General features: G+C 58.3%; 108 protein-coding genes and 1 tRNA gene (2 of these 109 only partly in view). 58 read left to right on the top strand and 51 right to left on the bottom strand.

Annotated features, from left to right (window positions below):
* Positions 1-301, top strand: the 3' portion of a protein-coding gene (locus ACO07T_RS15815; RefSeq protein WP_422050191.1) for a DUF4166 domain-containing protein. It extends 209 nt beyond the left edge of the window; only the last 301 of its 510 coding nucleotides appear in the window; its start codon lies off the left edge, out of view; its stop codon occupies positions 299-301.
* Positions 302-365: 64 nt separating this feature from the next.
* Here the strand turns inward: ACO07T_RS15815 and ACO07T_RS15810 are convergent, their stop codons facing one another.
* Positions 366-2,849, bottom strand: a complete 2,484-nt coding sequence (locus ACO07T_RS15810) for a hypothetical protein (RefSeq protein WP_422050190.1) — start codon at positions 2,847-2,849, stop codon at positions 366-368.
* 195 nt (positions 2,850-3,044) lie between these two features.
* On the opposite strand from ACO07T_RS15810, the gene ACO07T_RS15805 reads away from it, so the two are divergent.
* Positions 3,045-3,671: a thiamine diphosphokinase gene (locus ACO07T_RS15805; protein ID WP_422050189.1), complete on the top strand. Its 627-nt coding sequence runs from the start codon at positions 3,045-3,047 to the stop codon at positions 3,669-3,671.
* Here the strand turns inward: ACO07T_RS15805 and ACO07T_RS15800 are convergent.
* From ACO07T_RS15800 to ACO07T_RS15760, 9 genes are all read right to left on the bottom strand, one after another.
* Complete coding sequence (locus tag ACO07T_RS15800) at positions 3,628-4,539, bottom strand: DMT family transporter (RefSeq protein WP_422050188.1); 912 nt, start codon at positions 4,537-4,539, stop codon at positions 3,628-3,630. The genes ACO07T_RS15805 and ACO07T_RS15800 overlap by 44 nt on opposite strands.
* 441 nt (positions 4,540-4,980) lie before the next feature.
* On the bottom strand, positions 4,981-5,313 hold the full coding sequence (locus ACO07T_RS15795) for a hypothetical protein (RefSeq protein WP_422050187.1): 333 nt from the start codon (positions 5,311-5,313) through the stop codon (positions 4,981-4,983).
* A 372-nt stretch (positions 5,314-5,685) separates the two neighbouring features.
* On the bottom strand, positions 5,686-7,632 hold the full coding sequence (gene acs / locus ACO07T_RS15790; RefSeq protein ID WP_422050186.1) for an acetate--CoA ligase: 1,947 nt from the start codon (positions 7,630-7,632) through the stop codon (positions 5,686-5,688).
* A 92-nt stretch (positions 7,633-7,724) separates the two neighbouring features.
* Positions 7,725-8,480 (bottom strand): ABC transporter ATP-binding protein, encoded by a 756-nt coding sequence (locus ACO07T_RS15785; protein WP_209063129.1) that lies wholly within the window; start codon positions 8,478-8,480, stop codon positions 7,725-7,727.
* Positions 8,481-8,563: 83 nt separating this feature from the next.
* A complete protein-coding gene (locus ACO07T_RS15780; protein WP_422050185.1) occupies positions 8,564-8,809 on the bottom strand; it encodes an ATP-binding cassette domain-containing protein in 246 nt (81 codons plus the stop codon).
* The gene (locus ACO07T_RS15775; RefSeq protein WP_422050184.1) at positions 8,781-9,260 is read right to left on the bottom strand and encodes an ATP-binding cassette domain-containing protein; all 480 of its coding nucleotides are present in this window, start codon (positions 9,258-9,260) and stop codon (positions 8,781-8,783) included. Before ACO07T_RS15775 ends, ACO07T_RS15780 begins: the two co-directional genes overlap by 29 nt.
* 12 nt (positions 9,261-9,272) lie before the next feature.
* Positions 9,273-10,472 (bottom strand): branched-chain amino acid ABC transporter permease, encoded by a 1,200-nt coding sequence (locus tag ACO07T_RS15770; RefSeq protein ID WP_422050183.1) that lies wholly within the window; start codon positions 10,470-10,472, stop codon positions 9,273-9,275.
* Positions 10,473-10,475: 3 nt separating this feature from the next.
* Positions 10,476-11,507, bottom strand: a complete 1,032-nt coding sequence (locus ACO07T_RS15765; RefSeq protein ID WP_422050517.1) for a branched-chain amino acid ABC transporter permease — start codon at positions 11,505-11,507, stop codon at positions 10,476-10,478.
* Between the two features lie 180 nt (positions 11,508-11,687).
* Positions 11,688-13,040, bottom strand: coding sequence for a substrate-binding protein (locus ACO07T_RS15760; protein ID WP_209086122.1), 1,353 nt, complete (start codon positions 13,038-13,040; stop codon positions 11,688-11,690).
* 229 nt (positions 13,041-13,269) lie between these two features.
* Here ACO07T_RS15760 and ACO07T_RS15755 point away from each other — a divergent pair, with 229 nt between their 5' ends.
* From ACO07T_RS15755 to ACO07T_RS15735, 5 genes are all read left to right on the top strand, one after another.
* Positions 13,270-14,571, top strand: a complete 1,302-nt coding sequence (locus ACO07T_RS15755; RefSeq protein WP_422050182.1) for a short-chain fatty acyl-CoA regulator family protein — start codon at positions 13,270-13,272, stop codon at positions 14,569-14,571.
* Positions 14,572-14,652: 81 nt separating this feature from the next.
* Entirely contained in the window at positions 14,653-15,036 is a 384-nt protein-coding gene (locus ACO07T_RS15750) for a response regulator transcription factor (RefSeq protein ID WP_422050181.1), read from the top strand.
* On the top strand, positions 15,033-15,305 hold the full coding sequence (locus ACO07T_RS15745; RefSeq protein WP_422050180.1) for a hypothetical protein: 273 nt from the start codon (positions 15,033-15,035) through the stop codon (positions 15,303-15,305). The genes ACO07T_RS15750 and ACO07T_RS15745 overlap by 4 nt, the downstream gene beginning before the upstream one ends.
* Positions 15,305-17,995, top strand: a complete 2,691-nt coding sequence (locus ACO07T_RS15740; protein ID WP_209086126.1) for an ATP-binding protein — start codon at positions 15,305-15,307, stop codon at positions 17,993-17,995. Before ACO07T_RS15745 ends, ACO07T_RS15740 begins: the two co-directional genes overlap by 1 nt.
* 85 nt (positions 17,996-18,080) lie before the next feature.
* On the top strand, positions 18,081-19,415 hold the full coding sequence (locus tag ACO07T_RS15735; protein WP_422050179.1) for a FliM/FliN family flagellar motor C-terminal domain-containing protein: 1,335 nt from the start codon (positions 18,081-18,083) through the stop codon (positions 19,413-19,415).
* Between the two features lie 65 nt (positions 19,416-19,480).
* Here the strand turns inward: ACO07T_RS15735 and ACO07T_RS15730 are convergent, their stop codons facing one another.
* The 4 genes from ACO07T_RS15730 to ACO07T_RS15715 are packed head-to-tail and all read right to left on the bottom strand — an operon-like array spanning position 19,481 to position 21,685.
* Positions 19,481-19,909 carry a TIGR01244 family sulfur transferase gene (locus ACO07T_RS15730; protein ID WP_209063109.1) on the bottom strand — a complete coding sequence of 143 codons (429 nt, stop codon included), beginning with the start codon at positions 19,907-19,909 and terminating at the stop codon, positions 19,481-19,483.
* A 9-nt stretch (positions 19,910-19,918) separates the two neighbouring features.
* Positions 19,919-20,353 (bottom strand): DUF6691 family protein, encoded by a 435-nt coding sequence (locus ACO07T_RS15725; protein ID WP_209063107.1) that lies wholly within the window; start codon positions 20,351-20,353, stop codon positions 19,919-19,921.
* The gene (locus ACO07T_RS15720; RefSeq protein WP_422050178.1) at positions 20,353-20,790 is read right to left on the bottom strand and encodes a YeeE/YedE family protein; all 438 of its coding nucleotides are present in this window, start codon (positions 20,788-20,790) and stop codon (positions 20,353-20,355) included. Before ACO07T_RS15720 ends, ACO07T_RS15725 begins: the two co-directional genes overlap by 1 nt.
* Before the next feature lie 31 nt (positions 20,791-20,821).
* A complete protein-coding gene (locus ACO07T_RS15715; RefSeq protein ID WP_422050177.1) occupies positions 20,822-21,685 on the bottom strand; it encodes an MBL fold metallo-hydrolase in 864 nt (287 codons plus the stop codon).
* Positions 21,686-21,862: 177 nt separating this feature from the next.
* Between ACO07T_RS15715 and ACO07T_RS15710 the strand changes: the two genes are divergently transcribed.
* On the top strand, positions 21,863-23,929 hold the full coding sequence (locus ACO07T_RS15710) for an enoyl-CoA hydratase-related protein (RefSeq protein WP_422050176.1): 2,067 nt from the start codon (positions 21,863-21,865) through the stop codon (positions 23,927-23,929).
* Positions 23,930-23,953: 24 nt separating this feature from the next.
* On the opposite strand, the gene ACO07T_RS15705 is transcribed toward ACO07T_RS15710, so the two are convergent.
* Positions 23,954-24,169 carry a hypothetical protein gene (locus ACO07T_RS15705; RefSeq protein WP_422050175.1) on the bottom strand — a complete coding sequence of 72 codons (216 nt, stop codon included), beginning with the start codon at positions 24,167-24,169 and terminating at the stop codon, positions 23,954-23,956.
* 282 nt (positions 24,170-24,451) lie between these two features.
* Here ACO07T_RS15705 and ACO07T_RS15700 point away from each other — a divergent pair, with 282 nt between their 5' ends.
* Positions 24,452-24,715: a DUF2312 domain-containing protein gene (locus tag ACO07T_RS15700; protein WP_209063099.1), complete on the top strand. Its 264-nt coding sequence runs from the start codon at positions 24,452-24,454 to the stop codon at positions 24,713-24,715.
* Positions 24,716-24,793: 78 nt separating this feature from the next.
* On the opposite strand, the gene ACO07T_RS15695 is transcribed toward ACO07T_RS15700, so the two are convergent.
* Complete coding sequence (locus ACO07T_RS15695) at positions 24,794-25,669, bottom strand: hypothetical protein (RefSeq protein ID WP_422050174.1); 876 nt, start codon at positions 25,667-25,669, stop codon at positions 24,794-24,796.
* Positions 25,670-25,852: 183 nt separating this feature from the next.
* Here ACO07T_RS15695 and ACO07T_RS15690 point away from each other — a divergent pair, with 183 nt between their 5' ends.
* Together ACO07T_RS15690 and ACO07T_RS15685 are read left to right on the top strand one after the other, a co-directional pair.
* Positions 25,853-27,463, top strand: coding sequence for an ABC transporter permease (locus ACO07T_RS15690; RefSeq protein WP_422050516.1), 1,611 nt, complete (start codon positions 25,853-25,855; stop codon positions 27,461-27,463).
* Between the two features lie 48 nt (positions 27,464-27,511).
* A tRNA-Thr gene (locus tag ACO07T_RS15685) sits at positions 27,512-27,587 on the top strand.
* A gap of 321 nt (positions 27,588-27,908) precedes the next feature.
* Here ACO07T_RS15685 and ACO07T_RS15680 read toward each other — a convergent pair.
* From ACO07T_RS15680 to ACO07T_RS15630, 11 genes are all read right to left on the bottom strand, one after another.
* Positions 27,909-29,072 (bottom strand): tyrosine-type recombinase/integrase, encoded by a 1,164-nt coding sequence (locus tag ACO07T_RS15680; RefSeq protein WP_422050173.1) that lies wholly within the window; start codon positions 29,070-29,072, stop codon positions 27,909-27,911.
* 12 nt (positions 29,073-29,084) lie between these two features.
* Positions 29,085-29,321: a hypothetical protein gene (locus ACO07T_RS15675; RefSeq protein ID WP_422050172.1), complete on the bottom strand. Its 237-nt coding sequence runs from the start codon at positions 29,319-29,321 to the stop codon at positions 29,085-29,087.
* A complete protein-coding gene (locus ACO07T_RS15670) occupies positions 29,318-29,587 on the bottom strand; it encodes a hypothetical protein (protein WP_422050171.1) in 270 nt (89 codons plus the stop codon). The genes ACO07T_RS15675 and ACO07T_RS15670 overlap by 4 nt, the downstream gene beginning before the upstream one ends.
* Positions 29,571-30,161, bottom strand: a complete 591-nt coding sequence (locus ACO07T_RS15665; protein ID WP_422050170.1) for a hypothetical protein — start codon at positions 30,159-30,161, stop codon at positions 29,571-29,573. Before ACO07T_RS15665 ends, ACO07T_RS15670 begins: the two co-directional genes overlap by 17 nt.
* A complete protein-coding gene (locus ACO07T_RS15660) occupies positions 30,158-30,334 on the bottom strand; it encodes a hypothetical protein (RefSeq protein ID WP_422050169.1) in 177 nt (58 codons plus the stop codon). Before ACO07T_RS15660 ends, ACO07T_RS15665 begins: the two co-directional genes overlap by 4 nt.
* Positions 30,331-30,708 (bottom strand): VVA0879 family protein, encoded by a 378-nt coding sequence (locus ACO07T_RS15655; RefSeq protein ID WP_422050168.1) that lies wholly within the window; start codon positions 30,706-30,708, stop codon positions 30,331-30,333. Before ACO07T_RS15655 ends, ACO07T_RS15660 begins: the two co-directional genes overlap by 4 nt.
* A 217-nt stretch (positions 30,709-30,925) precedes the next feature.
* The gene (locus ACO07T_RS15650) at positions 30,926-31,093 is read right to left on the bottom strand and encodes a hypothetical protein (protein ID WP_422050167.1); all 168 of its coding nucleotides are present in this window, start codon (positions 31,091-31,093) and stop codon (positions 30,926-30,928) included.
* 154 nt (positions 31,094-31,247) lie between these two features.
* Positions 31,248-31,763 carry a 3'-5' exonuclease gene (locus ACO07T_RS15645; protein ID WP_422050166.1) on the bottom strand — a complete coding sequence of 172 codons (516 nt, stop codon included), beginning with the start codon at positions 31,761-31,763 and terminating at the stop codon, positions 31,248-31,250.
* Positions 31,764-31,784: 21 nt separating this feature from the next.
* On the bottom strand, positions 31,785-32,015 hold the full coding sequence (locus ACO07T_RS15640; RefSeq protein ID WP_422050165.1) for a hypothetical protein: 231 nt from the start codon (positions 32,013-32,015) through the stop codon (positions 31,785-31,787).
* Positions 32,012-32,275, bottom strand: a complete 264-nt coding sequence (locus ACO07T_RS15635; protein ID WP_422050164.1) for a hypothetical protein — start codon at positions 32,273-32,275, stop codon at positions 32,012-32,014. Before ACO07T_RS15635 ends, ACO07T_RS15640 begins: the two co-directional genes overlap by 4 nt.
* Positions 32,276-33,048: 773 nt before the next feature.
* Positions 33,049-33,318: a helix-turn-helix transcriptional regulator gene (locus tag ACO07T_RS15630; RefSeq protein ID WP_422050163.1), complete on the bottom strand. Its 270-nt coding sequence runs from the start codon at positions 33,316-33,318 to the stop codon at positions 33,049-33,051.
* A 35-nt stretch (positions 33,319-33,353) separates the two neighbouring features.
* Here ACO07T_RS15630 and ACO07T_RS15625 point away from each other — a divergent pair, with 35 nt between their 5' ends.
* The 35 genes from ACO07T_RS15625 (at position 33,354) to ACO07T_RS15455 (ending at position 69,728) form a co-directional block, all read left to right on the top strand.
* Positions 33,354-33,659, top strand: coding sequence for a hypothetical protein (locus ACO07T_RS15625; protein WP_422050162.1), 306 nt, complete (start codon positions 33,354-33,356; stop codon positions 33,657-33,659).
* Between the two features lie 309 nt (positions 33,660-33,968).
* Positions 33,969-34,262 (top strand): hypothetical protein, encoded by a 294-nt coding sequence (locus ACO07T_RS15620; protein ID WP_422050161.1) that lies wholly within the window; start codon positions 33,969-33,971, stop codon positions 34,260-34,262.
* Entirely contained in the window at positions 34,255-34,614 is a 360-nt protein-coding gene (locus ACO07T_RS15615) for a hypothetical protein (protein WP_422050160.1), read from the top strand. Before ACO07T_RS15620 ends, ACO07T_RS15615 begins: the two co-directional genes overlap by 8 nt.
* Positions 34,611-35,588 (top strand): hypothetical protein, encoded by a 978-nt coding sequence (locus ACO07T_RS15610; RefSeq protein WP_422050159.1) that lies wholly within the window; start codon positions 34,611-34,613, stop codon positions 35,586-35,588. The genes ACO07T_RS15615 and ACO07T_RS15610 overlap by 4 nt, the downstream gene beginning before the upstream one ends.
* Positions 35,585-35,743, top strand: coding sequence for a hypothetical protein (locus ACO07T_RS15605; protein ID WP_422050158.1), 159 nt, complete (start codon positions 35,585-35,587; stop codon positions 35,741-35,743). The genes ACO07T_RS15610 and ACO07T_RS15605 overlap by 4 nt, the downstream gene beginning before the upstream one ends.
* On the top strand, positions 35,730-36,242 hold the full coding sequence (locus tag ACO07T_RS15600) for a Thoeris anti-defense Tad2 family protein (protein ID WP_422050157.1): 513 nt from the start codon (positions 35,730-35,732) through the stop codon (positions 36,240-36,242). The genes ACO07T_RS15605 and ACO07T_RS15600 overlap by 14 nt, the downstream gene beginning before the upstream one ends.
* Positions 36,243-36,245: 3 nt before the next feature.
* Positions 36,246-37,397 (top strand): DUF7146 domain-containing protein, encoded by a 1,152-nt coding sequence (locus ACO07T_RS15595; RefSeq protein WP_422050156.1) that lies wholly within the window; start codon positions 36,246-36,248, stop codon positions 37,395-37,397.
* A gap of 2 nt (positions 37,398-37,399) precedes the next feature.
* Complete coding sequence (locus ACO07T_RS15590) at positions 37,400-37,879, top strand: hypothetical protein (RefSeq protein ID WP_422050155.1); 480 nt, start codon at positions 37,400-37,402, stop codon at positions 37,877-37,879.
* Positions 37,876-38,157, top strand: a complete 282-nt coding sequence (locus ACO07T_RS15585; RefSeq protein WP_422050154.1) for a hypothetical protein — start codon at positions 37,876-37,878, stop codon at positions 38,155-38,157. Before ACO07T_RS15590 ends, ACO07T_RS15585 begins: the two co-directional genes overlap by 4 nt.
* Entirely contained in the window at positions 38,154-38,564 is a 411-nt protein-coding gene (locus tag ACO07T_RS15580; RefSeq protein ID WP_422050153.1) for a hypothetical protein, read from the top strand. The genes ACO07T_RS15585 and ACO07T_RS15580 overlap by 4 nt, the downstream gene beginning before the upstream one ends.
* A complete protein-coding gene (locus ACO07T_RS15575; protein ID WP_422050152.1) occupies positions 38,539-40,599 on the top strand; it encodes a hypothetical protein in 2,061 nt (686 codons plus the stop codon). Before ACO07T_RS15580 ends, ACO07T_RS15575 begins: the two co-directional genes overlap by 26 nt.
* 461 nt (positions 40,600-41,060) lie before the next feature.
* Complete coding sequence (locus ACO07T_RS15570) at positions 41,061-41,714, top strand: hypothetical protein (protein ID WP_422050151.1); 654 nt, start codon at positions 41,061-41,063, stop codon at positions 41,712-41,714.
* Between the two features lie 184 nt (positions 41,715-41,898).
* The gene (locus ACO07T_RS15565) at positions 41,899-43,761 is read left to right on the top strand and encodes a hypothetical protein (RefSeq protein WP_422050150.1); all 1,863 of its coding nucleotides are present in this window, start codon (positions 41,899-41,901) and stop codon (positions 43,759-43,761) included.
* A 4-nt stretch (positions 43,762-43,765) separates the two neighbouring features.
* A complete protein-coding gene (locus ACO07T_RS15560; RefSeq protein WP_422050149.1) occupies positions 43,766-44,092 on the top strand; it encodes a hypothetical protein in 327 nt (108 codons plus the stop codon).
* Between the two features lie 13 nt (positions 44,093-44,105).
* Entirely contained in the window at positions 44,106-44,630 is a 525-nt protein-coding gene (locus ACO07T_RS15555) for a hypothetical protein (protein WP_422050148.1), read from the top strand.
* Positions 44,621-44,809 carry a hypothetical protein gene (locus ACO07T_RS15550; RefSeq protein WP_422050147.1) on the top strand — a complete coding sequence of 63 codons (189 nt, stop codon included), beginning with the start codon at positions 44,621-44,623 and terminating at the stop codon, positions 44,807-44,809. Before ACO07T_RS15555 ends, ACO07T_RS15550 begins: the two co-directional genes overlap by 10 nt.
* Entirely contained in the window at positions 44,806-46,455 is a 1,650-nt protein-coding gene (locus ACO07T_RS15545; RefSeq protein WP_422050146.1) for a portal protein, read from the top strand. Before ACO07T_RS15550 ends, ACO07T_RS15545 begins: the two co-directional genes overlap by 4 nt.
* Entirely contained in the window at positions 46,452-46,757 is a 306-nt protein-coding gene (locus tag ACO07T_RS15540; protein ID WP_422050145.1) for a hypothetical protein, read from the top strand. Before ACO07T_RS15545 ends, ACO07T_RS15540 begins: the two co-directional genes overlap by 4 nt.
* Positions 46,754-47,764 carry a hypothetical protein gene (locus ACO07T_RS15535; protein WP_422050144.1) on the top strand — a complete coding sequence of 337 codons (1,011 nt, stop codon included), beginning with the start codon at positions 46,754-46,756 and terminating at the stop codon, positions 47,762-47,764. Before ACO07T_RS15540 ends, ACO07T_RS15535 begins: the two co-directional genes overlap by 4 nt.
* Before the next feature lie 258 nt (positions 47,765-48,022).
* Entirely contained in the window at positions 48,023-48,955 is a 933-nt protein-coding gene (locus ACO07T_RS15530; RefSeq protein ID WP_422050143.1) for a phage capsid protein, read from the top strand.
* A gap of 61 nt (positions 48,956-49,016) precedes the next feature.
* Positions 49,017-49,472 carry a hypothetical protein gene (locus ACO07T_RS15525; protein WP_422050142.1) on the top strand — a complete coding sequence of 152 codons (456 nt, stop codon included), beginning with the start codon at positions 49,017-49,019 and terminating at the stop codon, positions 49,470-49,472.
* Between the two features lie 104 nt (positions 49,473-49,576).
* Positions 49,577-50,122, top strand: coding sequence for a hypothetical protein (locus tag ACO07T_RS15520; RefSeq protein WP_422050141.1), 546 nt, complete (start codon positions 49,577-49,579; stop codon positions 50,120-50,122).
* The gene (locus tag ACO07T_RS15515) at positions 50,119-52,338 is read left to right on the top strand and encodes a hypothetical protein (protein WP_422050140.1); all 2,220 of its coding nucleotides are present in this window, start codon (positions 50,119-50,121) and stop codon (positions 52,336-52,338) included. The genes ACO07T_RS15520 and ACO07T_RS15515 overlap by 4 nt, the downstream gene beginning before the upstream one ends.
* Positions 52,338-52,898: a hypothetical protein gene (locus tag ACO07T_RS15510; RefSeq protein ID WP_422050139.1), complete on the top strand. Its 561-nt coding sequence runs from the start codon at positions 52,338-52,340 to the stop codon at positions 52,896-52,898. Before ACO07T_RS15515 ends, ACO07T_RS15510 begins: the two co-directional genes overlap by 1 nt.
* The gene (locus tag ACO07T_RS15505) at positions 52,895-54,997 is read left to right on the top strand and encodes a hypothetical protein (protein ID WP_422050138.1); all 2,103 of its coding nucleotides are present in this window, start codon (positions 52,895-52,897) and stop codon (positions 54,995-54,997) included. The genes ACO07T_RS15510 and ACO07T_RS15505 overlap by 4 nt, the downstream gene beginning before the upstream one ends.
* The gene (locus ACO07T_RS15500) at positions 54,994-57,786 is read left to right on the top strand and encodes a phage tail tip lysozyme (protein ID WP_422050137.1); all 2,793 of its coding nucleotides are present in this window, start codon (positions 54,994-54,996) and stop codon (positions 57,784-57,786) included. Before ACO07T_RS15505 ends, ACO07T_RS15500 begins: the two co-directional genes overlap by 4 nt.
* A complete protein-coding gene (locus ACO07T_RS15495; protein WP_422050136.1) occupies positions 57,786-60,278 on the top strand; it encodes a hypothetical protein in 2,493 nt (830 codons plus the stop codon). Before ACO07T_RS15500 ends, ACO07T_RS15495 begins: the two co-directional genes overlap by 1 nt.
* Positions 60,275-62,563 carry a glycosyl hydrolase family 28-related protein gene (locus ACO07T_RS15490; protein ID WP_422050135.1) on the top strand — a complete coding sequence of 763 codons (2,289 nt, stop codon included), beginning with the start codon at positions 60,275-60,277 and terminating at the stop codon, positions 62,561-62,563. Before ACO07T_RS15495 ends, ACO07T_RS15490 begins: the two co-directional genes overlap by 4 nt.
* A 10-nt stretch (positions 62,564-62,573) precedes the next feature.
* The gene (locus ACO07T_RS15485; protein WP_422050134.1) at positions 62,574-62,969 is read left to right on the top strand and encodes a hypothetical protein; all 396 of its coding nucleotides are present in this window, start codon (positions 62,574-62,576) and stop codon (positions 62,967-62,969) included.
* A 2-nt stretch (positions 62,970-62,971) separates the two neighbouring features.
* Positions 62,972-63,637: a peptidoglycan-binding domain-containing protein gene (locus tag ACO07T_RS15480; protein WP_422050133.1), complete on the top strand. Its 666-nt coding sequence runs from the start codon at positions 62,972-62,974 to the stop codon at positions 63,635-63,637.
* The gene (locus tag ACO07T_RS15475; protein WP_422050132.1) at positions 63,637-63,891 is read left to right on the top strand and encodes a hypothetical protein; all 255 of its coding nucleotides are present in this window, start codon (positions 63,637-63,639) and stop codon (positions 63,889-63,891) included. The genes ACO07T_RS15480 and ACO07T_RS15475 overlap by 1 nt, the downstream gene beginning before the upstream one ends.
* A 559-nt stretch (positions 63,892-64,450) precedes the next feature.
* Entirely contained in the window at positions 64,451-65,806 is a 1,356-nt protein-coding gene (locus ACO07T_RS15470) for a sialate O-acetylesterase (protein WP_422050131.1), read from the top strand.
* Positions 65,807-66,325: 519 nt separating this feature from the next.
* Entirely contained in the window at positions 66,326-67,348 is a 1,023-nt protein-coding gene (locus tag ACO07T_RS15465) for an AraC family transcriptional regulator ligand-binding domain-containing protein (protein ID WP_422050515.1), read from the top strand.
* A 172-nt stretch (positions 67,349-67,520) separates the two neighbouring features.
* Complete coding sequence (locus ACO07T_RS15460; protein ID WP_422050130.1) at positions 67,521-68,726, top strand: acyl-CoA dehydrogenase family protein; 1,206 nt, start codon at positions 67,521-67,523, stop codon at positions 68,724-68,726.
* A 27-nt stretch (positions 68,727-68,753) separates the two neighbouring features.
* A complete protein-coding gene (locus ACO07T_RS15455) occupies positions 68,754-69,728 on the top strand; it encodes an NADPH:quinone oxidoreductase family protein (protein ID WP_422050129.1) in 975 nt (324 codons plus the stop codon).
* Positions 69,729-69,891: 163 nt separating this feature from the next.
* Here the strand turns inward: ACO07T_RS15455 and ACO07T_RS15450 are convergent, their stop codons facing one another.
* Both ACO07T_RS15450 and ACO07T_RS15445 read right to left on the bottom strand, forming a co-directional pair.
* Positions 69,892-70,515, bottom strand: a complete 624-nt coding sequence (locus tag ACO07T_RS15450) for a glutathione S-transferase family protein (RefSeq protein ID WP_422050128.1) — start codon at positions 70,513-70,515, stop codon at positions 69,892-69,894.
* 249 nt (positions 70,516-70,764) lie between these two features.
* A complete protein-coding gene (locus ACO07T_RS15445; protein WP_422050127.1) occupies positions 70,765-71,715 on the bottom strand; it encodes a GntR family transcriptional regulator in 951 nt (316 codons plus the stop codon).
* An 83-nt stretch (positions 71,716-71,798) separates the two neighbouring features.
* Here ACO07T_RS15445 and mgrA point away from each other — a divergent pair, with 83 nt between their 5' ends.
* Positions 71,799-72,836, top strand: a complete 1,038-nt coding sequence (gene mgrA, locus ACO07T_RS15440) for an L-glyceraldehyde 3-phosphate reductase (protein WP_422050126.1) — start codon at positions 71,799-71,801, stop codon at positions 72,834-72,836.
* A gap of 25 nt (positions 72,837-72,861) precedes the next feature.
* Positions 72,862-73,758 carry an NAD(P)-dependent oxidoreductase gene (locus ACO07T_RS15435; protein ID WP_422050125.1) on the top strand — a complete coding sequence of 299 codons (897 nt, stop codon included), beginning with the start codon at positions 72,862-72,864 and terminating at the stop codon, positions 73,756-73,758.
* A 129-nt stretch (positions 73,759-73,887) separates the two neighbouring features.
* On the opposite strand, the gene ACO07T_RS15430 is transcribed toward ACO07T_RS15435, so the two are convergent.
* Entirely contained in the window at positions 73,888-74,529 is a 642-nt protein-coding gene (locus ACO07T_RS15430) for a hypothetical protein (protein ID WP_422050124.1), read from the bottom strand.
* Between the two features lie 207 nt (positions 74,530-74,736).
* Between ACO07T_RS15430 and ACO07T_RS15425 the strand changes: the two genes are divergently transcribed.
* The 3 genes from ACO07T_RS15425 (at position 74,737) to ACO07T_RS15415 (ending at position 77,701) form a co-directional block, all read left to right on the top strand.
* Complete coding sequence (locus tag ACO07T_RS15425; protein ID WP_247738717.1) at positions 74,737-75,129, top strand: BlaI/MecI/CopY family transcriptional regulator; 393 nt, start codon at positions 74,737-74,739, stop codon at positions 75,127-75,129.
* Entirely contained in the window at positions 75,119-76,231 is a 1,113-nt protein-coding gene (locus ACO07T_RS15420) for a M56 family metallopeptidase (protein WP_422050123.1), read from the top strand. Before ACO07T_RS15425 ends, ACO07T_RS15420 begins: the two co-directional genes overlap by 11 nt.
* Before the next feature lie 651 nt (positions 76,232-76,882).
* The gene (locus ACO07T_RS15415) at positions 76,883-77,701 is read left to right on the top strand and encodes a hypothetical protein (protein WP_422050122.1); all 819 of its coding nucleotides are present in this window, start codon (positions 76,883-76,885) and stop codon (positions 77,699-77,701) included.
* Between the two features lie 531 nt (positions 77,702-78,232).
* Here the strand turns inward: ACO07T_RS15415 and ACO07T_RS15410 are convergent.
* The 6 genes from ACO07T_RS15410 to ACO07T_RS15385 all read right to left on the bottom strand — a co-directional run bounded on the left by ACO07T_RS15410 (position 78,233) and on the right by ACO07T_RS15385 (position 84,227).
* On the bottom strand, positions 78,233-78,511 hold the full coding sequence (locus tag ACO07T_RS15410; RefSeq protein ID WP_209062152.1) for a DUF2160 domain-containing protein: 279 nt from the start codon (positions 78,509-78,511) through the stop codon (positions 78,233-78,235).
* Between the two features lies 1 nt (position 78,512).
* Positions 78,513-79,310 carry a carbohydrate ABC transporter permease gene (locus ACO07T_RS15405; protein ID WP_209062153.1) on the bottom strand — a complete coding sequence of 266 codons (798 nt, stop codon included), beginning with the start codon at positions 79,308-79,310 and terminating at the stop codon, positions 78,513-78,515.
* Between the two features lie 11 nt (positions 79,311-79,321).
* On the bottom strand, positions 79,322-80,185 hold the full coding sequence (locus ACO07T_RS15400) for a carbohydrate ABC transporter permease (RefSeq protein WP_209062155.1): 864 nt from the start codon (positions 80,183-80,185) through the stop codon (positions 79,322-79,324).
* Positions 80,182-81,273, bottom strand: coding sequence for an ABC transporter ATP-binding protein (locus ACO07T_RS15395; RefSeq protein ID WP_209062157.1), 1,092 nt, complete (start codon positions 81,271-81,273; stop codon positions 80,182-80,184). The genes ACO07T_RS15400 and ACO07T_RS15395 overlap by 4 nt, the downstream gene beginning before the upstream one ends.
* A gap of 11 nt (positions 81,274-81,284) precedes the next feature.
* Positions 81,285-82,346, bottom strand: coding sequence for an ABC transporter ATP-binding protein (locus ACO07T_RS15390; RefSeq protein WP_209062159.1), 1,062 nt, complete (start codon positions 82,344-82,346; stop codon positions 81,285-81,287).
* Between the two features lie 144 nt (positions 82,347-82,490).
* Positions 82,491-84,227: an ABC transporter substrate-binding protein gene (locus tag ACO07T_RS15385; protein WP_422050121.1), complete on the bottom strand. Its 1,737-nt coding sequence runs from the start codon at positions 84,225-84,227 to the stop codon at positions 82,491-82,493.
* 305 nt (positions 84,228-84,532) lie between these two features.
* Between ACO07T_RS15385 and ACO07T_RS15380 the strand changes: the two genes are divergently transcribed.
* Both ACO07T_RS15380 and ACO07T_RS15375 read left to right on the top strand, forming a co-directional pair.
* Positions 84,533-85,234 carry a fumarylacetoacetate hydrolase family protein gene (locus ACO07T_RS15380; RefSeq protein ID WP_422050120.1) on the top strand — a complete coding sequence of 234 codons (702 nt, stop codon included), beginning with the start codon at positions 84,533-84,535 and terminating at the stop codon, positions 85,232-85,234.
* A gap of 70 nt (positions 85,235-85,304) precedes the next feature.
* Complete coding sequence (locus ACO07T_RS15375) at positions 85,305-88,517, top strand: 2Fe-2S iron-sulfur cluster-binding protein (protein WP_422050119.1); 3,213 nt, start codon at positions 85,305-85,307, stop codon at positions 88,515-88,517.
* Positions 88,518-88,593: 76 nt separating this feature from the next.
* On the opposite strand, the gene ACO07T_RS15370 is transcribed toward ACO07T_RS15375, so the two are convergent.
* The 3 genes from ACO07T_RS15370 to ACO07T_RS15360 form a co-directional block, all read right to left on the bottom strand.
* Positions 88,594-89,751 carry an acetate/propionate family kinase gene (locus ACO07T_RS15370; protein ID WP_422050118.1) on the bottom strand — a complete coding sequence of 386 codons (1,158 nt, stop codon included), beginning with the start codon at positions 89,749-89,751 and terminating at the stop codon, positions 88,594-88,596.
* A complete protein-coding gene (locus tag ACO07T_RS15365; protein ID WP_422050117.1) occupies positions 89,748-90,692 on the bottom strand; it encodes a bifunctional enoyl-CoA hydratase/phosphate acetyltransferase in 945 nt (314 codons plus the stop codon). The genes ACO07T_RS15370 and ACO07T_RS15365 overlap by 4 nt, the downstream gene beginning before the upstream one ends.
* Positions 90,693-90,849: 157 nt before the next feature.
* Positions 90,850-91,362: a flavin reductase family protein gene (locus ACO07T_RS15360; RefSeq protein ID WP_209062169.1), complete on the bottom strand. Its 513-nt coding sequence runs from the start codon at positions 91,360-91,362 to the stop codon at positions 90,850-90,852.
* A 303-nt stretch (positions 91,363-91,665) separates the two neighbouring features.
* On the opposite strand from ACO07T_RS15360, the gene ACO07T_RS15355 reads away from it, so the two are divergent.
* On the top strand, positions 91,666-92,379 hold the full coding sequence (locus ACO07T_RS15355) for a trypsin-like serine peptidase (RefSeq protein ID WP_422050116.1): 714 nt from the start codon (positions 91,666-91,668) through the stop codon (positions 92,377-92,379).
* Between the two features lie 60 nt (positions 92,380-92,439).
* Here the strand turns inward: ACO07T_RS15355 and ACO07T_RS15350 are convergent, their stop codons facing one another.
* The 7 genes from ACO07T_RS15350 to ACO07T_RS15320 all read right to left on the bottom strand — a co-directional run bounded on the left by ACO07T_RS15350 (position 92,440) and on the right by ACO07T_RS15320 (position 104,323).
* Positions 92,440-93,045, bottom strand: coding sequence for a LysE family translocator (locus ACO07T_RS15350; RefSeq protein WP_422050115.1), 606 nt, complete (start codon positions 93,043-93,045; stop codon positions 92,440-92,442).
* 127 nt (positions 93,046-93,172) lie between these two features.
* Complete coding sequence (locus ACO07T_RS15345) at positions 93,173-94,465, bottom strand: MFS transporter (protein WP_422050114.1); 1,293 nt, start codon at positions 94,463-94,465, stop codon at positions 93,173-93,175.
* Positions 94,466-94,941: 476 nt separating this feature from the next.
* A complete protein-coding gene (locus tag ACO07T_RS15340; protein ID WP_422050113.1) occupies positions 94,942-95,991 on the bottom strand; it encodes a hypothetical protein in 1,050 nt (349 codons plus the stop codon).
* A gap of 267 nt (positions 95,992-96,258) precedes the next feature.
* Entirely contained in the window at positions 96,259-97,452 is a 1,194-nt protein-coding gene (locus ACO07T_RS15335) for an HlyD family type I secretion periplasmic adaptor subunit (RefSeq protein ID WP_209079036.1), read from the bottom strand.
* A complete protein-coding gene (locus ACO07T_RS15330) occupies positions 97,449-99,764 on the bottom strand; it encodes a type I secretion system permease/ATPase (protein ID WP_422050112.1) in 2,316 nt (771 codons plus the stop codon). Before ACO07T_RS15330 ends, ACO07T_RS15335 begins: the two co-directional genes overlap by 4 nt.
* The gene (locus tag ACO07T_RS15325; RefSeq protein ID WP_422050111.1) at positions 99,761-101,044 is read right to left on the bottom strand and encodes a TolC family protein; all 1,284 of its coding nucleotides are present in this window, start codon (positions 101,042-101,044) and stop codon (positions 99,761-99,763) included. The genes ACO07T_RS15330 and ACO07T_RS15325 overlap by 4 nt, the downstream gene beginning before the upstream one ends.
* Before the next feature lie 132 nt (positions 101,045-101,176).
* Positions 101,177-104,323 carry an Ig-like domain-containing protein gene (locus tag ACO07T_RS15320; protein WP_422050110.1) on the bottom strand — a complete coding sequence of 1,049 codons (3,147 nt, stop codon included), beginning with the start codon at positions 104,321-104,323 and terminating at the stop codon, positions 101,177-101,179.
* A gap of 864 nt (positions 104,324-105,187) precedes the next feature.
* Here ACO07T_RS15320 and ACO07T_RS15315 point away from each other — a divergent pair.
* The 4 genes from ACO07T_RS15315 to ACO07T_RS15300 all read left to right on the top strand — a co-directional run bounded on the left by ACO07T_RS15315 (position 105,188) and on the right by ACO07T_RS15300 (position 109,936).
* Positions 105,188-106,300 (top strand): porin, encoded by a 1,113-nt coding sequence (locus tag ACO07T_RS15315; RefSeq protein ID WP_422050109.1) that lies wholly within the window; start codon positions 105,188-105,190, stop codon positions 106,298-106,300.
* Between the two features lie 309 nt (positions 106,301-106,609).
* Positions 106,610-107,743, top strand: a complete 1,134-nt coding sequence (locus ACO07T_RS15310) for a porin (protein WP_422050108.1) — start codon at positions 106,610-106,612, stop codon at positions 107,741-107,743.
* Positions 107,744-107,925: 182 nt separating this feature from the next.
* Positions 107,926-109,260 (top strand): trigger factor, encoded by a 1,335-nt coding sequence (gene tig / locus ACO07T_RS15305; protein ID WP_422050107.1) that lies wholly within the window; start codon positions 107,926-107,928, stop codon positions 109,258-109,260.
* Positions 109,261-109,522: 262 nt separating this feature from the next.
* On the top strand, positions 109,523-109,936 hold the full coding sequence (locus ACO07T_RS15300) for a DUF1330 domain-containing protein (protein ID WP_422050106.1): 414 nt from the start codon (positions 109,523-109,525) through the stop codon (positions 109,934-109,936).
* 86 nt (positions 109,937-110,022) lie between these two features.
* Here the strand turns inward: ACO07T_RS15300 and ACO07T_RS15295 are convergent, their stop codons facing one another.
* The 5 genes from ACO07T_RS15295 to rpsR form a co-directional block, all read right to left on the bottom strand.
* On the bottom strand, positions 110,023-111,258 hold the full coding sequence (locus ACO07T_RS15295; RefSeq protein WP_422050105.1) for an HlyD family secretion protein: 1,236 nt from the start codon (positions 111,256-111,258) through the stop codon (positions 110,023-110,025).
* Between the two features lie 3 nt (positions 111,259-111,261).
* On the bottom strand, positions 111,262-111,714 hold the full coding sequence (locus ACO07T_RS15290) for a hypothetical protein (protein WP_422050104.1): 453 nt from the start codon (positions 111,712-111,714) through the stop codon (positions 111,262-111,264).
* A gap of 172 nt (positions 111,715-111,886) precedes the next feature.
* On the bottom strand, positions 111,887-112,360 hold the full coding sequence (locus tag ACO07T_RS15285) for a transglycosylase SLT domain-containing protein (RefSeq protein WP_422050103.1): 474 nt from the start codon (positions 112,358-112,360) through the stop codon (positions 111,887-111,889).
* Positions 112,361-112,535: 175 nt separating this feature from the next.
* A complete protein-coding gene (rplI, locus tag ACO07T_RS15280; RefSeq protein WP_209062195.1) occupies positions 112,536-113,156 on the bottom strand; it encodes a 50S ribosomal protein L9 in 621 nt (206 codons plus the stop codon).
* A gap of 12 nt (positions 113,157-113,168) precedes the next feature.
* Positions 113,169-113,313, bottom strand: the 3' portion of a protein-coding gene (gene rpsR / locus ACO07T_RS15275; protein WP_009805008.1) for a 30S ribosomal protein S18. It continues 83 nt past the right edge of the window; 145 of the gene's 228 nt are visible here — the last part of the coding sequence; its start codon lies beyond the right edge, outside the window — the gene reads right to left on this strand; the stop codon is at positions 113,169-113,171.

The following is a 113,313-nucleotide window of genomic DNA, read 5'->3' as shown; positions in this document are numbered from 1 at the left end:
GAAGCGATTTCGGTCGCGGTGCGCACCTGCGCCAGAAGCGGGGCGTTTTCGCGAACGATTTGGCGCGTTTCTATTTGAGGTTGATCTCGACGTCAGAAACGGCGTGGTTTCGATGCCGCTCAGGCGCGGCTGGTTTTTGGGTATTCCGTTGCCGCGTTGGACATTGCCAGAAAGCGAAACACGCGAGTTTGTTGCGAACAATCGCTTCAACTTTGATGTGGCACTTCGAGCGCCTTTGAGTGGTGCATTGATTGTGCGGTATCAGGGCTATCTGGTGCCCGATGACAAGGTTTTGGAGTGAAATCTCCGCAAAAGCAAAAACCCCGACCAACGGCCGGGGTTCTCTGGTCTGAATACAGTAAAAATCAGCCCGCTTCGCGGTCGCGGGGCTGGAAGTTGATCGCTTGGTTGGCGGTGAAACGGCCACCGGCGAGTTTGTCGATCTTTTGCTGGCGCAGGAGTTGGCCGAAGCTGCGCAGACCCTCTTCGCGGGAGAACTGCGGGATGTTCACTTCGCGGGCCATGCGCATCAGCATGGGGCGAGTGAAGCGGTCCAGACCTTCCACATAGGTTAGATAGGCCGCTGCGGCCTCAACGCTTTCCGGCAGCTGGGTGGCGCCAACAGATTTGGCGTAGTCCAAAAATCCGCTCATCGCGGAGCTGCCCGAGCTGACGGGAGCCGCCGCGCGAGCAGCTTCTTCGCGGTCGACCTGATCAGCGGAAATGCGACGCGGGCGAACAGGGATGCGGCGCGGCGCTTTCTTGGGGGCAGTGCTCTCTGGTTGAGCGGATTTTTCTTCGGCCTCGGCGGGCGTGTCGACACGCTGGGCAGCCACCAGTTTCAGCGGGGCGGCTGCGGATTTGGCGCCACCTGTGGCGGCGCGCACGACGCTTGCGAGATCGCTGCGGTAGGCGGTTGTGCCGTCTTTGCTCTTGTTCGCAACGGCGTGCTTTTCGGCGCGGGTGGCGGCGACGGCGGCGCGCAGATGCGCGATTGCGCTGCGGCGGCCTTTGCCCGCAGGTTCCTGCATCTCGCTGTCCGCTTTGGCCATCAGACGGCTGAGATCCGGCTCAGGCTGCTGCGGGCGCTCTGGTGCGGGGGCGGCGGCTTCTTCTTCGGCCTCGGCTGCGGTGTCCTCAGAGAGGTCTTCGGCAAAGAGGTTTTCTTCTTTTTCCGGAGCTGCGTCGGCTACAGCGTCTGCCGCTTTGAGTTCGGCTTGCACTTTGGCCAGTTCAGAAAGCAGATCCGCTTCGTCTTCGGGTGTCAGGCTGGAGGTCGGGGCCGCCTCGGCTGTTTCCTCTTCGTCCTCATCCACAGGTTCCGCTTCCAGCAGACCGGCGGCCACCGCTTCTTCGAAGTCGGCCTTTTTCATGCGCACGACGCGGGCGCGCAGCGGCTGGGCTTCGGCTTCTTCGGCGAGCTCGGCCTCTTCTGTGGCCTCTGCTGCGATTTTGTCCTCTGCTTCCGGCGCGTCGTCCTCGATCTGGGGATCCGCTTCGGCAACAGCTTCGGTGACGGCGGTGAAGTCATCTTCTGACAGCACATCCTCAGAAATCGGGGCGTCTGCCGTTTCCTCAGCTGCAGCCTGCTCTACAGGTGCGACGTCCTGATAAAGCGCGGCGTCTTCTTCTTCAAAGATGTTGCTGTCTGCGGCAGCTTCGCCGTCTTCCTCGGCGTCCGCTTCCATCGGGATGGCGTCAGCTTTGGCGCTGTCGGCGCGGGAGACAACGGCGCGGATGCGCTCGAGCTTGGCCGCGATGGAGTTTTCCTCATAGGCGGCGCTGTCTGCCTCGTCTTCGTCCCAGTCAGACAGGTCTGCGGCTTCTGTGTCTTCGCTCACTTCTGCGTCTGCAAGGGCTTCTGGGGCTTCCTCTGCCTCGGTGGCGAAAGGATCAACGGTGTCTTCTACCGCATTCTCCAAGATCAGCGGGGCGTCTGCTTCTTCAGAAATGTCGAGTGCGTCAGCTTCCTCGGCGACTTCTTCCGTCAGCGCTTCGGCCAGATCCTCGGCAGTGTCTTCGACGGCGGTTTCAACGGTGTCTTCTTCTGCAAGCTCCGCGGCCTCTTCAACCACGTCTTCTGCGACAGAAGGCTCTTCCACGGTCTCTGCAGCGGTTTCTTCCGCCAGATCTTCCTCAACCACATCGGCATTCACCGCAGCGGCGATGGCACCGAGGTTGATCGGGGTCTCTTCGGCGGCGTCCTCAGGGGTGTCTTCGATGAAGGCGTTTGCATCGTCGGTCGCAGGGGTGTCGAGCGTGTCGTCTGCGATGGCGGCAAGCACGCTGTCTGTCACGCTTGGGGCGGCCTCTGCCTCGATCACGTCCTTTTGGGGTGCGTCTTCAGCAATAGGGGCGGCTTCGGCCTCTGCCACAACAGCGATCTCTTCTGCGGCCACGATATCTTCGGGTTCAGGCTCAACCAATGCGGGAGCAGGGGCTTCGGCAACTGGGGCAGGCGCTGGTGCTTCGACGGGCGCTTGCACCGGAGCAGCAGCGGCGGGGGCTGCGGGGGCAGGGGCTGCAATCGGAGCTTCTGCAACAGGTGTTGGAGCCGGTGCTTGAACAGGTGCTGGGGCTTCGGCGGCTTGCGGCGCATTGGTGCTCAGAACGATGGTGCCCTGATCCATACGTGCGCTCACGCGGCGGGCAATTTCTTTCTCCGCAATACGGGCAAGCATTTCTGCGTCCGGGGTGGGAGGCTCGGCACCAAAGTACCGATCATCCGCGGCCAGATCGCGGAAGTACTCAGCGATGGCTTTCATTGTGTCAAACGACTCCTCAAACCCTTCAAGGGTGCAGGAGAACGTCCCGTATGAAACCGTGAGTACTTTGTTATTCGTAACCATCTTTGCGGGTCCTTTGCACTACTCAGCAACCAAACTATCACTCAAGGAACGTCGAAACGTGAACGAATCTGTGAAACTTAGAGTATGATTTTGGGGCGAAAATGTGTCCAACTACGCGGGGATAGGGGGGGCGACCACAATATGTGCCAAATTCTTCAAAAATTTGCACCAATAACCTTGGCGGGCGCGGGTTCTTTGGATCCGTCCGACCTGTCTGTGGCCCTGGAACTGGGGCCAACCCTTGTGGCGGCGGATGGCGGGGCAGCCCATTGCCTGAGCGCCGGGCACATGCCGGAGGTGGTGATCGGAGATCTGGATTCGCTTCCAAAGAACATGCGAGAATCGATACCGCCAGAACAGTTAATTTTTGTTTCAGAACAAGATAGCACGGATTTTGACAAAGCTTTGCGGCATATTTCTGCACCACTTGTGCTGGCGGTGGGCTTTACCGGCGCGCGGGTGGATCATGAGCTGGCTTGCTACAACGCTCTGGTGCGGCATGCGGATCGGCGTTGTGTCATCGTCGGGGAAAGCGATGTGGTCTGTCTGCTGCCGCCAAAGCTGTCGCTGCCTCTGGCCGCAGGCACGCGGGTGTCGCTGTTTCCCATGCGCGCGGTGCAGGGGCGCTCAGAGGGGCTGAAGTGGCCGATTGACGGGATCGGCTTTGCACCGGATGGCATGGTGGGCACCTCCAATGAGGCCACCGGAGTTGTGCAGCTGGAGGTTGAGGCGCCGGGGATGCTGTTGATCCTGCCCAAGGCGCATCTGGGGCTGTTGGTCAGCCAGCTTCTGGCGACGCCCGCAGGCTGGCCCGCTCCCTGAAGATCACATAAAGCCCGGCGCCCATGGTGACACAGATGCCCAGCGAGGCCAGCGTATTGGGCCAGTCGCCAAAGATCAGCCAGCCCACCAGCGCGGCAAAAGGGATCTCCACATATTGGATGGAGGCGAGCGTGGTGGAGGGCGCATAGCGCAGGGACCACGACATGAAGAGATGGCCGACGGTGCCGAGCAGCCCGATGAGCAGCAAGAGCCCCCATGTGTTGCCGGTGGGCCGGATGAAAGAAAGCTCCGCCACGTCGAGCTGATGGCCGATCAGCAGGGCCGGAAGCAGAAGCGCGGTGGCAATCACCCCATTGGTGGCCTGCAGGGCGATGGGGTCGACCTCTTTGGCGATCTGGCGGGTGACCAGCATAAAGAGCGCAAAGATCACCGCCACCGCAAGCGGCAGAAGCGCCGGCGCGCCGACCTCCACAAAGCTGGGCTGGATCACCATCAGCGTGCCGGAAAAGCCGACGATGCAGGCCATCAGGCGGCGCAGGCCAACTTCTTCGCCCAGAACATATTTTCCCAGCATCAGCATGATGAAAGGCATGACAAAGGCGATGGCGACCGCATCGGCCAGCGGCAGGTAACGCAGGGCGGTGAACATGCAGCCGATGCCCGCCATATGCAAAAGCGTGCGCCAGATCACGAGGCCCATCAGCTGTGGTCGCAAACGCCACGGACGGCGGGTGGCGATGACAATCGGGATCAGGATCGCGGCCTGAATGGAGAAGCGCACAAGAATGAGCATGCCCAGCGGCAGGACGTTTGACAGCAGCTTTGCCGTGGCATCGCCCAGCGGGGCAAACACACAGAAGCCAAGCATCAACAGGATGCCGAGGAGCGGGCGATCAGCATGAGACATTGGGGCAGGTTAAGGAGGAGTGAACGGTTGTTCAACTGGTTTGGGGGAGGGGCGCGCCTAAGGTAGATTGCCTTGATCTTTGGGGGCGCGGTTCTGGTCTGACATTTGGCTTTGCGGGGCAAAGCTGCCGTGCCACCGATTTCACTGGATGTCCGGTCTTCGGTTCGCGACCGAAGACCGGAAAAACTCATAGCGAGATTTGCCAACGGGTTGTGGCACGAAGCTTTTTGGCGAATTCCTCAACGTCCCGCAAAGTAACAAAAACGTCCGTTTAAGAACGCGCCACATAAGGATGTCGGGCCGCTTGGGCTACCCGCTGTCCAAGGCGATCTAAGTTAAGTGCATGTCGATGAACTGCTCAAAGGCACTCAAGGATCGCGCTTTGGCTTAGACACTGAGGCTCGGCGCGTGGGTTTCACCCCAGTAGAGCCTGAATTCCAATCAGTTGTAGGTGAAGGTGCCCGTCTTGCATACGTCAACACCAGAGCGGGTGAGAACGTCTCCGTCTTCGAACACAGCCTTGAAGTCAAACATGCAGTATCCGGTGCCATCCTCGAAATTTACCCGCACCGAACCCCCAGGTGGGAGAATGTCTGCGCCCAGAATATCTTCTTCCCAATCGTCCGTCCCCGCATTCGATCCGTAGAACTCAACCATGACATAACCGGTATCGTTCTGAATTCGGACGCGCTTGTCCTGCGCAACAACAGGCCCGACCGACGCCGCAAAAAACGCAACTGCAACAGCTCCAATTACTGTAGTTCTAGAAGTCATCCAAAGTTCCAATCTTATTGAAATTCAATCAAAAAGTGTCAGAGCCGCCCGACAAAAGCAATACTATGAAAGAGTATTCTAACGTTGAATCAGCAACCGTGTCCGAGTGTGCCAGCTCGCAACGATATCTAGGATTATGACCAGGGAGCACAGTATTGTCGGCTTTCTGCGCACAGCAGTCTTTGGAGATCGACGCGGCATTCGTCACTTGGGGCTCAAAGTCACCTATCTTTACGCACTAGTGGCAAGTCAGGTTCCAAACCAATCGCAGCCAAACCACTCCACTCCCCCCCCAAAAAAACGGGCTGACGCGAGGGCCAGCCCGACAGGGAGTGATCCGGGCGCTGGAGTGTGCGCCCGGCTCGGGAAGGTCTAGCGGTTCATGCGGTTCTCAATAAGATCATCCACCACGGCTGGATCAGCCAGCGTGGAAGTGTCTCCCAGCGCGCCGTAGTCGTTTTCGGCGATCTTGCGCAGGATGCGGCGCATGATTTTGCCGGAGCGGGTCTTGGGCAGGCCGGGCGCCCATTGGATCAGGTCGGGTGAAGCAATCGGGCCGATTTCCGTGCGCACCCAGTTGCGCAGTTCGGTGCGCAATTCATCTGAGGGTTCGCGGTCATTCATCAGGGTGACGTAGCAGTAGATGCCCTGACCTTTGATGTCATGCGGGTAGCCCACCACAGCAGCCTCGGCCACGGCGGCATGGGCCACTAGCGCGCTTTCGACCTCGGCTGTGCCCATACGGTGACCGGAGACGTTGATCACATCATCCACACGCCCAGTGATCCAATAGTCGCCATCCGCGTCGCGGCGGCAGCCGTCTCCGGCGAAGTAATAGCCTTTGTAGTCAGAGAAATAGGTCTTCTCAAAACGCTCGTGATCGCCCCAGACGGTGCGCATCTGGGAGGGCCAGCTGTCGGCAATGGCCAGCACGCCTTCCACATCATTGCCGCTGATCTCTTCGCCGGACTGCGGATCAAGCACCACAGGGGCGACGCCAAAGAAAGGCTTCATCGCAGCACCGGGTTTGGTGGCGTGCGCACCGGGCAGGGGGGTCATCATATGGCCGCCGGTCTCGGTCTGCCACCAGGTGTCCACAATCGGGCAGTTCCCTTTGCCCACTACGTCGTTGTACCAGGTCCAGGCCTCCGGGTTGATCGGCTCGCCCACGGTGCCAAGGATGCGCAGGGAGGAAAGATCACATTTCTCCACATACTCATTGCCTTGCCCCATCAGCGCGCGCAGCGCGGTGGGCGCGGTGTAGAACTGGTTCACCCGGTGCTTTTCACAGACCTGCCAGAAACGCGACGCATCTGGATAGGTCGGCACGCCTTCAAACATCACTGTGGTCGCGCCATTAGCCAGCGGCCCGTAGACGATATAGCTGTGGCCCGTGACCCAGCCCACATCGGCGGTGCACCAGAAGATGTCGCCGTCTTTGTAGTCAAAGGTGTACTCATGGGTCATGGAGGCATAGACCAGATAGCCGCCGGTGGTGTGCACGACGCCTTTGGGCTGGCCGGTGGAGCCTGAGGTGTAGAGAATGAAGAGCGGGTCTTCGGCGCTCATCTCTGCAGGCTTGCAGTAGTCATTCGCCTCCATCGCCATCTCGTTGTAGTCATAATCGCGCCCGTCGACCCAGGTGGTCTGATCGCCGGTGCGTTTCACAACGAGACATTTCACGGTGTCTTTGGTGTGCAGGAGGGCCGCGTCGGTGTTGGACTTGAGCGCAGTTTTGCGGCCGCCGCGGGGCGCGTAGTCGGCAGTGATCACCACCTTGGCGTCACAGCCGTTGATGCGGGCGGCGAGCGCGTCAGGCGAAAAGCCTGCAAAGACAATGGAGTGGATCGCGCCGATGCGGGCGCAGGCCAGCATGGCATAAGCGGCCTCGGGGATCATCGGCAGGTAAATCACCACGCGGTCGCCTTTGCGCACGCCCATGGTTTCCAGCACATTGGCCATGCGGCAGACGCGGCGGTGCAGGTCGGCATAGGTGATCGACTGCGCCTGCTCGTTGGGATCATCGGGTTCCCAGATGATCGCGGCCTGATTGCCGCGGGTTTCCAGATGGCGGTCGATACAGTTGGCGGCGACGTTGAGCGTGCCGTCCTCATACCATTTGATGTCGATATTGCCCGGTGCAAAAGAGGTGTTCTTCACCTTGGTGTAGGGCTTGATCCACTCCACACGCTGGCCGTGCTCGTTCCAGAACCCTTCAGGATCCGCCAGAGAGGCCGCGTACATCGCGTCGTATTTTGCTGCGGTGATGATGGCGTTCTCCGCCATTTCCGCAGACGGAGCATAGGTTTTGTCAGACATGGTTCCCCCCGAAAAGTCAAATTTGAGGCGAGGTTAGGGGGATGCGCCGTGAGGTCAAGTACGGCTTTCGGACACCCCCCTAAGAAGTTGGATCAGATCGCGAGGTATTCGGCGCGCAGCTCTTCATCTGCGAGGACTTCGGCGGCGGCGCCGTCAAACACCACGGAGCCGGTATCGAGGATCACGGCGCGGTCGGCGAGCTCCAGAGCGCGCACGGCGTTCTGTTCCACGATGATGGTGGTGATGCCCTGTTCCTTGATGATGCGGAGCGTTTTCTCGATTTCATCCACGATCACCGGCGCGAGGCCCTCATAAGGCTCATCGAGCAGAAGCACCTTGAGGTCGCGGGACAGGGCACGGGCGATGGCAAGCATTTGCTGTTCGCCGCCAGACAGGGTGACGCCTTCTTGTTTGCGGCGCTCGCCCAGACGGGGGAAGAGTTCATAAAGACGCTCAATCGACCAGCCGATGGGCGGGGCGATCTGCGCCAGTTGGATGTTCTCTTCCACGGTCAGGCCCGGGATGATCGAGCGATCTTCGGGCACCAGACCAATGCCTGCGGCGGCGGCCTCATAAGACTTCATCAGGTGCAGCGGCTGGTGGTCCAGCCAGATTTCGCCATGGGTGACCTGAGGATCGTTCATGCGCGCAATGGAGCGCAGGGTTGAGGTTTTGCCCGCGCCGTTGCGGCCCAGAAGGGCGAGGATTTCGCCTTCGTGTACATTGAAGCTGATGTTTTGGACGATGTAGCTCTCGCCATAGTAGCTCTCCATGTTCCAGACGGAGAGATAGGCGGGGGCGGTTTCGGCCAGATTGTGGCCTTTGGAGAAATCGGGTTTGACGTTCATGTTTTCGGTACCCCCTTAAGCGGTTTCACCAAGATACGCTTCGCGCACCTTCGGATGGCCTTTGATGTTTTCAGGATCGTCCTTCAACGAGCGGTGTGCCCTGGGCCAGCACGGTGATGCGCTGTGCCAGCGAGAACACCACGTGCATGTCGTGTTCGATGATGCACGATGGTGATGTCGCGCTCGTCCGAAATCTGTTTCAGAAGATCGATCGTGTTGTTGGTGTCGGCGCGCGCCATGCCGGCGGTCGGCTCATCGAGTAGCAGGAGGCGCGGCTCTTGTGCCAGGCACATGCCGATCTCAAGGCGGCGCTTGTCGCCGCGGGACATGGACGGCTGCGTGCATGTGACGCTTGTCGGCCATGTTCATGTCCTCAAGCATGCTGCTCGGCGCGTTCCACCATGTCCTTCTCGCTGAACATATTGGCCCGAATGGCGTTGCAGCGAGAAGGCCCCGTCGCGCTTTGGCAAAGCAGGGGATCATCACGTTTTCGATCACCGTGAGGTCCCCAAAGATCTCAGGCGTCTGGAACACGCGGGAAATGCCCATCTGGTTGATCTCATGCGGGGTGCGGCCCAGCACGGACTGGCCGTCAAACATGACAGAGCCTGTGTCCGGGATAAGCTTGCCCACAAGGCAGTTCAGCAGGGTGGATTTCCCGGCCCCGTTGGGGCCGATGATTGCATGGACGCTGTTTTCTTTGACCGAGAGGTTCACGTCTGACAGAGCCTGAAGGCCACCAAACCGCTTTCCTACGTCTTTGACTTCGAGAATTCCCATCTTTCCGTCTCCTTATTCTGCGGGTTCAGTGGAGGCCTTGGGGCCATCTTCGCCGGAGGCTTTCTTGCCGCGCAGGGCGCGTGCAAGGCGTTGGCCACCTTCGACCAGACCGCCAGGCAGGTAGATCACCACCAGCATGAAGAGGATGCCAAGGGTCAGGTGCCAGCCTTTGCCGATGAAGGGGTAGATCAGGGTGATCACGAAATCCTCAAGACCATCAGGCAGGAAGGCGAACCACTGGTGCAGAACGTCCTTGTTGATCTTGGACAGGATGTTTTCCATGTATTTGATCGCACCTGCGCCCAGAACCGGACCGATCAGCGTGCCAACACCACCCAAGATGGTCATCAGCACCACCTCGCCTGAGGCTGTCCAGAACATACGCTCCGGGCCAACCTGTGTGTCCATGGCCACCAGCAGGCCGCCAGCGAGGCCAGCATACATGCCGGAGATCACGAAGACCGCCAAGGTGTGGGGGCGCGGGTTCAAGCCGGTGTAGGACATACGCGTCTGGTTGGCTTTGATGGCGCGCAGCATCAGGCCAAATGGGCTGCGGAAGATACGGATGGACAGGTAGAATGCCAAAAGCATCGCAACTGCAGCAATGTAGTAGCCCAAATTGAAGGTGAAGAGCCAATCGCCAATGCTCAACTCAAAGCTGGCGCGCATGTCCATTCCGAAGAGGCTGGCACGACCGATTTCGCCCTGTGGTACGGTGGACAGAAGCGGATTGTCGGTCGCTTTGATTTGCAGACCAGTTTCACCGCCGGTGATTGGTGTCAGAACCGAGTAGGCTAGCGCGTAGGACATCATCGCAAACGCTAGTGTCAAGATCGAGAAGTAGATACCCGAACGGCGTAGCGACACGTAGCCTACCATCAGTGCAAAGATACCCGCCACGACGATGCCCATAAAAATTGCCGGGATCACGTTTAGAGAAAACAGCTTGAGCATCCAGATTGCGCCATAAGACCCTACTCCCAGGAAGGCAGCGTGACCAAAGCTGAGGTAGCCGGTCAGCCCGAACAGCAGGTTGAAACCGATGGCAAAAATACCGAAGATCACAAAGCGCTGCATCAGGTCGGGGTAACCCGCGTTGAATTGCGCCATGCCGGAGCTTTCCGGGAAGGGGTTGAGGATGAAGGGTGCCAGCAATGTCAGCCCGGCAACCACCAGCAGGAGCTGGAAATCTTTCTTTTCGAGACCGAGCATTGGTTATTCCTCCATGACGCCCTTGCGGCCCATGAGGCCCCGTGGACGGGTCAGCAAAATGATGATGGCAACGAGGTAGATGATGATCTGGTTCAAACCTGGAAGGATCGCCAGAACCTCGCGCATGGATGCAAAGCTCTCAAGAATGCCGAGCAGGAAGCCTGCGAGCACAGCGCCGGGCAGGCTGCCCATGCCGCCCACAACCACAACCACGAAGCTCAGGACCAGGAAGTCCATACCCATGTGGTAGTTCGGTGAGTTGATCGGCGTGTACATCACCCCGGCGAGCCCCGCGACCGCAGCGGCCAGACCAAACATGATGGTGAAGCGGCGGTCGATGTTGATGCCCAGAAGGCCCACGGTTTCGCGGTCCGCCATGCCAGCGCGCACAACCATGCCAAAGGTGGTGAATTGCAGGAAGGCAAACACGGCACCGATGATGATGGCGGCAAAGACAAAGTAGATGATGCGCCAGTAGGGGTAGATGATCAGATTGGGATCAAAGCCAAGCGCCGCGCCAAAATCCAACGACCCGGAGAACGCTTCAGGCGCTGGGGTAGGGATCGGGTTTGCGCCGTAGAAGTATTTGATCACTTCTTGGAGTACGATCGCTAGGCCAAAGGTTACGAGGATCTGATCTGCGTGGGGGCGATTGTAGAAATGTTTGATCAGACCGCGTTCCATGACGTAGCCGACGCCCATCATAACTGGAACGCTGAACAGCAGCGACAGCGGCACAGCCCAATCGATTATCGCGTCACCGGTGGCTTGGCCAAAAATGTCGTAGACGTAAGGAACTTCGACTTTCAGAGGATTGCCCAGAAAGTCGGTTTGGGTCTCGTCGATGATGGTGTGGGACAGAGTCAAAATTCGGCTGATAGTCACGGCGCAGAATGCTCCAATCATAAACAACGCCCCGTGAGCAAAGTTTACGACGCCCAACGTGCCGAAGATCAGCGTCAGACCAAGCGCGATCATTGCGTACGCTGAGCCCTTGGAAAGGCCGTCCAAGGTTTGGAGAACCACTGCGTTCAGCCCAAAGAAGGCAATAGCAAGAATGAAAAATACGGCAACGGCGCCACCACCGATTGCTAAGCCGGCCAGCGGAGTATCTGATTTACCCATTGTCCCACCTCATATGATTGTGAAAAGGGATTGCATCGTCCCCAGAAGAGGAAGGGCAAGCTTGCTTGCCCTTCCTAATGTAACGGCGAGTTATGCGCCGTTATTGCAGCTGCCCAAGGTGGCTTCTGCGCCACCCATCTGCGGGTGGTCAGGCTGGTACATGACCTGCTCAACCGGGGTGACTTCAACGATTTCCAGAAGGTCGAACTCGGAGCTTGGGTTCTCTTTACCCTTCACAACCAGCACGTCTTTGAAGCACTGGTGGTCCGCGCCGCGATAGAGCGTCTTACCGTTGCCCAGACCGTCGAACTCATAGTCTTCCAGAGCTTCTGCCACGGCACATGGGGCAAAGGAGCCTGCACGCTCAACCGCATCCGCATAAAGCAGGGTCTGCACATAGGTGGTGTGCGCGGCCTGGGATGGCGGGAAGCCATATTTGGTGCCGAAGGATTTCACGAAGGCTTTGGAGCCCTCATCGGTCAGCGACCAGTGCCAGTTGGTGGAGCCGAAGATGCCCTTCACGTTGGCACCCGCACCCTTCGCCATCAGGCGGGAGTAGAGTGGAACGATGATCTGGAAGTCTTTGCCGTTCACCTGCTTGTCACGCAGACCGAACTGAACCGCGTTGGTCAGCGAGTTCACCATGTTGCCGCCGTAGTGGTTCAGAACCAGCGTGTCGGCACCAGATTGCAGAACCGGCGCAATATAGGAGGAGAAGTCGGTTTGCGTGAGCGGGGTTTTCACCGCAGCAACGGTTTCCCAGCCCATGGCTTCGGTGGAGGCTTTCACGGCCTCTTCTGTGGTGTAACCCCAGTTGTAGTCCGCTGTCAGGTGATAGGCTTTGCGGTCTTTGCCGTATGCGCCTGCCAGCACAGGTGCCAGTGCCGCGCCGGACATGTAGGAGTTAAAGAAGTGACGGAAGCCGTTGGCTTTGCGGTCTTTGCCGGTGGTGTCGTTGGAGTGGGTCAGACCCGCCATGAAGATCACGCCGGCCTCTTGGCAGAGCGCCTGCACAGCCACGGCCACACCGGAGGACGAGCCACCTGTGATCATGATTGCGCCGTCTTTTTCGATCATTGACTTGGCAGAGGCGCGCGCGGCGTCAGATTTGGTCTGGGTGTCGCCGGTGACGAACTCGACTTTCTTGCCGAGGATACCGTTGCCTTGCAGCGCCTTGGAGCTGAAGGTGTTCATCATGCCGCCGTCGCCGCCGCCGTTGAGGTGCTCAACTGCCAGCTGGTAGGCGCGCAGCTCGTCCGCCCCTTCGTCGGCGTATGGACCTGTCTGTGGCACGTTGAAGCCCAGAGTCACGGTGCCGCCGGTGGGTTCGTTGGTGAATGCGTGAGCAGACTGCGCCGTAAAGATGGTTGGCAGAGCCAGACCGGCGCCGGTAACAGCGCTCGTCTTAAGCAAGCCACGACGTGTAAAGTTGCTTTTGGACATATAATCCTCCCGTTATGTAAAGTGCGACAGGGGCTCCTCTTCCCCGGACGTCGCGCGCACAGATGTGCAGTTTCATTATCGAAGGCGGCTCGAAAATTTCGCAACAACTGCTTTTCTTGTAACAATTTTTTTGTAAAGTAATTCGCACTGCTGCGCAGCAATTTGTAAACAAATTATTCTGCGGTGCAGAAGGTCATTGTTTTTGAAGCGAAACGTCGGGGAGGACGTGATGCCACAAAGCGGATTGGCGGGGAGCCGTATACGTGAGCGGCGCTTGGTTGCAAAGGTGCGGCAAGCGGAACTTGCTGAACGTGTGGGAATTTCTGCGAGCTACCTCAACCTAATCGAGCATAACCGGCGTCGCATCGGCGGGAAGTTGCTGAACGACATCGCCAAGGCGCTGGATGTGGAGCCCTCTTTGCTGAGTGAGGGGGCGGAGGCGGCACTGCTGGCCACATTGCGGGAGGCGGCAGCGGATGCGCAGGGGGCCTCACCCGAGGTGGCGCGCAGCGATGAATTTGCCGGACGTTTCCCCGGATTTGCGGCGCTGATTGCGGAGCAGCACCAGAGGCTGCGCAGTCTGGAACATACGGCGGCGACGCTGACCGACCGGCTGACGCATGACCCGCATCTGGCGACCTCGGTGCATGAAATGCTGACCATGGTGACAGCAATCCGCTCAACGGCGGGTATTCTGGCGGAAACCAAGGAGATTGAGCCGGAATGGCGCAACCGGTTTCACCGCAACCTGAACGAAGACAGCCAGCGGCTTGCCGAAGGGGCGGAGCAGTTGGTGTCTTATCTGGATGACGCGGGGGATGCGCGGGCGGGCATGACGCTGCCATTGGAAGAGGTGGAGGCGATGTTGCAGGCCCATGACTTTCAGTTTGATGCGCTGGGAGAGGCCTCTTTTGAAACCTTGCAGGCTTTTGTTGCCAATCAGCCGTTGTTGACCACAGAGGCGGCGCGGGATATGGCGCTGGGCGTGGTGCGGCAGCTGCGGGCAGATGCGCGGGATTTGCCGATGGAAATGCTCGCGCGTCATTTGCAAGATGGAATGGTGGAGCCGACCTGGCTTGTCAGCGAAACCGGCGCGTCGCTGAGCGCCGTGTTGCGGCGGTTGGCGGCGGTCTCTGATGCGCTGCTTGAGCGCCCGTTGGGGCTTGTGATGGCGGATGCGTCTGGCACACTTATGTTGCGCAAGCCGGTGGAAGGCTTTGCGATCCCGAGATTTTCCGGCGCTTGCCCGAAGTGGCCGCTGTTTCAGGCGCTGTCACGTCCGATGCAGGCGCTGCGGCAACGGCTGACCATGGCGGGTCGGGAAGCGCGGGATTTTGACTGTTATGCGGTCTCTGAGCCTGTGGGGCAGATACAGGTGAATGTCGCACCTCTCTATCACGCATATATGTTGATTGTTCCGCTGGACGTGAAAGATGACACCGGGGCTCCGGTTGGCTCCTCCTGTCGGGTCTGTCCGCTGGAGGTCTGTGACGGCCGCCGGGAGCCCTCACTTTTGGCCGCGCGATCATGACGCAAGAAATCCTCTTGGCTTTTGCCAAGCGCACGCTAAAAATGGACCACCGTTTGTGGACTTTCGGGGAGGGGAGGCTGCATGGGCAAGAATGTTCTCGTCATTGAAGATGAGCCCAATATCATTGAAGCAATCAGCTTTATTCTGTCGCGGGACGGCTGGACTGTGGCGACCCATTCCAACGGGCATGATGCCGTTGGCGTGGTGACTGCGGCGTTGCCGGATGTGGTGATCCTGGATGTGATGCTGCCTGGCAAGAATGGCTATGACATTCTGCGGGAGCTGCGTGAGGCTGAGCTCACCAAAGGCATTCCGGTGCTGATGCTGACCGCCAAAGGGCAGGTCAAAGACCGTGAGATGGCCGCGCGCGCGGGGGCAAGCCGGTTCATGACCAAGCCCTTTTCCAATGCCGAAGTGCTGGATGCGGTGCGGGAGCTGGTGGTGGGTGAGCATCAGGCTCAATGAGCGATCGGCCCAATATCCCGTTTCTGGAGCGGCAGAGCTATCGCCGTCGCAGGTTGATTGACACCATTCGCATGGTGCCTGTGGTGGGCGCTGTGCTGTGGGCGGTGCCGTTGCTGTGGCCCACCCCTGAGGATGGTGCAGGCAGCGTCGCCAGCTCAGATGCCATCATCTATATCTTTCTGGTTTGGTTTGCGCTTGTACTGCTTGGGGCTTGGTTTGCCTTTCTGATGAAACGCAGTGATGCGCAGGAGGAAGGCGGGGGGCGCTGATGGGGGCGTTGAACATCCTCGTAGGCGTTTGCCTGATCTATGTCGCCTTTCTGTTTGCGGTGGCGTTTGGTGCGGAGCGTGCGGCGCTCAATGGCAAAGGCGGCTGGCTGCGCAGCCCGTTGATCTACACGCTGTCGCTGTCTATCTATTGCACCGCCTGGACGTTTTATGGCGCGGTTGGTTATGCGGCGCGTTCCGGGTTGGAGTATCTGACGATCTATATCGGGCCGTCGCTGGTGGTGATTGGCTGGTGGTGGCTGCTGCGCAAACTGGTGCGCATCGGGCGCAGTCAGCGCATCACCTCGATTGCGGATCTGATCTCCTCGCGTTACGGAAAATCCAATATGCTCGCGGTTGGTGTCACCATTCTTGCGGTGATTGGCACCACGCCCTACATCGCGCTGCAGCTCCAATCAGTCACCGTGAGTTTTGGCGTTTTCTCAGATGCTTACGGCGCAGAGTTGACAGAAATCAATCACGGCAACAACGCTCTGCTGGTGGCCTGCGGACTGGCGCTTTTCACAATTGTTTTTGGCACGCGCAATCTTGATGCCAACGAGCGCCACCACGGTGTGGTCATGGCGATTGCTGTGGAGGCGATTGTCAAACTCTTTGCGCTACTGGCGGTGGGGGCCTTTGTGGTCTGGGGTGTTGCGGGCGGCGTGAGCGATATTTTCGAGCGGATCGATGCCAGCAAGATCGGTCAGTGGGACATGCGCGGCGACCGTTGGGCGACGCTGATCTTTCTCTCGGCGGCCGCGTTTTTGTGCCTGCCACGGATGTTCCAGGTCATGGTGGTGGAGAACGAAGACGAAGATCATCTGCGCACGGCAAGCTGGGCCTTCCCGCTTTACCTGATGGTGATGAGCCTCTTTGTGGTGCCGATTGCGGTGGTCGGCCTTGATATGATGCCGCCGGGAGCCAACCCCGATTTCTTTGTGCTGACCGTGCCGCTGGCGACGGGAAATGACGGGCTGGCGATGCTGTCGTTTCTGGGCGGGTTTTCCAGCGCAACTTCGATGGTGATTGTCGCCGCGCTGGCGCTGTCGACCATGGTGTCCAACCATATTGTCATGCCGATCTGGCTGAGCGCGCAAAGCGGGGGCGCAACCGTGTCTGGCGATGTGCGCCATGTGGTGCTGTTGTCGCGCCGGATCTCGATCGCCGCTGTGGTCTTTCTGGGCTACCTCTATTTCCGACTGTCCGGCGGAGGGGCGGCGCTGGCCTCGATCGGCTTGATCTCTTTTGCCGGTGTGGCGCAGTTCCTGCCGGTGCTGATTGGCGGGATCTTCTGGCGCGGGGCCACGCGCACCGGCGCTTTTGTGGGGCTGAGCGTGGGCTTTCTGATCTGGGCCTACACGCTGCTGTTGCCCAGCTTTGGAACCGGAACCCTGATCGGCACTGCGGTGCTGACAGAGGGGCCGTTTGGGCTTGGCTGGCTGCGGCCACAGGCGTTTTTTGGCATCACGGGGATGGACCCGCTGGTGCATGCGATCTTCTGGTCGATGCTGTTGAATACGCTGAGTTTCTTCATTGCCTCGCTGGTGGGCTTTCCCTCACCGCTTGAGCGGCTGCAGGGAGCGCAGTTTGTGAATGTGTTTGAGCACAGTCGCACGCCGCAGAGCTGGAGCGGGAGCCTGGCGCAGAGTGAAGACCTGATGGTGATGGCGCAGCGCATCATTGGCGCGCGGGAGGCGCAGCGGTTGTTTGAGCGCGAGGCGCGGCGGCAGGGCTTGAGCGGGCTGGTGCCTGAGCCGTCACCGGATTTCCTTGCGGTGCTGGAGCGCGAGCTGGCAGGCTCTGTGGGCGCGGCGACGGCCCATGCAATGATCGGGCAGATTGTGGGCGGTGCCTCTGTGTCGGTGGAAGACCTGATGGCGGTGGCGGATGAGACCGCGCAGATGATGGAATATTCCTCGCGGCTTGAGGCGAAATCGGAGGAGCAGGCGCGCACCGCACGGCAGTTGAGACAGGCCAACGAGAAGCTCACGCAGATCTCGGAACAGAAGGATGCCTTCCTCAGTCAGGTCAGCCATGAGTTGCGCACACCGATGACCTCTATCCGCGCCTTTTCGGAGATTTTGCGCGATAGCGACCGGCTGAGCGCGAAGGAAAAGGTGCGCTACAGTTCGATCATCCACGATGAGGCGATCCGGCTGACACGGCTGCTGGATGATCTGCTGGATCTGAGCGTCCTGGAGAACGGACAGGTGAGCCTGAATGAGCAGACCGGCGTGCTTGGTGATGTGCTTGATCACGCGCTGTCAAGCGCGCTGACGGGCAATCAGACCGTCGAGCTACGGGTGATGCGGGATCTTCTGTCGGAGAAAGTGACCCTCACCACCGATCTTGATCGCCTTAGTCAGGTCTTTATCAATCTTATTGGAAACGCTCAGAAATATTGTGATGCGCCAACGCCGAAGCTGCATATCTCGGTGCAATACGGGCAGGGGCAGCTGGTGATTGATTTTATCGACAACGGCAGCGGTATTTCCAAAGCGGATCAGGCGGTGATTTTTGAAAAATTCGCCCGGACCGGTGAGCAGAAAGTCAGCGGCGCGGGGCTTGGGCTGGCGATTTGCAGAGAGATTATGACCCGTCTGGGCGGCTCTGTGGACTACCTGCCGGGGCAGGGGGGCGCAGCCTTTCGGGTGATCCTGCCACAATCCGCAGCGCTCGCGGCACAATGACCGGTTTTTGAAGGCGTTTTAGCGGCTTCGTAGAGGGGCTGTTAACCTTATTGGGGCAAATCTGCCAAGGAACGGATCCACAAATATGGCAGTGATGAACATGGGCGAGACCAAAGGCAGCTCCATTCTCAGACGTAAGGCAACGGACGGCAGCACCGAGCATCAGGCACGGGCGATGTCGCCGACAAAAGCCATGCGGCTTGGGTTGGCCAAGGCTGCTGAGAAGGGGCTCGATCTGGCGCTGGATGTGACCAAGGTGACCCACACCACGCTGCCGCACCGTGCGCTGCAGGAGATTCTGGATGAAGAATCGCTGCTGGCCATTCTGGAAGGGCAGAACGGTGAACCCGGTGCCATGGCTGTGGATATGCAGGTGCTTGCCGGGTTGGTGGAATTCCAGACGCTGGGGCAGGTGATCCCCAAGCCGGTTGTGGATCGTGTGCCGACCCGCGTGGATGCGGCCTTGATCACCCCGCTGATGGAAGATGCGCTGATGCGGTTTGTCCGCAATCTGGGCGAAGAGGGCGAGCCGCCAAAATGGCTGCAGCACTATAAGTTTGGCGCAATGGTGGCGGACCGGCGGACCTTGTCGCTGGGCATGATGGCGCAGGACTACCATATGTTCGTGATGGACATCACGCTGGAGCATGGCAAGAAAACCGGCACCATGGCGTGGATTTTCCCGGACATCGAAGTGCTGGTTGAAGGCAGTGACGAGGAAGAGAAATCCGGCGCTGAGAAATTCCAGAGCACGGTCAAACAGGCAACCACCACGCTGAATGCGGTGATCGGCAAGGTTTCCATGCCGATTGCGCAAATTCAGGGCTTGCAGGTTGGCGATGTGCTGAAACTGCCGGAAGACCCGATCAAATCCGCCAAGCTCGAAGCGCTGGGTGGTGAGGTGATCGCGGATGCCCGCATTGGTCAGCTCGACGGGATGCGTGCGGTCTGTGTGCCGGGGCTTGCTGGCGCGGCGCTGGCGAGCGGTCTGACGAATGGTCTTGCAGGCGCATCTGATATGGGCGGTCTGCCAGGAATGGATGAGCCTGCCATGCCCGCAATGGGCGGTATGCCAGATATGGGCGGTGATTTGCCTGCCATGGGTGGCATGCCTGATATGGACACACCGGCCCTGCCGGACCTGAGCGGCGGTGGCCTTCCTGATCTGGATGGCGGTATGCCGGACATGGGTGGGGACCTGCCTGATCTGGGCGGCGGATTGCCCGACCTTGATGGCGGTGGGCTGCCCGATCTTGGCGGCGATCTGCCGGATCTGGATTCCACGGGTGGCATCGGATTGGATGCGGACAGCGGGGAAGATTTTGGCGGGTTGGACGATCTGGATGATCTTATCAATCTGGGCTCAGATGATATCGGTGATCCGATGGCGCTGGCGGATCTGGATCTGCCCGGCACATAAGTCCGGCCGTATACCCAAAGAAAAAGCCCCGATCCATCGGGGCTTTTCTGTTTTTAAGCAAATGCTTATTTGTTGTTTTTGATCTGATCGAGATGGGGTTTCAATCCGGACAGATCGTAGCCGCCCTGCGCGGCGGCGTTGACGATGTCCTCAGACGCCATCTCGCCCGCATGTGCCAGCGCCCAGCAGATTGTGGAGCGCGTGCCGGAGCGGCAGTAGGCCAGAACTTTGCCTTCGCAATCCGCAAGACTGTCGCGCTGAAGCGCCTGACGGTCTTCGGTCATGGTTTCCATGGTCAGCGGGTTGACCACATATTTCAGACCAGCTGCCTCGGCGGCGGCGCGCATGGTTTCGCTGTGCTGGTCCGGGCCAACTTCGCCGTCGGGCCGGTTGTTGATGACAAGTCCAAAGCCAGCATCGGCAAGGGCGGCGAAGTCTGCTGCGTCAATCTGAGGCGCGGCAAAGAAGCGGTCGGTGATCTGACGAATATCCATGCGGATTGATTACTCGGCGGGAACCGCTCTGTCTAGCTGCGCGCGTGCAAATGGGGTGAGGATCATGCCGGCGAGCATCGCGGCAAAGAACACCCAATGCGGCCAGCCGCCATAGCTGAGTGAGGCGACCGCGGGGCCGGGGCAGAGGCCCGCCAATCCCCAGCCAACCCCAAAAAGCACAGATCCCACAACAAGATTGCGGCCAAGTTTCGGCTCTGGCGGTTTGGGGAAGGTGCCGCCAACCAGTGGCTTGCGCCCCTCAGCGATGCGCCAGGCGATCGCCATGGGGATGATCGCACCGCCCATCACAAATGCGAGTGTCGGGTCCCAAGCGCCAAAAACATCGAGCCAGCCCTGAACTTTGGCGGCGTCGGTCATGCCGGAGAGGAAGAGGCCCGTGCCAAAGAGGCCACCGGCGAGAAACGCGAGCAGGAAACGGGGCATCAGATCACTCCCAGAAGATGGCGGAAGAGCGCGACGGTCAGGCCGCCTGCGAGGATGTAGAAGACAGTGGCCACAATCCCGCGCAGCGACAGTCGGGAGATGCCGCAGACGCCATGGCCGGAGGTGCAGCCATTGGCCATACGTGTGCCGATGCCCACGCAAAGACCGGCGGCAACCAGCACCAGCAGATTCTGGGTCACATGGGTGTCGACCGGACCCGCCACAGGCAGCAACAAAAGCGGTAGGGCAAAGACCCCCAGCAGAAAGATCGCCCGCTCTGCCCAATTGCTGCGCCCAGAGCCGTCCACCAGCCCACCAAGGATGCCGCTTGCGCCCATGATGCGGCCGTTGCCAAGCAGAAAGACCGCACCACCGGTGCCGATCAACAGGCCGCCAGCCAGCCCCCAAAGCCATTCGGCGGGGATCGCATTCAACATGTGTTTTCCTTTTCTTACAGTGTCTTGAGGATCAAAGCTTATTTATGGGAACTTTGAGGTAGACATCGCCATCCTCATCCGGTTCCGGCATCTGACCCGCGCGCATGTTCACTTGCAGCGAGGGGATGATGAGTTTGGGCATCGAGAGCGTGGCGTCGCGGGCATCGCGCATGGCAACAAAGCTCGCCTGATCCGCTTCGGCCCCCACATGCACGTTGTTGGCTTTCTGTGCGGCGACCGTGGTTTCCCAGGCAAATTCATCGCGCCCCGGCGCTTTGTAGTCGTGGCCCACAAAGATGCGGGTGTCATCCGGCAGGGAGAGGATTTTCTGGATCGAGTGAAAAAGATCCTCAGAGGAGCCGCCGGGGAAGTCACAGCGGGCGGTGCCGAAATCCGGCATGAACAGCGTGTCGCCCACAAAGGCCGCATCGCCAATCACATAGGTCATGCAGGCCGGAGTGTGGCCCGGAGTGTGCAGAACATCACAGCGCATCTGGCCGATCATGAAGCTGTCGCCTTCAGAGAAGAGCTGGTCAAACTGCGAGCCGTCGCGCTGAAATTCGGTGCCTTCGTTGAAGATTTTCCCGAAGGTGTCCTGAATGAGCGTGATGTTTTTGCCGATGCCGATTTTGCCGCCAAGCTGTTCCTGAAGGTAGGGGGCGGCGGAGAGATGATCGGCGTGGACGTGGCTTTCCAAAATCCAGTCGACCTTCAGCGCGTTGGCTTTGATGTGCGCGACGATCGCATCTGCGGATTTTGTATCGGTCCGCCCGGCGGCGTGGTCAAAATCCAGCACGCTGTCGATGATGGCGCAGGCGCTGCCTTCCGGGTCTTTGACCACAAAGGAGACAGTGTTGGTCGCATCATCAAAGAAGGCGGTGACGTCTGGCTTCATTAGAATTCCTCCATAGGATGCACATATAACAAAAGTCGCATATGTTTCAAGGGTGGTGTGCAGGTCTATTTGCTGTCAAAAAATGCGCGGCGGCGATCTCAGGCTTGCGTGAGAGGGGCAGGCCGCTAAACTCTGAAAACACAAAGACTTGCACCATAAGATTGTCAGGGTTGAGGCATGACGCAGTTGCTAGACTATCGGATTGAGGGCGGGGTGGCGATCCTTTCCCTGTCAGAGCCGCCATTGGATGCGCGGGGCGCGCCTGTGCGCCAGGCGGTGCAGGAGGCTGTGGCGCGCGCGCTTGAGGATCAGATGGTTGGGGCCATCGCGCTGATCGGCGCGGCGGGCGATTTTGCCGGTGGCAGCGATTATGCGGAGATTGGCGCGCCCAAAAATCCGCTGCGGCTTAGCGATCTGTGCAACATGGTTGAGGCGGCGGGCAAACCTGTGGTGATCGGATTGAGCGGCGCAGTTGTGGGCAGCGGGTTGGAGTTTGCGCTGGCTTGTCATTACCGCGTCGCGCATCACACCGCGCAATTTGCCATGCCGGACGCGGCGCTTGGGGTGATCCCCGGCGCGGGGGCGACACAGCGCTTGCCGCGATTGATTGGCGCGGATGCCGCGCTGAAGCTGTTGCTGGCGGGGGCGGTGCTGCCTGCAAACGCACCGGAGCTGGAAGGCGCGGTGGATGAGGTGGCTGAGGGCGATATCGAGGAAGCCACGGTTCTTTTTGCGCTGACCTGCATTGCTCAGTTCAAGCCTGCGCGACCCACGCGGGAGGCCTTTGAGCAGATCAGCGATTTTGCCGGACATCAGAAATCAATTGAAAGCTGGCGCAAACGACTTGCCGCGCAGGGGCAGGATGCGGGGCACGCGATTGTGGAATGCGTGCGGGTTGCACCGCTGTTGCCGTTTGATGTTGGCTTGGATTTTGAGCGTGACCGCTTTGAAGAGCTGCTGAACGGCAAGCAGCGCGCAGCCTTGCAGCATGTGGCGCTGGCGGAGCGCCGAGAGGTGCGCTTGTCAGAGCTGCTGGAGGAAGCGCCTCGGGAGATCAAGACGCTTGGTGTGATTGTCGGGCGTGACCGGTTGGGCGCGGAGCTGGCGCTGGCGGGGCTGCGCTCCGGCTTTGAGGTGGTGATGGTGGCGCAGGTGCCTGCCGCACTCGATCTGGCGCAAAAGCGCCTTGAGGCGGTGCTGCACCGGCAGACGGAGCGCGGGCAGGTCTCAGGCGCGCAGGCAGATGCGATGCGGGCAGCGCTGTCGACGCCCCAAGATCTGGTGGCGCTGAGCGCGGCGGATATGGTGATCGAAGCGGTGGGGCTGGGGCAGGAAGTGTCCCGTCAGTTGGTGACCCAGCTCGATGGTATTGTGGATGAAGGTGCGCTCATTGTGGTGCATGATCCCGCTGCACCGCTGGAGACATTGGCGAGTGCGACGGAGAATCCGGAAGATCTTTTAAGCCTTTACGTGCCGAACCTCTACCTGCGCACTGCCGGTGTGGAGATCGGAGCCGGGGCGCAGACCGGCGGCGCTGCGATGGCCACCTGTTTTGATGCGCTGAGCAAGATGGGCTTTTTCCCGGTGACGGCCAAGGCGCAGGCCGGACTTGTCGGTCAGACCCTGATGGGGGCCTGTATTCGCGCGGCAGAGGAGCTTTTGCGCCTTGGGGCCGACCCTTATGAGGTCGACCGGGTGATGCTGGGCTGGGGCATGGCGCGCGGGCCGTTTCAGGTGGCGGATGCTTTGGGGCTGAATGCGCCGGGGTTGCGCATTGCGGGGGCCAGTCTGTCAGCGTCGCTTTATGGCAATGGGCGCGAAGGGCGCGATATGCGCAAAGGGTGGTATCTCTATTCGATGGAGCACCCGCTGGGAGAGGCCGATGAGGCTGCCCGCGATCTGTTGGCGGTGGCACTGGCCGAAGACACGCGGCCCTTGCCCAAGACCAGCACCAAAGAGGCGGAGATCACACGCAGTTGCCTTGCGGCCATGGCCAATGCCGGCGCCAAGCTTTTGCGGCAGGGCGTTGTGAAAACGCCTGCGGAGATTGACGTGGCCATGATCCATGGCTTCGGTTTTCCGCGCTGGCGCGGTGGGCCGATGATGGCGAGCGATCAATTGGGGCTGATCCCGCTGCGCACGCAGCTGCGGGTTCTGGCAGAAGGGGATGCCGAATATTGGCAGCCTGAGCCACTATTTGATGAGCTGATCAAAGAGGCGCAGGGATTTGACTCGCTAAATTGAGCGCGATGGCGCCGGGGGCGGCGGTCAGGAGAAGGAAATTCCGACCATCACCACCATGAGCCCGATCACGGAGAGAAACAGCGCGCCCATGTTGAGGGGAACAACCTTCTGAACTGCGGCGCGCAGCTCTTCGTCAGAGAGGCCCGCGCGTTTGGCCTTGGCGACTTTCAAGATGGAGAGCATGAGGCCCAGCAGACCAATCAGCGACAAGAGGGCGCCGCCCCAGATCATCCATTGCATGTGGTGTTCCTTCAATTGCGAGGCCGGGCCTTTGGGGCCGCGTTAGCCGTGAAAAGCGCCTAGCGGATTGTGGGGCAGGGATCAAGCATGGGCGCGCCTTGTGCGACAAACCGGGGCAGAGGTCGCATGTTGCGAGAGAATTGGCCGATGCGCGCGGAGTGCCCCTTGCATGGCGGCGCGCTTTGCGGTCTATACGAGCCTTATTAATTGGCGTCTGAGCAGGCGTCGTGGGTGTTGCGGGAGGTCCCGAACACGCGCATCAGGCAAGACAAGAGGTCACTTATGAGCGAAGGCACATCGTCAGACTCCCAATACAGCGTCACCGGTCAGGAGCTGAAGCAATTCATCGAGCGCGTGGAGCGTTTGGAAGAAGAAAAAAAAGAAGTGTCTGAGCAGATCAAAGAGGTCTTTGCTGAGATGAAGGGCCGTGGATTTGATGTGAAGGCGATCCGCACTATACTGCGCGAGCGCAAGCAGGATCCAAACGACATTGCCGAGCAAGAGGCGGTGATCGACATGTACAAAGCGGCGCTTGGCATGGGATAACCTGCGCTGCCGCAGAGTTTACATGGATTGGAACGGCTCCTTTTGGGGGCCGTTTTGTTTTTGCGCGCGTGGATTGGCTTACGGGTGGATCAGGGTCACGCCGGGGATGCGCTCGATGCGGAAGACATCTTCGTCATAGGCGTCTGACATGGCGTCCACCATCGCCTCGGTCCAACCGGGCAGGTCGAGCTCTTCCTCGATCTCATCCTCCAGCGCAAACTTATCCAGAAACGCCGCATAGACCCTGCGTTTCTGAATCTCGGTGAGGCCGGGGTGCTCTTCAAGGAAGGTGTTGAGGCGTGCCATGCCTTCTTCGCTCATGATATTTTGCAAAAGCGACGTGCCGCCTTCAATCGGCGTGTTGGGATCAAGCCCGGCCATTTCGCGCAAAATCTCTTCCCAGATCAGCGGGGTGTCTTCGTTGCACCAGATGGTGACCGGCATATGCGGCACGGCCTCGCGCACATTGAGGATCAGATCTGACCAGCGCAGCTGAAGCGGGTCACAATTGTCGGTGACTTCCTCGATGCTGTGCTTGGGCGAGGCTTTGACCAGCGCGGGCACAAAGGTGGCCGGATTGCGAATGGAGATGAAGATCTCGATGTCTTCGCCGTAAAACAGCGAAGACATCGTGCGCAGCCGTTCCGGCGCTGCGGGAAACAGCATGTTGTTGCGGATGGCGCGGCGGGGCACGCCAAAGAAATTGTCGTTGGACAGGATCAGCCGGTCAGGCTTTGTGTCACCAATCATACCGGACATGACCGCGCCTTTGAAATCCGTTGCCATCACGGATTTGCGCATCTCCCCCAGCGTGTCGCGGATCTGGCGACGATAGGTGCTGGGCGGCGGCAAAGCGATGCCGTGATCGGCCAGCAGCGCCTTGTTCTGGTTCAGGCTGCCTAGGAGTTTGCCTTCGTCTGTGTAGTGCGCGCCCGCATGTAGGACAATCTGCATGTTCTTTTTCGTTTTTGGATTGTGCTTGGCACAAGTATAGCTTCGTTTCTGGACAGTGAAACCAGATTCAGGCAACAGAAGGGCGCGAAAAAGGAATACACCGTGAAAACTCCCGCTCCCTCGACCTCTTCCGGCGCTGATCCGGCCCTCGCAGCCTCCGGCGGCAAGCCCAAGCGCCTGCCCATGGTGGACCCGTGGTCGGCAGGGGCATTTGTGATTGCCGCTGTTGTGCTGGCGCCGATCCTGGCGGTGGTTTGGATTGCCTTTCATCCAGTGGAAAACATCTGGCCGCATCTGCTGTCCACCACCTTGCCCCGCTATATGCGCAACACTTTGGTGCTGATGGTGTCGGTCGGGGCGCTGGCCGCCACCATGGGGGCAACGACCGCCTGGCTCGTGACACGTTACCGCTTTGCCGGGGTGCGCTGGATCCAATGGGCGCTGTTGCTGCCATTGTCGATACCGGCCTATGTGGGCGCCTATGCGCTGGTGGATTTTCTTGAATATGCTGGCCCGGTGCAAACCGGCCTGCGCTCCTTGTTTGGGTGGCAGACCAGCCGGGACTACTGGTTCCCGGAAATCCGCTCCATGGGGGCGGCGATCCTTGTGTTGTCTGCCGCGCTGTTTCCCTATGTCTATATTCTGGCGCGGGCCGCGTTTCGTGAGCAATCCGGAGCAGGCGAAGAGGTGGCGAGATCGCTTGGGGCAGGGGCTTTTGCCCGGTTCTGGCGCATTGGCCTGCCATTGGCGCGCCCTGCTATCGCCGCCGGCACCGCCATCGTGATGATGGAAACGGTCAATGATTTTGGCACGGTTGACTACTTTGCGGTGCAGACCCTCACCACAGGGATTTTCAGCGTCTGGCTGGAAAGCAACAACGCAGGTGGCGCAGCGCAGCTCTCCAGCGTGGTGCTGATGCTGGTGATTGTGCTGGTCACTATGGAGAAAATCAGCCGCCGCAAGGTGCAGTTCTTCAGCCTCAGCACCCGGCACCGCGCGCCAGAACGCGCCCAACTGACCGGAGCGGCCAGCGCCTTGGCCTGCCTGTTCTGTCTGTTGCCGTTTGCCATTGGTTTTGTTCTGCCTTTTGCGGTGATCACCCATCAGGCGATCGGCAATCTGGATCGCTGGCAGGATCCCGCGCTTTTGACCGCGCTCTACAACACGCTGCGGGTAGGCGGCATTGCGGCCTTTGTCACGGTGATCGCAGGAGTGTTCATGGTTTATGGCGTGCGCCTCTCTGGTCGCAGCCTGCCACGTCTGCTGCTGCCAATCACCACCATCGGCTATGCCGCCCCGGGCGCCGTGCTTGGCGTGGGGATCCTGATCCCGCTGGCCACCATCGACCACTCTCTGGCCGATTTGGTGGAAGCGGTCACAGGCGGCTCCTCAGGGCTGCTTTTGACCGGCACATCCTTTGCTTTGATTCTGGCCTATTGCGTGCGCTTCTTTGCGATTGCGCAGGGGGCTGCAGATGGCGCGATGGGGCGAGTCGCCCCAAGCCTGCCCATGGCGGCACGCTCCTTGGGCCGCAGCCGCGTTCAGGTGCTCTGGGAGGTGTATCTGCCGCTGGTGCGCGCCTCCATCGGCTCCGCACTACTGCTGGTGTTTGTGGACTGTGTGAAAGAGCTTCCGGCGACGATGCTGCTGCGGCCCTTCAACTTTGATACCTTGGCCACAAGGGTGCATGAGCAGGCCAGTCTGGAGAACCTGGGTGACGCCAGCCCGGGGGCGATTTTGATCGTTTTGGTGGGGCTTGTGGCGGTTGGTTTGCTGGCCCGCGCAAATCGCTGAAAAAACCTCTTGCAGCTCCCGCGCCAAACCCTTAGAGGAAGCGTCAGTGCCCCTATAGCTCAGCTGGTAGAGCAACTGATTTGTAATCAGTAGGTCCGCGGTTCGAGTCCGTGTGGGGGCACCACTAAATCCCTGATTTTGTTATATTTTCCATTTCTTCGGATTGCGTCCGTCCGAACGTCCGAAACCGTCCGACTCGGACGCTATCTGGAGCGCATAGGATCTTGCCGGCAGGGATCACACATCCGGTGCCCTGCGTGAGTGCTCAGAAACTTTCTTTGACAGCATATGCAGTGGCGGGTTTTGGCCTTCAGGGCCGCTTCTGCGCGGTCTGCGGCGGCCTCTGCCCGCTCGATGCAGGTGTAGTCGCGGCTGACCTGTTCATTGCCTCTGTACGCCGCCCAGGACTTCCCTGAGCCGCGCACGCTGATCTGGTCGCGGACCATTAGGCTTTCTTCGCTGGACGTTGGATCGCGTTGATGGCGCGGATCGTGGTTTCAGCGTTGGGCGGCATGTAGGTTTCGCCCAGCTGTGGGTTCTTGCCAGCAGAGTTGCCCAGGACATCGCCGAGGTCATCGCGCTGCGTGCCAGAATGGCGAGACAGGGTGGCAAAGGTTCTGCGCAGATCCCGAAACTGCAGCGCATTGCCTTTCATCAGGATGCTAGGCACTTCCTTGGCGGCGCGTTCCCGGACCGCTTCCCAACGGTTGGCAAATGTGTTCACCGTAAACGGTTTGCCGGTTTTTTCATCGTGCAGTAGATAGGTTTGGCCTTGGGCTGCCTTTTGAAGCTGCGTCTCTACGGCGTCGATCGAATATTCGTGCAGAGGCAGCGCGGCATAGTTCTTTCGCTTGCTTCGAATGGTTTCCCAGGCCAAAATCTCTCCGCCTGAGTGCAGTTTCATCATGCGGATTTCCGAAATTTTCGCCTTGCGCATCTCACTTGGTCTTTGCCCCTGAAATAGCGCGAGCGTAATTGCGCAGTGCATCGCCATCATGCCGAGATCTTTAGCGCTTTTGAGGAGCGCATCGATTTCGTCCCAATTTGCAACGCGGCTCCGTGGTTTCGGAACTTCCATGCCCAGGCGAAAGCATGGGTTTGAGTTTTCCGGCCGCCATCCAAGGCGGTTCTCTGCATAGGTGAACAATGTCGAAAACGCATGGATGATGTTATAGGCGTAGGTCGGGCCGTGATGCTCATAGAGCGTTTCGTACCAGGTTGAGATGATCGGTTTGGTGAACTCGATCACCAGGTTGTCGCCCCACTTGTTTTCAATGAATTTGAAATCGGCGCGATAGTTGTCTTGGGATTTGGTTGCCAGCTTTTTAAACTTCGTGCTGCGCTTATACTCTTCGATCATCGCCACCACAGTGCGGGCGCGCGTGTGTTTGGCCTGTGGCTTTTCCCCGCGCTGAAGCGCCTCTGCGTCCCGGTTGAGCTCTTTGGCGCGGTTCTTTGACCAGGTCAGTTTATTGGCGTCGAGATCTTCCGCCACCAACCCAAGGGTGCGTTCGGTGGCATTGGGTTCCCACCAAATGCGCCAGCTGCCATCGCTGCGCTGGCGTTGGCGCAGGCCTTTGACTTTGTCGGGGATCGGTTTCTTGGGCATGGGGTGTCTCGGTTAGCGTTTCTTGTTGGCAAACATCATGATCCGCTCTTCGACGTGAGGGATCGTTCCTTCGTGCAGCATTGCGACTGCCTTTTTGGGGTCGCCGCCCGTAGAGGCGAGAAGGATTGTTGCGATCGTGTGATCTAGAGTGATCAGAACGCGCGACCGTTCTTTGATTGGGTCCCGGCCGTCGCAAATGTTGCGTGAAGCAGCCAAGGCCCGTTGCACATCTTCGCTCGCTTTTGTCATGGTCGTGCTGCCTCCTGAAGCATGCGGCTGGTGCCGGTGGGTGAGGTGGTTTTTGGCGTGCCAAACGCCTGATCGGCGGCGGTGCCCTGGCGTTCCACCCATGCTTTCACCTCAGACCCGCGCCACTTCAGCGGGCGTTTGCAGGTGGGCATGGGCGTGGGAAACTCTTCCTCACGTTCCAGGCGCGCGCGGTTCATCAGAAAATGCGCACCGGAGTTGAAGCCGATCTCTTCGGCAACGGCGTTGGCATCAATGAAGATTGGCATTGGAGGCGCTCCTTTCACTGTTGAGGGCATCAAGCGTCTGGCGCAGCGGGATCCGCGCAGAGCGGGAGCGAATGCCAGCAAATGTGTTTTGACCAGGTGTTGCACCGGGCAGGGCCATGAAGGCCTTGCGCCAACCGTTCTTTGCCCAGGGCGTTTCTGCAAAGACCTGCGGCAGGAAGGGCACGGCATCACCGGCCACAGACAGGTGAATGACCTCTTCGACCATTGAGACGCGCAGGCCGGCGCGGGACAGGCCCAGCTGCAGCAGCTCCATCATCTCGGTGTTCTCGTGCTCATGTACCAGCTGGTGTTCCGCGTTCAGTACCCAGAAGCGCAGCGTCTGAGGGGTATCGCGGATCGGCAGGAATTTGGCATTCAGCAGATGATCGAGGGCGCGCAACCCATCCGGCGCCGAGGGGGCGAGCTGTGTCTCGCATACCCCAAGAATGCGAGTGCTCAGACCTGACCGCGTTGCACGCATGCCAACAGAGGCTTTGGCAGCGGCCTCTGAAGGGGCAACCACGTCAACCACTCGACGCCGGCGTTCCTCGATTTCTACACTGTAAAGTTTCATGATGGGCTCCCTGTGTGGCGGCGCTTTAAGCGCTCCATGGCTTCGTCAAATTCGGTTGGAACTTCAGCCGGTTTTTTGCGCGCCATGTCTGGCAGGCGGTTGATCAAGGCCCCGCAGAAGAGCAGGATCAGTAGGCCGCTGGCGATGATGAATGCGCCGAAAAGGATGGTCATGACGTAGCCAACGCTGCTTTGGATTGGTGGGCCAAATACTCGTCAGGTGTTGCTGGCTCAAAGTGGGGGTGCGTTTTGCCGTCAGTCGTTTTGACTTCGTAGCTATGGAGGGTCAGTAAGCCGCCAAGTGTCCAATTGCAGGGCAGACCATCAGGTTTGCTCCTTGGTCCTTCCGCCCCCGTCCAACGACCGATACAGGAGAAGCCGATATATTTTTTTACGTCCTCAAAGGTTTCTCCTGCGCCTGCGTTGATAAGGTCATGAGCGCTCTGGAGGGTGCCGCACATTGGGCACTTGAACACCAGGTGTTCGTTGCTGGCGGCATCTTGCATCTTAAGGTCGGCAAGAAATTGGTCGATTGTGACAGTTTTCATCTGCTGTGTTCCTTGTTGCAGTTGGGGCACGGGTAGCCGCGCTTTATTTCGCTGTCGGTCTTTTGAGTTTGGTCGAGCCAATCGCTGTACCAACCGCACCGACTGCAGAGATAGGTGACCCACTTTCCCGTCATGCCACCTGCGTCATGTACATGTGCCATCACACGTGGGGACTTGCGCTTTGGCGCTTCGAAGCCAGGTAGCTGGGGAAGCGACATTATCTGAGATCCAACAGCGCAGAAGTTGCCTCACCCGCGAAGATCTGGCCCGCATAGATCGCGATGCCGATCCAGGCGATGATCATCACGGTGATGACAAAGGCCGTGGCGGCGCGATCGAGCCAGTCCGGACGGGGGTAGGTGTCTGCGCTGTTTGTGTTACTCATGGTCCTCACCTGTGGATGTGGTCTGAAAAGAACGCCCGCATTGGGATGGGTGGTGATGACGTTTTTCTCCGTTGCTGGTCGATCGCCACCGATGCGGACGCTCGTTACAGAGCACTTGGATGGGCGCGGCCGGATGGGGCCGCGCAGGATGGTTTCAGCTTTGGCCATGGTTCCAGATCTCGATCAGGTGTTGCGCCTGGGACATTGCATCATCCAGCGCGTTGTGGTGTGTGCCCTTGCGGGTCAGCTTCACATGGGGGGATTGGCTCTTCATTGTGCGGTAGCAAAGATCGGCCCAGAACGGCCATGGCGGGTTCAGATCGTAGCGGCGATAGGCCTGCCCCAGGATCGCGTTGTCAAACATCGCGCCATTTCCCCAGATGCCGCTGGTGTCCACTTCCTGAAGCCAGTCACGAAAGTCTCTCAGCGCGTTGTGTTCGCTGTGCTCGGCAAGGATCGCCTCTTGGCGCACGGCATCGGACTTCTTCAGCCACCAAATGACGGTGTCTGCGCCGATGGTTCCACCGTTGTTGACCGATGATTGCAGTGTGATCCGGCGATAGAATGTGTCGTCTTTGATCCCATCGTGGTCAAAGCGGCAGGCTCCGATGGCGACGATCGCGGCGCTTGGGGCGGTGTCCATGGTTTCCAGGTCGATCATGACGTGCATGATGGATTGATCCTTTCTGCTTCAGGTGCGGCCGGCGTGAATGCGCGCGGCGTGTACCAGGTCGAGTGTGAAATTCGCGGAGTTCTGCATCTGCTTGCCAAGCGGCACCATGCAGTCACTGCCCGGGAGGGTTTTGGCGCTGATGCCGATCTGGGTTGCCCAAAGCTCCAGCGTATCAAGCGCAGCATCAAAACCCTGCGCCTGTTCTGGTGTCAGCTCCAGCGTGAGCCCAGGGGCAGACGCGGCGCTCATTGGCGGGGTGCGTTTGCGGTGGGCAGGAAGGTGACATTGGTGGTGTCATCCACAGCGCTGGCAATCAGATCCATGCGTTTCCGCCGCTCCAAAAGCTCTTTAAGCAGCTGTGGCATCGACATCATGAGCATGTGCGCCTCTGCTTCAGAGAGGGTTTGATTGTCTTGCAGCGCCTTGCTGGTGCTGATCATCGATTGCAGGGCATCGTTGCTGATGGGGCCGCTTGTGGCTTGGGGGATTTGACCGCTGTTCTCTGGCATTTTCGCTCCTCGATAAAAATAGGTTTGGCGCAAACTGCGATTGTTGGGGCTGATAAGTTGTGATCTGAAATTAATACTCAAAATGAGTATGTCAACATAAAAAATACCCATATTGAGTACTTTGGCAAAAAGTCGATATGATTGACCTATGATCGGACGTAAAGGTTGGCTGGGCTTAAAGTTTCATTAGTGCTCAGCTGGTTGAGTACCCGAGAGTAGATTTTTACTTAGGTTCTTTTGGCGTTTGCGGTCGTGTGTTCCCAGCGGGTCCCTTGGCGACGAATGTCATCAACATTTTCTCGATCGAATTTTTGAGACGTTGATGGCAAGGGGGCCCCACGGGGAGAACTGTTGGACGCCGCAATCAGGCTGCGAATCCTTCTGGAGCTGAAGGAGCGCTACGGTGACTTAAATAGGGCGCTTGTGCATGAGTATCTGCGTGTAAACGGTCCAACAAGTGTCAGTCAAATCGCACAAGATATTGGGCTGAACCGTTCGGTTGTGCGTCGGGCGCTACTAGACCTGTCGGAAAGCGACAGGTAAAAATCGTTAAATTTGCATAAGTTAAGGAAGCTGTCTTATAGTTGTGCCCAATTTGAATGGACTTAATAAAATGAGGCTGGAAATTTGGAAGGGACTACTGGGCGTGCGCCTGAGCCGAAAATGGATGCTGATGACGTGTCGGGAGATCTCAGGTTGAAGATGCTCAAAGAGGCAAGGGCAGCATCAGGAATGTCTCTGGATTTTTGGGTCGATCTCACCGACGGCCTGGATCAGAGGAGTTTAGAAATCCTTGTTGGGAGATCTTCAATTTTTCCAAAATACATAAATTCCAAAGGCAGCCCGTAGGTTTTTCTAAGCTTCTTTGCTGCGTCCAGACTTAGATCGCGCCTGGCGTTTTCGAACGCGCCGTAGGCTTGTTCTGAAATGCCAGCGCGTTCCGCAAAATCCTTTTTTGATAAATCAAGTATCTGACGCACCTTTTCGAGGCGCTGCGCCACTGCATCTATTTTGTCTTCTTGGTCCTGTAGCATAAGCCACATGATAAACTTGCCGCCTTTTTTCTGCACTGAACGGATTGAGTATTTACAAAGTACTCATATTGCGTATTTTCGCAGTTATGCAGGCAGATCACAAATACAAGTCGGTTGACGAATTTCTAGAGGTTGTAGGGCGAGTTAGCTTCGTCCGGGATACAGGTTTTCGCAATCAGCTGGTTCAGCGCGCCAAAGATGACGGCGTTTTTCCTGATGGCTGGTTTTGGAAGACCAAGGAGTTTTGTGATCGTCGCGGGCACGAAGTGCCGGAAAACTTGTTTCGTAGTCATCCAGATGCGCCACAGCCCAAAGCGGCAATGCGTGATGATGCGGAGCTAAACATATGAAATGCCGCGCCTTATCCCTTTTACCACTTCCTGTGGCGGGGCGCGTCTGGTCGCATTTGATTTCTGTCTCAGCAGTTGGTTTTGCCATGTTGGACCAGCTGTGCCGTGCATCTGCTCGTGCGGTGATCAATCAAATGCGGCCCACTTCGGGCGGTGGGCTGTTGCTGGCCACCGCCCGTTTTTTCTTTTCAGATCTGCGCTCGCTTCTTGGCGGCAGCGGCGCAGCGCGAGACGCCTTGGCGTGTGTTGTATGGAACTCCTCCCGGGTGCCGCACGCCGGGGCGTCTCGTCTTGTTTTGGGAGGGTGTCATGTCGCGTGATCCCCATGTGGCGGTCAAGTTTCGGGCGCTGGCCCAAGCGATGAACGCGCAGAACGGCGAGATCGACCAGGCGGAGCTGCAGCTGTTGGCGCGTGACGTCGAGGATCTGTTGCCAGAGGGCAGCCGCCTTGGCGCTGCTGTGACCGAGTTTTTGGAGCGCTGCCAGCTGTGGAAGCGTGACCCGATCAAGATGGCCAGCGCCGGCCGCGAGCTTCAGCACTACATCGAGGTGCACAACATGCCGGAACCCGCAAATTATGAGCGAGGCGACACCCATGGTTGATGCAAACAGCCCCATCGGCTTGCATGATCACCTGCTGTTCAACGCGATCAACCTGATGATGGTCGAGATGTTTGACGACCAAAGCTGGGAAGAACAGGCGTTTTTCATGATCGAGGAGGCGCTGGATGATGCCAGCGCCGACCACCCGCATGTGAAGCCGCTGATCGAGGCGGCCGGCAAGCTGCAGTATGCCCGCAATTTCCAAGGCAGCTCTGAGGAGCGCAGTGCAGAGCGCAGCCATGCCCGGTTTTATGCCTGCCGTGCCCTGACCGATTTCAGCAAGTGGCGCGCCGGCCTGGCGCAGGCGCAGATCCGCAGAAAGTTCGAAGTGATCCAGGGAGATGTGGGATGAATGAATTGAAGCCATTCAAGCAAAATCTGTCGGAACGACAGGAAACACTCAGCGTATTGGTTGAGGCCACGGGCGAGGTGGAGAACTGCTATTTTGAGCTGCGTGGCATTGGTTTCGAACCAGAGCTGACGCACGAACGCGTTCTTGGGGCAGATCACCTGGTGCTGCGCGTGGATTTGAGCAAGGTCGACGGGGGAGTGCCAGAGACCACCCCTGCAAAGCCAATTTACCGATCTGATGAGCCGCTGTACCCAGGGGCGTGGGAAGGTGTTGATCTCAAGAAAGATCTGTTCAAAGAGCTTACGCCACTAAAGCGGAAGATCATCGGGATCGATCTTGCTGAGGGCGAGAATGTAGTCGCAGACCCGGCTGAGATCCCCGCATTCTTGCAAACGCCGGAAGAGGCGGCACCCGCTTCAGAGCCAGAGCCAGAGCCAGAGCCAGAGCCAGAGCCAGAGCCAGAGCCAGAGGTCACGCCGCCCGCGCCCAAAGCAGCCAAATCGCCCAAACCAGCTGTCAAACCTGCTGCTAAACCGGTGGCAAAATCCGCGCCGGCGCAACCTCATCGGTGGACCGAAAGCGAGGAAGAGAAGCTGATTGAGATGGTGATTGAGGAGCGCACCCCTAAGGAAATCGCTGCCACTCTCAATCTGGATGTGAAAGCGATCCAGAACAAACGCACCCGCATGAAGGATCGGATCAAAGCGCGCCGTACAGAGCTGAAGAAAGCGCAGAAGGACCTGAAGATCCATCTGGAGCAGATCCCATTCGATGATGATTGGGACGTCACCAAATCGATCCGCTTTCTGGAACTGATCGTGCAAGGCGCTGGCTTTGCTGGGGCAGGCGCTGTTTTGCGGGTGGACAGGGCGACAGCCATGGCGCGCCTCAATGTGCTGTGCCCGCCAGGCCTTTACTGCACACAGCGAGAGGTTCTGGACGGTCTGAAAGAGCTTCGTGGGGTGCGTGAGTGATCGCCCCGGCGGCCAAGCTCGCGATCTACCGCCGCAATCTGGCGCGATATGAGGCCGCCGGCAAAGCGGAGCTGGTGCGGATCCAGACAGCACTGATTGCCCGCATCGAAAAAGACATCCAAACCGAGAGGGAGAAGACAGGTGGCAAACCTTAACTTTGGTCAAGCGCTTGAGGCGCTGAAAGAGGGCAAGCGTGTTGCGCGTGCCGGTTGGAACGGCAAGGGCATGTGGCTGGCACTTGTTGCACCAGAAAATTATCTGATCCAGCAGGCCCCTTATGGCGATGGCCAGGACAGCGCCGAAGGTGACATTTCAGGGCTGCTCCCTTGGGTTGGTATGCGCACTGTAGATGGCCGTTTTGTGCCTTGGCTGGCGTCCCAAAGCGACATCCTGGCTGGTGACTGGGAGGAGGTGGAGGCGCTGAAAGTCGACGCGCTGCACTGTGAAAAGGCGCGCCCGCATGTGTGTGAGGTGCTTTTTGAGCCGGGCGATGTGGTGCGCCTGAATTCTGGATCTCCATCGATGACTATTGAATGGGCAACGCCGGAGATGGTGGGTGTTGCCTATTTCAGCAAGCAAGGCGATTTGCTGCGCGACGAACTCGCGTCGAAGATGGTCCAGGCAAATCAGTCCTTTGATCAGTGCCCGTTCTAATCGATGACCACCACACGTGACATAGTGTCCATCGATGACATGAAGCTGATGTTGGCGGATCGCATCGACAGCGTGCTGGCGCGATATGCGCCGGCCGCGAAGGGCAGTCACACGACCTTTGGCAAGTATTTTACGCTGAACCCCGGGCGCGCGGATCGCCACGTGGGCAGTTTTTATGTCAACGTCACCGGCGCGAAGATCGGGCAGTGGTGTGACCATGCCGTTTCCAACACACCAGGGGAAGGGTATGGCGACATCATTGATTTGATCGCCCTGTCATTGGGGTGCTCAAACAAAGAAGCGATTTCAGAGGCGCGCGCCTTTCTTGGCCTGCGCACCGAAACACCTGCCGATCGCCGCCGGCGTGAAGAGGCGCTGAAGGCCGCCCGGAAGCGCCAGGAGCGCGCCAAGGCCGATGAGAAGGCCCACAAACAGAAGAAGGCGCGCCAGGCCCAGGCGATTTTCCTATCCGGTATCGAGCGGCTGCGCGACACGCCCGTGCATCTCTATCTGCGCGATCAGCGGGGCATTGATTTTGAGCGCCTCGGCCGGCAGCCTGGCGCGATCCGCTATGTGCAGGAATGTTACTATTACCATGAGTGTGACGAGACCGGCGAGGTCTTTGAGGGCAAGTGGCCGGCCATGGTGGCTCTGATCCAAGACGTGCAGGGCAAGCCGATTGCGGTGCACCGCACTTACCTGGCGCTGAATGACCAGGGCATTTGGGATAAGGCCCCGGTGCCCAAGGCAAAAAAGGTGCTGGGGCTCTATGGTGGCGGTGCGATCCACGTCTGGAAGGGCATCGGCCCACGTGGGGGCAAACCCGGCCCTCTGAAGGATTGCCCGCCTGACACCCATGTGATGATCGCGGAAGGCATCGAGGACTGTTTGAGTGCGGTCATGTTGGCCCCCGAAATGCGGGTTTTGGCGGCGATCAGCCTATCAAATTTCGGGGGCGTCAAGCTGCCGGCCAATGTCTCGTGTGTGACGATCGTGGCCGACAATGACGATGGGCCAGAGCAACAGGAAGCCCTGAAACGCGCGATCACCGCCCATCAGAAAGAGGGCCGTGAGGTGCGTTTGTTCAAGAACATCTGGGGCGGCAAGGATCTCAACGACGCGCTGAAGGGCGCGCAGAAAGCGGGGACGATATGAGGTTGAACTCACTCAAATCTCGGCCGTTCAAATCTAAAGGAGTACTCGGTGCAGGGAAACCAACCGACATCGAAGAATACTTTGGTTTTTGTGCACCAGCCCGATGTATTCAGGTAGTAGCCGACGTAGTCTCTCAAAAGGCAAGCTGTTTTGTTTTGTTCGATCAGGGGGGGGACGCCCTGGCACCTAGCGTGATAGACCGCAAAGTCTTCAAACATTGCGCTGTGTATGGTTCCTTCTTCCACGGGTACAAACTCATCGGAATGTACATGGTTTGCGGAGCTGACCGCAAACAAAAGCGCTGTGATGAACCATCTCATGGGCAGTTCATACTCCCTAAAATAGTTTTTTTTGCATTCTCTAAAGCTGATCGCAAGCAGTTCGTTCTTCGCTGCCGCAACGGTGGGTTTTGTGGGGTGCAATTGCTGAAGCAAATTGCCAGGAATTTGGAAGCCCCTGAGATGTCGCAGGTGGCGTCATGATCGGTTTTTTCTCCGAAAGCCTCTCTCGCAAGCTCCAAATGGAATGGGGTAGGGATGCCGTCAGCCCGTCATCAATCATGCCGATGAGCTCTTTCATGGGCATGAAGATCATCCGTTCTCCCCATGTGCCAAAGGCCAAAGTGCCAGTGACGCCAAAAACGGGCGACATGCGCGCCATGGTCGATGATCTGATCGATCGCGGCGAGGCCAGCCCGCAGTTCCAGGAACGGGACCAGGTCATTTTCATGGGCCTCGATCTCGGGAGGCCACTGGCATGACCACACCAAAAGACATCGAGCAAAGCGCCGCTATCCAAGCGGTGATCCGCGAGCGCTGGCGGCAGCGTCAGGTCGAAGGCTGGGACGATGCCCACGATGATCAATGGGTAAAAGGCGAGTTGGAAGATGCCGCCGCGTGTTACGCGCAGGAAGTATCTTCAGCCGCCTGGGCAACGGACGGGCGCGGGGATTGCCCGCATGAAGGCTATGGCCCGGAGCAATGGCCCTGGGCGGCCAAGTGGTGGAAGCCCGGCCCAACCCATCGCAGAACGCTGATCAAGGCCTGTGCGCTGCTCATCGCCGCGATCGAGCGGATCGACCGCGCAGAACTTCAATCTGAAACACGCCTCAACACCAACCAAAAACACCATGGGGGCAAGCATGACCGAACCAACAGGCACCGTTGACGACTGGACTGGGCAGCCAGACAAAAGCTTGGTCCCAATGCGCAAAGCGCCAGACCGGCCGATAGACGAACACAACCCACCACCACCAACCGAAGAGGACCTGCGCGAGGCATTGCTTGGCGCAGAGGTGGTGCCATTCACAGGAGAGACTGATGGTAGACACGATGAAACAGCCGACGGACCTGGCGATCAGTCCGGAGCTCATCGCCCGGATGACAGCGCCCAAACAGCTGCACCCAGCGGTGGTTCACGCGGTCCAGCGCGCAAGCGAGGTGAAATCTTTGAAAACTGTCCGGTGGTCCCTTTGGGCAAGCGTGGCAAGTTTTACTATTACCTAGATGAACACGGTCAGCTGCGCGGGGTGGACAACCACACCGCCCAGGTGATCTTGGGCCTTTTCGGCCATCAGATCCCCAAGCTGTGTTACAACTTCCCGCAGTGGGAATTCCGGGACGATCCGAACGATCCGGACGGACCCAAAAAGCGGTTCCGCAAGCCCAACCGCTTTGATCAGACCACTGCATCGATGGAGATGATGAAAGCCGCCTCTGAGTGCGGATTGTTCAATCCTGACAATGCGGTGCGTGGTGTCGGTGCCTGGACGGATGATGAAGAAAACCTGATCTACCATCTGGGCGATCAGGTGCTTTACAAGGGCAAATACATGCCGCCCGGCCGCATCGATGGGCGGATCTATCCTGCTGCTCCTGCCATCCCGCACCCACAGGATCCTAGCACCGCCCCAGATCCCGCTGCAGACATCCTGCGCACCGTTGAGACCTGGAATTGGTCACAGGGGGATTTCCACCCGTTTGTGACGCTGGGGATGATCAGCACTCAGATGCTCTGTGGGGCGTTGGATTGGCGGCCGGTGTTCTGGCTGCTGGCCCCGGCCGGCGCGGGCAAATCAGAGCTGCAGAAGCTCATGAAGCTCTTGCACGGCGATGATGGGCTTGTGCAGTCCACAGACGCGACCAAATCAGGCATCACCAGCCAGCTGGGGCAATCCAGTCTGCCGGTGGCGGTGGATGAACTCGAACCAGGGGATGAGCGCTCCACCAAAGAGCGGGACATCATCGCGCTAGCCCGTGTGGCGGCCTCTGGCGGCCAGTGGTTCCGCGGATCTTCTGATCAGACCGGCGTTGGCGGCAAAGTGTACTCTGCCTTCCTGTTCAGCTCCATTCTTATTCCTGGCGTGATGAAGTCCCAGGACGTGCAGCGCCTGATCAAGTTGGAGCTGAAACCATTGGAGAAAGGCACCGGCAAATTGAACCTGGTGCCAAAGACCTGGCGCGCCCGCGGCGCACGGTTGAAATCCCTGCTGATTGCCCGCTGGCCCACGTGGCAGCAGCGCTTGAACGATTGGCGATACAGCCTTGAAAAGGCTGGTGTAATGGGGCGTGATGCCGACAACTGGGGCACGGTTCTGGCCATGGCTGACATGGCCATGAGCGAAGAGATTGCCAGCGAGGAAGTGCGCGACGGATGGGCCTGCAAAGCGGCCTATCAGGTCAATGCCGATCGGGATGAAACCACCAATGACGCGGATGCCATGCTGTTGCATCTCATGGCCATGCCGTTTGACATCTACCGCCGCGGCGAACTCTTCACCGTGGCGCAGTGGGTCATGGCCGCTGCGGGCCTTGCAGGCGCGCCAGAGGCCCTGCTGGGGGACAACACGCCCCTTGACCGTCTCGATCGCATGAAAGCGGCGAACAGCAAGCTGGCCAAGGCCGGGCTGCGCGTGGTCATCGAGGGTGATCGGCAGGATCTGTTCATTGCCAATTCGCAGATCCATGGCCTGAAGGAGCTGTTTCGCAACTCCGATTGGGCCAATGGGGTCTGGAAACAGTCCGCTGCCCGTGTCCCTGGCGCACGTAACACCCCCAACCCCCTGACATTGGCCGGTATCCGCACGCGCGGCTTTCTGATGCCGCTGAAGTCCATCCCTGGGCTCATGGCGCTGCCGATGGATCGGGACAAAGGCAATGCTCCCACGCTGGGTGATGACATCGAGGACTTCGACAAGGTTTGACGCTATGATGATTTTTGGCCTCATATCGCGCTTGGCAAGCACTTCGCTCTTTCCCCGCACCCCGTTTCATGCCATGATTTTCGCGCGCGAAATGGCTCCCCAGCTGGGTCAGGCCACAACGCCACAACGTTTTCAAATTGCTCCGTTGTGCCCTCCGTTGTGTGTTTTTTCGAAGACATTTCAACGGGTTAACCCCCTCCCACAACGCCACAACGCAAAATCGGCCCCTTACACGTGTGCGTACGCGTACGCGCGCGCGCACGTGAGACACACCCCGTTTTTGCGTTGTGGCGTTGTGCCTTTTTCTTATCTCTTTGAAAAGAAAGAGAAATATAAGAAAATTGGTCACTACAAAACCCACAACGCCTTAAAAATAAGGCTGAAATCCGTTGTGCTTTGCGTAGTGGGTTACCCCTTCAATCTCCCTAAGTGTCTGAAAGATAATAAAAAAGGGGGTTTTTATGTCTAAATCACAGAACCAATGGGAAGATCAAGCCCGTGAAATGGCTGCGCGCATCGATCGACAGATGCAGGCGGGTGAACAGCTGGCGCTTCTACCTGATGAGGTGCCACAGGAGGCTGAGGAGGCGCGCGGCGTCGGCCGGCCCAAGGGTGCCAAGAACAAGACCAGCAGCCAGATGCGTGACTACCTGGCATCGCGTGGCTTCCGCATGCCAGAGGAGGTGCTGGTGGAGATCGCGGGGCTGAGCAGCCGGGACGATGCGATCACGCTGGCCATGAAGCAGGCAGAGCGGATCCTCGCATGGGCCTTTGATGGCGCGCACATCGGCAAGCAGAGCGCGCCAAAGGCCACGTCTGCCATGCGCCTTGAGGTGTTTCGCGCACAATACACGATGATCATGCGCGCCACAGAGGCGTTGATGCCCTACATGGCACCGAAGGCCACGCCTGACGCTGGCCCACAGACGGTGGTGCAGGTCAACGTGCCCAGCCAGCCCGCTGACGCCGCTGCCAGCGCCAAGGATGTGACGCCGCAACCGGCCAAGATTTCCGGTCGGATGATGCCAGCGGACGTGCGCCACAGAATGCAGCAAAATCAAACACTTAACGAAACGCCTGATGCAAATTCGGACGGGGATTTTCGGACGGAATGATTAAGATGCTGAAAACATTGTGCAAATCCTGCCGCACCGTACTGATTGAAAATCAGTCTGTTTCCATGTTGCGCGGCCGTTGTGCGATCGAGCGTCAGACCCCCCGGGGGGGCCTCGCGGCCCGATATCTCTCGCCCCTCGCTCCGACCCCATTCATGATTTCGGCATTGCCGGGAGGTCAAAAATGACCGCGAACCTTGGTTTGGTCAACTGGGGTGGGGGGGATCTGCCTCGTGCCATCCCTGACGGGGGGCGGGGGGGCAATACGTCCGATCACTCGATGAGCGATAAGGATCTGGCAGGTTTGCAAGAGAAATCTGCGAAAGAGGCAATCGAAAGCCTAAGCGGGGATTTCGCAGAAGGCAACCTGCCAATTGACGATGTCGTGACATTCCCCGGTCCGATCTCTGAAGCCTATTACTGGTCTGAGGCGGATGTGGTTGGGATCTGCGGCCCGGTTGGGTCCGGTAAAACCACCACTAAGAACAAGCGGAAGCTGCGCCGGGCGATCATGATGCCGACCAGCACCAAAGACCGTGTTGCCCTGGTGGATGGGGAGTGGATTGAGATCAAGCCGGCAGATGAGGCCGATTGGATCGCGCGCGGCTATCAGACATCGGGGTGGCGGCGCTATAAGGTGATCTATACCCGCCAGACCTATCGCGAGCTGTGGTCGACCACCATTCCAAGCTACCTTGAGACCTTTCCCAAAGACATGGGCAGTTGGTCTGGCGGGCGCGGTGATCCGGTGAAGCATGTGATCTATTTCGAAGATCCGCACGGCCCGATCGAGTTCACAGCCGAATTTATGGCGTTTGGTGATGATCCGATCGCGGCGATGCGCGGTCTGCAGACCACAGATCTGGATCTCAACGAAGCCGACACCATGGTGGTTGAGATCCTGACGGTTGGGATCGGCCGGATTGACCGTTTCCCCGCACGAGAGCACTTTGAGGGGCTGCCAGCAGATCTGCGCAGCTATGGCTGCATCGACTGCGACTTTAACGCGCCCGATGAGGACAATTGGACCCACGGCGTCTTCTACGACGAAGAAAAGCGCAAGGAGACGGCGAAAATGCTGTCTGCCGAGCTGCCAGAAGGCTCCAAGCCGATCGAGGTCGCGTTCTTCAACCAGCCGGGCTTTGGCGAGGAGGGGTGTGAAAACCTTCAGAACCTCGGGCCGACCTATTATCAGCGCCAGATCGCCGCCATGACGCTCGCCGGCCGCGGTGACATGGTCGATCGGCTGGTGTTCAATAAGATCGTTTATCTGAAACAGGGTGATCCTGTTTTTAAGCGCGAATACAACCGCCGCATCCATGTGAGCGCTGAGCCATTGAAAGCGCTGCCTGGCGTGCCGCTGCGCCTTGGGCTTGACCAGGGCTTCAAAGCGGCTGCAGTGGTCGCGCAATGCGGAGCAGATTACCGCTGGCGCATTCTGGGAGAGCTGCATTTTCCGGAAGAGCGCCTGTTGGGGGCGGTGTTTGGCGCGCGCCTGGTTGACTACATCGAGGAGAACTGGCCCGGGTTCCGTGTGGAGGCCGGTTGGGCCGACATGGCGGGCGAGCAGGGGCAGAGTGGGGCCGAAGAGGAGAACGCCAGCTGGAACCGCGCCCTGAAGCGGGCCACAGGCTACACGATCCGGCCCCAGAAGCTGGGCAACAACCGGGTGAACACCCGTTTGGCGGCAACCCGTGCAGCGCTGGAAGCGCCTTTGGTGGCCGGTGCGCCGGGTATTCTGATCGATCCGCGCTGCAAGTTCCTCATTCGAGGCTTTGAGGCCCGCTATGTCTGGGCTGAAGAGGTCAACAAAAACGGCGACAAGTTCAAAACGCCTAATAAGCAGCTGACCGAAGCCAACGTGCATGACGCGCTGCAGTATCTGTTGCTCAGTGAGCATTCTGGCGACGGTGCAAGCCCATATGAGCGCAAGAAATCCCCCGACACTCATCCGGCCCAAATGGGTCACAACGGCGGGCCGTCCATGTCGGGCGGATCAAACGGCCTGCAAACCGATTGGGACGTAACTAACCCCTATGGAGGCTAACAGCATGTCAGACAAAGACACCACATCGACAGACCCACAAACCGACGACAAGGCCGGCCAGGCAAAAGCGCCCGCCAACCCCAAGATCGACCGTGAGCATGTGCTCGATCTCGCGCGCCAGATCTCTGATTTGGAGCGTGGCGCGTCCATGGATCCGCTGATTGAGCGTTTCAAAGTCGATCAAAAACTTGAGCTGAAAGAGACCAAGAAAGACAGCGGTCGTTTTACAGCCAAAATGGCGGGCATCAAAACCAAGCCGGCGCGCAGCCAACGTGAAGCCATGGTGAACTGGTCCAATGCGGCCCGCCGCCAAGCGCGTCAGGCGGCATAAGGAGCATTTCGCAGTGATCGAGTTGCAACCGTACTCTGACCATATGGCCATGCATGTGTTCTCCTCTTTGGATCCGAATGATCACATCGAGGCGGAGCTTGTGCGCGGTGTTTCGACATCGCATCTGGCGATTTTCGCTGACTGGCGGTCCCTGGAAGGGGCGCGGTTGCTTTCTCTCGTCATCACGGATGACAGCAAGTTGCGCACGCCTTTTGCGGTGCTTGGTTTGTCCAACACAGGACAGGCCGGTGTTGCCCAAGCTGCTCTTCTGTCGCGCTCACACGCGCGTTTTAAGCCGCATCTGCGCTATGTCGCCAAGAAAATCCGGCGCGAGCTTCCCACCTTCGCAGAACAGCAGGGGGTTCATCGCATCGAGGCGCGCAGCTGGTCTGACCATCCCACGGCAAACCGTTTCCTGCGGTGCTGCGGGTTCCGTCTGGAGACACAGATGCCCGGTTTTGGCGCATCAGGTGCCTTCACCTTCAATCAATTTGCCTGGATTTCCCCAAATCTCAAAGGAGAAACCAAATGTGTGTAGGTAACACGCCAAAAATCAGCGCCGCCCCTCAGATCTTGGCTGCAAACGACAATCGGGAAGCCACCCAGCAAGCCGACATTGAAGCGCGTATGCGCCGGCGTCGGGCAGGGGCTGCGGCCAATGTGCTGACCAGCGCTGTGGGCATCCCCGCGAAAAGCAAGCTGGGGCAGGCGGCATGAACGCGATGATCCCAATGGAAAAGGATCCGCGCGCGGTGCGTGCGATGGATCGTTGGAACGATCTGAAGTCACGTCGCGCCATTCATGAGCCCGATTGGGATGCGATCGCAAAACTGATCCGTCCGCAACGTGGCGATTTCAGCAGCACCGATCGATCCAACCGAAAGCTTGAAAAACCGCTGAGTTCGGAACCAATCCTGGCATCCAGCAGCTTTGCGGCGGGCATCTATGCGGCGATCACCAATCCAGCCAATCGCTGGTTTGGATTTGGCACGCCCGATGACGAGCTAAATCAGTGGAAGCCGATGGCAGAATGGATTGATGTCGCTGACCGCAAAGTCATGAACTCGTTCAGCCCGTCTGTTTCCTCGTTTTACAGCTCCACCTTCCAGGCGTATCAGGACATCTCCGCCTTTGGTCAGGCGGCGGCATATGATGAGATCGATGTCGGATCGCGTCGTTTCATCGATGTGTCGTTGAGCCTGGCAGAGGTGGTGGTGGACATCGACGCTCATGGCCGGGTGATCGAATGGGTGCGACGGTACCAACTGACCCCGGCGGCGGCGATGCGGGAGTTCCGAAAATCCGGGGATGCCCTGCCGCCCAAGCTCAAGGAACTGGCGGAGAAAGGTGATACTGGGCTGATCACCTTCTATCACCACATTCTGCCAAATGATGATTTGGTGCCTGGTGGGATCGGGCCGCGCGGCATGAAGTACCTGAGCCTGACCGCCTGTGAGGTTGAGGCTTCCCTGGTCCGCGTGAAAGGCAACTATGAGATGCCGTCTTACTATCCGCGCTGGGATGTGGACAGCGGGATGACGTATGCGACGGGGCCCGGCTTCATCGCCTTGCCAAGCGCGCGCAGCAATCAGTTGATGCAGGCCGCGACATTGCGGGCGGCGCAATTTGCGGCGGATCCAACCAAGCTGGCGCCGGATCGGTCCACCATTCCGCTCAATGGCGCGGTGCGGCCGGGTGCTACGGTTTATGGTGCTGTGGATCAGCGCGGCAACCAGCTGCTGCGCAACATGGAAGCCAACACCAGCATCGGTCTGACGCTTGAAGAGAAACGCTCAGTCGTTGAGGCGATCAAAGATGTGTTCCAATATTCGATCATGTCGCTGTCGGGGCGCACAGGCATCACCGATGATGAAAGCCGGATCATGGAAGAGGCTCGGTTGCGCAACTGGGCCCCGAATGCCGATCGGTTGATGGAAGAATACGCGGCCCGCAAAGTTGAGCGACGGTTTCAGATGCTTTGGCGTGCTGGCCAGATCCCCCCGCCGCCCGATGGCGTTCCTGACAATATGCCGCTTCAGGTGCGGTATCAGTCACAGGCGGCCATGGCACTGAAGGCGCGGGAAGGGCTGCAAACCCGCCAGTTCCTTAACGATATGGCACAGCTTTCAGCCCTAGATCCGCGCGCGGGCAAGCGTGTGGATGTCGATGCCGCGGCGGAAGTGCTGCATGATGCAAGCCCATCCTTGCCGGCCAAGATCCTTCGGTCGCGGGAAGAGACCGACGCGCGGGAGCAGGCAGAAGCGCAGCGGATGCAGCAGATGCAGGCCATGCAAATGGCGCAGGCAGGCGCAGGCGCAATCAAAGATATCGCTGATGCGGCACGCGTGGGAGGTGAGGCATGAGCCTGTCACGTGTTGCGGTGTTGCGCGGCATCTTTGCCTGGCGCGGCCGGCGCGATCGAGAGCGCGCGCGTCGGTGGTCCGAAATCGCGCAGCTGCATCCTGATGTGGTGGATGACATCGCCACGCTTGGCGGGGTTTTGCAGGTGCCCCACGAAATTCCACCAGATCCATCAGATCCTCAACCCGTCGATCCGTGCCGATTGGCGTTTGAGGCAGGCCAGCGGGATCTGGCGGTAAAACTGATCTCCCTGATGGGGATCACCAACTATGAACTAGATCAACTTATGGAGGCCTCAGAATGAGCAAGGAAAGATTTGAACGGGCAGCGTTGTTTTGGGGGGCAATGATTTGCTTTGCCCCAAGCGATGAGGGTGGCAGTGGTGGCGGCGCTGGCGCGGATGGCGGCGGTGAAGACACTGCCCCAGGCGCTGGTGGCGCTGATACAATCCCGGCAGCAGGCGGGAATGATGGCGCAGGCGATGGTGCAAAATGGTGGGAAGGCAATGCGTTTTCCGATGAACATCGCACTAATCTGACCGCCCTGGGGCTGACGGTCGATGACCCGTTGCAGGCCATTCCAAAGCTTTTGGATATGGAGCAGAGCGCAAAAAAACGGCTGGGGGCATCACCGGATCAGCTGATCACCAAGCCCAAAGACGGACAATCGGTTGCGGATTGGTTGAAGGAACACGGCGATACTTTCGGCATTCCCAAGGATGCGGAAAGTTATGAGGTCGCACGCCCGGAAAGTTGGCCTAAGGATCGCGCCTGGGATGAGGCATTTGAATCCGAGGCCCGCAAGATTGCCCATGAAGAGGGGGTGCCAGCCTCTGCATTGAACAAGTTCGTTGAGATCTTTGCTGGTAAGATGGCCAAGATGGAGGGTGAAAGCGCGGAGCAGCTGGAGGCTTCTAACACCCAGATGATGGCGGATCTGTCCAAAGACTGGGGACAGCAGATGCCAGCAAAGCTTGCCATGGCGAAACAGGCCATGTCGGCCATTGCCGAAAAAGCAGGATTTGATGAGAGCAATATTCTGAGCGTGGCCAGTGTGCTGACGGAAAAGGCTGGGGGGGATGCCAATGCAATCCGCCTGTTTGCCACCATCGGGGAGATGATGGGCGAAGACAGTCTGGTTGTGACGCCCGGTGGGGCTGGGCTGGGGCAGACGCCAGCAGAAGCGCGCGCGGAATTGCAGCGTCTGAGATCTCCGGGCGGGGATTATTACGAAGCTGCAGCGACAGGTGACACAGCCAAGCTGAAGGAGCTGCAGCCACGCATCGAGGCGCTGACCAAACTCGCGACCTAAAGCCAAGAGAGATCGGAGCCAATTTGCTCCTTTTGGATGCCCTGCAGAGTGATTTGCGGGGCATATTTTGTTTTTCAATTGACTTTGATCCCGAGATGTGGCGTGGATTTATTTGACGGGTGACCCGGCTCCGGGTCCGTCTGATGAGCGACAAGACGCTACGACCAGCCCCCGTAAGGGGTCAGGTGCGGGTCCGGATCTGCCGGGCGACCCCTCCGAAAACTCACATCACAATTTGATTTTTCGAAGGAGGGGAGCATGTCCCTTACTGTGCGTTCTGAGCCGCATCAGCAACTGACCTATGCGGACAACGTGAAAATGGTGGCGCAGCAAAAACGTAGTAAGTTGCGCGATACAGTCACGGTCGCAGAGGCTTCTGGAGAAGCCAAGTCCGTCGCGGATCTTGTCGGTTCTGTAGAGGCCCAGGAGAACACCAGCCGTCAGCGCCGCAACATTGAAAACCCGCCAAGCCTCTCACGCCGCTGGGTGGTCTTTCCAGATGAACTGGAAAGCGGTCAGTATCTCGACAAGGAAGAGAAGCTGCAGAAGGCGATGGACCCCACATCGGTCTATGTGAAGACCCACACGGTCGCGGTTGAACGTGGCATTGGCGACAAGATCCTTGGCGTCAAATACGTGAAGAAAGGCGATTTCGAGCTGCGCGATGGCGGCATTCTGGGTGCAGCTGTTGATGGCAAAACCCCGGGCGCGGCGAAAATTGCGCTGCCTCAGAAATGCTACACGGCCGCAGCAGGATCTGGCTTGATCCTGGATAAGTTGCTGGAAGGCAAAGAGCGTCTGAACGGCGATGATTTTGGCCTGGAAGATGACGATGAGATGCATTGCGCGATCGGCGTCAAGCAGGTCACGAACCTGCTGAACATGGCGCGCGGCAACGATGAAAATCTGAACCTTCTGGAGCAGATGGCGCTAAAGACCGGAACGCCGACCACGCTGCTGGGCATCACCTGGCATGTCACCAACCGTTTGCCGCTGGATGCAAACGGGGATCGTATGTGCCCACTCTGGACCAAGAACAACATCGTCATGGGTGTATGGCAGGACACGCTTGGCCAGATGTGGAACGACACCAGCGCCAAGAACACGCCTTATGCGCACGTTGGTGCCTTTGTGGATGTCGTGCGCGCCGAAGACGACGGCGTCCACGTGTTCCTCTGCGACGAAAGCTGATCGATCGGGCCGGTTCTACCGGCCCTTCAGCATGTTCTCAAAATTCTGAAAGGACTGGAAAATGGCAGTAGTCACTGCAAAGTCAGATCTCTTCCGCGACACCCATGGGGGTGGCTCGCTCATCGATCCCCTGATTTCCAAAGGCCGCATCATCGTGGCCACTGGTATCGCAACCAATGCATCAACCGACGAAAACGGTTCGTCCTATCGTCTGGTTGAGTTGCCATCGGATTGCATCTTGGTCAGCGGCACGTTCTTTGACGTGCAAAACTGGGGCTTTGCCCAGGTCGTGATCGGCACCAAAACCGACACCGATGCGCTGGTGGACCAGGGGCGCACTTCCGAGAACATCGTGACGCCAATCGTTGATGGCGATGCCAATCACAAGCTGCGTCTGTGGGAAACCTTGGGTCTGTCCGAAGATCCAGGCGGAGTGATCGCGCTGTTTGCCCATGCGGAGGCCAATGCCACCGGCGCGGGCAATATGCCGTTCCGCATCCACTACCTCTACAACTGATGGTTTTGGCCCCTGTCGGGGCCGAAACTCAACCTGACTGAGGCGCAATGATCACTCCGGATCCCATCGCAACTTCGACCATCGTCGCGCAGGCGTTTCGCTTTATGGAGCTGTCTGAGATCAGTTCTTTGGCCGATGACAGCCCAAAGGCGCAGGCCGCGGCGGAGCAATATCCGAAAGCGCTTGGTATCTGCCTGAGCAAATATGATTGGTCGTTTGCGCGCCGCTTCGCGAAGTTGCCGCAGATCGCAGAAATCAATGCGGCCCAATCCCCAGATCCGGATCTGCCTTATGCGTACAAGATGCCGGGGGATTGCATAAAACTGCGCCTGGTCCAGCGCGGTGTGAAATGGCGGTTGGACGACAACTATCTATTCAGCGAGCAAGCAACCAACCTGAGCATTCGATACACTCGTCGTGTCGACGATGAAGCCAAGTTGCCTGATCTGTTTCAGACGGCGGTGTCCTACCAACTCGCGGTTATTCTTGCGCCAAAATATGTCGGAGCACGAACCAAGCGAGCGGATCTCAAAAATGATCTCTACGACGCGCTGCAGATGGCGAAAGAGGATGATCGGTATTCCGCTTCTGATGACAGTTGGGACGGCATCGATGAGCCGAATGACTGGGTTGCGGAGGTCTGCCGATGACCCGTGTGCGTCCCAGCCAGCTGGCATTTTCCAGCGGTGAAATCCAACCGCTTCTGCATTCCCGGCCAGACTACCAGCGCTATCAGACCGGGCTGGCCAAATGCATCGGCTTCTTGCCGCTTCAAGAGGGAGGCGTGACTCGTGCGCCAGGCTCGATCTATCGCGGCAACACCCGCAACAATGCCTATGCCCGCAATATTCCATTTCAGTTTTCCGAGGAAGATGCGCTGACCCTTGAGTTCACGGATGGGCGCATGCGTGTTTGGCGCTATGGTGCGTTGGTGCAAAGCGGCGGCAGTCCTTATGAGCTGGTAACGCCATACGCGGAAGCGGCACTGGACAAACTTGATTTTGTACAATCTGCGGATGCGATCTATCTCGTGGATGGCGAGCAACCGATGCAGAAACTGCAGCGCATGGCTCTGAACGATTGGTCGATCGCTCCTGTGGATCTTGCTGACGGGCCGTTTCGCGTCCAGAACCTGGATGAAGCAGTGACCATTCAGTGTTCCGCTTCAGCCGGCACAATCACGCTGACGGGTGTCGGAACTGATTTTGATGCGGATTGGGTGGGCTCGCTGATCCAATTCAAACCCACGGATTTTTCAAATGTCGCGCTTTGGACGGGCAACACCAACATCGGTGTTGGCGAGTATATGCGTTACGGCGACAACATTTACCGACTGGAAGCGGGCAGCAACACTGGGGTCAATCCGCCAGTTCATACATCCGGAACGCGGCTTGTCCAAAAAGATCCTGCGGTTCGCTGGGCTTGGGTGTCTGACACGGTTGGTATCGTGAAAATCACAGCGGTTGCAAATGCCATATCTGCAACCGCTGAGGTGTTGCGCGAGATCCCCAAGCCCTGCGTTGACGATCCGACATACCGATGGTCTGAAGGGGCTTGGTCAAAGCGCTGGGGGTATCCAAGTGCGATTGTCAGTGCGGAGCAGCGCTTGTTTGCCGGGTTCACTGCGAGCGAGCCGCGCACGATTTGGGCTTCTGTGATTGGTGCCTTGGAGAGCTTCTTGCCAGGTGATCTGCCGGATGATGCTTTCGCCTACACGATTTCAGGCTCTGAAACCCTCAATCGCGGCAACTGGCTGACCCATGCCAAAAAGGGCGTCTATATTGGCGCGTTGGGTGAGGTGTTCCGCGGTTTTTCTGCGTCGGCAGGGCAAGCGATTGGTCCCACAACGTTTGATACAGACCTGGAAGGCACCAACGGCTGCACCGCCGCGCGCCCGATCAAGCCATTTGGTTATCCGATTTACATCACGAAAGATGGCGCGCGTGTTGAGGAGCTGCGGTTTAGTTTTGAAGTGGATGGCGGAAAGCCTTTGCAGTTGTCCCTGCCGTCCAAGCATCTTGGCAATTCCGGTTTCAAGCAAATCGTGTGGCAGTCGTCCCCTCAGGGTTATGGCTGGTTGCGCCGCGGAGCGGGTGATCTCGTGGTGTTTTTGTATGACCCGGAAGAGGATGTGCTGGGCTGGGCGCCTGTGCCTGTCGCGGGTGGCCATGTTGAAGATCTGACGGTGACCACAGACGCAACCAATGGCTATGACATTGTCACCATGGTTGTGCGGCGCGTCATCAATGGGCAGACCGTTCGCCTGGTTGAGGAGCAAGCCTTGATCTGGGGCGTTATCGCCCAAGAGGAGCCGATTTATAAGGCGGTTCACCTGTTTGCCGCCTCTGTGTTTGATCAGCCAGGTGGCGCGAGCGAATTTGATGTGCCCCATCTCATCGGTCAAACCGTCTATGTCTGGACCAATCAGGGCGAGTATGGCCCGATCGTTGTGCCGGCTTCTGGCCGTGTCACGCTGCCTGAGACCGTTACACATGCTGTTGTCGGTCTGCTTGATGAGACCCATAAGATCCGCACTCTGAATGTGTCGGCGCAGGCTCCGGACGGCAGCCCAATTGGCCGCGAACAACGTCTTAACCCGGGCGCAGGGATCTATGTGCATCGCACGGCGGCAGGAAAGATCCGGACCGTGACCCGTGATGTGGAAGAGGGTGAGGTGATTGGTGAAGCGGCCAACATCATTCCCCGCGGCGTGGCAGCAGATCTGATCAATGCCTACTCCGGCGTTCTGAAGACCGATGTGGAAAGCGGCCATGCGTCAGAAGTTTTCTATGAAATGTTTCCCACCGGCGGGGCTCCTATGACCATCGGCGGCCTTGTTCCTGATGTCAGCGAGGTAGGTGCCTGATGTGTGAATTGGTAACCGGATTGACTGCGTTGCTGGCAGGCACAGGCGCAACGACAGCTGCCGGCGCAGGGGCTGCCGCAGCAACGACTGCAGCAGCGGGTGCCGCTTCGGGGGCTTTGGCTACGCTTCAGACCATCGGTACAACACTCGCGATTGGCGGCAGCGTTCTGCAGGGTGTGTCTGCTTACCAGACCAGCAAGGCCAATGCAGCGTTGATCGAGCAGCAGGCTGGCACAGAAAAGCAGGTGTTTGCCATCCAGGAAGCGCGGGAGCGTCAGGAGTTTCTGGCAGGCATTGCGCAGCAGCGCAGTGAAATCGCCGCGCGCGGGTTGTCTCTGGACAGCGCCACAGCTGTCTATCTCGGGCAGAGCGCCGCCCAGGAGTTGGCGTTTAATTCACAATCCGTGCGCTCCACCGGACAATCGCGACAAACCGAATTGTCCGCCAGCCAGGCAAATGCTCAAGCGCGTGGCCGATTGGGTTTGTTGCGTGGATCGTTGTCAGCCGCCGGGTCGTTTCTGAGTAGCCGCGAAGATCAATGGAAGGAGCTGTTGGCATGACCCTGACGGTTCCCAAATCCCGACGTGGCGCGGGGCAGGTCGCGGCTCCCCGCCTGGAAAATGTTTCAGCGGGTGCAGATATTGCACAATTTGGTCGCGCTCTGACTGGTATCGGCCAGCGGGTTGAAGCCGATATTTTGGGGCGTGAGCGCCAGCGGCTGAACGTGGACATGATGAAAGATCTGAATGATCTGCGTCTGGAAGTGTCCCAAATTGGCGATCCGGATCAGGCCGAAGCAATTTGGGCCAGCCGCTCCGGCGAGCTGCGCAAGTCCTATTTCGAAGGCACCAATGAGGATGGATCGCCCCGCGTGAGTGCGCAGAATGCCGAGGCTTTGAGGCTCACATTTGATGAGTTGAGCAATCGGCATGCATTTGCGGTCGGCCGTCAGGTGATCCAGGGACGTCACGCCCAGCACCGCGCCAACCTGATGCAGTTTGAGCATGAGGCGGTACGGCAGGCAGAGTTTGCAGATCCGCAGATGCGATCGACCTTTATCGGTCAATACGCCGAGCTTGTGCAAAGTCAGGTGGAGAGTGGCGTCTTTGATGCAGCAGTAGGCCAGCAAATGGTGGCTGATTTTGCCGGATCTTGGGACAAGGCCTATTCGATTTCACTTGTGGACACAGATCCACAGGCGTTTTTGGACATGTCCAGCGCCGGCACACTATCGGGGCTTGATGGTGAGCTGCAGTCACGGTTGCGCGTGCAGGCACGCTCCAACATCGATCGGGCCGCTGCCGCCAATGATCGCGCCGCTGAGGCCGCACGCAAAACTGCCGAGAAAGCGACGGCTGATCGATTGACGGACATTCGGGATGTTCTCAGCGCCGGCATGACGTCAAATGATCTGGCTTATCTGGAAACAGATGAAGCCAAAAATAGCCCGGATTATGCGCGGACGATGGCGACTGTCTCTCTGGCGCAAGAGCAACCGACACTGGCCCAGATGGCACCCGCGCAGATTGACGCGCTGATTGCGGCGGAGAAGTCCCGGCCGGTCCAGAAAAAGTATCAGACAGAACGCTTGGGGGAGCTTGAGCGGATCAAGGGGGAAGTCTCCCGTGGCTATGAGCAAGATCCGGTGGCTTATGCAGCGCGTGCCGGGCTTTATGTGCCCGAGCTGCCCGATTTTGACCCATCTGATCTGGTGGCATTCGCGCGTGGCCTCCAGGGGCGCGTTCAGATGGCTGAAGAGATGGAAGAGCTTGGCTATGTCAAAGAGGGCCGGTTCTTCTCAGACGCCGAGCAGGATGCTCTTAGTGAGGTGATCGACAGCGCGCGTGATCCCGGTGATCGGCTTGCGCTGGCAAAATCGCTGGCCCTTGCGTTTGGCTCGGGAACCGGAGCCAATGTTGGACAGGTTTCTGATGACCCGCTGTTCTCGTGGACAGCAAACCTGATTTCCCAGGGCGCGCCTGAAGCCACGGCCATGGCCATTCTGTCGGGGCAGACGAAGATTGACCAAAAATCGGTGGTTGTACCGGGGCGCAAAGATGCCGCGGTACTATTCCATGAAGAGACCAATGGTGCATTTGCAGATCTCCCCGGTTTGACAGATCAAATCCTAGGATCCGCCATTGCGCTTTATGCGCAGGAAAACCCTGCCGATGACGCTGGTGAGATCGACGATGATAAATTCAACAGTGCTATTCAGCGCGCGCTTGGCGGGTCTGATGGCGTTGGCGGTTTGATTGAAATCTCTTCGATGGGCGATGACCATCATATCCCGTTGCCGGCACGCTTGCAGCATGAGGTTCTTGAAGACACGCTGGATCGCGTCGGTTCTGCATTGCGCCGGAATTGGGATCCTCGACAGCCCCGGGGTCAGCGTTTACTTGCGCCGGATTTAAGCGGTTTGCAGGGAGCGTCTCTGAGTGGGTTGGCTCCTGATTTGGGAGATGTTGAGAGCGAGAATTTTGCACCCTCAGACGTGTGGCGCGATTTGCAGATTGCACCACTTTGGCCCGATGGGCAGCCCAGCGATCGTTATGTGCTGTATCGCATGCGAAACGGCCAGCCGATCTTTGTCAAAGATACCGAAGGCAAAACCTTCACCATGAGCCTGAACCGATTGGTTGAGGAGATGGCCGAATGAACGTGTTGCGCGAAGTCCCAGAAAACCCTGATGGCGTTGAGGTCTACACCGACAGCCCGGGAATAGGTGAAACGCTTGGTGCCGCCTGGACGGCCGAGACGGTGCGCACCGATGCATGGTTTTATGAAAGCCGTGTGCGCGATGACTATCAAATGGAGTTGATCAATCGTTTGCCCGAAGAGAGCATGGCGCGCGCTATGAAGTTTCGCGGGGCGCATGCCGATCAGCCGGATGGTTTGAATGATCTGATCATTTCTGAGGTTGCGAAGCTGCGCGCGGCTGGCAGCCCGGATTTTGAAGACTTTCCGAACACACCCGAAGAATTCCAGCTGGAGATCGATCGTCGACGCAAGGCCACGCTCGATGAGGCGGAGCACGTCCTGGAAATTGATGGCTCCGGCATCTCGGGTTTTGTGGGGCAGGGCGCGCGCGCCATGACCGATCCAACCAGCCTATTGATGATGCCGTTGGGCGGTGGTGCCAGTTCTTTGGGGCGCATCATTTTGTCTGAGGCAGTGTTGGGCGCGGCGGGGGAAGCGGCCATTTTGCCCCGCGAATTTGAAGTTGCTGAAGATCTGGATTTGGAAGATCCGAATGTGCTGGCACGTCTGGCTACGGGCGCGGCTTTCGGTGGTGCCGTCACCACTGTTGTTGCCGGTGTTCCGCGCCTGCTGTCTTATGGAAAATCGCGCCGAGCTGCCACGCAGGAAAATCAGACAGAGGGTGCCGCCGCTGCCGATTTTGGTGCAGATGTCGACGCAGAATATCAGCGTATGAACGGGGCGACCAATGGCGCGACGGGCGGTGAAAACACCGGACCGCGCGGACCGCTGCGTATGCAGGACTTCGATTTTTCGTCATCTGGCAACGCTTCCCCCGGCAACAACCGCATGGGCTATGTTTTTGGCCAGCTTCTTTCCCGCGGTATGACGCCGATCGAGGCGACAGGTTTTGTGGCCAATTTCATGGTTGAGGCCGGAGTGGGCCTCAATCCGCGCGCAGTGGGTGACAACGGCAATGCCTTTGGGATTGCGCAGTGGAATGGCCCGCGTCGGCGCGCCTACATCGAGTTTGCCCGCAAGGCAGGCAAAGATATCGGTGATCTCGATACCCAGATCGATTTTCTGTTTCATGAGCTGGACACCTCAGAGGCCGGCGCATGGGCCCGCATTCAGCAAGCCACCACCGCTGAAGAGGCGGCACGCCTGGTGTCTCAACATTTTGAGCGCCCGGGCGTGCCGCATTTGTCTCGTCGGATCGGCCATGCGCGATCGATCTTTGAGCAGTACCAGGGCGGGGATGTTCCTAAGTGGAGCGGGGCGGTTTCCGCAGATTATGACGGCGGCACCAATTATGCGGGATATACGTCACGGGGCTACACGGGCACGGGGCAAGTTGTTGCCGGAGAAGATTTTCGGGTTGATGTTGAATACCAGGTTGTCGACCTTGATCAGTTGCAGCAGGCAAGCGGAGACCTGCAGCCACGTGATCGCGGGCGGACGGCATCGGATGCCTGGGTGGCCGATACCGCTGCGCGTCTCGATCCGGCGCTTCTGGTGAATAGCCCCACTGCAGACCGTGGTGCGCCGCTTGTTGGCCCTGATAACATCATTGAAAGTGGCAATGGTCGCGTCAGAGCCATTGAGCGCGCCTATGAGCGCCATCCGGATCGCGCGGAGGCCTACCGTCGCCAAATTGCCCTACTGACCGGCTCTGAGCCGTCTGAGGCGATCCAGCGTCCTGTTTTGATCGCACGTCGCAAAACGGATCTCGATGCCGACGCGCGGCGACAGCTGGTGGTAGATGCGCAAGACAGCGGCGTGGCACGTATGAATGCGTCCGAGCGCGCACTTGTTGGTCAGCGGGCGTTGTCCTCGGAGCTTCTGTCAAAGTATCGCCCTGGTCACAAACTGAGCTCCGCGGAAAACCGGGATTTTGCGCGCGGTTTTTCTGGCGCGTTTCCGCGTTCAGAGCGCAATGCGTTCATTGATACCGAAGGCGCACTGTCAACCGATGGTGTGCGCCAGCTGAAGGATGCGCTTTTTGCCCGTGCCTATGATGCGCCAGACATTCTTGCGCGCTATGTGGAAACTGAGGCAGGCGAGCTGCGCAGCCTCATGGATGCTCTGGCTGATGCCGCACCGGAAATCGCCTTGCTGCGTGCTGAGATCGATGCCGGCAACATTCGTCCGGAAATGGACATTGTGGATGAGATCCTGGGCGCGGTGCGCCTGATCACCACGGCTCGCGATCTGGCGGCGCGTGAGGGCGGTACGGCCGCGACGGTACTTGCAGAAATGCTTGATGAGGTTTCGCTGTTTGGCGATGTGGTTGATCCCATCACCAAGGCCCTGGTGAACAAGTTCTTTGTGAACGGCCGCCAGATCTCTGCGCGCAAGATCACGGCCTTTCTGCGCGACTATGCCGAAGAGGCCCGCAAGGCTGGCAAGAGCAACGATGTGCTGGGGGATGCACCTGGCCCCGTCGATGTGTTGAAAGCGATCGATCCAAAGACATTTGGCGCTCTTGAGGCGGGAACCGTTTCAGCGCCGGCGGCGACGGTGCCTCAGATCGACGGGCGCGCGCTGCCAGATGATGCCTTTGATGACGGAGCTCCTGCGCCGGCACAATCTGCGCTGACAGATCTGTTTGACACCGAGGATCTGGATCTGACCGTGACAGGCGATGACGGCACAGAGATGCGCATCAAGGATTTTCTGGATGATCTGGCGGATGATGAAACGGCCACAGCCGTCGTCGATGCTTGTACTTTGGGAGGGCGGGCATAATGGCCAATCTGCATGACTGCATTCAGCGCGCGATCGACGCCAAAGAGCTCGACACGACGCGTGGCCAGGAAATTCAATCTCAATTCAGTCAGCTGGTGGAGCGGTATAACCAGGCAATGCCGCGACACCAAGCTGAAGCGACAGCTGCAGAGCACCTGAAAGAGGCGTCTCGTGCTCAGCAGCTGTCGCGTCAGCATAAAGTTCTGTCACAGCTTCAGACCATGGTGCGCCTGAAGCATCTCGTTGACAAAGCCGATGATCCGGCCATCGCCCTGCGCAATCTGGTGGAGCACTCCGAAGGGAGCGGTTTTGAAGGCGAGGGCATTCAGGCCTTGTCAGCCGCGTTGATCAAGTCCGTCAATTCCGGTCTGAATGAGGTTCTGCGCGAAACCGGCCGGAATGTTTTTGGCAACAGCCGCAATTCGGTGATGTTGATGGACATCATTCGCGAGCTGCATCTTGAGGACACCGGCAACGCCAAGGCCAAAGCCATGGCAGAGGCTGTGCGCCACCAACAGCGCCGCATGCGTCAGATGTTCAATGCGCACGGTGGCGATATTGGCGAGCTGGCGGATTTTGGCGTTGCACACTCTCATGATGCCGCGCAGCTGCGCCGCACCGGATTTGAAAGATGGGCGCAGGACATTGCGCTCAATCTGGATTGGCATCGCATGGTGGATCTGACCACCGGAAAACCGTTTGCGGCCAAAGGGGCGCAGCCCGATCCAGAGGCGGCGCAGCGGTTCCTGAAGGATGTCTATGACGGCATTGTCACCAAGGGCTGGGACGATCGCGATCCTTCAATGTCGATTGGCGGCCGGGCCATGTACAACCGCCACGCAGAGGCCCGCGTTTTGCATTTCCGCGATGGATCGGCCTGGCTTGAGTACAACAAGGCCTATGGCACTGCTGATCCGTTTTCGGCTATGATCGGTGGCCTACATGCCCGCGCCCGCGAAATTGCCCAAATGCGTGTGTTGGGGCCAAACCCGCGTATGGGGCTGGAATACGCGACACAGGTGGCACAGAAGAAAGCGGCGCTGTCAGGGGATCAAAAGCTGATCGATCGGGTCGATCGGGGCGGAAAGCTTGCCAAAACCATGCTGGCGCATGTGGATGGATCTGCCAATCAAGCCTATCACGAAGGTTGGGCGCGGTTCTTTTCCAGCACTCGGAAGGTGCTGACGTCGATACAGCTTGGATCTGCGGCGCTCTCATCGGTGACGGATATTGCCACGATTTCTGTGGCTAGCAAGGCAATCGGGCTGAACCCTACCAATGTTCTAAGCCAGTCGATGCGGTTGATGACCAGCCAGGCAACGCGCGAAACCGCCGCGCGCATGGGCTATGTCGCTGACACGTTGGCCGATGCGGGGAGCACGGCGGCGCGCTTTACCGGCGACGTGATCGCGGGCGAGTTTACCGAACGTCTGTCTGGCTTCACTATGCGCGCCTCTGGCTTGAGCTATTGGACAGATATGAACCGCCTGGCGTTCCAAATGGAATTTGCCGGGTTCCTGGCAGAAAACGCGCCGCGCGCCTTTGATCAGATCGATGCGCCGCTGCGCCAGATGTTTGAGGCGCGGGGCATCACCGCACAGGATTGGGATCTTCTGCGCGATCCCTCCACGCAGTTTCGCGCCAAAAATGGCGCAAATTTCATTTCGCCTTTCCATTGGCTGGAGCATCAAACGGTGCTGCAACGCACAGAGGCCGAAGGGCTGTCCATGCGTTTGCAAATGCTGATCGAAGAGCAGATCGAGTTGGCGATCCCTAGCGCATCGATAGAGGGCCGAGCGCGTTTGATTGGAAACTCTGAAGCGGGAACGATCTTTGGGGAACTTCTGCGATCTGGCTCTATGTACAAGAGTTTTGCCATGTCCATGACCTTGGGGCAGATCCGCCGTTTCAACGATCAGCCAGCGGTCATGGCAAAGATGAAATATGGTGCTTCGATCATCGCTGGGCTCACGTTAACTGGGGCGGTTGCGATCCAGCTTAAGGAGATCGCCAAAGGCAATGATCCACGCCCCATGACGGATAAAAAATTCTGGGCTGCCGCTGGATTTCAGGGCGGCGGTTTAGGCATTTTTGGCGATTTCATTTCCTCTGAAACTAGCCGCGCCGGTGGCGGGTGGGCAGAAACACTTGCGGGACCGGTTGTTGGGCTGGGATCTGATGTGGCCAAGATTGCATTTTCGAACGCTGCTCGCGCTGTTAATGGCGAAAAAACTTATCTTGGCCGCGATATCGCGAATTTCGCCCGTTACAACACGCCAGTGGCCTCAAGCTTTTGGCCCACGCGCGTGGCTTTCGACCGCATGATAGCCGATCAGCTGCAGCGTTTCCTCGATCCCGAGGCTGAAGCCCAGTGGCGGCGTCAGATGCGCAAGCGCGAAAAAGACTATGGAACATCTGCCTGGTGGAAGAAGGGAGACACGACGCCTCATCGTGCTCCTGATTTGACGAATGTCTTCGGAGGCAATCAATGACAATCGAACCTTTTACGCCACTTGATGCGTTCACCGTGGCGGGCATTGGCCCTTATGAGATTGGTCATCCTTACCGCCGCAGCGCTGAGTTTGTTGTGACCGCATTTGAGGCCGGCACCTTCTTCATTCTGGGGAATGAAGATTGGAATATTTCGCCGGAACAAAGCACCACCACCGGGGATCTGACATTGACGGTTGCCGCGGCTGCGGAACATGACGGCCGGGATCTGTTTATAGTGCGCCGCACTGCTGTGGAGCAGGGCTGGGTTGGATTGCAGGGCAATCGGGAAAAGGGCCTTGAAACCCAGTTGGATCACATCGCAATGGCGTTGCAAGATCTGGGCGCGCTGGCGTCCAGAAGCCTGACGCGCGTTGGTGCCGGCACGGGTATTCCTGTGGAGCTGTTAGAGGGCCGATTGCTGATTGCTGGGGCAGGTGGTGACAGTATCCAGGTGGGGCCAACGGCCGATGCCATTGAGGATGCGCAGGCGAATGCTGACCGTGCGCAGCAGATGGCGGATCGCGTGGCAGCACTTTCTGAGATCACCTATCTGAACCTCTATGCGCTTCGTGTGTCAAATGACAGCTACAACGATGACACGATTGTTCGCACGCTTGAGGAGGGCTTTGCCTATCGCGCTGTGGCATCGGGAGGTCATATCACAAACGCGGAGGGTCAGGCTTTCGAGGTGCTGCCGTTCCGATCTGGGGCATATAACCTGAAAGCCTTCGGGGCCGTGGGTGATGGTGTTGCTGACGATACCGCCCCCACACAGGCCGCGATCAACGCCTGCGCTAACGATGAATATGTCTTGGTGCCTCGTGGTCTGTACCAGCTGACAGCGCCTGTTGCTATGAAATCCCGCGTCAGCATGGAATGCGGCGGCAAGTGGTCAGCAGGGTTCTTTGGCGATTTCAATGGTCCGCTGTTTTACTCCACAACGCAAATGTGGCGCAACGCTTTCCGCAACATTCAGTTTCGCAACAATCACGATGGTCCGTTGGTCGCCTGCCTATCTTACACAGGCTATCAGTCGATGGTGCAGGAGTGCCGATTTGAGTGCAATCACGGAAAAGCCGTTGCGCTGAACGGCCAAGGGTATTCAGTCGAAAACAAGATCCGAGACTGCTATTTCTACGGCTGTCGGTATGGGATTTATGCCGTAACAGGCACGCACGCTAACACAGATGCATGGGTGATCGACAACTACTTCTATGGCAATGGTCGCCAAGTAAATGCGATCTATTGGGAAACGCCGAGCGGCGGTGTGTTCCGAGGCAATCACCCATACGGCGGCACACTCAATGGTCACTATTTTGAGTTTGTGGCGGGCCTGAATGTTTCGGTTTTGGACAACTACTTCGAGGACGACACAGAGCCACGCATCAAGATCCAGCTTGGCAATCCCAGCTCATACATCATCGGTGGCAACAAATTCTGGCAAGGCGATGGCTCTGGCACCGATGCCAATGGCAATAAGCAATCGTTGATCGAGCTGGAATGCGCTCCGGGTGTTCCGCAGGTCGTTGGGCTTAATGGCAACATCTTTGAAGCCGGTGAGAACAGTGTCGATATTCTGCGCACCAATATCGATGTCGGCAATGAAGCCTTCAAGACCGTCGATATCAACCTGTCAGGCAACGTCTACAACGGCAGCTACAATCTGGGGACAAATACCCAGCGTGTTGTCGAGACTGATTGGCTGGGCCTAGCCAAGGCACACACAGATCAGAACCCGCTGATTGGTGTGAGCAGCCCAATCGAGCGCTATACCTTTGATGGGGCGGGCACTGGAACGCCGGGGTTGCCGAACAATACGATCCTTGAGGGTAAGAGCTTCAAGCTTCGCAACGAGGGGCGCGCGCTTCTCACTTTGTCCACTGCCCGCGTGGTCAAAGGCTCCAAGAAAATCCCACCATTCTCCGAATTTCAGATTTCAATGATCGACGGGGAGTACTTTGTGCTGGGGGCTCCAACCCCTTTGCCGCCCACGGAGCTTTCGGTTTCAGCCGGGAGTGTCGACGTCAGTCGCAGCTACCATACGCTTGATACTGAGGCAAATGCCGCCACCGATGATCTGTTCTCGATGACCGGCGGCCACGATGGCATGCGCGTTCTGCTAAGGGCTGCTGACAATGCTCGAACAGTGACGTTGAAAGACGGCGGTGGCAACCTTCGCCTCAACGGTGATTTTGCGCTCGATACAGTGGTTGATGCGATTGAGCTCATCTACGACGCCTCACTTTCACTGTGGGTCGAAATTTCCAGAAGTAACAACGCATAGGGGGCTGATGATGCCGATGACCGTGGCTAAGTCTGCCGCAAATGAAATCGCCAAGGATTGGCTTACGATGGCTTTCGCCGGCCTGGGGATTTCCACTGCACCGCATCAATTTTTCGGTGGTCTGTTTTTGTCGTGCGCCGTGGCGAGCCTGATTGCGCGCCGCCGAAATGATCCACGAAAACTGTGGTCTGTGATCGCCACGGCGGCCATCGCAGCAACAATCGCAGCCATCTATGGCGCGGGCAATGACAGCGCGATGTTCCCGCCGCAGATCGCAATGACCATCGCAGGCACCGCGTCCGGTGTGATCGTCAACATCATCGTCAAGATTTTGGATCGCGGCGATGAGCGCGCGGGAGAACTCGCAGACCGGTTCATCGACAGTAAATTTCCCAAAGGAGACTGACCATGAAGCTCTCGATCAGAAGCATTCAAGCGCGGCTGGCAGCTCTGGGGTTTCATCCGGGCCCTATCGACGGATTGGATGGGCGGCGCACACAGGCGGCGCTTAGAGAGGCCATGGAGCGCTATGCGGTCGATCACGTGACGGGCCTGTTCCATCCCTCTGGGCTACATCGCATTCACTGGCATTGGACAGCCGGAGCTTATGGTGTGATTGCAGTGGAGCATCGTGCCTATAATCGGCTGATCCTGCAGGATGGCAGTGCGGCTGACGGTCTGTTCCCGATTGAGGCACAGGCAGCCTATGCACCCGGAAAGTCGGCATCGCACACCAAGAACGCCAACAGCGGCGCGATTGGCTTGGCCGTTGATGCTATGGCGGGTGCAAAGGAGCGTCCGTTTGATCCGGGCAGCGCGCCTTTGACATGGGATCAGGTGCATGGCTTGGTGCGCGAGACGGCGGATCTGTGCGAGCAATTCTGGATCCCCGTTTCCCGCGCTTCCACGCTGTCCCATTCCGAGATCCAGCCGACCCTTGGTATTCGCCAGCGTTTCAAATGGGACATTAATTGGCTGCCAGACATGGACCGCCCGGGTGATCCCATTGAAGTTGGTGATCGCCTGCGCGCCATGGTGACCGAGGAGCTGAGCGAGCAGGGGGAGGTGGCCTGATGCTCAAATATGGTCTTATCGGTTCTCTCTGCGCGCTCACCGCGTCACTGGGCTGGGGCGTTTATCAGACGCGCGCCCTGTCAAAGCTGGAGGCGGAAAATGTGGCTCTGGCCGCGCAGGTCAAAACGCTTTCCGCCCGAACCCAAAACATCAAGGAGGACAATCAAAGTGATGCAGAAGTTGATGCTATGCCTGATCTCATCGATGTGCCTGATCGCTGGCTCATGCAGCCCGGAGCCGACACCTATCGTTGAGGCCCCGCTGTTCTGCGACATCGAGGAGCCGCGGCGTTTTAGCCAGGAAGAGATCACTTGGCGCGCAGCCAATGCGCCTTGGAACCTAAAGCGAGACTACAAGACAAACCTGTCTTGGGAGCGTGAATGTGTAGAGGAAGAAGCCAATGCCAGTAATTGATCCTGTTCCGGTTGACGGTTGGAGCGATCCTGTGACCCTAACCCAAAGCGAGGCTTGGTTTTGTGCGGAGGGCACGGTGCGTGTCACGGCCGATGCCAATCCAGACGAAAATGACGGCGCTTTATTGCGGGCAGGGCAAGCTTGGCCATTCCCGTCGGGGTCTCAGGTGCGCTGTCGGGCCCTAACAGACGGTGCGCGAATTGCGCGTGAGCCTGTCGCATGAAGAAGAGCATGACGCCTTTCCTTCCCTATCAGTTGATGGCTCGTATCTCTGGCGTCTTCGGTCGATTGGGGCCTCATCTTCGCCGCGAGCCAGGCGGCTCTGTAACCATAGTGTCCGTTGGGGTGCGTCGGCCGCGACTGACCCGCGCCGCAAACGGCAATGTAGAGGTGAACTAGATGGCTGAATTCCAATACAGAATTAATGGCGGCGCGTGGCAAACCGTTGTTGCTGAGTTGCCTTACACTATTGCCGCGGGAAAGCTCGATGCGGTTGAGGTGCGTGCGATAGGTGACGAGATGTCTGCCAGTTCGTATGTGCCGCCGGTGGCTATTCCTCAGCCCGAAAATGGATTGGAAATATCTTCCGGTTTGTTCACGGTGACGGAGGCTAATCTGGTATCGCAGGACCATATCAGCGGCTCAAACAGCATTGCCACCTCTGGCAGTCGTTCGATGGGTGAAGGGGGTAGCAGCGGCGTCAATTTCAACATCGCAGGTGTCACCGACGACAACGTGTGGATCAGTTGCATCACCCGAAAGAACGATGAGTTCGCTGGCACCTCTTTCCGCGCGCGCCTACTCTCCCCGCTCGATGACCCGGGGCAGACCGCAAACCGGAACCGCTCCGGAAATCAGGTTTTCAAGTTTGACGGCGCAGCAGGTCTGAGCCGCTTTGGTCTGGTCGCGTCGAGCACCTATGGTGATCTGGATTACGCGCAGGTGGTTGAAATGGATGACGTCCTTGCTATGCCTTGCGATGTGTATATCGCGGCTGGCCAGAGCAACATGGCCGCGACCACCAACGGCCTCGGCGTGGACTTCTCTCTGGACGCTTGGTCTGATCCGCGTCTTCTCTACGCATCGGGTGCGGCAAACCAAAGCTATGGCGTTTCCATTGGTTCCATCGAGGCCCTGCGTGCGCCGTTGCAGGCTGCTGGTGAAACGGAGGGCAATGTTGTCTCAACCAGCTTTTCATCGGGTGTTTCTCCCGCTGTTTCATTTGGAAAAACCATTCTGCATTCTACGGAAGAAGGCCGCGCGGTCTGCATCATTATGGCCGCGGTATCTGGCACCACGTTGATTGGAGCAGGCCAGCAATGGGCGCAGGGCGGTATCGCTTATTCACACGCTGAGGCCGTGATTGCCGCAGCCATGGCCAATTTGCCATCTGGGTCAGAGATCAAGGGCGTCATGTGGGCGCAAGGCGAAAGTGATGCGCGTAGCGACCTGACCGCTTACCCAGCCGCATGGGCTGCGATGCGGGCGAGTTTGGAAGCTGAGTGGCAATCCAATGGTTGGTCCGTAGGTCAAGTGCCTTGGGTGATCGGCACAACGCCACCGGATAGCACGCTGGAAAATGCAGCGGCGCTGACTGAAATGCAGCACACGATGGCTCCGGGTGGCACGAATGGTCAGCCGCGTGTGGCGGTCGTGGATCGCATTCCAGGCATTGAAGCTGATGGATATCATGCGACGGCGGCCAGCAACCGCGATTTGGGTTACAAAATGGCCAGTGCGATTTGGGGGCTATAGGGTAATCTGTGGACCTGGTTTGAGCGTGGCCTATCGGTGGCGCTGCTGCTTGCGGGAAATTCTAAGCTATTGATTTCATTGATGTCTATTTTTGCGGTGAGATAGGTTAAGTTGTTGAAATCATTATGTGAAAATCTAATTTGTAATCAGTAGGTCCGCGGTTCGAGTCCGTGTGGGGGCACCACTCAATCTTCCATTCGTGTCCGATTTGGTCTGATAGTAGCCTGTATTTGCGGGTCTTTTCTATTGGTCTTGTTTCATGTTGTCCTGCCACGTCCAGCCAAGTCTGCCTCAGTCGGGGGTATCTCCGGGGATACGTGCCGCGCAGCAATTTGGAAGATACCCCCATGTCTGTTTTGAGCGATGCGAAGATTCAGACACTCAAGCCCAAAGCCAAACCCTTTAACCGTGCGGTTGATCTACCTTTCTGACATCAGGGTCTCTGGCGGTCTATGGCGGTGGAGGGGCGTCCAGGATATCGGTTCTAGCCATCGGTATTCGCTGCTACTGTCATGCATGATGACACGCGAACCAGAATCTTCATTTTCAACCGTCTCGAGCAGCTTCATTTTGGATTGGCTGGGGGCGTTGCAAGGGCTTTGTGAGCCGGATCAATTTGCGTCGCTGCTTGCCCGGTCCGGCATTCCATGTGGCAATAAAGTTCCGTTGGAGCGGGTGACATTAGAGCAGATGGTGCGCCTTTACCAACTGGCGGCGGTGGAGACCGGAGACGAGATGATGGGGTTGTGGTCGCGTCCGATAAGGGCACGCGCCTTGCAGCATCTTTTGACATCGGTGCGTGAGTCGACCTCGCTATCTTCCGCTCTCTATCGCTTTTCGACATTCTGGAACCTGCTGCTTGATGATTACCGGTTTGAGCTGATCGATGCAGAAGGCAGCATAACGCTCTGTCTTCTGCCGCGGTCAGACACTCATGCGCAGCGTTTTGGTCATATGCTGATCCTCAAGCTGGCCCATGGAATCTTGTCATGGCTGGCCAGGCGTGAAGTGGCTGTGGAGTGTGTGGAATTTGCGTTTGAGCGTCCTTCTTTTGAGGAGGATTACGCCGTTATCTTTCCTGCGCCGGTCATCTTCAGTGCGTCTGCCACGTCCATTCGCTTTTCTAAGGCCTCCCTCGGACCGGTCAATACGCGCAGTACCGATGATCTGGATCGCTTCTTGGAAAATGCCCCGCGTGACTGGCTCTTTACGCGCTCACAGGAGCACAGGCAGTCTCTGCGCGTCCGTGCATATCTGAACCAATCGGGTTGGCAAGACGCACATCTGGCGGGGGCCGCCAAGGCGCTCAATATGACGCCGCGCACGCTGATCCGCAAACTGGGTGCAGATGGCACATCTTTTCAAGCCATCAAAGACGGCTTGCGGAGAGACATCGCCATTCGCCGCTTGCAAATCGGAGATGCAAGCATCGAAGCCATCGCTCAAGACGTTGGTTTTTCTTCGGCGGCGAGTTTCCACAAGGCGTTTCATAGATGGACGGGCGCGACGCCCAGTTCGTATCGGCAGCGGCATCTTTCCTAGGCAATCTTTTTGTCACTTTTGGACAATCAGTTGTCATCGCGCGAGATGGCATGAGGCTGGTGTAGCCTGTTATCTGGCTGCCATAGCACATCTTACTGCGTGAAACGGAATTGCTTCGCCGACTGAGTTTGGCGAAATTGGATATTTGCGCGCTACAGAAAGGACCAAGCCCATGTCGTATCACCTCGAAACCATTTTGGCCGCTGCGCGCGATCATGCCAACGACGTCATCCTGCCCAATGTAGATGTTTGGAACACAAATAAGACATGGCCCCGCGAAGCCTCTGACAAGGCTGGCGCGGCTGGCCTGACCGGCCTTTACGCTCCCAAAGAGTGGGGCGGTCAGGGTTTGCCGCTTTCAGAGGGCATTCAGGTGTATGAACAATTGGGGCTGGGTGATGGCGCCTATGCCTTCGCGCTTTCTATGCACAACATTTGTACCTTCGCGGGCTGTGGATACGGGACCGATGCCTTTAAGGAAGGATGGGCGCGCGATCTGACTTCCGGTCGTAAGCTTGCGAATTTTGCGTTGACTGAGCCGCAGTCCGGATCTGATCCGATGAAAATGTACACCCGTGCCACCATCAACGGTGACGGCACATGGACGATCAACGGCGCCAAAGCCTGGGTGAGCCTGGCGACCGAGGCCGATATTTACTTTACGGTTGTCAAAACCTCCGATGACCCGGGCCATAGGGACATGGCGATGATCGCTATCCCGGCAGACGCGCCTGGCATCAGCTTTGGCCCGAAGTATGACACGCCGTCCTACAACTTCTTGCCGCTGGCCGAGATGTATTTTGACAATGTTGTGGTCAGCGAAGACAACGTCATTCTGCCAATTGGCCAGGGCTTTCAAGGGTCATTGATGGCCATCGATATCGCACGGGTATCGATCGCTTCTGGATGCTGTGGTTTGATGCAGGCCGCGTTGGATACTGCGCTGTCCTATTCAAAGAACCGCAAGATGTTTGGCGGCAAAAACCTCGATCTTGACGGTATCCAATGGATGTTGGGCGAGGTGGCAACAGATCTCGAAGCTTCCAAGCTACTCTACCGCAAAGCTGCTGAAGCGCTCGGGACCCCCGAGGGGCCACTTATGGCGGCACATGCCAAACGGTTTGTGCCAGATGCCGCAGTAAAGGCTGCCAACACGTGCACTCAGGTTTTGGGGGGCATGGGACTCTTGCAGCCATATGGGCTGGATCGCCTATCACGTCTGGCGCAGATGCTGCGGATCGTTGATGGGACTACCGAGATCAGCCGCGTTGTGATTGGCCGTGCGCTTCAAAAACGTGCAGCTGGTTTGCCAGACCTTCCCGTGCCAAAGGGGTATGGCGAAACCGATGAGAACGATGCAAATATCGCGGCGGAATAGAACGCAATACTCACGGGAGCTTAAGCCATGCGCGCCATCCTTTGTTCGAAATTTGAGGGCGCGGATGCGCTTGAGCTTGGCGAAGCGCCAGAACCGACCCCAGCAGCTGATGAAGTGCTCATCGAAGTGCATGCTGCGGCTGTGAGTTTTATGGATAAGCTGATGGCCGAAGGCGGCTATCAGCTGAAACCAGAGCTGCCCTATGTCCCGGGAACGGACGCGGCGGGCATCGTTCTTGAGGTCGGCAGTGAGGTCACGAGCTTTAAACCGGGAGATCGTGTCGTAGGCCAAATGTGGCATGGGAGCTATGCCGAGCGTGCGGTGACCAAGCACTGGAAATGCGCAAAGGTGCCTGAAAGTGTCGACTTTACCGTCGCCTGCACGGTCTTGCACAACTACATGACCGCCTATCACGCGCTGGTCCAACGTTGCACGTTGAAGCCAGGTGAGACCCTGATGGTGACCGGGGCCACCGGCGGGGTTGGGCTTGCCGCAGTTGACATGGGGCGGATGCTGGGAGCACGCGTTCTTGCGGGGACGGGCGATGTTGCCAAGATGGGGGTCCTGCAAGATCTGGGCGCGGATGCTGTCGTCAACATGCGTAAGGGGGATCTGCGTGAACAGATCAAGGAGCTGACAGGCGGCGAAGGATTGGATGTGTGCTTTGAGATGGTTGGGGGCGACACTTTTGTAAAGCTTGCTCGATCCATGCGGTGGGGCGGGCGCATCACGCCAATTGGGTTTGTGAGTGGGGACATTCCAAACCTGCCGATGAACCTGCCTCTGCTCAAAGGCTTCTCAGTTGTCGGCGTGTTTGAGGGCGCCTGGGCGGAGAAATTCCCAGCCGAAGCCACGGAGGCAGCCGACAAGATTATGAGTTGGATTGCGGAAGGGGAGCTGCAGCCACTAATTGATCGCGTTTTGCCTTTGGAGCAGGCGGCTGAGGCTTTCCGGTCTCTTCAGGAGCGTGAAGTGATCGGGCGTATTGTTCTGCAAGTTTAATTGCCGCGAGCTGCTGTCTCGGTCTGGGTAGTAGGGTTGGCACGCGGTTTTTTTATCGACGGGGTGGGTACGCGCCACCCCATTTTCATTTTTCGGTGTTGTTGGGCTGCGCAAAGAATTGCGCTGCCCACTGAGTACAGCGCTCGTGCAAGGCATTATAAACTTACGCTTTAGCGCGGGCGGCCTCATCTTCGGCAATCAGAGCCGCGATCTTCGGGCGGGCTACTTGCCTTGCGAAAAAGGCCTCCAGGTACGGATAGCCTGCTATTGGCACTTGCGCGCGTTCTGAAAGCACGAGGAACCAGACAAGATAGGCGTCTGCCACTGTAAAGCGATTGCCGACAAGGAAGTCGTGTGTGCTCAGATGCGCGTTTAAAAGCGCCAGACGATCCGGCGCGAGCGCGCGGAAGTTGTCTTTCACCTGGTCCGTTGCTTCCGGATAAAACACCACGCGCAAGATCTGTTTGTGCAGTTCTGTGGCGGTAAAGCTTACCCATCTGACCAATTGAAAATACTCCGGATTGTCCGCAGGAACGCGCATGTCTGTCTGAGCTTGTGATTGCACCCAAAGCAGGCAGGCAGTGGTCTCTGTGAGCAGTTCTCCTGTCTCAAGGCGCAAGGTTGATACCTGCCCTAAGGGGTTCACATCCAGAAGGGAGCCTCCCGAAGCCAACGCTTTTGTTGCAAAGTCAACGAGGTCGATATCCAGCGGAACTTCACCTTCCGCGGCCGCGAAACGCACTGCGAGCGAGCAATTGAACGGACAGTGATACAAAAGCGCGGGCATTGGTGGCCTCCTGATTTTGGGTCTACCGGTTTGTTTATCTCCAGTTTCTAGATCCGTCACTGGTGCAGGCACCGCAATACATGGCTAAGCCCGATGTTTGGTGAGTTCTGCTGTTCTTTGAGCGCGCACCTGCGCAGCGAACTGCAGGAATGCGTGCAAGGGCGCGGCAGCGTTGCGTCAAGTCCGAATTTGTTCGAGGGCACTCTAGGTTGTTTGTTAAGGCACTCTGGAGGGTCACAAACACAAAGTTCAAAAGTTGCTCATGAACCGGGTGCGTGTTGCGTCTAGATGGGTTTGCATCGCCTGCCTGGCTTTGTCTTTGTCGCGGCGCATCAGCGCATCCATTACGGCCAGATGATCGCGCGCGGCGGCCTGATCGTGTTCGCCTTGGTCTTTTACTGGCCAAAGATAGTGATAGTTGAAGATCATGGCGATCGCGTCCTGAAACCCGATAAACAGGCGGTTGTCTGCAGCGGCGTTTATGAAACGGTGAAACTCAGTGTCCAATGCCGGAAAATGCAGGCTGGCTTTGGCGGTAGGTGACACAAACGCAGAATGCTCTTGCCTGAGCCGACGTAAGCCGCCCCAAAATGGGTCGTCATCAGGAATGTCGCAGGTTTTCTCGACTGCACGCGTTTCAAACAATGCGCGAATTTCATGAAGCTCCAGAACATATTTCTGAGTAACTCCTTCTAATACCCAGCGGCGCTGGTGGTCCTTTCTGACAAATCCAAACCGGCTTAGGCCGATCATGAACTCGCGCAGGGTCTGAACGGAGACGCCGAACTGACGGGCCAACTGGCCTTCGACCAGCCGGGCGCCGGGGGTCAATTCCTGCTCGCGTATCTTACGCATGAACGCAGCCTCCAAGGTTTCGCGGACGTCCATGGTTTCGGATGACGGAAAGTAGTCGGCCGGTTCAGGCGCGCGTATTACGTGACCTGCGCCGTCAAGAATTCCAATCTGTTCAAGATGCGCCAGAACGGCGCGGATTGTGGTGCGGCTGACGCCGAGATCTCTGGAGAGTGCGGATTTATTGGTCATGGTGAGGCCGGACAAAACACGATCCAGCGCCGCGTTGATGGTTGTTTTGAATACTCTGTCTGGTCGTGCCATGCGGGAGCTCCGAGATGTTCTAAACTGCACAATAACCCAATTAAAGACATTTGAGCAGCCACCATACGTAGCATATGTTTTCATCAGCGATCTGCCTGTGGCGCAGGCCTTTTAGGGCAAGTGCCGCATGCTCTTTTGATACTTTCATTGCTTAGGGAAACCCGGTTATGGCCAATGGTCCTTATGTGCCCAATGCGGGGCGCTACGACGACATGATTTACAACTATTGTGGCAACAGCGGTCTGAAACTGCCTGCGATTTCATTTGGCCTGTGGCACAACTTCGGTCATGATCGTCCGCATGATTTGAAGCAGCAACTTTGCCGGACGGCCTTCGATCTTGGGATTACCCATTTCGATCTGGCGAATAACTATGGCCCGCCACCCGGCAGTGCTGAAGTGGCTTTTGGCGAGATCCTCAAAACAGATTTTAGAGGCTACCGGGACGAGCTGATCATCTCATCCAAGGCTGGCTATGATATGTGGCCGGGCCCTTATGGCGAATGGGGCAGCCGCAAACAGCTTATCGCGTCCTGTGATCAGAGCCTAAAGCGCATGGGGCTGGACTATGTTGATATATTCTATTCCCACCGGTTCGACCCCAACACGCCTTTGGAGGAAACCATGGGTGCGCTGCACCAGATTGTGCAATCCGGTAAGGCGCTTTACGTCGGGATATCCTCCTACAATTCGCAACGCACGCGTGAGGCTGTGGCCATTCTGAAAGACCTTGGAACACCCTGTGTCATTCACCAGCCCAGCTACAATATGATCAATCGCTGGATTGAGACGGATGGATTGAAAGAGACTTTGCAAGAGCTGGGTGTCGGTTCCATCGTTTTCACACCCTTGGCACAAGGCATGTTGACGGGAAAATATCTCAATGGCGTCCCGCAGGACAGTCGTGCGGCGGATGAAAAATCGCTCGACGCAGATTTGTTGACAGAGGCAACCATTGAAAATCTGCGCGGGTTGGATGCCGTCGCAAAAAGGCGCGGGCAGACACTGGCGCAAATGGCACTGGCCTGGGTTTTGCGCGATGGCGGGATCACCACAGCCCTGATTGGTGCATCTAAACCTGAACAGATCGTCGATTGTGTGGGGGCGTTGAAGAATTTGGAGTTCACGCCTGACGAATTGGCCGAGATTGATCAGCTGTCTGCGAACGGGGATGTGAATCTGTGGTCGCAATCATCTGACGCATGATGCGCTGCCAACAAGGGAAAAGAACATGACCAAACCTGTTGTAGGATTTATAGGCGTCGGCCTTATGGGGCACGGCATGGCCAAGAATATCGTTGAGAAAGGTTATCAGCTGGTTGTGATGGGTCATCGCAACCGCGCGCCTGTCGATGATCTGCTGGCGCGTGGCGCGACCGAAGTGACATCCGCGAAAGAGTTGGCTGCCCAATGCGACATCATCCACCTGTGTGTCTCTGGCAGCCCCCAGGTTGAAGAGCTGGTGCGCGGACCTGATGGGATTTTGGCCTCAGGCCGGCAGGGTGTGGTCGTCGTCGATTGCTCGACTTCGGATCCGGTCTCCACCATGCAATTGGCAGAAGAGCTGCGCGCTGCTGGTATGGATCTGGCCGATGCGCCGCTGGCCAAAACCCCGAAGGAGGCCGAAGCGGGCACTTTGGACACAATGGTTGGCGCGACGCCTGAGACCTTTGCACGGATCAAGCCGGTTATTGACTGTTGGGCTTCACTGGCCGTGTATCTGGGGGATGTCGGCTTGGGCCATAAGATGAAGCTGATCAACAACTTCATCTCTCTGGGCTATGCGGCGCTGTACTCTGAGGCTTTGGCCATCGCGGAAAAATCCGGGCTGACTGTGGAGCAGGTAGATTCCATCATCCGGCCTGGTCGTCTGTCCAACGGGTTCTACGATACCTTCATGAAATGGACGCTTGATCGGGATGAGAACGCGCATCGCTTTTCTATCACAAACGCCCATAAAGATATGCGGTATCTGGCGAATTTGGCTGCCAGTGTTGGAGCTGTCACCCCGGTACAGGCTGATGTACGAAATGGGTTTGCCGCGATGGAGGCTTCGGGGCAGGGAGATCGGTACTTGCCAATGTTGGCAGATTTCATTGCGCAAATGAATGGGTTGAGCCGGGGATAGAAAACTAAGATTGCGGTACTGGGCAATTCGTCGAGATCGGGTTGGCGGTGACAAATCGCAGGTCGTTGCGGCTTTTGCCTGCGTTGCGCACTGCGTAGCCGCCTCGCTGTCTGGCGACGTTGTCAGTCCTCAGAACTGAAACCCGATGCCGACCTTTAAGAACGGGGCGATTGGGAGGTCGTCCAGCGTGTTGTTGATGTCTGAGAGCTCGGCGTCGATGTCGGATTGCACAATCGTGTTTGTCGGATCGCTGCCCGACGCAGTCGCGCCGCCGGTGTAGACCACGCCGAGATCGCCGGTGAAGACAAAGCGGCTGTTTCTGATCGGCGTTTGCACTCCTAGCGCAATCATAGGTGCGAGGGACTGATCAAAGCTGGCGCTGAGGTTGAGAGGGGCGGAATAGCTGGTGCCATTGACCACAATGTTGCCGCTGGTGGCGCCGTCAAAACGGTGATCCAGCGTCACTGCACCGGCGCTGAGGCGGAACGTGTTGCCGCTGGTGTAGTAGTCAAAAATCAGGCCAAACCCGCCCAGGCTGACATCGCCATCATATTGATTGCCCTCAAGGCTGGTGTCGACGGAGATACTGCCGTCCCCGTAGAGGCCGCGCATGCCAAATCGGCTGTTGAAGCGGTAGCCGGCTTCAAACGTGTGCCCCAGAACCGACTCTCCCACGCTGAGCGTGAAAGGGGCAGGGGTGACCTCTGCAGAAGTCTGTGTGCTGAGGCCAAATGTGGCAAATGCGATGGCGGTGGCGAGGCAGCGTTTCATGTCAGGCTCCTGTGGGCGCACCCCTGATTGGAGCACAGAAACAGTGAATTCTCGAAACTTTAAGTGCCTAAAATAACCCCTGCTTCCTTTGCAAATCGTTAATCAGCCTGAGATCGCGGGCTCTTTGGGAGGGGCTCAAGTTTTTGCTTTGAGATGAGGGGGATCTGCAGTACTAATTTCCTAGTTATGAAGGTACGGAGTGGCCAATTGGCACGTCGACGCAGTGAAATGCTCACCGATGTTGAGCTGGAGTTTATGATTGCCCTTTGGGACATCGGGTCTGGCTCGGTGCGCGATATTATGGCGGCCTTGGAGGGCCAGAGCCAACGCGCCTATACGTCGGTGGCCACCGTAATGAAAATTCTCGACGAGAAGGGGTTTGTCACCTCCGCCCGCAAAGACCGGGCGCTGGTCTATACCCCGGCCGTTGCGAAACGCGACTATGAAGGTCGCAGCCTGAAAAACCTGTCAAAGACCTTGTTTGGAGGAACCCCGACGGCGCTTGTTGCGCGACTGGTGGATAATGAGGACCTGACAGATGAGATGATCCAGGAAATCAAAGAGATCATTGAAACGAGGATCAGAAAGGATGACGGTTGATCAAATCGTAGGGGGGGCGATCTGGATACAGCTTGTGATCCTGTTGGCCGCGTTGGTTTTCGGTGCATTCGAAGGCGTATTGGTCCTGTCTGGACGACGACGGAGCTACTATACCCGGCGTCGGATGGGGATGGCGGTGATTGCTTGTCTGGCGGTGTTGCCTTTGGTGGCGCCCTATCTTGTATCATCTCCCTATGCCGCCAGCGTTAATGCAACGGACGCTCTGGTTTCGCAGGTTCTGAACGGTAATCTCGACATCAGCGCGCATAAGATGCAGCAGCTTTTGGCGCTCAAGACCGACTGGATGGCACAGGTGGCCACCGCGAGCTCGACCGTGGCGCAGGTGCTGATCGCAGCTTTCATCGCGGCGTTTATTGCGCGCAGCGGTTACCTGCTTCTGAACGTCGGGCGCATCCGTCTTGCGATCACCGAGGGCCGTGTGGTGCATCACACCAAACGCTGCCGGATTGTGGCCAGCCCAACCGTGAGCGTGCCCTTTTCGACCCGTGGGTTCTGGCACTATTACGTGGTGCTTCCCGAGGCGATGTTGCGCGACCGAACTTCCGTGCAAATGGCGCTTGGCCATGAGCTGCAGCACATCCGCCAAGGTGATGTGGATGCGGAAGTTCTGCTTTCCCTGATCTCTCCTGTGGCGGTGCTCAATCCCGGTTTCTGGTTTCTTTCCAGTCGCTTGCGCAAGCTTGGTGAACTGGCGTGCGATAGGGCGTATCTGTCGCGCAAAGGCTTTGATGCCCACACCTATGCGCTGCGGCTTCTGGAGATTGCGCGGCGCAGTGCCAAGGCCTCACAACAGCCAGCGGCCTTTGGCGTGCCACTGGTGGGGCGGCGGGTGCCGTTCCTGTCGCGCCGCTCGATGTTGAAGGACCGCATTCTGGAGATCGCACAGGATCAGGACGCGCCGGCCAAGGAGGCGGTGCTGTTTGGCGCGGTGCTGTCTATCGTGATGGCGGGCTGTGTGCTGGTGGGGGCGGTTTCTCTGGCAGAGCCTGAGGACTGGAGCCATGAGCGGATCATGCTGAGCACGGTGGCCAATCTGGACCGGCTCAACCAGCTCAACACACTGGCGCAACGCAGCTGGTAAAACGCCCAGAACGGCCAAAGGCAAAACAAAGGCCAAAACCGGTCAAAGGTTAACGCAAAACGCCCCGTTGTGAGAGGATCACAGCGGGGCGTTAACCATCTGCAGGGACGTCGGTATCGCGTCTGTATCGCGGCTGTGTTGCGTAGGTGCCATTTCGGCGTGACTGAGGGTGTTAATCTTTGAGTCGTTTTTCCTGAAAACGGGCAAAAGTGTTGCGTGTTGCGTTGGGAGAAAAACTGACGATTTGGTATCGTCGCACGTGGTGTGACGGTTTAGGGGCGCTGCCCCTGCCACATCTGCGATGGGCTACCCCGGGATATTTGGGGCAAGAGGAAGTCTTGGATGGGCTGTCCGAAAAAGGGGCGAAAAAGAAGTTTGCGATCCCGCTGTTCATGAGGCCTCCTGCGAAAGTACTAGATGAGCCTGCGCTTTGGATGGAGGGACGCAATGCGCATAGAGCGAGCTTTGCAAACTTTGAAGCGCGGCCCGGACCTCCCTTTCAGCGCTTGGCTCAGTACTGCAGTTCAGCTTTCCGAGAGCCGAGATACGCCATAAGTTGTGTGACTGGGCATTAGAAACCCATTCGGAACTACACTTGAGAGGTGATTGAAATGGTGCAATTGTCGCCCTGAGTAGTATCAAGAGGTTGTAATGTCTGAAAGAACAAAGAAATTCTCCGATGTCTTGAATGGGCTTATTCATGAGGGAAACAAGCTTAATATGGCGCTTCGGCATGAGTGCGAAAAATCGACGTTTGAGGCTGAACTCAATCATTTATATGATAACGATCAAGAAAAGGTGGCTACTTATCTTAAAGAGCTGCCATCTTTCAGGGTAGATTATCAGAAATGGTATTCAGAAGCCCAAGCGGTTATCAAGCAAGTTTTGCCTGATCGACTTTCAGATTTCGTTTCCTACTACGAATATCAGAGGGTACGCAAAAGCATCGATTTCCAAAACTATATGATAAAGGACTACTTGCAAGGTCTAAGGATAACCCGAGGAGGAGGCTACGAAGTAGTGGCGGACGGATCTGCGGCAATTCCAGAGTTTGAGCAGCAGTTGAATATCGTCAAAGCGGCAAAGAACACTCTCGATTCGACACTTCTGGACCTTTCAGCGGTTCTGCAAGCTGACCTTTTTGATTCAGAAATTGAGACTGCCGGAGCTCTGGCTAAGGCAGGGTATTTGCGCGCGGCGGGAGCAATTTGTGGCGTTGTAATCGAAAAACACCTCAGTCATGTTCGTGAATCCCACAACCTCAAAATCGCCAAGAAAAATCCCGGTATCTCTGACTTAGCCCAGCTACTTAGGACGTCTGGGATCATCACCCTAGCCCAAGAACGTTTTACTCAGAGTTTGGCGGATACTCGAAACGTTTGCAGCCACGCAAAGGGTCGCGAACCGACCAAGGAAGAAATTTCTGAACTTGTCGAAGGAACGGGGAAGGTGCTCAAAACTGTGTTCTAAAACTGTGTCGTAAGTCGTGTTTAACTGCGTTTCATGTTGTTCGAGTCAATATCGTTGCCTTGCAGTACATCGTTTGTGCTTAAAGAGAACCATCGTTTTGTTAGTCCTAAGTACTCAATTGTGATGTCGTTGCCGCGCTTGAGTTTTCCTCCGGTTAGCATATCTGGGGGGAGGGTGTGACAAGTGCGGTAAGGACTTATGAAGCAGTATGATATACGGCTCGCCTTGCCCATCAATCGTTGCAGGCTATCAAGCCAAGCGCAGTTTTATCCTGACCTGATGGTGCTCGAAATGGTACCGATGAACGACAGTTCTACTGATACGAGCGTCTTTTGACATGTTTCGTACCGGCCATGTGATCACATGGGCTTTGCTAATTTTTCTGTATTTCGTCAAGCTGGCAGATCGCGGCGCAAAACAGACCTCATTGGGGTAAAGACTTTGGCGGGCGCTGTGGCGCGATGAGTCAAAAAAGGGCAGACGCGTTCAGCGTCTGCCCTTCTTCTGAAAGGGGTCTGATACGGGACCGGATCAGACTTTCCAGAAGCAGAAGGTGCCCCAGCCGATGGCCAGGCCCAGCGGCCACCAGAGCGGCTCGCCCATCAGGCCGAGCCACGCCAGGAAGATGAAGCTGCCACCCAGGCAGGTGAGAAACAGACGGTCGCCTCGGGTGGTGACGAGGCCAAGCGCGCCTTTGCGCTCGGCACCTCCGGGGTATTTGATTTCCAGCACAATCAGCAGGCCGATTGTGGAGAAAAGCACGATGAAGATTGCGGCCGTGGGCCAGGTCCATGCCATCCAGCTCAGCATATCAAACTCTCCCCATCGCGAAGCCCTTCGCGATGTAGTTGCGGACAAAATAGATCACGATGGCGCCGGGGATGATGGTGAGCGTGCCGGCAGCGGCCAGCAGGCCCAGCTCATATCCCGCAGAAGAGGCGGTCTTGGTCATCGTGGCGGCGATGGGCTTTGCGGCCACAGCTGTCAGGGTTTTCGCGAGCAGCAGCTCCACCCATGAGAACATGAAGCAGAAGAAAGCAGCCACACCCACACCGGCTTTGATCGTCGGGATGAAGATCGTCAGGAAGAAGCGTGGGAAAGAATAGCCATCCACATAGGCGGTTTCATCCAGCTCCTTTGGCACGCCGCCCATGAAGCCTTCCAAAATCCACACAGCCAGCGGGATGTTGAAGAGACAATGCGCCAGCGCCACGGCGAGGTGCGTGTCAAACAGGCCCACAGCGGAGTAGAGCTGAAAGAAGGGCAGGGCGAACACGGCTGCCGGGGCCATACGGTTTGTCAGCAGCCAGAAGAACAGCTGTTTGTCGCCCAGAAAGCGGTAGCGGCTGAAGGCATAGGCGGCGGGCAGGGCCACGGCGATGGAGATCAGCGTGTTCAGAGACACATAGATGATCGAGTTGATATAGCCCCAATACCAGGAGGGATCGGTGAAGATCGTGACATAGGCCTCCAGCGTGAAGGTCTGCGGGAAGAGCGAAAAGCCAGAGAGGATCTCATTTGTGGTTTTGAAGCTCATCGCCACCAGCCAGTAGATCGGCAGCATCAGGAAGAAGATGTAGAGGATTGGAACGAGTGATCTTTTACGCATGATCGCTCTCCTTAGTTCAGGTCGTCTTTGGTCATGAGCGTGTAGAACAGCCAGGACACAAAGAGGGTGATTGCAAAGTAGATGAGGCTCATCGCGGCGGCGGGGCCGAGGTCAAACTGACCAAGCGCGATTTTCACCAAGTCGATGGACAGGAGCGTGGTCGAGTTGCCGGGGCCACCACCTGTGAGCACGAAGGGCTCGGTGTAGATGTTGAAGCTGTCCATGAAGCGCAGAAGGATTGCGATGGTCAGAACGCTTTTCATCTTGGGCAGTTGGATGAAGCGGAACACCGACCAGTTGGAGGCACCGTCGATCTTGGCCGCCTGATAGTAGGCGTCCGGGATGGAGACGAGGCCCGCATAGGACAGGAGCACCACCAGCGAGGTCCAGTGCCACACATCCATGGTGATGATGGTCACCCATGCGGCCACGGGATCCTGGGTCATGTCATAGTTGATGCCCAGCACGTGGTTGAGGAAATAGCCCAGCAGGCCGATATCTGGCAGGGCGAAGATGTTCCACATCGCGCCAACCACGTTCCATGGGATCAGCATGGGCAGGGCCATCAGCACCAGACACACCGGCACCCAGAAGCCTTTGCGCGGCATGGAGAGCGCGATGGCGATGCCAAGCGGGATTTCGATCAGCAGGATCATGGCGGTGAAGAAGAACTGACGCCCCAGAGCAGCGTGGAAGCGCTCGGAGCGCAGGATCTGTTCAAACCATGTGAGGCCTTCCCAGAAGAAGAGGTTGTCGCCGAAGGTTTCCTGCACGGAGTAGTTCACCACGGTCATCATCGGGATGATGGCGTTGAACGCCACGAGGATCAGCACCGGGGCGACGAAGAACCAGGCTTTTTGGTTTTCGGTTTTCATGCTGCGCTCTCCTTTTGCGCGGGCGTGGTTGCGATCCAGCCGTCGGCGTAGAGCCGGGTGTGTTCCGGGGTGAAATGCAGGTGCACCTCGTCGCCTTTTTGCGGCGCGGGGCCGTTTTGGATGGCGGCGACCTTGTGAGTGCCGACGGTGGCTTCGACCACGGTGTGGCGGCCCACATCGGCCACGCGGGTGACGGTGGCGGGGATGCCGGTGTCAGCCAGACGCACGAATTCGGGGCGGATGCCGATTTCGAGCTGACCGGAGGCGCCTGCATTGATCGGACCCTCCAGCGCGACCGCACGGCCCGCAAAGAGGGCTTGGCCGTCTTTCACTTCGGCGGGCAGCACGTTCATGCCCGGGGAGCCGATGAAGTGGCCCACAAAGGTGTGTGCGGGGCGTTCAAAGAGCTCTTCAGGGGTGCCGATCTGCACGACTTCGCCAAGCTGCATCACCACCACCTGATCGGCAAAGGTGAGAGCTTCGGTCTGGTCGTGGGTCACATAGATCATGGTGTGGGAGACGCGCTGGTGCAGCTCTTTGAGCTTGGTGCGCAGTTTCCACTTCAGGTGCGGGTCGATCACGGTGAGTGGTTCGTCAAACATGACGACATTCACGTCATCGCGCACAAGGCCACGGCCCATGGAGATCTTTTGCTTGTTGTCCGGAGACAGGCCAGCCGCTTTGCGATCCAGCATGTCGGTGACTTCGAGCATCTCGGCAATCTCTGCCACGCGCTTTTCGATGATCGCCGGGTCCACGCCACGGTTCTTGAGCGGGAAGGCAAGGTTTTCGCGCACGGTCATGGTGTCGTAGATCACTGGGAACTGGAACACTTGTGCGATGTTGCGCTGATCCGGGGGCAGGGTGGTGACATCCTGACCGTCAAAGAGGATCTGGCCCTCAGAGGGCACCAGAAGGCCGGAGATGATGTTCAGAAGTGTGGATTTGCCACAGCCGGAGGGGCCGAGCAGGGCGTAAGCGCCGCCGTCCTGCCAATCCAGATCCACTTCTTTGAGGGCAAAGTCCTGTGGCCCCTTGGGATCGGGGTAGTAGCTGTGCCGGAGGTTTTTAAGTGTGATTTTCGCCATTCTGTCTGCCCTCAGCCGACGCGGGCGCCATCGGGCGCGAAGTAAAAACAGGTGGTCGGATCAAGGAAGAAGTCATGCTCTTCGCCAATCCGGTAGGGGTGGGTGCCATGGGCGAGGCTGACCCAGCTGTTGCCGTCAAAATCAAAGTGGGCGGAGCTTTCGGACCCTGAGAGTTCGGTCACGCCCACATGGCCTTTCAGAGCCACATCGGAGCCGTCATGGGCATGGGGCAGCACGTGGTGCGGGCGCACGGCCATGATGTAGTCGCCATCTTTGAGGCCTGCGGCCTCGCCTGTGGCAGTCCAGCTCAGCGCGCCAAGGTGCATGGCGTCGCCGCGTTTGGTGACAGGTGCGTGGTTGATGGGGGGATCAGAGAAGATGCGGGCCGCCGTGAGAGAGGCCGGAGCGCGGTAGATGTCAGCAGTGGTGCCGAATTGGGCCACATTACCATCCACCATCAGCGCGGTTTCACCGCCCAGTAGGAGCGCTTCTTCGGGCTCGGATGTGGCGTAGACCACCACAGCGCCGCGACCGGCAAAAAGCTCTGGCAGCTGCTCGCGCAGCTCTTCGCGCAGTTTGTAGTCAAGGTTGGCCAGCGGCTCATCCAGAAACACCGCGCGGCTTTCCTTGGCAATGGCGCGCGCCAGCGCACAGCGCTGTTGCTGGCCACCGGAAAGCTCATGCGGGCGACGGTGCAGCATGGGGCCAAGCTGGAGAATATCGGCGGCCTCAGCCACGCGGTCTTCGATCTCGGATTTGGCCATGCCCGCCACTTTCAGCGGGGAGGCGATGTTTTCAAACACCGTCATATGCGGGTAGTTCACGAAGAACTGGTGCACGAGGCTGATCTTGCGTTTCTGGGTGGTCAGCGCGGTGACGTCTTCGCCCTCCATGATGATCTGACCGGAGGCGATCGGGTCAAGCCCGGCCATCATCTTGATCAGGGAGGTTTTGCCAGCGCCGGTTTCACCCAGCAGAACGTTGAAATGGCCTTTTCTCAACGTCAGGGTCGTTGGCTTGATGTGTGTCACACCCTGCACGACCTTGGAAATGTTCTTTAGTTCAAGTGCCATGGATGCACCTTTGATCCTTGTGGAGCGTACCCAAACAGATGGGGCAATGGAGGAGGGGAGTGTTGGTAAGGTGGCCGGGGCTTGAAGGGTAAGCCCCGGCCGGTTTGACCATGAACACGGGGAGTGTCAGGTCAGGAGGAACAGTTAATTCTTGTTCCAGCGGGCAACCAGATCGTCATAGTTGACGGTCTCGCCCTGTGGTTTTTCGTTGTCCAGCTTTGGTTTTGCACCACCGTTGGCGAACCACCACTCTGCGTCTTTCTCCTCGTTGAGGCGAGGACCACAACCGCCATAGACATTCTGGGCCTCATCCGCACGCTGCATACGCGCCATGGTGATGTCCATTTCTTCGGCCAGACGGTCCATTGCTTCCTGTGGAGTGAAGGCGCCGGAGTTCACGTCACCGATCTGCTGCCACCAGATTTGGGCCAGCTTCGGATAGTCAGGCACGTTCACGCCGGTTGGGGACCATGCCACACGATCAGGGGAGCGGTAGAATTCTACCAGACCACCCAGTTTCGGGGCACGCTCGGTGAAGCTTTCGTGGTTCACAGAGCTGTCACGGGTGAAGGTCAGACCCACGTGGGATTTCTTCACGTCAACCGTTTTGGAGGTCACGAACTGAGCATAGAGCCATGCCGCCTGTGCGCGGTCCGCCGGGGTGGACTTCAGGAAGGTCCAGGAGCCAACGTCCTGATAGCCAACCTTCTGGCCTTTTTCCCAGTAAGGGCCGTGTGGGCTTGGTGCCATGCGCCACAGTGGGTTGCCTTCGGCGTCCACGGTGTTGTTGCCTTCAGACTGCGGCTTCACCATGTCTGCGGTAAAGGCGGTGTACCAGAAGATCTGCTGGGCCACGTTGCCTTGTGCCAGAGCTGGCAGAGACTGGTAGAAGTCATAAGACGCCGCACCGGGAGGGGCATAGTTGCGCAGCCATTCGTCCCATTTGCGGATCGCGTAGACCGCTGCCGGGCCGTTTGCCGCACCACCGCGGGTGACGGATGCACCAGCCGGGTTACAGGAACCGGCTTCCATGCGGATGCCCCATTCGTCGATTGGCACACCGTTTGGTTCGCCTTTGGAGCCTGCGCCCGCCATGGAGAGCCATGCGTCGGTCATACGCCAGCCAAGGTCTGGTGCGCGTTTGCCGTAGTCCATGTGGCCGTAGATGTCGACGCCGTCGATGTTCTTCACGTCTTTGGAGAAGAACTCTGCGATGTCTTCATAAGCGGACCAGTTTACTGGCACGCCGAGGTCATAGCCGTATTTGGCTTTGAACTGCTCTTGCAGGTCTGCGCGGTCAAACCAGTCTTTGCGGAACCAGTAGAGGTTGGCAAACTGCTGGTCTGGCAGCTGATAGAGGTCACCATCCGGGCCGGTGGTGAACTGGGTGCCCATGAAGTCATCCAGGTCCAGGGTTGGCGAGGTGGTCGCCGCCCAGTCGCCTGCCATCATGTCGCTCAGGTTGTAGGCCAGTTGCAGACGGGAGTGCGTACCGATCAGGTCGGAGTCATTGACGTAGCCGTCATAGAGGTTCCGCTTGGTCTGCATCTGGGTTTGCACCGCCTGAACCACTTCGCCCTCGCCGAGGATCTGGTGGTTGACTTTGATGCCGGTGATTTCTTCAAAAGCCTTGGTCAGAACTTCGGCTTCATAGCCGTGGGTCGGAATGCCTTCCGACAGCACGTTGATTTCCATGCCCGCGTAGGGTTGTGAAGCAGAGATGAACCACTGCATTTCGCTCATCTGCTCGTCTTTGCTCAGCGAAGACGGCTGGAATTCGGCATCGATCCAGCGCTTGGCTGCCGCTTCGTCGGCGTAAAGCGATTGTGTACCCGCAATCACGGCAGATGCCGCGACGGCGGAGATAAGATACTTCCGCATCTTTTCCTCCCGATTGGTTGTATCCCCGGCTGCAGAAAGCCGGATGCCTTACGTTGTCAAAAGAGGAATTTTTAGTCAACTAATTTATTAGTAGTAAGAAATTTCCTTCGGGTCATTCTCACTAAGTGACTGTGTTTGCTTTGGTTTGTTGATATTTGACCCTTTTGGTTGAGGGCGTCAACGGTAAATAAACCTTGACTCTGAACAAGTGTTCAGACTGCTTTGCACGCCGATGCGATGACGTTATGACTGTGGGATGCAGCTTTTCACGCATTCTGGCGCACGCACCGTGGGAGGGATTTTTCATGTCAGATTATCTGTTTGAGGCACCAGAGGTGTTTGCGCTCCCTGTTGCGGGCGAGGCGCTGGGCTATCCGGTGCGCCGTATCTTCTGCGTGGGGCGGAACTATGCGGCCCATGCGGCGGAGATGGGTGGGGAGGTGGACCGTGAGGCGCCGTGGTATTTCACCAAATCCGTGGCCCATGCGGTGTTGAGCGGGGCGGAGGTGGATTTCCCTCCGGGCACCGAGAATTACCATCACGAGATGGAGCTGGCCTTTGTGCTGGGGGCATCGGTGTTTGAAGCCACCGAGGCGGAGGCTGCGGCGGCGATCTATGCCTATGGCTGTGCGCTCGACATGACGCGACGGGACCGGCAGCAGGATGGCAAGGACAACCGCAGGCCGTGGTCGCTTGGCAAAGATGTGGAAGGCTCCGCTGTCTTTGCGCCGCTGACAAAAGCTGCGGAGTTTGGCGCACCAGCGGCGCAGGCGATCCATCTGGAGGTGGACGGGGAGACACGTCAGGCCGCTGATCTGAGCGAGATGGTCTGGTCACCCACAGAGATCGTCATGCATCTGTCGCGCTATTATCACCTGACCGCCGGGGATGTGATCCTGACAGGCACGCCCGCCGGTGTGGGGCCGGTGACAGCCGGGCAGGTGATCACAGGTGGGATCGACGGGCTCGCGCCGATCCGACTGGCGTTGAAAGTTACAAAAAGCTGAGGCTTATCCAGAGCGCAAGCGTTTAAGCCAGCCAAGAAGGGCAGGCCGAATGGCCTGATATGGGGAGCAGATGGGGATCAAGTTTTTTTCGGATAAGGCGCGGCCGGTGCATCTTGGCCCCTATCCGCTGGAGCGATTGGTGCGCGGCGCGATGCCTGAGGTGGCGGGGATGCCACGGGATTACGACTTGAGCTTTCACCGGCCGGAGCGCCCTGAAAGCATCGTCAACGCCATGGGCGAGTTTCAGGCGATGCTGGATGCTTTGCGGGACGGGCTTGTCAATCCGGTGCAGTCCGGCATTCCGGATGATCCAATTGAGCGTTCCAACCACCTGAAATCTTTTGGCTATTTCAACGATGCCTCGATGGTGGGCGTGGGCCCGCTGCCCGCAGCGGCGCGGTTGTCCACCCCGCGGCGCAATCCGGATATCGACCGGCTTTCTGAGGCGTTGCGCACGCGGCAGATCAAGTCTTTGGCGGCGGGGATCGACGTCATTATGGCGGATCTCAAGGACAGTATGGAAGCGCCGCCCAGCAGCATCGAAACTCATGAGAACGCGATTGTGTTTCTGATCGAGCACCATCGTGATCCGGAACGGGGCGAGCCGGGCAGTGATTGGATTTTGGACGCGCAGGATCACCGCGCCTGTTTGCGGGCCACCGAAGTGGCGGTGGTGATTGCCAATTACATCCGGCTTCTGGGCTTTGACGCAAAGGCGCACACCGCGACCTCCACCGATGTGGATCTGGGGCGTGTTGGCGTGGCAGCGGGCTTGCTGGCGCTGGAGAATGGTGAGTTGATCGCGCCCTGGCTGGGCACCCGCTATGGGCTGGCGGTGATCACAACGGATATGGCGCTGGCCCATGACGGGGCGCTGGCCCCGATGCGGGCGCAGCCCTGGGCGCAGACCCAGGGGCCCGCGTGGTGGCTGGGCACCGGATCAGCGAAATCCGCGCTCAATCAAGACCCGTACCGCAACCGCGACTATGTCAAAGGGGCGCATCCGTTTGAACGGCTGAAGCGGGTGGAAACCCCGACCACCTATATTGATGAGGCCAATGTGGCGCGTGTGCCCAAGCGGGCGGATATGTTTGCGCGGGCGCAGTTCGGGGACATGGGCAAGACCCTGCAGGATTCGGCGAAGGGCGGTTACTATGTGCGCAAATCCGCGCCGAGTTTTGCCCAGAGACGTGCGCTTGGAGCCTTTGTGCTGCTGCAGGATGGCGCGAGCGCTGAGGTCAAAAAGCCAACAGATTCAGAGCGTAACGCGGCGAACCTGAAAGCGGCGACCTATTTCCTTGGGGTGGATGCGGTGGGGCTCAGCCGGTGCCCGGAATGGGCGTGGTATTCGCATGACGCGACCGGAACACCCATTGTGCCGAGCCATGACAACGCCATCAGCATGATCATTGATCAGGGGTATGAGACCATGGAAGGGGCGTCGGGCGATGACTGGATCAGCGTGGCGCAATCCATGCGGGCCTATCTGCGTTTCTCCCTGCTGGGCGGCGTGATCGCGCAGCAAATCCGCAATCTGGGGTATAAGGCCAAGGCCCATACGGTGATGGATGGTGAGGTGCTGCAACCGCCGCTGTTGCTGCTCTCGGGGCTTGGTGAGGTGAGCCGGATTGGTGAGGTGATCCTGAACCCCTATCTGGGGCCGCGACTGAAATCGGGTGCGGTCACCACCGACATGCCGATGAGCCATGATCTGCCGATTGATTTTGGCCTGCAGAACTTCTGTGAGAACTGCAACAAATGTGCGCGGGAATGCCCCTCCGGGGCTATCACTGCTGGCCCGAAGCTGATGTTCAACGGCTATGAGATCTGGAAGTCAGACAGTCAGAAATGTGCCACCTACCGGATCACCACACCGGGGGGCTCGATGTGCGGGCGTTGTATGAAGACCTGCCCATGGAACCTTGAAGGGCTGTTTTCCGAAGCGCCGTTCCGCTGGGCCGCAAGCAATTTCCCAAGCCTTGCCAAGCCTTTGGCCAAGCTAGATGATGCGGTGGGCAATGGCGGGCTGAATGACGTCAAGAAATGGTGGTGGGATATTGAGCTGGAAGAGGATGGCGCATACCGGCCGTCCAAACATCCGCTCAACCGCCGTGATCTGCAGAAAGATCTGGACCTGAAATATGAGGATCAGACGCTGGCGGTCTATCCGGCGGCGCTGGCGCCCCATCCGTGGCCGTATCCTTTCCCGATGGATCGGGAAGCCGGGATCAAAGCCTATGAGGCGATGGTCTCTGCAGATGAGTACAAGCTGCGGCTGGCGGCGGGGGATACCTCGGTGATTGACCGCTATGTGGTGCCGGATGCGGCGGATGCGCCGGTGGTGCAGGTGCAGATTTCTCAGGTCGAGCCGATGACCGCGGATGTGACCAAATATGAGTTTCAGTCGCTGGATGGCGCGCCGCTGCCGGAATGGACGGCGGGCGGGCATCTGGATGTGCTGGTCGCGCCGGAGTTTCTGCGCCAGTACAGCATGTCGGGGGATCCCAAAGATCGCTCCAAATACCAGATTGGCGTGTTGCGCGAAGACGAAGGGCGCGGGGGCAGTGCGCTTCTGCACCGGATTTTCCGCGAAGGGCGCAAGGTGTTTGTCTCCAAACCGATCAACCACTTTGAGCTGGTTGAGGAGGCGACAAAGAGCTTCCTGATGGGCGGCGGCATCGGGATCACGCCGATGATTGCTTTTGCGCACCGTTTGCATGATCTGGGCCGCGACTTTGCGCTGCATTACTCGGCAAGCCGGGAGGAGGGCGCGGGCTATATCGACGATCTGAAGGCGATGCCCTGGGCGGATAAAGTGGTGTTCCATTTCTCTGACAAAGGCACGCGCGCGGATCTGGACGCGATCCTTGGCGGGTATCAGGAAGGCTGGCATGTCTATACCTGCGGGCCGGACCGCTACATGGAAGGGGTCATGGCGGCGGCAGAGCGGCAGGGTTTCCCCGAAGAAGCGCGGCATCTGGAATACTTCAACGTGCCTGAGCAGCCGGAGTATGAGAATTTCGACTTTAAGTTAAAGTTGAAAGATGGTCGGGAACTGTTTGTTCCGGCTGATAAAATCGCCACGGATGTGCTGCTTGAAAACGGTGTGCATGTGGATGTGAAATGCGCCGATGGCATTTGCGGTGTGTGCAAATGCGGGCTGATTTCAGGGGATGTGGAACACCGGGATTTTGTGCTCTCCAACAAACAGCGGGAGACTTCGGTGATCCTGTGTCAGAGCCGTGCCAAAGAGGCGGGCGGTGTTGTGGAGATTGATCTCTGAAGGTGCCAATCTCCCCGCTGATGGCGGGGGTGCTGCCCCGGCGGTGCCTTGCGCACCGCTGGTCCGGGGCAGGGATTTAAGCAGCGACCAAGCGCTGGGTTTCGCCTGCGATGATGCCTTCTTCGTCTGTCGCGATGACATGGGCGGCAAGGCGGCTGGTTTTGGTGGTGATGCGGCTTGCGCCGGAGGTGTTGGCTTCGGCATCGAGATCCGCGCCAAGCCAAGCGCAGCCCTGCAGGATACGCGCGCGTATGGGGGCAGCGTTCTCGCCAATGCCGCCGGTGAAGACAATGGCATCAAGCCCGCCAAGGGTGGCGGCCAGCGCGCCAATCTTCTTGCAGGCCTGATAGACAAAGAGCTCTACCGCCTCAGCCGCTGCTGGGCTGTCTGAGGCCAAAAGATCACGCATGTCAGAGCTGAGACCGGAGACCCCGAAGAGGCCGGATTTGGTCCCTAAGGTGGTTTCGATTTCCGCCACGCTCATGCCGCGGTCACGCATCATGTGAAAGATCACGCCGGGGTCGAGTTCGCCGCAGCGGCGGCCCATCACCAGCCCATCAAGGGCGGTGTAACCCATTGTGGTGGCGATACTTTTCATATCCTGCATGGCGCACATGGAGGCGCCGTTGCCCAGATGCGCGACAATCACCTTGCCATTTGGCGTGTCCAGATGGTGCGGCAATTGGGTGGAGATGTAGTGGTAGCTGAGCCCGTGAAAGCCATAGCGCAGCACACCGTCATCTGACAGCGCGCGCGGGATCGCAAAAAGCTGTGCTATGCGGGGCTGGGTGCGGTGGAAGGCGGTGTCAAAGCAGGCCACCTGCGGGATGGTGGGCCAGCGGCGGGCGACGGCCTCGATGCCTGCGAGGTTGTGGGGCTGATGCCCCGGGGCCAGCGGCGCCAGCGTGCGCAGCTTTTCGATCACCGCATCGGTCACACGCGCGGGGGCGGCAAACTCTTGACCGCCATGCACAACTCGGTGACCCGCGCCAATGATGTTGAAACCCTTTTCCAGCCCCATGATATGCGCCAGCAGCCAGTCGAGAATATCGGCGTGGGTTGCGTCCTCGGCGACGGGCAGATCAATCTCGCTTGCGCCGCCGTGATATTGCGGGCCCATGCCGATGCGATCGACCTGACCGGAGAGTTGCACCGCAAGCTCGGTGTCATAGACCGCGTATTTGATTGAGGAGGAGCCTGCGTTCAGAACGAGATAGGCGTCTTGGGCGCTCACATCAGATCCTTTCCAAGGCTGTGGTGCACCATGAGCTGCGCCAGGGCGGCTGACACGAGGCGGGAGAGCGTGCCGTCCGCGCGGGAGGTCAGCATGATTGGCACGCGTGCGCCCAGAACGATGCCCGCGCTATCAGCGCCTGCGAGATACATCAGCTGTTTGGCGATCATGTTGCCGGCCTCAAGGTCTGGTGCGACGAGGATGTCGGCGTCTCCGGGGACCTCGGATTTGATGCCTTTGGCGTCTGCGGCGCGGCGGGAGATGGCGTTGTCAAACGCCAGCGGGCCGTCGAGCACGCCGCCTGTGATCTGGCCACGATCCGCCATTTTGCAGAGCGCTGCGGCCTCAACGGTGGATGGGATCTTGGGGTAGATGGTTTCCAGCGCGGAAAGAATGGCCACTTTGGGGGTGTCCACGCCGATGGCTTGTGCCAGTCCGATGGCGTTTTGCACGATGTCGGCTTTGGCCATGAGATCAGGGAAGATGTTGATCGCGGCGTCGGTGATCATCAGCGGCTTGGGGTAGGCGGGCACATCGAGCACGAAGACATGGCTCATGCGGCGCTCGGTGCGCAGGCCGTGGGTTTTGTGCACAACAGCGCTCATGACCTCATCGGTGTGCAGCGCGCCCTTCATGATCGCCTGCGCACGGCCTTCGCGCACCAGACGCACCGCTGTTTCGGCGCTGTCGTGGCTGTGCGGCGCGTCAATGATCTCGCAAGCGGAGATATCAAGCGCATGCTCTTTGGCAGCGGCTTTGATGCGGTCCTCAGGGCCCACCAGAAGCGGGGTGATCAGGCCTTTTTCCAGAGCGGCCAATGCGCCCTCCAGAGAGGCTGCGTCTACGGGGTGAACAACAGCGGTTACAATGGGGTCCAGAGGCGCGGTGGCCTCCAGCATATCGTCAAAGCTGTTCTTGTGATGGGGGGCTGAAAGATCCACGGCATACTCCGAGCCTAGATGTTGCGATGCACGTCCTTGTGGCTGTCATATGGGGGGCAGCGATGTTTTGGCAATAAAAAGCGGACCCGCAAAACGAGAAACCCGCTTTGCGGTTCTTGCAACGCTTCGTTGCAAATTAACTAAGCATTTATATGGGTTAGGCTTCTGGCGCGAAGCTGCCGAAATCCCGCTGTGCAAAGACCAGAGGTGTGCCTTCGCCAATCGCGGCGCGCAGGACGCGGCCCACCATAATGTCGTGATCGCCTGCGGGATGGACCGCATCGGTGGCGCATTCAAACCGGGCCAGACAGTTGTGCAGACAGATGACGCCGTCGGCATTCACTTCGTGATCAATCAGATCAAAAGCATCGCCCCGTTTGGAAAAGGCAATCGCCAGATCTTTCTGGTCTGCGCGCAGCACGTGGATGGCAAAGTGGGTGGCCGGGGCAAACTGTGCATAACGCAGAGAGTCTTTGGCCAGTGACCAAAGCACCAGCGCCGGGTCCAGCGACACGGAGGCAAAGGAGTTGGCGGTCATACCAATCGCGCCATTGGCTGTCTTGGTGGTGATCACGGTCACGCCGGTTGCAAAGTTGCTGAGCGCATTGCGATAGGCGCGTTGCGTGTCAACGGAAGGAACGAATCCGGTCAGAGTGGTGTCAGCGGACATGAAAGGCCTGTTCGATTGGTCTGCGCGTGGGCGCAGAGATGGGCTGAATTTTACCTAGTTGCAAGGCTTGAGTAAGATTCAGGGCCAGAATGTGGCGGCGACGTAGCGCCCCTGAGCCTGTGACCCGTGGAGGGTTTTTCCATAAGAAAAAGGGCTCACCGCGCTCTTTGGGTGGCCAGATACAGATAACTTTTGAGCAAAAATGATGAAAGTTGTATTAATCGGAACTGCAAATGGCTTCGGTTCTGCCCGATTGCTGCCCTGATCCGTTGTTCAGATGGGGCATCGGTCAATGGAGGTTCCATGCGGAGCATCAAAGTTTTCGCCATTCTGGCAGCGCTGCTGCCATCGGTGGCGCTGGGGGAAATGGGGAACAATCGGCTTGGTCAGAGCCTGCCAGGGGAAAGCGCCGTGGGGCGCTTGGTGGTGGCAGGCAAGGCCATGTGTACAGGCGCGTTGATTGCGCCGGATACAGTGCTGACGGCTGCCCATTGTTTGTATGATCCACGCAGCGGCAAGCGCGTGTCGGATTCTTCGGTGGAGTTTCAGGCGGGGCTGAAGGGTGGTCAAGCCAAGGCGATTGGCAAGGTTGCACGCGCCACGGTGCATCCAAATTACGTGCACCGCCGCAAGGGCAGTGCGCAGCTTGGTTTTGATCTGGCGGTGCTGAAACTGACGCGGCCGATCTCAAAAAATTCAGTGATGCCAATCAAATACGGCATGAACCTCGCGGACGGAGACCTGCTGGGGGTGGTGAGCTACACGATCACCAACCGCAATGATCCGATCATGGAATTCCCTTGCCGCGTGCTGGCACGCCAGGACAAGACGCTGGTGATGAACTGTGAGGTAAACTCCGGCGCCTCAGGTGCGCCGATCCTCGCGCTGAGCCGAAACGGCCACTCGCCCGCTTTGGTGTCTGTGGTCTCTGCTAAGGCCGCGATGGGCGGGCAGAATGTTTCTGTGGGCACTGTGCTGAGCCCGGATGCGCTGCGCCAGATGATCGCGGGTGGCTGAGATCTCGCAACCCAATTGATCGAGTGAAGGCGGCCTTTGTGCCGCCTTTTTTGTGTGTGTTCACCGCCCAAACAGCAGCCGCAGACCCAGCGCGCTGAGGACCAGTGCGGCCACGCGGTCGAGGTGGGTTTTGGCGCGCAGGTAGGCATTGCGGGCGGTGGTGGTGCTCATGCCAAAGGCCAGAAGACTGTAAAAGATCACCTCGATGATCAGATGGTTGGCAAAGATCGCGCCTTTTTGCGAAAGCGTCATGTTGGGCGGGAAGATCACCACGAGGACTGCGGCTGCAAAGAGTACGGATTTCGGGTTCATCAGATTGATCATCAGCCCTTGCAGGAAGGCATGGCGGGCGGGTTTGACCTCAGAAGGCGCGAGCGGCTCCCGTGCGCCTTTCCACATGCCATAGGCGATGTAGAGCAGATAAAGCGCGCCAAGTGTTTTCACGGCGACATAGGCCCAGGGGAAGGCGGTGAAGACGATTTCCAGCCCCATCAGCGCGGCGAGTGTCCAGAGGGCGGCGACGAGGCCGAGTCCTGCGCCTACAGCAAGGCCAGCGCGGCGGCCTGCAGTGAGGGTGGTTTTCACAGAGACCAGAAAGGCTGGTCCGGGGCTGGCGATGGCCGCGGCCAGTGCGATGTTGAAGGCGAGGATGTGGGTGAGGTCCATGTGCGTCTCCTGTGGTTTGAGGGCACGGTAGGCGCGCGCGGTTGCGCTGTCACTCATTTCACGGGGTTGAAGGGGAGGGCTTATGTTTTGTGAGTGGTTTTTGGGCGTTGGTGAGCCGTTGGGGCAGCTAGTCGTTTTGGCTCGCGGAGAGGCGTTTGCCCAACACGGCGACCAATGCAGTCGCGATGAGCAGAAAGACCGCGCCGCCTATCCACGCGACGGGTGTGGCATATGCCTCTGCCACCGCGCCTGCGAGGATCAGGCCCAGAGCCCCGCCGAGTTGCTGCATCAGGGATTTCAGGGACAGCATTGTGGAGCGTTGGGTGTCCTGTACGCAGCTGTGCAGAATGCTGCTGGCGGGGGTCTCAGACACGCCGAGGATCACGGAATAAAGGATGAACACCGCCACAAAGCCGATGATGCCGCCTTGCAGAGCCAATGCGATCTGAAGGCCTGCCAAACAGGTAAACGCCGCAGCAAGTGTCTTTGCGTGCTGTCGCTTGAAGATCCGGTTGATGTGCGGAGAGAGCGATGCGCCAAAGGCGATGGAGAAGAAATAAGTGGCGGTCACAATGCCGATGATGGAGTTGGCGTAGGTTTCCTGCAGCATGGGCTTGGCATGGGTAGGCCAGAGCACTTCGACCGGGTTGGTCGCCATGAGGAAAAACGCCAGAGCGGCTAGAAGGAGCGACAGCGCGGGGTGTTTCAGAGCGAGAAGGCCCGCGTCTTTGATCACCAGTGGGACCGTTGTGAAGCCCTGTTTCAGCGCTTTAGGGTTCAGCGGGCGTGGCGCTTCGACGATGAAGGTTAGGGTGTAGACGAACACACCCAGCATCACGGCCAAGCTTATCAGATAAGAGACATCAAAGGCGCTGAGCCCCACGCGCGCGGCCGTTGCGCCAAAGAGATCCGGCAACAGGCCGCCCAGAACGGCGCCCATGGCCAGGCCCATGGCGTTGGCCCATTGCGCCTTGGCCAGCGCGGGTTGCACATCGACATTGGGTGCGGCGGTCTTGAAGGTTTCGACAAACCAAGCGTCAAGCGTGCCGGACCGCAAGGCGCGCCCGAAGCCGATAAAGGCAAAGGAAAGCGCGAGCACGTAGAAATCGCTGGTGGAGAGAAAGAGAGCGAGGGAGGTCACGCTGGCAAGGACGGCGGCCAGAAATACCGGCTTGCGCCCGATGGTGTCGGCCAAGCCGCCAAAGGGGAGTTCCATCGCCATGGTTGTGAGCGAGTAGACCCCGAAGAGCAGCGAAATCTGAAAGAGATCCATGCCGCGGTCGGTCAGCGCCAAAGCGACAACGGCGACCGTGAGCCCCATCGCAAAACGATCGAGAAACTGGTGGATCTGAAACACCCGGATGTGCCGCCGCGCCGGAGGGGGAAGTGTCGCGAAGGAGAACTCGGTTTCGGTTGCCATGGTTGTAGATTTGGCGATCTCGGCAACTGAGGCAAGAGTTTGGTGGGGGGAGGTGGGGAAAGGGCTTGGTTAGGGGACTGAATATCAATTGACGCGCGATTAGTTTATAGAGCGGCCGTTTGGTTTGAGGGCGTGTCGACGCTGGTCAGGCTGATGGGGCGCAGCGTTACGCCGATGTCGGCAAGGAGCACGATGCACCGGATGCTACCCGATGATCGAATGGCGGGGCATAGCAGGCTGGAAAAGTCTTATCAAAACCAACCCGATTTTCGTCAAGTGGTGTAGTGTTGTATTTTTGGGCAAATTGGGCTGTTGAGTTTACTATGACGAAAACGACCGACTTTGAATTCAGCGCTTGGTTCAATTACCGGCCATGTGGGCACTGCACCAAGGAGTCCTACGACTGGCTCTAGTCTATTCCCGGAAAATGCTGTGCCATCTAAGACCGGTGGCGGAGCCTAGCAAAATTTCTTCGCTTAGTTCGCGCCAGGGTATGTTCTCGCGTCAAGCAATCGCGCTTTGGGCATGCGGAAAACGCCCACGTAACCGGAAATGTTATTTCCCATAACAACTTTATATGACGATTCATCACCTTCGAGGTAGAATCCCAAATTGCCCTGATACGAATTCGGGGAGCCTCGCCAAAAGACTAGTATGTCACCTCTCTTGGGTTCCGTCGTTGAGATACCGACGTTAAGCCAATTCCTGGATCCAAGATAATTTTTTGGCACAAGGTCAGCGTGTCCTGACTGCGACAAAACCCAAGCAGCAAATACCGGCCCCCAAAATGAATTGTCACCTAGAGTATCGATTGTTGAAGAAGCCTGACTATCCGGGATTTTTTCTTTAAGGTAATTTATATACCCGAGAATCCTTGGGTTGGTTCTATCCCCGGGCCATTCATTCACTCCCTGCTCCTTTAGGGCAATGCATAGCCATTGCTTGGGAACGGATGATGACTGCTCTTTGCACTCCACACTACTTGATAGCAATTCTCCCGAGCTAGGATCTTCGCTTGAAATGCCTGTTGGAAGAGTGCTTGGCTGCGTGTATCCAAATGGGATTTCATTACCTCTCAGGTGTGGTGAATTTCCACCCACAGAAACAGTTGGGAAGTCAGAAGATTCCGTTTGATCAAAATAAACCGAAAGCCTGTCTGCCGTATCCTTATCACTGATCAGGCCAGTTTTCAGCAAGAATTTAAGGTTCTTTTCTGCTTGCGCTGCGTCGCCGTTAGTTTTGATCATTTCTAGTATGCGCGCTTGCTCTGTCCTTACTAACTCAAGTTCTCGGTTTAGTTCAGCTTTGGTTGTCTCAAGTCGAAGAGCATTTTGTGATTGCACAATTGACACGACCGCATTTCCCAACAAGGTAAAGACACCAGCAAAGATCGCCACAACCAGCGGACTACTCCAAGTAAGTGAGGGGCTATCGGTGAGGTGTTCGGCTTTTGAACTTTCAATTTCGACACGTCGTTCGTCGAGCTCGAGCTCTCGTACGCGAAGTTGGTATTCTCGTTCTTCCATGGACTTGCTCGAGTTTGTATCTGTACGCCTAAATGATAGGCTAGTCGCTCCCGTCTAAAAACATTTTTTACTTCTTTAGGTATGTGAACAGGTTAGAACGAAAACTTAACAGCGTCCTCAACCACGGAAACCCGGCGTTATTGTCGCTATCCATGTCGCAAATTCGACCAAGACGTCATTATTGCGAAACTGAGTTTAGTCCGCAAAAATCACTTCCTTCGACACTCGAGACACTCCTAGCCTACAAAACCAACCCCACCCCTCCCGCTAAGGTTCGCGAAACGCCTCTTTGCTCTTGTAAAGCGGTTTCAGCAGGTAGCGCAGGATGGTTTTGGAGCCGGTGTGCAGCTCTACGGTGGCGCGCATGCCGGGGCGGATTTCTATGGCTTTCTGGCGCTCGGTCAGGGCGTCGGCGTTCACGTTGACGGTCACGCGGTAAAACGGCGGGGCGGAGGGGTCGCGCTCGTCTTCAAAGGTGTCCGCAGAAATGAAATCGACCTTGCCCTTAAGCGTGCCGTAGATGGTGTAATCATAGGCGGTGAGCTTGATGGAAGCGTCTTGACCCGGCTCGACATTGGCGATGTTTTCCGGGCGCACACGGGCCTCGACAAAGAGCTCTTCGCCAAGCGGGATGATCTCAAAAATCTCCTCACCCGGGCGGACAACGCCGCCGATGGTGGTGACGGCGAGATTGTTCACGATGCCGCGCATGGGGGCGGTGATCACGGTGCGGGAGAGCTGATCCTGCGCGAGGCGCATTTCCTGCCGCAGGGAGGTGATCTCTTTCAGGGTTTCGGAATATTCCTCCGCCAGCACCAGCTCGGCCTGCGTGAGGATGTCCATATAGCGGATCTCTGCCTCTGAGGCTTTCTCGCGGGCCTTGTTGACCTCCAGCAGCGCGACGAACTCTTTCTTGTAGAGGTTCTCCATGTTGGAGAGCTCTTCCTGCGCCTGTTCAAGCTGGGTGAAGGCCCCTTCTCGGCGGCTGTCGATGTCGGTCTGGCGGGCGGCCAGAAGCGCCTGCTCGGATGACAGGATGCGCGGGGCGCGGGTGGCCAGCTCTTCGGGCACGTTAAATTCGAATTTGCCTTCGATTTCGGCCTCAAGACGCAGGCGGCGCAGCTCCAATGCGTCGATCTGGTCCTGCAGATCGTCAAAGGCGGAGCGGAAGCGGGTGTCTGACAAGGTGGCGAGCACCTGACCGGCCTCCACAAGGTCGCCCTGTTTGACGGCGAGATCTGCGAGGATGCCGCCTTCGAGGTTTTGCACCGATTGGGAGCGGGAGGAGGAGACAACTTCGCCGTCCGCGCGCACGATTTCATCGACCCAAGCAAAGGCGGCCCAGAGCACAAACAGGCCCATGGCGATGGCGATCAGGCGGATGGTGAGGCGGGAGGCGCGGAGCTGGTCGTCCAGCCCGCTGTCATAGCCTGCGTCATTGTCATATCCGGTGGCGCTCATGTGCGGTCTCCGGCGGCGAGATGGGCGAGCACCTGCTCGCGGGGGCCATCCACCACGAGGCGGCCGTTTTGCAGGATCAGCGTGCGGGTGGAGAGCGACAGGATTGGTGTGCGGTGCGTGGCGATCAGGGCGGTGCGGCCGTTGAGCCAAGTGGACAGGCGGCTGACAAGCGTGCGCTCCAGCGTCTGATCGAGCGCGGCGGTGGGCTCATCCAGAAGCACGATCTGCGGGTTTTGCAGCCAGAGGCGGGCCCAGCCGATGGATTGGCGCTGACCGATGGAGAGGCCCTCGCCGCCGTCGCGGATTTGCAGGTCGAGGCCTTGCGGGTGGTTGCGCAGGAAGGGGCCGAGGCCAGCGAAATCCAAAGCTTCCATCAGTCGGTCATCGTCACGCTCAAGCTGGGTCAGGTTGAGGTTGTCCCGCAGGCTGCCCGCAAATAGGCGCACGTCCTGAGACAGGTAGCCGATGTTGCGGCGCAGGTCGCGCTGGTCGATCTGGCTCATGTCGGTGCCATCGAGCAGCAGGCGGCCTTTGGTGGGGCCGTAAAGGCCTGCCATGAGCTTCAGAAGCGTGGATTTGCCGGAGCCGTTGGCGCCCAGAATGGTGACACGCTGGCCGGGTTTGATGACAACACCGGGGACATCAAGTGTGGGCGCGCCGTCTTCGTCATAGGCGAAGGACAGCTCGCGCAATTCAAACTGGCCGGAGAGCTTTTTGCGGCGGAGATATTTGCGTTCGCCGTCTTTCTCCTGCTCAGAAAGTGCAATGGCATCAAGGCTTTCCAGGGCGCCTTTCACGTTGGACCAGCGCGCTAGCGTGCCTGCAAACTGGGTGAGCGGCGCAAGGGTGCGCGAGGTCAGGATACCGGTGGCGATGATGGTGCCGACGGTGAATTCACCGGCAAACACCAGATAGGTGCCGATCACGACGGTGGCGATATAGGTGGTTTGCTGCACGCCCTGAGACCAGTAGGTCAGCGCGGAGCTGAGGCGGCGCTGTTCGGCGGAGGAGTAAGAGGACACCGCGTTGAGTTCGTCCCAAAGACGCAGCACACGGTCTTCGCCGCGTTGGGTCTTCACGGTGTCAAGCTCGGTGATGACCTCCTGCAGCAGGCGGCCGACCTTGGCGGAGGCGCCTTGGGTTTCGCGGGACAGCGCGATCATGCGCTTTTGCAGGACATAGGCCGGAAGCACCATCAGGACGCCGCCGAGCATCAGCACCCAGACGAGATTGCCCGCGATGGAGGCCACGAGGGCGAGAAAGATCACGATGAAGGGCATGTCCGCCAGCACGGAGATCGTGGTGGAGGTGAAAAAATCGCGCACCGCACCAAAGTCGCGCATAGCGGCAAAGAGGCCGGAGGGCGGCAGGGGGCGGCGGTCTGAGCGCATGCCAAGCAGGCGTTTCATCAGACGGTGCTGGATGGAGAGCTCCATGCGGCGGCCGGCGGCGTCGCTCATCTTGGCGCGCGCAAGCTTCAGGAGACCCTCAAGGCAAATCGCAAAGATCGCGCCAATGGCCAGCACCCAGAGCGTGGCCTGGCTTTGATGCGGAATCACGCGGTCATAGACCTGCAGGGAGAACAGGGCGACCGCGACGGCGAGCAGGTTGGCCACCAGAGAGCCCAGCATGATCTCGCCCATATGGCGGCGATACTTGGTGAACTCGCCCCAGAACCAATGGCCGGACATGCCGTCTGCGATCTGCGGGATGTGCCGCTCCGCCAGTTGGCGCAGGGAGACTTTGGCGCGTAGAGCGGTGCCGGAGAAGAACGGCGTAAACTCCGCAACCGGCACCTCGGCGCGGTTGTCGGGCTGGCTGTCGTCATAGACGGTGAGCGTCTCGTCTTCTTGGGAGAGAACCAGCACGGCCTGACCGTTGGTCATCATGGCGATGGCGGGCCAGGCGGCGGGGCCGGGCGCAAGCTTGCTTTGGACTTTGGGCTCGACACCGGCTTGTGCCAGCGCATTGGCGAGCGCTTTCACAGAGACATCGCCGGGGGCGGAGGTCCACATGTGCTCGGCCACATCGGTGACGGGCACCTCAGAGCCGTTGAGCGCGGCCAGCGTTGAGATCAGCGTGGCGCGGTGCTGGATGCGGTTGGCGGTGGCCTCCACCAGATCATGGATCGCGTCGCCGGGTTTTGCCACCTCTGCCTCAGCGTCTGGGGCCGATTGGGCCGCAGAAATCGTGCTGACTTTGGGCGGGCGGGTCTGGTTGGCCTGACCGGCCTGATTGGCGGGCTGCGTCGGTTTGATGGAGGCGATGGAGAGCACCGTTGGCGCCTTGCCTTTGGGGGTATCCGCGGTCAAATCGCGTCTCCATCCGCCAGCAGCCCAAGATCGCGGGCCAGCTCAAGCTGCGCAAGAAGGCGGTCATATTTGGCGTCAACGCGGTCCAGATCGCGCAGCACGGATTGTTCGTAGACGTCGACAACCTCCAGCACCGAGCGCTGGCCGGCACGGAACTGCGCCTCAAAGAGTTTGTAGGTCTTGCGGCCTTCCTGAGCGAGGTTCTGCGCCTCGGCTTCCTGACGGGAGAGGCTCTGAATATTGCTTTCCAGCCGCTTGCGGAGACGGTCGCCATCTTCGCGGGCTTCATCCACCTGACGGGCGGCGATGTCTTTGGAGGCTTCGATGGCCTTGAGGCGCGCACCGGTGCCCAGACCCAAGCCCACGTCATTGCCGACATTCAGGCTGCCGCTGTTGCCATCGTTGGTGAGGCTGGCACCGGCGGTCAGGCCCGGAAGCTGGCGCGCGCGTTCAACCGTGGCCAGCGCGACGGCGCGGTCTGCTTCGGCGCGGGCTTTGACCACCTCAAGCGGTTCCACCGCCGGGTAGGCCTGATTGGGCAAGGGGGCAGCGGGGGTGAGCGCAAAGCGCGTGCCGGTCATGGCCTGCAATTCGCTGATTGCGGTTGCGGCGTCTTCGCGGGCGGTGTCGTTGCGGGTGTCCAGGGTCTGGATCTTGGTGCGCACCATGCGCAGGTCGCCTTTGTTGGAGACACCACCGTCGATGCGGCCCTGCACGATACGTTCGAAATGTTTGAGCTGCTTAAGGCCATCTGCGCCGACTTTGGCCCGTTCCTGACCGCGCAGCCCTTTGATGTAGAGTGCCAGCGCGGTGAAGCTGCGCTCATTGAGATCCTGAGACAGGGTGACGGCGGCAACTTCGACATCGGCGGCGGCATAGGCGCGCTCGGCCTTTTTGCGGCCATGGTCATAGAGCACCTGTTCCAGCACCAGACCGGCAATCACATCGCCCAGAGAGGTCAGCGAGATTTCCGGGCCAATCGTCGGAAGCCAGTTTTTGTCTTCTGCCTCAGCGCGCAGGCGGGCGGTTTGCAGCTCGGCCTCTGCAGTGCGGCGGGAGGAGGCGAGGGCCACATCAGACACTTCGCTCAAGGCGCTGTCGGCAGGCAAAACGGAGCGGCGCGCAAGCAGTGTGTTGAGAATTTCGCTTTCGGCCTTGGCCTCATCCTGAGCAAAGCTGCTGCGTTTGCTGACCTCCGGTGTGGCGGCCGAAGCGGCCTCAGAGGCTGGCTTTGACTTCAGGAAAGACTCAGCTGAGTCAAGGTGTGGGACCGAGAACATGCAGCCGCTCAGAAGCGTGGCCCCAAGGAGCAGGGGCAGAGACTTATGATGCGTGCGGCAGGGCATGTCGCGAGCGTATAACCTTGAGCCGGAGGGAGAGAAAGGGCGGCAGAAGGCCGCCCCCGTGATCTGTTAGACGATGACGTTGATGTCCTGGTCCACCACAAGCGTCACGCCGTCATTGCCAACGGTGTAGACGTCATAGAGCTGACCGTCGATAGTCTCTGTCTGGTTGGTTTTGACCGCGCCATTGACGGTGATCTGGTCGGTGGTGTTGCCACCCCGGTCGATGCCACCATGGATGGTCAACGTATCTGATGTGTCTGACAGGTCCTTGATCTGTTGCTCCGTCAGGGTCAGCCGCGCCTGATCGGCGTAGTCCAGCTCGATCGCTTCGATGTTGAAGCCTCCCAAGGCGGCATGATCCAATGTGCCCGTGTTTGTGGCGTTGCCAGAAAGCACGATGAGCGTGTCGGATTCGTTGCCAGCACTGTCAGTGGAAGCGGCCACAAGATGGGTGCCATCAGGCGCGGCCGAGTTCAGGCGGAACAGGGTTTCAGTGCGGCTCAGATCAATCTCGGTGGTCGCTACATCTGTGCTGCTGCCATCGGTGTTGAGCGCGTGGATGTCGTAGTTTTGGGCCTCTGTATCGAGGACCAGAGAGGTCACATCCGAGCCTGAAAAGGTCACAGAATCCACGATAGGGCTGGTGATTTCTGTATCGATCGCGAATGTTGCGTTTGCCGTGGCGGTGTTGCCAGCGACATCGGTTACCGAGAGGTTGACGTCTGCCGTGTAGGTACCTTCGGGCAACGTGCCGGAAGCGTAGGTCACCGACCAGTTGCCGGAGGCATCAGAGGTGACGGTCCGGGTCACAGGGGGGAGGTTGTCTCCGGGGCGGTCCACGGAAACAGTGACAGTTGCATTGGGTTCGGTGGTGCCCTCCAGAACAACACCGCCCCGCATTTGCGCTGCGTTCACCGGGTTTGCGAAGACGCCGGAGGACAGGTCCACGTTGATTGCGGTGGAGGTGTCGATGCGCAGGGTGCCGGTGGACGAAGCGCTGTTGCCAGCGGCGTCGGTGGCGGTGACGGTGACCGCTGCGTCATATTCCCCTTGGCGCACATCGGAAGAGGTGAAGTTGGCTGTCCAGTTACCGCTGCCGTCGGCGGTGACGGTGCGGGTTGCGTTCTCCAGTTTGACAACCACTGTGCTGCCGGCCTCAGCCGTGCCGGTCAGAGCGAAGCCGGAGGCGACCTCTGCGGCATTGGCGATGTCGTCGCCGCCGACCTGATTGCTGTCCAGACCTGCAGAGATCTGAGTGTCGACAGCCACGGTTGTGGAAGAGGTGGTGCTGTTGCCAGCGGCATCGGTGGCGGTGGCGGTGACCAGGCTGTTGTAGGTGCCCTGCGGGATTTCCGCAGAGGTGAAGCTGGCCGTCCATGTGCCGTTTGCCGCGGCCGTGACAGTGCGGGTGACACCTTCCATGGTGACCGCGACGGATGCGCCCGGATCTGCGGTGCCGGTGAGTGAGATGCCGCTCTGGACCTCGGCGGCATTGGCGGTGTTGTCGCCGCCCAGCTGGCTGCTGTCAAAGGCGAGACCAATCTCCGTGTCCACGCGCAAGCTTTCGGTGGAGGTGATGGTGTTGCCCGCCGCGTCTGTTGCGGAGACGGTCACTGTGCTGTCGTAGGTGCCGGAGCGGATTTCGCCAGCGCCAAAGTTGGCGGTCCAGTTGCCGCTGTTGTCTGCTGTGACAGTGCGGGTGACGCCTTCCAATGTGACGGTCACAGATGCGCCTGCGTCGGCGGTGCCGGTGAGGGCAAAGCCAGAAGCCACTTCGGCGGCGTTGGCTATGTCATCCCCTCCAACCTGATTGTCGTTCAGGTCTGCGGAGATTTCCGTGTCCACTGCGATGGTCGAAGTGGTGGTTGTGCTGTTGCCCGCGGCATCGGTTGCGGTGAGGGTCACCGTGGCATTGCCGGTGCCCGCTGTGATCGTGCTGGCCGCGAAGTTAGATGACCATGTGCCGTTCGCGCCGACGGTCACATTCTGGGTGACGCCGCCAAAGGTGATGGCAAGTGCGCTGCCAGCTTCGCCGGTGCCAGAAAGTACAACACCGTCAGTGGCTTCCGCGGCGTTGATGATGTTGTCGCCTTCCACGGTGTTGAGGGCCACAGACGGGGCGATGGTGTCCACTTCCAGCTGGTCGGTCACGGTGGTGACATTGCCGCGCGCGTCAGTGGAGGTGATGGTGACAGCGGTGCTGTATTCGCCAGTGTTGATCTCGCCTGAGGCAAAGGTCACCGACCATGTGCCATCGGCCAGCACGGTGGTGCTGTGCGTGGTGCCGTCGATTTCGACGGTGAGTGCTGCGCCCGCTTCGCCGGTGCCGGAGATCACATGGCCGGAGCGGTGCTCGGCCTCGTTGACGATGTCGCCGGTGGACACGGTGCCGTCCTGAACATCTACGTCTGGTGGTGTCGTGTCGATGTCGACCGAGGGGCCATCCAGATCATAGGTGGTGGCATCAGGTGCAACCACCGCAACGGTGCTGGCGTAGACGCCATCATCGGGCAGGGCGGCGGCATCAAAGCTTGCGGAATAGGTGCCATCATCCCCGACCGTGGTGGTCACGGTTTCAGAGCCAATGGTGACGGTCACGGTCGAGCCTGCCTCGCCGGTGCCGGTGATGGTGACGCTGTCATCCTCGGTGCCGCCGACAATGCGCGAGACATCCGGATCGTCCACGGTTGGGATGATCGGGCCGCCGTTGCCACCGCCATCGCCGCCACCGTCAATGGTCGAGGCCACAACGGCCGCACCACCAACGCCGAGAAGGCCGGGAATGAAACCTGCGACAGGGGCCACAAGCGGCGCAACAACCGGCTCGATGCGTTCCAGATCGAGGAAGGTCAGCTGATCATAGGCGCTCCACTTCTCTGACGTGGAGATTTCGGTGTATTGCGCAAAATACTGATCGACCACAGGCTCTCCGAGGTCGACCTGCTGGAAGGCGCCATTCTTGGAGATGAAGAGGTCACGCTCTTCGCCTGCGACGGATTGGAAATAATTCTGAAGTGTAATGGTCTCGCCTGACGCCAGGTGGATCACCAAATCCTCACCCTGCTGCATGTAGCCTGCGATGTCATCAGAGGCGAGATTGAGAGAAACGTCCTTGGCTTGACCTAAAAAGATGACGCTATTGGCCTCTTCCGCAGTTTGCCCGCGAACGACAACCCCATCCGTCCCGCGGATGGCGTAACTCAGTGTACTCATATTTGTATTACCGCTCTAAGTTGATCGGGCTTTGGCCCTTGTTGGATTGCGGTGAGTATAGCTCATGACCTTCAATAATCTAGGGTTTTTCCACAATTTAAGGCGAATTCGGTGCAGTTTTTCCACAGGGTGTTGCGGATTTATTTACGGGAAACCTGTTGAGCTTTAACGCTTATTTAGGGGTTTGTTCTGGAGGGGCGCTCGTTTGGGTGCCGAAAGGGTCGATTGCACATCTCTGGGGGTGAGTGGGTGTGTCTCAAGGTTGCTTTGGAATTTCATAAATCTTCCAAAAGGAGAAATCGTCGCCAGTATTCCGGATTTGTGTTCAGCGAAAAGGTGAGTCCTTGAGGGGCTGAAGTGCCGTGCTGATCGCGAAAACGTGATCTTGGGGCGGGGTGCTTGCGCGTTGGGTGGCGAATTATGGCTTAAGTTGACTTTAGGTAAGCGGAAAATCGCTTATGTCGTTTTTGACGCACGCGTAAGCTTGGGTGAAATTTAGGTAAGTATCTGAAAGTAAATATATAAAGTAAGAATGTCTGGCATTTAAACTGTTAATGGAAGGTCTAAATGCGAATTTCGATGCGAGAAAACGACAGAATTTCACTCGTTAACGACCTGAGTGTCCCTGATTGCTGAAATTTTATCGAATACTGGATTTGCAAAGCCAGATGACCGGGCGTAAACGCCCCACCGCATCAGGGCTGCGTGCCCGAAAGCACTGTGGCGCGGGATGGCGTTCAGATGCGTTTTCACGTGGTTTTGAGGCACAGCATGACGGCTGGCGATCCCAATGGGGAGATCGTTGGCCAGGCTCTCGCACAAAAAGCCCTTGGGAATGCCCAAAGGGATCTATGGAGAAGAACAATGGTTGGATTGAAACAATCCGTATGGATCGCCCCGGCGGCGATGATTGCAGGCAGCGTGGCGATGACCTCCGCAGCACAAGCAGAAGATGGCTTCAGCTTCTACGGCCGTCTGGGTGGCGCGATCACCAGCGTAGATGATGGCGTGGATTCCCAAAGCGAATTCAGCGACAACTCCAACTCGTCCAGCCGCGTTGGCGCATGGTACGAGCGTGGCGTTGCTGGCGGCACACTGAAGTTCAACGTTGAGGCCTCCCTGGGTCTGCGCGGCACCGACGAAGTGAGCCAAGCAGGCACCCCAGACTTCCTGTACTGGGACCGCAACGACATCCGTAAGTTCGAAGCGATCTACGAAACCGACCGTTTCGGCACTTTCTACATCGGTGAAGGTTCTTCCTCCTCCGACGGCACCGCAAGCGCGGGTGACGTCGCTGGCACCGACATCGCGGGCGGCGTGTCTGTGGCCGATAGCGCAGGTGGCTATCAGTTCCGCACCAGCGCAGGCGCACTGTCCGGCGTGAGCATCGGTGACGTGTCTGACAGTCTGGACGGTGGCCGTCTGGGTCGTATCCGTTACGACGCACCAACCTTCAACGGTTTCACTGTGTCTGCATCCGCAGGTACCGAAATCCTGGAGCCAAACGTCGACTCCGAGTTCTACGACCTGGCTGTTTACTACAACAACACCCTGGGCGACTATGAAGTTGCGGGTGGCCTGTCCTACTCTCAAACCGGCAACACTGCAAACGACGCAGACGCGATCGTTGGCTCCGTTGGCGCGCTGCACACCCCAACCGGTCTGAGCGCAAGCATTGCTGCGGGTGAAACAGACAATGACACTGGTCTGGATCAGGACTACTTCTACGTGAAAGTTGGTCTGCAGCGCGACTGGTTCTCCATCGGCCGCACCTACCTGTCCGTAGACGCATACCGCGGCAACGACTTCGCATCCGCAGGTGACGAGAGCACCGCATACGGTATCGAAGCGGTTCAGGACATCGACAACTCCAACATGAAAGTGTTCGCGAGCTACCACCAGCACCAGTACGAAGCGACTGGCGCGTCTTTCCAAGACATTGATGCATTCCTGGTTGGTGCACGCTGGAGCTTCTAATTTCTGAAGTTTTTCAGAAATGAGCTTTGAAAGGCGGTCGGAATTTCCGGCCGCCTTTTTCTTATATTGATCGTCCAATTGCGGGACGATGCTTTTTTAATTTGTAACATCGAAACTTGATGTCGTGAATTTGAATAAAATTTACGATATAGTCCAATTGGAGTGCTCAACTCATCCTTTGGGATTGGTTGGCGCTTTGAGCCCGAATTGAATTGGTGGGCCCGAATTTGCGAAACGGCAATTCGGGTGGGGGCTCTCAAATACGACTTTAAGACACATTTTGAACTCTCAATCGATTGGAGAAGCGTGATGGGTAAAAGGGTCTTGGGCAGTATATCCAAAATTACCAAAACCATGGTCGGCGGGGCGATTGCCTTTTCAGGGACAGCAACGGCGGTATTGGCGCAGAACAATGCCGAGCTTTATGGGCATTTGAACTACGGGTTTATTGTGGTGGACGACGGGGACACCACCACCAGCGAATTTGCAGATAACTCAAATGCCGTCAGCCGGTTTGGTGTGCGCTATTCCCAGCCAATTGGGCAGGGCACATTCAAATTCAATTTCGAAACCGGATTGGGCCTCGCGGGCAGTTCTGATTGGAGCCAGATCAATGACCCGGAGTTTCTGGAATGGGAGCGCACCAATATCCGGAAAGTGGATTTCAGCTATGAGGGCAGCTTTGGTAAGGTCTATCTGGGGCAGGGCAGCATGGCGTCTGACGGGATCACCGGGGCGAGTTTCTCGGGCACCGACGGGATTGCAACCAGCGCGGTTGCCGATGTCGGCGGCGGGTTTCATTTCAGCGACGGGATGGTTGATGGCACAGAACCCACTGTGAAATCGGTGTTCAATGACTTTGACGGTGGCCGGTTGGGGCGTGTGAGATATGACACGCCGCCGCTGGCCGGAGGCGGTTTGATCCTCAGCGCAGCTGTGGGGGAGAACATCCTGAGCGAAGGTGTGGATGACACGGTCTATGACCTTGGTTTGGTCTACAACGGCGATGCCGGAGATTTGCAATATAGTGCGCGTATCGGCAGCGAGTGGACGGATTTTGACGCGGGCGGCGACGCCAATTCGGTGTTTGGGTCCTTTGCCATTTTGCACACGCCCACTGGATTGAATGGCAAGATCGCAGCCGGGCGTCGCGACAGCGACAACAGCGCGGTGGACAGCGACTATTTTTACACCAAGCTCGGCAAACGTGATTTTGAATGGTTTGCCTGGGGCAAGACCCATCTGTCGGCGGATTTCTTCTGGGCCAATGACTCCCGTCTTGCGGGCGATGATGGATTTGCCTGGGGGCTGCAGGCGACACAGGAGCTCGATAACTATAATGCCGAGCTCTATCTGGCGTATCGTCAGTATCAATATGAAGAGCCGGGGCTGGATTATCAGGATATCGACATCTTCATGGTGGCGGCACGCTGGAACTTCTGACACCCGCTGATCGGCAGAGGGCCGCCCCTTGGCCTCTGCTTGGTCCCTGTCGCTGACTGAAAGCCGCTCTCTGCGTGGAATTGGCCTTGCACAGCGGCGCGGGGGCCACTAGAAGAGCACAAATTTTCTCGACTGCGCGCGGACTCTCATGTGCCGCGCGCCGCTACTTATGGGGACTCCTGATGCAGGTTACCGAGACTCTGAACGAAGGTCTGAAACGCGGCTATTCGATCACCGTGACAGCTGATGAGCTGGACGCGAAGGTCAATGAAAAGCTGAAAGAAGCACAGCCGGAAATCGAAATGAAAGGTTTCCGCAAAGGCAAGGTGCCGATGCCGCTTCTGAAAAAGCAGTTTGGTGAGCGCCTGATGGGCGAAGCCATGCAAGAGACCATCGACGGTGCGATGAACGCGCATTTCGAAGAGTCCGGCGACCGTCCGGCGCTGCAGCCGAAAGTCGAAATGAAAGACGGCGAAAACTGGAAGCCAGGCTCTGACGTAGAAGTCGAGATGTCCTATGAAGCGCTGCCAGAGATCCCTGAAGTGGACCTGAAAGGCATCAAGCTGGAGAAGCTGGTTGTCAAAGCAGATGACGCCGCCGTGGACGAAGCTCTGGGCAACCTCGCAGAAACCGCGCAGGACTTCAAAGCACGCGGCGAAGGCGACGCGGCACAGGACGGCGATCAGGTTGTCATGGATTTTGTGGGCCGCATCGACGGCGAAGCCTTTGACGGCGGCGCAGGCGAAGAATTCCCACTGACCCTCGGCTCCGGCCAGTTCATCCCCGGCTTTGAAGAGCAGCTGGTTGGCGTGAAAGCGGGCGAAGAAAAAGACGTGACCGTGACCTTCCCTGAAGAGTACGGCGCAGAAAACCTCGCGGGCAAAGAAGCCGTGTTCTCCTGCACCATCAAAGAGGTGAAAGAGCCGGTTGCTGCAGAGATCAACGACGAGCTGGCGACCAAATTCGGCGCTGAAGACCTTGCAGGTCTGAAAGCTCAGATCACCGAGCGTCTGGAAGCAGAATACGCCGGTGCCGCACGTGCGGTGACCAAGCGCGCGCTGCTGGACGAGCTGGACAAGCTGGTGTCCTTCGAGCTGCCGCCATCCCTGGTGGAAGCAGAAGCGGGCCAGATCGCACACCAGCTGTGGCACGAGGAAAACCCAGAAGTGGAAGGCCACGATCACGACAAGATCGAGCCAACCGATGAGCACAACACCCTGGCAGAGCGCCGCGTGCGTCTCGGCCTGCTGCTCGCAGAACTGGGCCAGAAAGCAGAGGTCGAAGTGACCGACGCCGAGATGACCCAAGCGATCATGAACCAGGCGCGTCAGTACCCTGGTCAGGAACGTCAGTTCTTTGAGTTCATTCAGCAGAACGCACAGATGCAGCAGCAGCTGCGCGCGCCGATCTTTGAAGACAAAGTTGTCGACTATGTCTTTGAGCTGGCGGAAGTGAGCGAAAAAGAGGTCTCCAAAGACGACCTGCAAAAAGCCGTAGAGGCACTGGACGACGAATAAGTCCATACCCCGTTAACGGGACAGTGAGAGGCCGCTCCAATGGGGGCGGCCTTTTTTATTGGCTGGTGGGGTATTTGAGGCTGGCCCCGATACACAGTTTGGAATGGCGGCCAGCCCCCATACGCAGGTTTTAATGGGGGCCAGCCCCCATACCCCCGGGATACTTCAGGAATGAGAATGCAGGGGCGGGGGTGCGCGGGAGGTGCTTGATCTTTTGTTGTTGGGGTTGTTCTCTGCGAGGGTGTTTTGAGGAGAGCAGACATTGGACTACACCACATTTGACAAAGCCGGATATGAGGCTTTCAAGGCCAACGATCGGGAGGGGCCGGTGCATATGCTGAACCTGATCAAGCTGCGTGATCAGGCGGTCTATGAAGATGGGCGAGAGGCCAGCGGTGCGGAGGCTTATGCCGCTTATGGGCGCGAGAGTGCGCCGGTGTTCAAGCAGCTTGGCGGCAAGATCATCTGGCGGGGCAGCATGGAGCAGATGCTGATCGGGCCGGAGAAGATGTGGAATCTGTGTTTTATTGCGGAATATCCAAGTGTGGAGGCCTTCACCTCCATGCATAAGTTCGCGGAGTACCGCGCGGCGGTGCTGCATCGACAGGCGGCTGTGGAGGACAGCAGGCTGATCCGCATGGCGCCGATGGCGCTTGGCGGGAATTTTGGAGAATAAGCGCGCTCCCAGAGTTGGATAGCGAGAGCTTGCAACAAAAAAGCCCCGGCGGGAGACCGGGGCTTTTTCTGTTTCTGTCGCTAGGATCAGTGGTGGCCGGAGAAGACCAGCGTTCTGAACGGCATGAGAATGGCGCGGAAGCGAAGGATCAGGGCGTGGGCGTAGCCGACGGTGTCGATCACATGCAGGGCCACAAATTTTGCCGTGCCGATGTTGGGATCCTGCAGGCGCTCGTGGTTGCTGGTGTAGGCGTTGACCTCGCATTGGCTGCCAGGGGGCAGATGGTCGATGCCGCCTTCCCAGAGCGGTTCCATATAGGCGATCACTGTGCCCGGGCGCTGCAGGTTTTGCGGATCGCGCAGGGTGTCGGAGGGGCGCACCTGACCGGAGGGGATCACATCCTGCACGCCGATGATGACCATGGGGGTCACCCGCATCGGCGCGGTGGCGCAGGAGATTTCTGCCAGCATGCCGGGGTGGAGCACCTGCGCGGTCAGCTGGCTGAAGCCGGCCTGAAACCGCCCGCGTCCTGTGTCTGAGGGCACAAGAATGCCCGCAGGACGCAGGATCGGGTTGATGTAATCTCCGGGGCGAAGATCAAACTGTTCGATGCGTCCGGCCTGTCCGGCATAGATCGTCATTTTCGACAGTTCCACCTGGGCCTGGTTGAGAGAGGCCTCGGCGCTGTCCTTTTGGGCCGGGATCTGGATTTCCAGCCGGTGCTTGGCGGACTCAAGAGCGGAGTGCGCGGCATCCACGGCGGCAAGACGTTCCTGAATGAGGTTCTCCAGACGCTCGACCTCACGCACGGTCACAGCAGGGGAGTTTTCCTGAAACAGGGTGTTTTTGCGCTCAAACTCGTCTTTGGTTTGCTCAAAGGCGGCTTCGGCGGCGTCAAAATTGGCCTGTGCCACGCGGGTGTCATCGTGGGCCAGAAGGGCGGCTGCATCCACTTCGATCACAGCTGCGCGGGCGGTGGCGACGGCGGCGCGCTGGCGGCTGTCATCCAGTTTGAAGATCACATCGCCTTCTTCCACGGTCTGGTTGTTTTCCACCATCACCTCGGTCACGCGGCCGCTGATTTCCGGCAGGATGGTGACGGTGCGGAAAAACGAGGTCACATTGGAGGTGGAGGGGTGGTAGTAGAAGATCAGTGTGATCAGGCTGACCGTCAGAATGAAGCAGGAGCTGAGGCCGTAGCGCAGCTCGTACCACATGGAGAACAGGGTGATTTCCTGCCCCAGACGTTTGCCCTGCCAATAGCGGCGGAACAGAAAGTCGGGGAAGATGGTCAGCATGGAGCAACAGATAAATTCCAGCATGGCTTACACCTCACCGTCTTTGGCGGCGTCTTTGGACGCCGTTTGGGTGGGGGCTGGAGTGGCCTCTGCCGCTGCGGATTGGGCAACAGCTTGCGGAGGCTCCGGTGATTTGAGGCGGTCCAGCGCATCGGCGATGCGCCCAAGCGGGGTTTCATAGTCCGGGATCTGGATCAGGGCCAGCAGCAGGGCGGCCACCCAGTAGATGTTGTTGTGGGTGAACAGTGCGATCAGGGCAAGCACACCAACGATTTGAAGCTGATTGGCCCCTACTTTATGCGCGAGCTGTTCCGGCAGGGAATGCAGGTGCAAAAAGAAGGTGGTGAGGAGGAACACCATGACCACGGCAAAGATGGCCACATTGGTCATCATCGGGTCTGCCCCTGTCGCATCGGATATGAAGCTGGGGAGATGGTGGGGGGCGAGGGGGTGCAGGGTGCCTGCGGATTCGGTGCTCACAAGGGGCCTCAAAAACTGAAAACAATTGCGGGGAGAATAGTCTTCGCTGAGACCGCTGCCAAGGCGACTTCGTTAAGAATACACTAATCCCGTCAATCTGGTGCAGGGGTGTTTCTTATCTGCCAAAGCGTGAAAAGAGGACGGTCTCAGGCAGGCACAAATGTATTGGGGATCAGGGGGCGAGGCCGGTTTCTTTTAACAATCCTGCGCGCTTGGCCTCCGGGTAGTAGCCCTTGGCATAAAGGAACACAGAGCGATCGTAGTTGCCCTCGGCCACAAGGTAAGCGCCGCGCAGGTATTTGACGGCGTAGGTCAGATTGGTTTCTGCGTCGAGCAAGCCCTCGCGGTTCCCGGTGTAGCCCATACCACGGGCGGTGGGCAGCTGGATTTGCATGAGGCCGATATTGTTGCCGTTGGTGACCCAGGGGCGGTGGGTGCTTTCGCGAATGACCACGCGCTGCACAAGATCACGCGGCACCTCGTAAAAATCGGCATATTGGTTGATTAGCGCGCGCAGCTCTGGCGTTTCATTGGGGTAGAGCGGCGGGTCAAATTCAGGGGCGGCGGTTGGCTCTGTGCTGGCGCAGGCCGCTGGCAGGGAGATCAGAAGGGCGAGCGCCATACGGCGTGAATAGTGGGCGGGCATGCGGCCTCCTGAAAGTCATTTTGCTCAGTATGGCCGTCCGCACAGAAAAGGGAAGCGGTTGGTCGATACAGAGGCACTCTTGCGCAGGAGTTTGCGTAAGCACTGGCCGGAAAAAGAAAAACCGCGCCCAGGTGCACCCGGACGCGGCTTCGCGAATTCTTCGCTGGTAAAGCGTTTACTGCTCTTCGGCAGGCGCTTCTTCGGATGGGGCAGGTGCACCCATGTCGTCGTCGTCAGAGGCAGCTGCGCCGATATCGTCGAACAGTTCGGCGATTTCGAATTCTGCTTCTGCTTCTGCTTCTGCAGCCAGTTCCTGAATGGATTTACCGGAAGCTTGCAGCTCCGCTTCTTCCTCAGAACGGGCAACGTTCAGATTGATGGTGATCTGAACTTCAGGGTGCAGGTTCACGTGAACCGCGTGCAGACCGAGCTCTTTGATCGGAGCGGCCAGAGCAACCTGTTTCTTGTCCAGAGAGAAGCCTGCTTCGGTGGCTGCTTCTGCTGCGTCACGTGGGGTGACGGAGCCGTAGAGCGCACCAGCGTCGGACGCGGAACGAATCACGATGAACTGTTCGCCATCGAGCTTCTCGCCCAGTGCTTCTGCTTCTTTCTTGGTTTCCAGGTTGCGCGCTTCCAGCTGAGCTTTCTGCGCTTCGAAAGATGCGATGTTGGCTTTGGACGCGGTCAGCGCCTTGCCCTGTGGCAGCAGGAAGTTACGAGCATAGCCCGGCTTCACGTCCACAACTTCGCCCATTTGGCCCAGCTTGGCCACACGTTCCAGAAGGATAACTTGCATGTCAGTGTCTCCTTACTTCACGGCGTATGGAAGCAGTGCAAGGAAGCGCGCGCGTTTGATTGCACGGGCCAGCTCACGCTGTTTCTTGGCAGACACGGCTGTGATGCGCGAAGGCACGATTTTGCCGCGCTCAGAGATGTAGCGCTGCAGCAGCTTG

The sequence above is a fragment of the Shimia sp. genome (assembly GCF_965227725.1).
Lineage (GTDB): Bacteria > Pseudomonadota > Alphaproteobacteria > Rhodobacterales > Rhodobacteraceae > Shimia.
Note: the sequence above shows the minus strand (reverse complement) of the source record. Positions and strands in the feature narration are given on the sequence as shown.

Coding starts and splice junctions, on each gene's coding strand:
- ACO07T_RS15810 (WP_422050190.1), bottom strand. CDS start 2,849: ATGGTTACGAATAACAAAGTACTCACGGTTTCATACGGGACGTTCTCC.
- ACO07T_RS15800 (WP_422050188.1), bottom strand. CDS start 4,539: ATGTCTCATGCTGATCGCCCGCTCCTCGGCATCCTGTTGATGCTTGGC.
- ACO07T_RS15795 (WP_422050187.1), bottom strand. CDS start 5,313: ATGACTTCTAGAACTACAGTAATTGGAGCTGTTGCAGTTGCGTTTTTT.
- acs (WP_422050186.1), bottom strand. CDS start 7,632: ATGTCTGACAAAACCTATGCTCCGTCTGCGGAAATGGCGGAGAACGCC.
- ACO07T_RS15785 (WP_209063129.1), bottom strand. CDS start 8,480: ATGAACGTCAAACCCGATTTCTCCAAAGGCCACAATCTGGCCGAAACC.
- ACO07T_RS15780 (WP_422050185.1), bottom strand. CDS start 8,809: ATGTCCCGCGGCGACAAGCGCCGCCTTGAGATCGGCATGTGCCTGGCA.
- ACO07T_RS15775 (WP_422050184.1), bottom strand. CDS start 9,260: ATGGGAATTCTCGAAGTCAAAGACGTAGGAAAGCGGTTTGGTGGCCTT.
- ACO07T_RS15770 (WP_422050183.1), bottom strand. CDS start 10,472: ATGCTCGGTCTCGAAAAGAAAGATTTCCAGCTCCTGCTGGTGGTTGCC.
- ACO07T_RS15760 (WP_209086122.1), bottom strand. CDS start 13,040: ATGTCCAAAAGCAACTTTACACGTCGTGGCTTGCTTAAGACGAGCGCT.
- ACO07T_RS15755 (WP_422050182.1), top strand. CDS start 13,270: ATGCCACAAAGCGGATTGGCGGGGAGCCGTATACGTGAGCGGCGCTTG.
- ACO07T_RS15750 (WP_422050181.1), top strand. CDS start 14,653: ATGGGCAAGAATGTTCTCGTCATTGAAGATGAGCCCAATATCATTGAA.
- ACO07T_RS15745 (WP_422050180.1), top strand. CDS start 15,033: ATGAGCGATCGGCCCAATATCCCGTTTCTGGAGCGGCAGAGCTATCGC.
- ACO07T_RS15740 (WP_209086126.1), top strand. CDS start 15,305: ATGGGGGCGTTGAACATCCTCGTAGGCGTTTGCCTGATCTATGTCGCC.
- ACO07T_RS15735 (WP_422050179.1), top strand. CDS start 18,081: ATGGCAGTGATGAACATGGGCGAGACCAAAGGCAGCTCCATTCTCAGA.
- ACO07T_RS15730 (WP_209063109.1), bottom strand. CDS start 19,909: ATGGATATTCGTCAGATCACCGACCGCTTCTTTGCCGCGCCTCAGATT.
- ACO07T_RS15725 (WP_209063107.1), bottom strand. CDS start 20,353: ATGCCCCGTTTCCTGCTCGCGTTTCTCGCCGGTGGCCTCTTTGGCACG.
- ACO07T_RS15720 (WP_422050178.1), bottom strand. CDS start 20,790: ATGTTGAATGCGATCCCCGCCGAATGGCTTTGGGGGCTGGCTGGCGGC.
- ACO07T_RS15715 (WP_422050177.1), bottom strand. CDS start 21,685: ATGAAGCCAGACGTCACCGCCTTCTTTGATGATGCGACCAACACTGTC.
- ACO07T_RS15710 (WP_422050176.1), top strand. CDS start 21,863: ATGACGCAGTTGCTAGACTATCGGATTGAGGGCGGGGTGGCGATCCTT.
- ACO07T_RS15705 (WP_422050175.1), bottom strand. CDS start 24,169: ATGCAATGGATGATCTGGGGCGGCGCCCTCTTGTCGCTGATTGGTCTG.
- ACO07T_RS15700 (WP_209063099.1), top strand. CDS start 24,452: ATGAGCGAAGGCACATCGTCAGACTCCCAATACAGCGTCACCGGTCAG.
- ACO07T_RS15695 (WP_422050174.1), bottom strand. CDS start 25,669: ATGCAGATTGTCCTACATGCGGGCGCGCACTACACAGACGAAGGCAAA.
- ACO07T_RS15690 (WP_422050516.1), top strand. CDS start 25,853: ATGGTGGACCCGTGGTCGGCAGGGGCATTTGTGATTGCCGCTGTTGTG.
- ACO07T_RS15680 (WP_422050173.1), bottom strand. CDS start 29,072: ATGCCCAAGAAACCGATCCCCGACAAAGTCAAAGGCCTGCGCCAACGC.
- ACO07T_RS15675 (WP_422050172.1), bottom strand. CDS start 29,321: ATGACAAAAGCGAGCGAAGATGTGCAACGGGCCTTGGCTGCTTCACGC.
- ACO07T_RS15670 (WP_422050171.1), bottom strand. CDS start 29,587: ATGCCAATCTTCATTGATGCCAACGCCGTTGCCGAAGAGATCGGCTTC.
- ACO07T_RS15665 (WP_422050170.1), bottom strand. CDS start 30,161: ATGAAACTTTACAGTGTAGAAATCGAGGAACGCCGGCGTCGAGTGGTT.
- ACO07T_RS15660 (WP_422050169.1), bottom strand. CDS start 30,334: ATGACCATCCTTTTCGGCGCATTCATCATCGCCAGCGGCCTACTGATC.
- ACO07T_RS15655 (WP_422050168.1), bottom strand. CDS start 30,708: ATGAAAACTGTCACAATCGACCAATTTCTTGCCGACCTTAAGATGCAA.
- ACO07T_RS15650 (WP_422050167.1), bottom strand. CDS start 31,093: ATGAGTAACACAAACAGCGCAGACACCTACCCCCGTCCGGACTGGCTC.
- ACO07T_RS15645 (WP_422050166.1), bottom strand. CDS start 31,763: ATGCACGTCATGATCGACCTGGAAACCATGGACACCGCCCCAAGCGCC.
- ACO07T_RS15640 (WP_422050165.1), bottom strand. CDS start 32,015: ATGAGCGCCGCGTCTGCCCCTGGGCTCACGCTGGAGCTGACACCAGAA.
- ACO07T_RS15635 (WP_422050164.1), bottom strand. CDS start 32,275: ATGCCAGAGAACAGCGGTCAAATCCCCCAAGCCACAAGCGGCCCCATC.
- ACO07T_RS15630 (WP_422050163.1), bottom strand. CDS start 33,318: ATGTGGCTTATGCTACAGGACCAAGAAGACAAAATAGATGCAGTGGCG.
- ACO07T_RS15620 (WP_422050161.1), top strand. CDS start 33,969: ATGTCGCGTGATCCCCATGTGGCGGTCAAGTTTCGGGCGCTGGCCCAA.
- ACO07T_RS15615 (WP_422050160.1), top strand. CDS start 34,255: ATGGTTGATGCAAACAGCCCCATCGGCTTGCATGATCACCTGCTGTTC.
- ACO07T_RS15610 (WP_422050159.1), top strand. CDS start 34,611: ATGAATGAATTGAAGCCATTCAAGCAAAATCTGTCGGAACGACAGGAA.
- ACO07T_RS15595 (WP_422050156.1), top strand. CDS start 36,246: ATGACCACCACACGTGACATAGTGTCCATCGATGACATGAAGCTGATG.
- ACO07T_RS15585 (WP_422050154.1), top strand. CDS start 37,876: ATGATCGGTTTTTTCTCCGAAAGCCTCTCTCGCAAGCTCCAAATGGAA.
- ACO07T_RS15580 (WP_422050153.1), top strand. CDS start 38,154: ATGACCACACCAAAAGACATCGAGCAAAGCGCCGCTATCCAAGCGGTG.
- ACO07T_RS15575 (WP_422050152.1), top strand. CDS start 38,539: ATGACCGAACCAACAGGCACCGTTGACGACTGGACTGGGCAGCCAGAC.
- ACO07T_RS15570 (WP_422050151.1), top strand. CDS start 41,061: ATGTCTAAATCACAGAACCAATGGGAAGATCAAGCCCGTGAAATGGCT.
- ACO07T_RS15565 (WP_422050150.1), top strand. CDS start 41,899: ATGACCGCGAACCTTGGTTTGGTCAACTGGGGTGGGGGGGATCTGCCT.
- ACO07T_RS15560 (WP_422050149.1), top strand. CDS start 43,766: ATGTCAGACAAAGACACCACATCGACAGACCCACAAACCGACGACAAG.
- ACO07T_RS15550 (WP_422050147.1), top strand. CDS start 44,621: ATGTGTGTAGGTAACACGCCAAAAATCAGCGCCGCCCCTCAGATCTTG.
- ACO07T_RS15545 (WP_422050146.1), top strand. CDS start 44,806: ATGAACGCGATGATCCCAATGGAAAAGGATCCGCGCGCGGTGCGTGCG.
- ACO07T_RS15540 (WP_422050145.1), top strand. CDS start 46,452: ATGAGCCTGTCACGTGTTGCGGTGTTGCGCGGCATCTTTGCCTGGCGC.
- ACO07T_RS15535 (WP_422050144.1), top strand. CDS start 46,754: ATGAGCAAGGAAAGATTTGAACGGGCAGCGTTGTTTTGGGGGGCAATG.
- ACO07T_RS15530 (WP_422050143.1), top strand. CDS start 48,023: ATGTCCCTTACTGTGCGTTCTGAGCCGCATCAGCAACTGACCTATGCG.
- ACO07T_RS15525 (WP_422050142.1), top strand. CDS start 49,017: ATGGCAGTAGTCACTGCAAAGTCAGATCTCTTCCGCGACACCCATGGG.
- ACO07T_RS15520 (WP_422050141.1), top strand. CDS start 49,577: ATGGAGCTGTCTGAGATCAGTTCTTTGGCCGATGACAGCCCAAAGGCG.
- ACO07T_RS15515 (WP_422050140.1), top strand. CDS start 50,119: ATGACCCGTGTGCGTCCCAGCCAGCTGGCATTTTCCAGCGGTGAAATC.
- ACO07T_RS15510 (WP_422050139.1), top strand. CDS start 52,338: ATGTGTGAATTGGTAACCGGATTGACTGCGTTGCTGGCAGGCACAGGC.
- ACO07T_RS15505 (WP_422050138.1), top strand. CDS start 52,895: ATGACCCTGACGGTTCCCAAATCCCGACGTGGCGCGGGGCAGGTCGCG.
- ACO07T_RS15500 (WP_422050137.1), top strand. CDS start 54,994: ATGAACGTGTTGCGCGAAGTCCCAGAAAACCCTGATGGCGTTGAGGTC.
- ACO07T_RS15495 (WP_422050136.1), top strand. CDS start 57,786: ATGGCCAATCTGCATGACTGCATTCAGCGCGCGATCGACGCCAAAGAG.
- ACO07T_RS15490 (WP_422050135.1), top strand. CDS start 60,275: ATGACAATCGAACCTTTTACGCCACTTGATGCGTTCACCGTGGCGGGC.
- ACO07T_RS15485 (WP_422050134.1), top strand. CDS start 62,574: ATGCCGATGACCGTGGCTAAGTCTGCCGCAAATGAAATCGCCAAGGAT.
- ACO07T_RS15480 (WP_422050133.1), top strand. CDS start 62,972: ATGAAGCTCTCGATCAGAAGCATTCAAGCGCGGCTGGCAGCTCTGGGG.
- ACO07T_RS15475 (WP_422050132.1), top strand. CDS start 63,637: ATGCTCAAATATGGTCTTATCGGTTCTCTCTGCGCGCTCACCGCGTCA.
- ACO07T_RS15470 (WP_422050131.1), top strand. CDS start 64,451: ATGGCTGAATTCCAATACAGAATTAATGGCGGCGCGTGGCAAACCGTT.
- ACO07T_RS15465 (WP_422050515.1), top strand. CDS start 66,326: ATGACACGCGAACCAGAATCTTCATTTTCAACCGTCTCGAGCAGCTTC.
- ACO07T_RS15460 (WP_422050130.1), top strand. CDS start 67,521: ATGTCGTATCACCTCGAAACCATTTTGGCCGCTGCGCGCGATCATGCC.
- ACO07T_RS15455 (WP_422050129.1), top strand. CDS start 68,754: ATGCGCGCCATCCTTTGTTCGAAATTTGAGGGCGCGGATGCGCTTGAG.
- ACO07T_RS15450 (WP_422050128.1), bottom strand. CDS start 70,515: ATGCCCGCGCTTTTGTATCACTGTCCGTTCAATTGCTCGCTCGCAGTG.
- ACO07T_RS15445 (WP_422050127.1), bottom strand. CDS start 71,715: ATGAAAACATATGCTACGTATGGTGGCTGCTCAAATGTCTTTAATTGG.
- mgrA (WP_422050126.1), top strand. CDS start 71,799: ATGGCCAATGGTCCTTATGTGCCCAATGCGGGGCGCTACGACGACATG.
- ACO07T_RS15435 (WP_422050125.1), top strand. CDS start 72,862: ATGACCAAACCTGTTGTAGGATTTATAGGCGTCGGCCTTATGGGGCAC.
- ACO07T_RS15430 (WP_422050124.1), bottom strand. CDS start 74,529: ATGAAACGCTGCCTCGCCACCGCCATCGCATTTGCCACATTTGGCCTC.
- ACO07T_RS15420 (WP_422050123.1), top strand. CDS start 75,119: ATGACGGTTGATCAAATCGTAGGGGGGGCGATCTGGATACAGCTTGTG.
- ACO07T_RS15415 (WP_422050122.1), top strand. CDS start 76,883: ATGTCTGAAAGAACAAAGAAATTCTCCGATGTCTTGAATGGGCTTATT.
- ACO07T_RS15410 (WP_209062152.1), bottom strand. CDS start 78,511: ATGCTGAGCTGGATGGCATGGACCTGGCCCACGGCCGCAATCTTCATC.
- ACO07T_RS15405 (WP_209062153.1), bottom strand. CDS start 79,310: ATGCGTAAAAGATCACTCGTTCCAATCCTCTACATCTTCTTCCTGATG.
- ACO07T_RS15400 (WP_209062155.1), bottom strand. CDS start 80,185: ATGAAAACCGAAAACCAAAAAGCCTGGTTCTTCGTCGCCCCGGTGCTG.
- ACO07T_RS15395 (WP_209062157.1), bottom strand. CDS start 81,273: ATGGCGAAAATCACACTTAAAAACCTCCGGCACAGCTACTACCCCGAT.
- ACO07T_RS15390 (WP_209062159.1), bottom strand. CDS start 82,346: ATGGCACTTGAACTAAAGAACATTTCCAAGGTCGTGCAGGGTGTGACA.
- ACO07T_RS15385 (WP_422050121.1), bottom strand. CDS start 84,227: ATGCGGAAGTATCTTATCTCCGCCGTCGCGGCATCTGCCGTGATTGCG.
- ACO07T_RS15380 (WP_422050120.1), top strand. CDS start 84,533: ATGTCAGATTATCTGTTTGAGGCACCAGAGGTGTTTGCGCTCCCTGTT.
- ACO07T_RS15375 (WP_422050119.1), top strand. CDS start 85,305: ATGGGGATCAAGTTTTTTTCGGATAAGGCGCGGCCGGTGCATCTTGGC.
- ACO07T_RS15360 (WP_209062169.1), bottom strand. CDS start 91,362: ATGTCCGCTGACACCACTCTGACCGGATTCGTTCCTTCCGTTGACACG.
- ACO07T_RS15355 (WP_422050116.1), top strand. CDS start 91,666: ATGCGGAGCATCAAAGTTTTCGCCATTCTGGCAGCGCTGCTGCCATCG.
- ACO07T_RS15350 (WP_422050115.1), bottom strand. CDS start 93,045: ATGGACCTCACCCACATCCTCGCCTTCAACATCGCACTGGCCGCGGCC.
- ACO07T_RS15345 (WP_422050114.1), bottom strand. CDS start 94,465: ATGGCAACCGAAACCGAGTTCTCCTTCGCGACACTTCCCCCTCCGGCG.
- ACO07T_RS15340 (WP_422050113.1), bottom strand. CDS start 95,991: ATGGAAGAACGAGAATACCAACTTCGCGTACGAGAGCTCGAGCTCGAC.
- ACO07T_RS15335 (WP_209079036.1), bottom strand. CDS start 97,452: ATGAGCGCCACCGGATATGACAATGACGCAGGCTATGACAGCGGGCTG.
- ACO07T_RS15325 (WP_422050111.1), bottom strand. CDS start 101,044: ATGTTCTCGGTCCCACACCTTGACTCAGCTGAGTCTTTCCTGAAGTCA.
- ACO07T_RS15320 (WP_422050110.1), bottom strand. CDS start 104,323: ATGAGTACACTGAGTTACGCCATCCGCGGGACGGATGGGGTTGTCGTT.
- ACO07T_RS15315 (WP_422050109.1), top strand. CDS start 105,188: ATGGTTGGATTGAAACAATCCGTATGGATCGCCCCGGCGGCGATGATT.
- ACO07T_RS15310 (WP_422050108.1), top strand. CDS start 106,610: ATGGGTAAAAGGGTCTTGGGCAGTATATCCAAAATTACCAAAACCATG.
- tig (WP_422050107.1), top strand. CDS start 107,926: ATGCAGGTTACCGAGACTCTGAACGAAGGTCTGAAACGCGGCTATTCG.
- ACO07T_RS15295 (WP_422050105.1), bottom strand. CDS start 111,258: ATGCTGGAATTTATCTGTTGCTCCATGCTGACCATCTTCCCCGACTTT.
- ACO07T_RS15285 (WP_422050103.1), bottom strand. CDS start 112,360: ATGCCCGCCCACTATTCACGCCGTATGGCGCTCGCCCTTCTGATCTCC.
- rplI (WP_209062195.1), bottom strand. CDS start 113,156: ATGCAAGTTATCCTTCTGGAACGTGTGGCCAAGCTGGGCCAAATGGGC.